General features: G+C 67.2%; 112 protein-coding genes and 2 pseudogenes (2 of these 114 only partly in view). 58 read left to right on the top strand and 56 right to left on the bottom strand.

Annotated features, from left to right (window positions below; genetic code table 11):
* From K254_RS0108260 to K254_RS0108245, 4 genes are all read left to right on the top strand, one after another.
* Positions 1 to 482: the 3' portion of a carbohydrate ABC transporter permease gene (locus tag K254_RS0108260; RefSeq protein WP_035749137.1), read on the top strand. It extends 451 nt beyond the left edge of the window; 482 of the gene's 933 nt are visible here — the last part of the coding sequence; its start codon lies beyond the left edge, outside the window; its stop codon occupies positions 480 to 482.
* Positions 482 to 1327, top strand: coding sequence for a carbohydrate ABC transporter permease (locus K254_RS0108255; protein WP_026554966.1), 846 nt, complete (start codon positions 482 to 484; stop codon positions 1325 to 1327). The genes K254_RS0108260 and K254_RS0108255 overlap by 1 nt, the downstream gene beginning before the upstream one ends.
* 9 nt (positions 1328 to 1336) lie before the next feature.
* Positions 1337 to 3076: a glycoside hydrolase family 36 protein gene (locus tag K254_RS22440; RefSeq protein ID WP_051388978.1), complete on the top strand. Its 1740-nt coding sequence runs from the start codon at positions 1337 to 1339 to the stop codon at positions 3074 to 3076.
* A gap of 122 nt (positions 3077 to 3198) precedes the next feature.
* Complete coding sequence (locus K254_RS0108245; protein ID WP_026554965.1) at positions 3199 to 3591, top strand: nuclear transport factor 2 family protein; 393 nt, start codon at positions 3199 to 3201, stop codon at positions 3589 to 3591.
* A gap of 48 nt (positions 3592 to 3639) precedes the next feature.
* Here K254_RS0108245 and K254_RS25655 read toward each other — a convergent pair whose 3' ends face one another.
* From K254_RS25655 to K254_RS22435, 5 genes are all read right to left on the bottom strand, one after another.
* Entirely contained in the window at positions 3640 to 3780 is a 141-nt protein-coding gene (locus tag K254_RS25655) for a hypothetical protein (protein ID WP_155848479.1), read from the bottom strand.
* A gap of 107 nt (positions 3781 to 3887) precedes the next feature.
* Positions 3888 to 5006, bottom strand: a complete 1119-nt coding sequence (locus K254_RS0108235; protein ID WP_026554964.1) for a glycosyltransferase family 4 protein — start codon at positions 5004 to 5006, stop codon at positions 3888 to 3890.
* On the bottom strand, positions 5003 to 5869 hold the full coding sequence (locus K254_RS0108230; RefSeq protein ID WP_081709965.1) for an alpha/beta fold hydrolase: 867 nt from the start codon (positions 5867 to 5869) through the stop codon (positions 5003 to 5005). The genes K254_RS0108235 and K254_RS0108230 overlap by 4 nt, the downstream gene beginning before the upstream one ends.
* A gap of 80 nt (positions 5870 to 5949) precedes the next feature.
* Positions 5950 to 6783, bottom strand: coding sequence for an aldo/keto reductase (locus K254_RS0108225; protein ID WP_026554962.1), 834 nt, complete (start codon positions 6781 to 6783; stop codon positions 5950 to 5952).
* A gap of 10 nt (positions 6784 to 6793) precedes the next feature.
* Positions 6794 to 7810 carry a sugar-binding transcriptional regulator gene (locus tag K254_RS22435; RefSeq protein ID WP_051388977.1) on the bottom strand — a complete coding sequence of 339 codons (1017 nt, stop codon included), beginning with the start codon at positions 7808 to 7810 and terminating at the stop codon, positions 6794 to 6796.
* A 68-nt stretch (positions 7811 to 7878) separates the two neighbouring features.
* Between K254_RS22435 and K254_RS0108215 the strand changes: the two genes are divergently transcribed.
* From K254_RS0108215 to K254_RS0108190, 6 genes are all read left to right on the top strand, one after another.
* Entirely contained in the window at positions 7879 to 9708 is a 1830-nt protein-coding gene (locus tag K254_RS0108215; RefSeq protein ID WP_081709964.1) for a glycerol-3-phosphate dehydrogenase/oxidase, read from the top strand.
* An 80-nt stretch (positions 9709 to 9788) separates the two neighbouring features.
* Positions 9789 to 10532, top strand: coding sequence for an MIP/aquaporin family protein (locus tag K254_RS0108210; protein ID WP_026554960.1), 744 nt, complete (start codon positions 9789 to 9791; stop codon positions 10530 to 10532).
* Positions 10533 to 10580: 48 nt separating this feature from the next.
* The gene (gene glpK, locus K254_RS0108205; protein ID WP_026554959.1) at positions 10581 to 12095 is read left to right on the top strand and encodes a glycerol kinase GlpK; all 1515 of its coding nucleotides are present in this window, start codon (positions 10581 to 10583) and stop codon (positions 12093 to 12095) included.
* Positions 12096 to 12451: 356 nt separating this feature from the next.
* A complete protein-coding gene (gene leuS, locus K254_RS0108200; RefSeq protein WP_026554958.1) occupies positions 12452 to 14959 on the top strand; it encodes a leucine--tRNA ligase in 2508 nt (835 codons plus the stop codon).
* Positions 14960 to 15124: 165 nt separating this feature from the next.
* Positions 15125 to 16651, top strand: a complete 1527-nt coding sequence (locus K254_RS22430) for a beta-N-acetylhexosaminidase (RefSeq protein WP_081709963.1) — start codon at positions 15125 to 15127, stop codon at positions 16649 to 16651.
* A gap of 59 nt (positions 16652 to 16710) precedes the next feature.
* Positions 16711 to 17721, top strand: coding sequence for a DegV family protein (locus K254_RS0108190; protein WP_035749135.1), 1011 nt, complete (start codon positions 16711 to 16713; stop codon positions 17719 to 17721).
* Here K254_RS0108190 and K254_RS0108185 read toward each other — a convergent pair.
* Together K254_RS0108185 and K254_RS0108180 are read right to left on the bottom strand one after the other, a co-directional pair.
* On the bottom strand, positions 17718 to 17960 hold the full coding sequence (locus K254_RS0108185) for a hypothetical protein (RefSeq protein ID WP_026554956.1): 243 nt from the start codon (positions 17958 to 17960) through the stop codon (positions 17718 to 17720). The genes K254_RS0108190 and K254_RS0108185 overlap by 4 nt on opposite strands.
* A 5-nt stretch (positions 17961 to 17965) precedes the next feature.
* Positions 17966 to 19369 carry a flotillin family protein gene (locus tag K254_RS0108180; protein WP_026554955.1) on the bottom strand — a complete coding sequence of 468 codons (1404 nt, stop codon included), beginning with the start codon at positions 19367 to 19369 and terminating at the stop codon, positions 17966 to 17968.
* Between the two features lie 289 nt (positions 19370 to 19658).
* On the opposite strand from K254_RS0108180, the gene K254_RS25285 reads away from it, so the two are divergent.
* Together K254_RS25285 and K254_RS22425 are read left to right on the top strand one after the other, a co-directional pair.
* Positions 19659 to 20471, top strand: a complete 813-nt coding sequence (locus tag K254_RS25285) for a helix-hairpin-helix domain-containing protein (RefSeq protein WP_231391787.1) — start codon at positions 19659 to 19661, stop codon at positions 20469 to 20471.
* The gene (locus tag K254_RS22425) at positions 20472 to 22292 is read left to right on the top strand and encodes a ComEC/Rec2 family competence protein (RefSeq protein ID WP_155848477.1); all 1821 of its coding nucleotides are present in this window, start codon (positions 20472 to 20474) and stop codon (positions 22290 to 22292) included. It abuts the gene before it with no gap.
* A 65-nt stretch (positions 22293 to 22357) separates the two neighbouring features.
* Here K254_RS22425 and K254_RS0108165 read toward each other — a convergent pair whose 3' ends face one another.
* On the bottom strand, positions 22358 to 22756 hold the full coding sequence (locus K254_RS0108165; RefSeq protein ID WP_026554953.1) for a VOC family protein: 399 nt from the start codon (positions 22754 to 22756) through the stop codon (positions 22358 to 22360).
* 207 nt (positions 22757 to 22963) lie between these two features.
* Here K254_RS0108165 and holA point away from each other — a divergent pair, with 207 nt between their 5' ends.
* On the top strand, positions 22964 to 23977 hold the full coding sequence (gene holA, locus K254_RS0108160) for a DNA polymerase III subunit delta (protein WP_026554952.1): 1014 nt from the start codon (positions 22964 to 22966) through the stop codon (positions 23975 to 23977).
* A 4-nt stretch (positions 23978 to 23981) separates the two neighbouring features.
* Here holA and K254_RS0108155 read toward each other — a convergent pair whose 3' ends face one another.
* On the bottom strand, positions 23982 to 24878 hold the full coding sequence (locus K254_RS0108155) for a LysR family transcriptional regulator (RefSeq protein ID WP_026554951.1): 897 nt from the start codon (positions 24876 to 24878) through the stop codon (positions 23982 to 23984).
* A 93-nt stretch (positions 24879 to 24971) separates the two neighbouring features.
* Between K254_RS0108155 and K254_RS0108150 the strand changes: the two genes are divergently transcribed.
* A complete protein-coding gene (locus K254_RS0108150) occupies positions 24972 to 25961 on the top strand; it encodes a nitrilase-related carbon-nitrogen hydrolase (RefSeq protein WP_026554950.1) in 990 nt (329 codons plus the stop codon).
* A 9-nt stretch (positions 25962 to 25970) separates the two neighbouring features.
* Here K254_RS0108150 and K254_RS0108145 read toward each other — a convergent pair whose 3' ends face one another.
* The 4 genes from K254_RS0108145 to K254_RS22420 form a co-directional block, all read right to left on the bottom strand.
* Positions 25971 to 26573, bottom strand: coding sequence for a TetR/AcrR family transcriptional regulator (locus K254_RS0108145; protein ID WP_026554949.1), 603 nt, complete (start codon positions 26571 to 26573; stop codon positions 25971 to 25973).
* Positions 26570 to 27619: a hypothetical protein gene (locus K254_RS0108140; protein ID WP_026554948.1), complete on the bottom strand. Its 1050-nt coding sequence runs from the start codon at positions 27617 to 27619 to the stop codon at positions 26570 to 26572. Before K254_RS0108140 ends, K254_RS0108145 begins: the two co-directional genes overlap by 4 nt.
* 183 nt (positions 27620 to 27802) lie before the next feature.
* Positions 27803 to 28063, bottom strand: a complete 261-nt coding sequence (rpsT, locus tag K254_RS0108135) for a 30S ribosomal protein S20 (RefSeq protein WP_026554947.1) — start codon at positions 28061 to 28063, stop codon at positions 27803 to 27805.
* 212 nt (positions 28064 to 28275) lie between these two features.
* Positions 28276 to 28896, bottom strand: coding sequence for a type II toxin-antitoxin system PemK/MazF family toxin (locus tag K254_RS22420; protein WP_026554946.1), 621 nt, complete (start codon positions 28894 to 28896; stop codon positions 28276 to 28278).
* 201 nt (positions 28897 to 29097) lie between these two features.
* Between K254_RS22420 and lepA the strand changes: the two genes are divergently transcribed.
* Both lepA and hemW read left to right on the top strand, forming a co-directional pair.
* Complete coding sequence (lepA, locus tag K254_RS0108125) at positions 29098 to 30954, top strand: translation elongation factor 4 (RefSeq protein WP_026554945.1); 1857 nt, start codon at positions 29098 to 29100, stop codon at positions 30952 to 30954.
* A 21-nt stretch (positions 30955 to 30975) separates the two neighbouring features.
* On the top strand, positions 30976 to 32205 hold the full coding sequence (hemW, locus tag K254_RS0108120) for a radical SAM family heme chaperone HemW (RefSeq protein ID WP_026554944.1): 1230 nt from the start codon (positions 30976 to 30978) through the stop codon (positions 32203 to 32205).
* A gap of 116 nt (positions 32206 to 32321) precedes the next feature.
* On the opposite strand, the gene K254_RS0108115 is transcribed toward hemW, so the two are convergent.
* Both K254_RS0108115 and K254_RS0108110 read right to left on the bottom strand, forming a co-directional pair.
* Positions 32322 to 32762 (bottom strand): DUF4870 domain-containing protein, encoded by a 441-nt coding sequence (locus K254_RS0108115; RefSeq protein WP_026554943.1) that lies wholly within the window; start codon positions 32760 to 32762, stop codon positions 32322 to 32324.
* A gap of 67 nt (positions 32763 to 32829) precedes the next feature.
* Positions 32830 to 33681: a DUF3097 domain-containing protein gene (locus K254_RS0108110; RefSeq protein WP_026554942.1), complete on the bottom strand. Its 852-nt coding sequence runs from the start codon at positions 33679 to 33681 to the stop codon at positions 32830 to 32832.
* 180 nt (positions 33682 to 33861) lie between these two features.
* Here K254_RS0108110 and hrcA point away from each other — a divergent pair, with 180 nt between their 5' ends.
* The 3 genes from hrcA (at position 33862) to K254_RS0108095 (ending at position 36853) form a co-directional block, all read left to right on the top strand.
* Positions 33862 to 34875, top strand: a complete 1014-nt coding sequence (gene hrcA / locus K254_RS0108105) for a heat-inducible transcriptional repressor HrcA (protein WP_026554941.1) — start codon at positions 33862 to 33864, stop codon at positions 34873 to 34875.
* Between the two features lie 62 nt (positions 34876 to 34937).
* Positions 34938 to 36059: a molecular chaperone DnaJ gene (gene dnaJ, locus K254_RS0108100; protein ID WP_026554940.1), complete on the top strand. Its 1122-nt coding sequence runs from the start codon at positions 34938 to 34940 to the stop codon at positions 36057 to 36059.
* Positions 36060 to 36073: 14 nt separating this feature from the next.
* Positions 36074 to 36853: a 16S rRNA (uracil(1498)-N(3))-methyltransferase gene (locus tag K254_RS0108095; protein WP_026554939.1), complete on the top strand. Its 780-nt coding sequence runs from the start codon at positions 36074 to 36076 to the stop codon at positions 36851 to 36853.
* A gap of 5 nt (positions 36854 to 36858) precedes the next feature.
* Here the strand turns inward: K254_RS0108095 and K254_RS22415 are convergent, their stop codons facing one another.
* Positions 36859 to 37827 carry a GerMN domain-containing protein gene (locus tag K254_RS22415; protein ID WP_051388973.1) on the bottom strand — a complete coding sequence of 323 codons (969 nt, stop codon included), beginning with the start codon at positions 37825 to 37827 and terminating at the stop codon, positions 36859 to 36861.
* Positions 37828 to 38121: 294 nt separating this feature from the next.
* Here K254_RS22415 and K254_RS22410 point away from each other — a divergent pair, with 294 nt between their 5' ends.
* From K254_RS22410 to K254_RS22400, 5 genes are all read left to right on the top strand, one after another.
* Positions 38122 to 39231, top strand: a complete 1110-nt coding sequence (locus tag K254_RS22410; protein WP_051388972.1) for a PhoH family protein — start codon at positions 38122 to 38124, stop codon at positions 39229 to 39231.
* Positions 39228 to 39701, top strand: coding sequence for an rRNA maturation RNase YbeY (ybeY, locus tag K254_RS0108080; RefSeq protein ID WP_026554938.1), 474 nt, complete (start codon positions 39228 to 39230; stop codon positions 39699 to 39701). The genes K254_RS22410 and ybeY overlap by 4 nt, the downstream gene beginning before the upstream one ends.
* Positions 39698 to 41056, top strand: coding sequence for a hemolysin family protein (locus tag K254_RS22405; protein WP_442853044.1), 1359 nt, complete (start codon positions 39698 to 39700; stop codon positions 41054 to 41056). The genes ybeY and K254_RS22405 overlap by 4 nt, the downstream gene beginning before the upstream one ends.
* A complete protein-coding gene (gene era / locus K254_RS0108070; RefSeq protein WP_035749129.1) occupies positions 41053 to 42048 on the top strand; it encodes a GTPase Era in 996 nt (331 codons plus the stop codon). The genes K254_RS22405 and era overlap by 4 nt, the downstream gene beginning before the upstream one ends.
* Positions 42049 to 42188: 140 nt before the next feature.
* Positions 42189 to 43778 carry an LCP family protein gene (locus tag K254_RS22400; RefSeq protein ID WP_081709960.1) on the top strand — a complete coding sequence of 530 codons (1590 nt, stop codon included), beginning with the start codon at positions 42189 to 42191 and terminating at the stop codon, positions 43776 to 43778.
* A 397-nt stretch (positions 43779 to 44175) separates the two neighbouring features.
* Here K254_RS22400 and K254_RS22395 read toward each other — a convergent pair whose 3' ends face one another.
* The 8 genes from K254_RS22395 to K254_RS0108025 form a co-directional block, all read right to left on the bottom strand.
* Entirely contained in the window at positions 44176 to 45723 is a 1548-nt protein-coding gene (locus K254_RS22395; RefSeq protein ID WP_051388971.1) for a carbohydrate-binding domain-containing protein, read from the bottom strand.
* Positions 45720 to 46526 carry a polyphosphate polymerase domain-containing protein gene (locus K254_RS0108055; protein WP_026554936.1) on the bottom strand — a complete coding sequence of 269 codons (807 nt, stop codon included), beginning with the start codon at positions 46524 to 46526 and terminating at the stop codon, positions 45720 to 45722. The genes K254_RS22395 and K254_RS0108055 overlap by 4 nt, the downstream gene beginning before the upstream one ends.
* A complete protein-coding gene (locus K254_RS22390; protein WP_081710087.1) occupies positions 46523 to 47167 on the bottom strand; it encodes a DUF4956 domain-containing protein in 645 nt (214 codons plus the stop codon). The genes K254_RS0108055 and K254_RS22390 overlap by 4 nt, the downstream gene beginning before the upstream one ends.
* Positions 47168 to 47203: 36 nt before the next feature.
* A complete protein-coding gene (locus K254_RS0108045) occupies positions 47204 to 48301 on the bottom strand; it encodes a bifunctional glycosyltransferase family 2/GtrA family protein (protein ID WP_026554935.1) in 1098 nt (365 codons plus the stop codon).
* A 7-nt stretch (positions 48302 to 48308) separates the two neighbouring features.
* Complete coding sequence (locus tag K254_RS0108040; protein ID WP_081709959.1) at positions 48309 to 49331, bottom strand: phosphodiester glycosidase family protein; 1023 nt, start codon at positions 49329 to 49331, stop codon at positions 48309 to 48311.
* Between the two features lie 81 nt (positions 49332 to 49412).
* Positions 49413 to 50888 (bottom strand): sensor histidine kinase, encoded by a 1476-nt coding sequence (locus K254_RS0108035; RefSeq protein ID WP_026554933.1) that lies wholly within the window; start codon positions 50886 to 50888, stop codon positions 49413 to 49415.
* Entirely contained in the window at positions 50885 to 51631 is a 747-nt protein-coding gene (locus K254_RS0108030) for a response regulator transcription factor (protein WP_026554932.1), read from the bottom strand. Before K254_RS0108030 ends, K254_RS0108035 begins: the two co-directional genes overlap by 4 nt.
* A gap of 120 nt (positions 51632 to 51751) precedes the next feature.
* Complete coding sequence (locus tag K254_RS0108025; RefSeq protein ID WP_026554931.1) at positions 51752 to 53710, bottom strand: M13 family metallopeptidase; 1959 nt, start codon at positions 53708 to 53710, stop codon at positions 51752 to 51754.
* 277 nt (positions 53711 to 53987) lie between these two features.
* Here K254_RS0108025 and leuA point away from each other — a divergent pair, with 277 nt between their 5' ends.
* The 3 genes from leuA (at position 53988) to K254_RS0108010 (ending at position 57445) form a co-directional block, all read left to right on the top strand.
* Positions 53988 to 55727 (top strand): 2-isopropylmalate synthase, encoded by a 1740-nt coding sequence (gene leuA, locus K254_RS0108020; RefSeq protein ID WP_026554930.1) that lies wholly within the window; start codon positions 53988 to 53990, stop codon positions 55725 to 55727.
* Between the two features lie 152 nt (positions 55728 to 55879).
* On the top strand, positions 55880 to 56632 hold the full coding sequence (recO, locus tag K254_RS0108015; protein WP_026554929.1) for a DNA repair protein RecO: 753 nt from the start codon (positions 55880 to 55882) through the stop codon (positions 56630 to 56632).
* 81 nt (positions 56633 to 56713) lie between these two features.
* On the top strand, positions 56714 to 57445 hold the full coding sequence (locus K254_RS0108010) for an isoprenyl transferase (RefSeq protein ID WP_081710085.1): 732 nt from the start codon (positions 56714 to 56716) through the stop codon (positions 57443 to 57445).
* Between the two features lie 73 nt (positions 57446 to 57518).
* On the opposite strand, the gene K254_RS0108005 is transcribed toward K254_RS0108010, so the two are convergent.
* The 4 genes from K254_RS0108005 to K254_RS0107990 all read right to left on the bottom strand — a co-directional run bounded on the left by K254_RS0108005 (position 57519) and on the right by K254_RS0107990 (position 62073).
* Positions 57519 to 57932, bottom strand: a complete 414-nt coding sequence (locus tag K254_RS0108005; protein ID WP_051389157.1) for an Hsp20/alpha crystallin family protein — start codon at positions 57930 to 57932, stop codon at positions 57519 to 57521.
* A gap of 284 nt (positions 57933 to 58216) precedes the next feature.
* Positions 58217 to 59341, bottom strand: coding sequence for an alpha/beta hydrolase (locus tag K254_RS0108000; protein ID WP_026554926.1), 1125 nt, complete (start codon positions 59339 to 59341; stop codon positions 58217 to 58219).
* Entirely contained in the window at positions 59325 to 60392 is a 1068-nt protein-coding gene (locus K254_RS0107995) for an alpha/beta hydrolase (RefSeq protein WP_026554925.1), read from the bottom strand. The genes K254_RS0108000 and K254_RS0107995 overlap by 17 nt, the downstream gene beginning before the upstream one ends.
* A 13-nt stretch (positions 60393 to 60405) precedes the next feature.
* Positions 60406 to 62073 carry an FAD-binding dehydrogenase gene (locus K254_RS0107990; RefSeq protein WP_026554924.1) on the bottom strand — a complete coding sequence of 556 codons (1668 nt, stop codon included), beginning with the start codon at positions 62071 to 62073 and terminating at the stop codon, positions 60406 to 60408.
* Between the two features lie 118 nt (positions 62074 to 62191).
* Between K254_RS0107990 and K254_RS0107985 the strand changes: the two genes are divergently transcribed.
* Complete coding sequence (locus tag K254_RS0107985) at positions 62192 to 63259, top strand: quinone-dependent dihydroorotate dehydrogenase (protein WP_026554923.1); 1068 nt, start codon at positions 62192 to 62194, stop codon at positions 63257 to 63259.
* Between the two features lie 87 nt (positions 63260 to 63346).
* On the opposite strand, the gene K254_RS0107980 is transcribed toward K254_RS0107985, so the two are convergent.
* The 3 genes from K254_RS0107980 to K254_RS0107970 form a co-directional block, all read right to left on the bottom strand.
* A complete protein-coding gene (locus K254_RS0107980; RefSeq protein WP_026554922.1) occupies positions 63347 to 64351 on the bottom strand; it encodes an aldo/keto reductase family protein in 1005 nt (334 codons plus the stop codon).
* 119 nt (positions 64352 to 64470) lie between these two features.
* Entirely contained in the window at positions 64471 to 64788 is a 318-nt protein-coding gene (locus tag K254_RS0107975; RefSeq protein ID WP_026554921.1) for a hypothetical protein, read from the bottom strand.
* 155 nt (positions 64789 to 64943) lie between these two features.
* A complete protein-coding gene (locus K254_RS0107970) occupies positions 64944 to 65540 on the bottom strand; it encodes a DUF3043 domain-containing protein (RefSeq protein ID WP_026554920.1) in 597 nt (198 codons plus the stop codon).
* A gap of 127 nt (positions 65541 to 65667) precedes the next feature.
* Here K254_RS0107970 and K254_RS0107965 point away from each other — a divergent pair, with 127 nt between their 5' ends.
* The 5 genes from K254_RS0107965 (at position 65668) to K254_RS0107945 (ending at position 70726) form a co-directional block, all read left to right on the top strand.
* Positions 65668 to 67080, top strand: a complete 1413-nt coding sequence (locus tag K254_RS0107965) for a dipeptidase (protein WP_026554919.1) — start codon at positions 65668 to 65670, stop codon at positions 67078 to 67080.
* A 104-nt stretch (positions 67081 to 67184) separates the two neighbouring features.
* A complete protein-coding gene (locus K254_RS0107960; RefSeq protein WP_026554918.1) occupies positions 67185 to 67559 on the top strand; it encodes a HesB/IscA family protein in 375 nt (124 codons plus the stop codon).
* Between the two features lie 183 nt (positions 67560 to 67742).
* Complete coding sequence (gene ctaC, locus K254_RS0107955) at positions 67743 to 68612, top strand: aa3-type cytochrome oxidase subunit II (protein ID WP_026554917.1); 870 nt, start codon at positions 67743 to 67745, stop codon at positions 68610 to 68612.
* A gap of 12 nt (positions 68613 to 68624) precedes the next feature.
* Positions 68625 to 70328 carry an aa3-type cytochrome oxidase subunit I gene (gene ctaD / locus K254_RS0107950; protein WP_026554916.1) on the top strand — a complete coding sequence of 568 codons (1704 nt, stop codon included), beginning with the start codon at positions 68625 to 68627 and terminating at the stop codon, positions 70326 to 70328.
* On the top strand, positions 70325 to 70726 hold the full coding sequence (locus K254_RS0107945) for a cytochrome c oxidase subunit 4 (protein ID WP_026554915.1): 402 nt from the start codon (positions 70325 to 70327) through the stop codon (positions 70724 to 70726). Before ctaD ends, K254_RS0107945 begins: the two co-directional genes overlap by 4 nt.
* 92 nt (positions 70727 to 70818) lie before the next feature.
* Here the strand turns inward: K254_RS0107945 and K254_RS0107940 are convergent, their stop codons facing one another.
* Positions 70819 to 71100 carry an HPr family phosphocarrier protein gene (locus tag K254_RS0107940; protein WP_026554914.1) on the bottom strand — a complete coding sequence of 94 codons (282 nt, stop codon included), beginning with the start codon at positions 71098 to 71100 and terminating at the stop codon, positions 70819 to 70821.
* A gap of 75 nt (positions 71101 to 71175) precedes the next feature.
* Here K254_RS0107940 and K254_RS0107935 point away from each other — a divergent pair, with 75 nt between their 5' ends.
* Positions 71176 to 71985, top strand: coding sequence for a GntR family transcriptional regulator (locus tag K254_RS0107935; RefSeq protein WP_035749126.1), 810 nt, complete (start codon positions 71176 to 71178; stop codon positions 71983 to 71985).
* Between the two features lie 94 nt (positions 71986 to 72079).
* Here the strand turns inward: K254_RS0107935 and qcrB are convergent, their stop codons facing one another.
* The 4 genes from qcrB to ctaE form a co-directional block, all read right to left on the bottom strand.
* Positions 72080 to 73759: a cytochrome bc1 complex cytochrome b subunit gene (qcrB, locus tag K254_RS0107930; RefSeq protein WP_026554912.1), complete on the bottom strand. Its 1680-nt coding sequence runs from the start codon at positions 73757 to 73759 to the stop codon at positions 72080 to 72082.
* A gap of 2 nt (positions 73760 to 73761) precedes the next feature.
* Positions 73762 to 74790: a cytochrome bc1 complex Rieske iron-sulfur subunit gene (gene qcrA, locus K254_RS0107925; RefSeq protein WP_026554911.1), complete on the bottom strand. Its 1029-nt coding sequence runs from the start codon at positions 74788 to 74790 to the stop codon at positions 73762 to 73764.
* A gap of 90 nt (positions 74791 to 74880) precedes the next feature.
* Positions 74881 to 75666 carry a cytochrome bc1 complex diheme cytochrome c subunit gene (qcrC, locus tag K254_RS0107920; protein WP_026554910.1) on the bottom strand — a complete coding sequence of 262 codons (786 nt, stop codon included), beginning with the start codon at positions 75664 to 75666 and terminating at the stop codon, positions 74881 to 74883.
* Positions 75667 to 75754: 88 nt separating this feature from the next.
* The gene (ctaE, locus tag K254_RS0107915; protein ID WP_196810895.1) at positions 75755 to 76393 is read right to left on the bottom strand and encodes an aa3-type cytochrome oxidase subunit III; all 639 of its coding nucleotides are present in this window, start codon (positions 76391 to 76393) and stop codon (positions 75755 to 75757) included.
* Positions 76394 to 76577: 184 nt separating this feature from the next.
* Between ctaE and trpD the strand changes: the two genes are divergently transcribed.
* Positions 76578 to 77651 carry an anthranilate phosphoribosyltransferase gene (gene trpD, locus K254_RS0107910; RefSeq protein WP_026554908.1) on the top strand — a complete coding sequence of 358 codons (1074 nt, stop codon included), beginning with the start codon at positions 76578 to 76580 and terminating at the stop codon, positions 77649 to 77651.
* 108 nt (positions 77652 to 77759) lie between these two features.
* Here the strand turns inward: trpD and K254_RS0107905 are convergent, their stop codons facing one another.
* Positions 77760 to 78119, bottom strand: coding sequence for a DoxX family protein (locus K254_RS0107905; RefSeq protein WP_026554907.1), 360 nt, complete (start codon positions 78117 to 78119; stop codon positions 77760 to 77762).
* Between the two features lie 181 nt (positions 78120 to 78300).
* On the opposite strand from K254_RS0107905, the gene K254_RS0107900 reads away from it, so the two are divergent.
* Positions 78301 to 78732 carry a winged helix-turn-helix transcriptional regulator gene (locus K254_RS0107900; RefSeq protein ID WP_231391785.1) on the top strand — a complete coding sequence of 144 codons (432 nt, stop codon included), beginning with the start codon at positions 78301 to 78303 and terminating at the stop codon, positions 78730 to 78732.
* 72 nt (positions 78733 to 78804) lie between these two features.
* On the opposite strand, the gene K254_RS22385 is transcribed toward K254_RS0107900, so the two are convergent.
* From K254_RS22385 to K254_RS22380, 3 genes are all read right to left on the bottom strand, one after another.
* The gene (locus K254_RS22385) at positions 78805 to 79536 is read right to left on the bottom strand and encodes a copper homeostasis protein CutC (RefSeq protein ID WP_035749124.1); all 732 of its coding nucleotides are present in this window, start codon (positions 79534 to 79536) and stop codon (positions 78805 to 78807) included.
* Positions 79537 to 79543: 7 nt separating this feature from the next.
* The gene (locus tag K254_RS0107890) at positions 79544 to 79825 is read right to left on the bottom strand and encodes an Lrp/AsnC family transcriptional regulator (RefSeq protein WP_026554905.1); all 282 of its coding nucleotides are present in this window, start codon (positions 79823 to 79825) and stop codon (positions 79544 to 79546) included.
* A gap of 70 nt (positions 79826 to 79895) precedes the next feature.
* Positions 79896 to 80318 (bottom strand): DUF3054 domain-containing protein, encoded by a 423-nt coding sequence (locus K254_RS22380; RefSeq protein WP_035749122.1) that lies wholly within the window; start codon positions 80316 to 80318, stop codon positions 79896 to 79898.
* Between the two features lie 184 nt (positions 80319 to 80502).
* On the opposite strand from K254_RS22380, the gene K254_RS0107880 reads away from it, so the two are divergent.
* From K254_RS0107880 to K254_RS0107865, 4 genes are all read left to right on the top strand, one after another.
* Positions 80503 to 80976 carry a VOC family protein gene (locus K254_RS0107880; protein WP_026554904.1) on the top strand — a complete coding sequence of 158 codons (474 nt, stop codon included), beginning with the start codon at positions 80503 to 80505 and terminating at the stop codon, positions 80974 to 80976.
* 142 nt (positions 80977 to 81118) lie between these two features.
* Positions 81119 to 81541: a VOC family protein gene (locus K254_RS0107875; RefSeq protein WP_026554903.1), complete on the top strand. Its 423-nt coding sequence runs from the start codon at positions 81119 to 81121 to the stop codon at positions 81539 to 81541.
* Positions 81542 to 81668: 127 nt separating this feature from the next.
* Positions 81669 to 81908 (top strand): PLD nuclease N-terminal domain-containing protein, encoded by a 240-nt coding sequence (locus K254_RS0107870; RefSeq protein ID WP_026554902.1) that lies wholly within the window; start codon positions 81669 to 81671, stop codon positions 81906 to 81908.
* 27 nt (positions 81909 to 81935) lie between these two features.
* Entirely contained in the window at positions 81936 to 82853 is a 918-nt protein-coding gene (locus tag K254_RS0107865) for an SDR family oxidoreductase (RefSeq protein WP_026554901.1), read from the top strand.
* A 32-nt stretch (positions 82854 to 82885) separates the two neighbouring features.
* On the opposite strand, the gene K254_RS0107860 is transcribed toward K254_RS0107865, so the two are convergent.
* Genes K254_RS0107860 through K254_RS0107850 form a run of 3 tightly spaced genes read right to left on the bottom strand, consistent with a single transcriptional unit; the run spans position 82886 to position 84512 of the window.
* A complete protein-coding gene (locus K254_RS0107860) occupies positions 82886 to 83860 on the bottom strand; it encodes an NAD(P)-dependent alcohol dehydrogenase (RefSeq protein WP_026554900.1) in 975 nt (324 codons plus the stop codon).
* 2 nt (positions 83861 to 83862) lie between these two features.
* Positions 83863 to 84090, bottom strand: a complete 228-nt coding sequence (locus tag K254_RS0107855; RefSeq protein WP_026554899.1) for a helix-turn-helix transcriptional regulator — start codon at positions 84088 to 84090, stop codon at positions 83863 to 83865.
* The gene (locus tag K254_RS0107850; protein WP_051389156.1) at positions 84084 to 84512 is read right to left on the bottom strand and encodes a hypothetical protein; all 429 of its coding nucleotides are present in this window, start codon (positions 84510 to 84512) and stop codon (positions 84084 to 84086) included. Before K254_RS0107850 ends, K254_RS0107855 begins: the two co-directional genes overlap by 7 nt.
* A gap of 317 nt (positions 84513 to 84829) precedes the next feature.
* On the opposite strand from K254_RS0107850, the gene K254_RS22375 reads away from it, so the two are divergent.
* Entirely contained in the window at positions 84830 to 85135 is a 306-nt protein-coding gene (locus tag K254_RS22375) for a hypothetical protein (RefSeq protein ID WP_155848475.1), read from the top strand.
* Positions 85136 to 85355: 220 nt separating this feature from the next.
* Here K254_RS22375 and K254_RS0107840 read toward each other — a convergent pair whose 3' ends face one another.
* Entirely contained in the window at positions 85356 to 85706 is a 351-nt protein-coding gene (locus tag K254_RS0107840; RefSeq protein ID WP_026554897.1) for an ArsR/SmtB family transcription factor, read from the bottom strand.
* A gap of 90 nt (positions 85707 to 85796) precedes the next feature.
* On the bottom strand, positions 85797 to 86537 hold the full coding sequence (locus K254_RS22370; protein ID WP_051388969.1) for an aquaporin: 741 nt from the start codon (positions 86535 to 86537) through the stop codon (positions 85797 to 85799).
* A gap of 46 nt (positions 86538 to 86583) precedes the next feature.
* Between K254_RS22370 and K254_RS22365 the strand changes: the two are divergent.
* The 5 genes and pseudogenes from K254_RS22365 to K254_RS0107810 all read left to right on the top strand — a co-directional run bounded on the left by K254_RS22365 (position 86584) and on the right by K254_RS0107810 (position 90741).
* Positions 86584 to 87245 (top strand): annotated as a pseudogene (locus K254_RS22365) (arsenate reductase/protein-tyrosine-phosphatase family protein).
* A gap of 159 nt (positions 87246 to 87404) precedes the next feature.
* Positions 87405 to 87830: an arsenate reductase ArsC gene (locus K254_RS0107825; protein WP_026554896.1), complete on the top strand. Its 426-nt coding sequence runs from the start codon at positions 87405 to 87407 to the stop codon at positions 87828 to 87830.
* 24 nt (positions 87831 to 87854) lie between these two features.
* The gene (gene trxB, locus K254_RS0107820) at positions 87855 to 88829 is read left to right on the top strand and encodes a thioredoxin-disulfide reductase (RefSeq protein WP_026554895.1); all 975 of its coding nucleotides are present in this window, start codon (positions 87855 to 87857) and stop codon (positions 88827 to 88829) included.
* A gap of 44 nt (positions 88830 to 88873) precedes the next feature.
* Positions 88874 to 90292 carry an FAD-dependent oxidoreductase gene (locus K254_RS0107815; protein ID WP_231391783.1) on the top strand — a complete coding sequence of 473 codons (1419 nt, stop codon included), beginning with the start codon at positions 88874 to 88876 and terminating at the stop codon, positions 90290 to 90292.
* Positions 90293 to 90321: 29 nt separating this feature from the next.
* The gene (locus tag K254_RS0107810; RefSeq protein ID WP_026554893.1) at positions 90322 to 90741 is read left to right on the top strand and encodes an arsenate-mycothiol transferase ArsC; all 420 of its coding nucleotides are present in this window, start codon (positions 90322 to 90324) and stop codon (positions 90739 to 90741) included.
* A 77-nt stretch (positions 90742 to 90818) separates the two neighbouring features.
* On the opposite strand, the gene K254_RS0107805 is transcribed toward K254_RS0107810, so the two are convergent.
* The 3 genes and pseudogenes from K254_RS0107805 to K254_RS26140 form a co-directional block, all read right to left on the bottom strand.
* Positions 90819 to 91577, bottom strand: a complete 759-nt coding sequence (locus K254_RS0107805; RefSeq protein ID WP_051389155.1) for a cation diffusion facilitator family transporter — start codon at positions 91575 to 91577, stop codon at positions 90819 to 90821.
* On the bottom strand, positions 91577 to 91906 hold the full coding sequence (locus K254_RS0107800; protein WP_026554891.1) for an ArsR/SmtB family transcription factor: 330 nt from the start codon (positions 91904 to 91906) through the stop codon (positions 91577 to 91579). Before K254_RS0107800 ends, K254_RS0107805 begins: the two co-directional genes overlap by 1 nt.
* Positions 91907 to 91967: 61 nt before the next feature.
* Positions 91968 to 92288, bottom strand: a pseudogene (locus tag K254_RS26140) (arsenic resistance protein); the annotation flags it as partial.
* Between the two features lie 207 nt (positions 92289 to 92495).
* Between K254_RS26140 and K254_RS0107790 the strand changes: the two are divergent.
* From K254_RS0107790 to K254_RS0107770, 5 genes are all read left to right on the top strand, one after another.
* On the top strand, positions 92496 to 92858 hold the full coding sequence (locus K254_RS0107790) for a hypothetical protein (RefSeq protein WP_231391782.1): 363 nt from the start codon (positions 92496 to 92498) through the stop codon (positions 92856 to 92858).
* Positions 92859 to 92876: 18 nt separating this feature from the next.
* Entirely contained in the window at positions 92877 to 93401 is a 525-nt protein-coding gene (locus K254_RS0107785; RefSeq protein WP_026554889.1) for a DinB family protein, read from the top strand.
* A 75-nt stretch (positions 93402 to 93476) separates the two neighbouring features.
* Positions 93477 to 94712: an MFS transporter gene (locus tag K254_RS0107780; protein ID WP_026554888.1), complete on the top strand. Its 1236-nt coding sequence runs from the start codon at positions 93477 to 93479 to the stop codon at positions 94710 to 94712.
* Between the two features lie 6 nt (positions 94713 to 94718).
* Positions 94719 to 95081, top strand: a complete 363-nt coding sequence (locus tag K254_RS0107775) for an ArsR/SmtB family transcription factor (protein ID WP_026554887.1) — start codon at positions 94719 to 94721, stop codon at positions 95079 to 95081.
* Between the two features lie 75 nt (positions 95082 to 95156).
* On the top strand, positions 95157 to 95840 hold the full coding sequence (locus K254_RS0107770) for a DsbA family protein (RefSeq protein ID WP_026554886.1): 684 nt from the start codon (positions 95157 to 95159) through the stop codon (positions 95838 to 95840).
* Between the two features lie 59 nt (positions 95841 to 95899).
* On the opposite strand, the gene K254_RS0107765 is transcribed toward K254_RS0107770, so the two are convergent.
* The 5 genes from K254_RS0107765 to K254_RS0107745 all read right to left on the bottom strand — a co-directional run bounded on the left by K254_RS0107765 (position 95900) and on the right by K254_RS0107745 (position 100721).
* Entirely contained in the window at positions 95900 to 96334 is a 435-nt protein-coding gene (locus K254_RS0107765) for a nucleoside deaminase (RefSeq protein ID WP_026554885.1), read from the bottom strand.
* 69 nt (positions 96335 to 96403) lie between these two features.
* Complete coding sequence (murQ, locus tag K254_RS0107760; RefSeq protein ID WP_026554884.1) at positions 96404 to 97300, bottom strand: N-acetylmuramic acid 6-phosphate etherase; 897 nt, start codon at positions 97298 to 97300, stop codon at positions 96404 to 96406.
* The gene (locus K254_RS0107755) at positions 97300 to 98196 is read right to left on the bottom strand and encodes a MurR/RpiR family transcriptional regulator (RefSeq protein ID WP_051388967.1); all 897 of its coding nucleotides are present in this window, start codon (positions 98194 to 98196) and stop codon (positions 97300 to 97302) included. Before K254_RS0107755 ends, murQ begins: the two co-directional genes overlap by 1 nt.
* Positions 98193 to 99404, bottom strand: a complete 1212-nt coding sequence (locus tag K254_RS0107750; protein ID WP_231391781.1) for an anhydro-N-acetylmuramic acid kinase — start codon at positions 99402 to 99404, stop codon at positions 98193 to 98195. The genes K254_RS0107755 and K254_RS0107750 overlap by 4 nt, the downstream gene beginning before the upstream one ends.
* Positions 99405 to 100721 (bottom strand): MFS transporter, encoded by a 1317-nt coding sequence (locus tag K254_RS0107745; RefSeq protein ID WP_026554881.1) that lies wholly within the window; start codon positions 100719 to 100721, stop codon positions 99405 to 99407.
* A gap of 173 nt (positions 100722 to 100894) precedes the next feature.
* On the opposite strand from K254_RS0107745, the gene K254_RS0107740 reads away from it, so the two are divergent.
* The 5 genes from K254_RS0107740 to K254_RS22345 are packed head-to-tail and all read left to right on the top strand — an operon-like array spanning position 100895 to position 107417.
* On the top strand, positions 100895 to 102031 hold the full coding sequence (locus K254_RS0107740; protein WP_026554880.1) for a glycosyltransferase family 4 protein: 1137 nt from the start codon (positions 100895 to 100897) through the stop codon (positions 102029 to 102031).
* Between the two features lie 51 nt (positions 102032 to 102082).
* On the top strand, positions 102083 to 103465 hold the full coding sequence (locus tag K254_RS22355; RefSeq protein WP_051388966.1) for a UDP-glucose dehydrogenase family protein: 1383 nt from the start codon (positions 102083 to 102085) through the stop codon (positions 103463 to 103465).
* A gap of 9 nt (positions 103466 to 103474) precedes the next feature.
* Positions 103475 to 104302: an SGNH/GDSL hydrolase family protein gene (locus tag K254_RS0107730; RefSeq protein ID WP_035749116.1), complete on the top strand. Its 828-nt coding sequence runs from the start codon at positions 103475 to 103477 to the stop codon at positions 104300 to 104302.
* A 57-nt stretch (positions 104303 to 104359) separates the two neighbouring features.
* On the top strand, positions 104360 to 105985 hold the full coding sequence (locus tag K254_RS24790) for a GGDEF domain-containing protein (RefSeq protein ID WP_051388965.1): 1626 nt from the start codon (positions 104360 to 104362) through the stop codon (positions 105983 to 105985).
* Positions 105978 to 107417 (top strand): putative bifunctional diguanylate cyclase/phosphodiesterase, encoded by a 1440-nt coding sequence (locus tag K254_RS22345; RefSeq protein ID WP_051388964.1) that lies wholly within the window; start codon positions 105978 to 105980, stop codon positions 107415 to 107417. The genes K254_RS24790 and K254_RS22345 overlap by 8 nt, the downstream gene beginning before the upstream one ends.
* Positions 107418 to 107440: 23 nt before the next feature.
* Here the strand turns inward: K254_RS22345 and K254_RS0107715 are convergent, their stop codons facing one another.
* A complete protein-coding gene (locus K254_RS0107715; protein WP_026554878.1) occupies positions 107441 to 108529 on the bottom strand; it encodes a class I SAM-dependent methyltransferase in 1089 nt (362 codons plus the stop codon).
* Between the two features lie 32 nt (positions 108530 to 108561).
* Positions 108562 to 109944 (bottom strand): FAD-binding oxidoreductase, encoded by a 1383-nt coding sequence (locus K254_RS0107710; protein WP_026554877.1) that lies wholly within the window; start codon positions 109942 to 109944, stop codon positions 108562 to 108564.
* A gap of 153 nt (positions 109945 to 110097) precedes the next feature.
* Between K254_RS0107710 and K254_RS24785 the strand changes: the two genes are divergently transcribed.
* A complete protein-coding gene (locus K254_RS24785) occupies positions 110098 to 110631 on the top strand; it encodes a LuxR C-terminal-related transcriptional regulator (RefSeq protein WP_231391780.1) in 534 nt (177 codons plus the stop codon).
* Positions 110632 to 110641: 10 nt separating this feature from the next.
* Here the strand turns inward: K254_RS24785 and K254_RS22335 are convergent, their stop codons facing one another.
* Positions 110642 to 111817, bottom strand: a complete 1176-nt coding sequence (locus tag K254_RS22335) for a glutamate--cysteine ligase (RefSeq protein WP_081709956.1) — start codon at positions 111815 to 111817, stop codon at positions 110642 to 110644.
* 51 nt (positions 111818 to 111868) lie between these two features.
* On the opposite strand from K254_RS22335, the gene K254_RS0107695 reads away from it, so the two are divergent.
* A protein-coding gene (locus tag K254_RS0107695) for a circularly permuted type 2 ATP-grasp protein (RefSeq protein WP_026554875.1) crosses the window boundary here: on the top strand, positions 111869 to 112106 show its beginning. The gene runs 1373 nt beyond the window's last position; 238 of the gene's 1611 nt are visible here — the first part of the coding sequence; it begins with the start codon at positions 111869 to 111871; its stop codon lies off the right edge, out of view.

The following is a 112106-nucleotide window of genomic DNA, read 5'->3' as shown; positions in this document are numbered from 1 at the left end:
ACGAGGGGTTCGTCAACTACCTCATCAGCTTCATCGGACTGTCCCCGATTCCGTGGCTTGGCGATCCGCTGTGGGCCAAGGTCTCGATCGTCATCGCCATGACCTGGCACTACACCGGCCAGAATGCCATCATCTACCTCGCCCAGATGCAGTCGATCGGTGGCGAGCTCTATGAGGCGGCCCACGTCGACGGCGCCAGCGCCTGGCAGCGGTTCTGGCACGTGACCCTGCCGGGCCTGCGTCCGGCCATCGTGCTCACAGTCATCCTCTCGACGATCGGCACCCTGCAGCTCTTCGACGAGCCCTATGTCCTCACCAACGGCGGCCCGGACAATGCAACCCTCACGGTTGGCATGTACCTCTACCAAAACGGGTTCAAGTTCTTCGACTTCGGCTACGCCTCGGCCATCGGCTACGCCCTGACCATCATCATCGGCGTGATTTCGCTGATCCAGCTCCGCTTGTTCAAGGAGAAGTCCTAATGTCCAACACCAACATTGTGGTGCGGAAGAGCCGGGGACGCTCGCTTGTCCTGACCACCGCCATAGCGGCCGGTGCAGTATTCATGGTGCTGCCGTTTTATTGGCTTCTGATCGCCACCACCTACGGCGCACACGACATCTTTGCCACGCCCCCGCACTTCCTGCCCGGCCCGGCCTTCGTCGAGAACTTTGTCGGACTCTTCCGGGACACCATGTTTGGGCGCTCCATGGTCAACTCGCTGTTCGTCTCGACCACCTACACGGCGCTGGGGCTCATTGTCTGCACGGCCGCCGGCTACGCCTTCGCGAAGTTCAAGTTCCGTGGCCAGAACCTCTTGTTCGGTGCACTGCTGGTGACGCTGGCTCTGCCGTCCCAGGTGACGCTGGTTCCGCTGTTCCAGATCATGGTCAACCTCGGCTGGCTCGACAGCTACCAGGCCCTCATCCTGCCGAACCTTGCACTGCCCTTTGGCATCTTCCTGATGAAGCAGACGATGTCCACCATCCCCGATGAGATGATCCAGGCCGCCCGCATCGACGGCGCCGGCGAGTTCCGCGTGTTCAGCCAGATCGTCCTTCCGACGGTCCGCCCGGCCCTGTCTGCCCTGGCGATCTTCCTCTTCCTGGCCCAGTGGAACGACTTCGTCTACCCGCTCGTCGTCCTGCGCTCACCGGAGTCCTACACGGTTCCCGTCGCCCTGGCCTCGCTGCAGGGCATCGGCACCACCGACTACGGCCAGCTCCTGATGGGCACCATGCTCTCGATGCTGCCCGTGCTCATTCTCTTCCTCTTTCTCCAACGTCAATTCGTCGCAGGCATTCTGGCCGGCGCTGTTAAGCAATAAGGATCCGCTGTGCTACTTGAAGACCACCAGCTCCTGTCCGTGCAGTGGACGGAGCTCCCGCGGGGCATCAAATTCGGTGTGGGCGGTGGATGCCTTGTCGAGGGCGTAGAACGCCGCGGCCTTGTCGACATCGTCACCGTGAGCATCGCCGCCGGCGGGCAGATTGTGCTCGAGGCTCCGCTGGGCAATGCCACCGCCTATTGGCACCCGGGCTTCGACCCGGGGGACTGCCTGCCCGCCGACTGGAAGGGCCGCATCGGGTTCAGTGCCGTGCGCTCGGCTCCGATCGGAGTGCTGTGCGATGCCAATGGCAACAGCGGTTTCGCCTTCGCCTTCGACTGCCTCACGCAGGAGGGCGAGCTGGAATACGGCGCCTCCGAGGAAGCCAAGACCTTCGTTGTCCGCTTGGGCATCGCCGAGGGCCTGGCCGAGGCCCGCTCCGTCGTGCGCCTGGCCGTCGTGGCAGAAGAATCCGGCTACGAGCAGGCCATCCGTGAGCTGTCGGTGATCCTGCATGACGGCATCGCCGGCAGGGCGGCAGCCGTCATCGCCCGAGAACCTGTGTACTCCACCTGGTACGCGTACTCACAGCAGATCTCCCACGAGATCGTCATGCGCAACGCCGAGGCGGCGCGGGGGATCGGCTGCAAGTCGGTCTTCATCGACGACGGCTGGCAGAAGTTCGGCGACGGCCGCTGGTACGCAGGATGTGGCGACTGGGTGCCGGATACGGCAAAGTTCCCCGACCTCCGCGGCACCGTGGCAGAGCTGGCCGACGGCGGCCTCGAAACGGTGATGTGGGTTGCTCCGTTCCTGATGGGCGAACTGAGCGAGGCGTACTCCACCCTTGCCCCGTTTGCGAGCCACTACGCCGAGGGCCTGCGGACCTGGGTTCTGGACCCCCGCCACCGCGAGGTGCGTGAGCACCTGGTGGCGATGTGCTCACGATTGATGGTCGACTACAATCTGGACGGGCTGAAGATCGACTTCCTCAACAACGTCATGTCCTACGCGGGGACACCCTCCACCGGTGACATTGCCGACGTCGGCGACGCCATGGCAGTGGTGCTGGGCGAGATTGAGGCGGCCATTGAAGCGGCGCGCCCCGGAGCGCTCATCGAGTTCCGCCAGCCGTACATCTCTCCGGCCGTGGCGCCCTTTGCCGACGTCATCCGGGCCAACGACTGCCCGGCCGACGCCGACCAGAACCGCCGCTCGACGATCAACCTGCGGTTGCTGGCCATCGACCAGATCGTGCATTCCGACCCGGTGATGTGGGATCCGACGGCCCCTGTTGAGACGGTGTCCCGGCAGCTGCTGAACACCTTCTTCTCGGTGCCGCAGATCTCGATGCCGCTGGATGTGCTCCCCGACGCGCACCGGGTGCGGGCCACCGAGCTGCTGACGCAGTGGCGTTCCCTCCGCGAGGTGCTGCTGACCGGTGAACTCAGTGTGGGGCTGCCGAATGAGAGCTACCCCGTCGTGTCGTCGCGCCTTGGCTCGACGCTCGTTGTCGGCGCCTACCAGCCTCGCCACCTGGAGCTGGACCTTGACGGGATCAGCGAGCTCGTCATCCTGAACTCGACGGCTGCGCAGGTCCTGCCGTACACGGTGGCCGGGGCGGCACCCCGGGTGGGCACGGTGCTCGCCGAGGGCAGTGCCGCGGCAACCGGCATTGAGCTCGGTGGGCGCGGATTCGTTGACGTGGCCCCGTGGGGAATCACCCGGATCACGCTCGGCAACCCCTAGGAAACTCCGGCTGATGCGGGCGCCAAACAGCGCCCGCTTCAGGCATCGACAGTCCTTGGACGTGGGAATAGCCTTGAATTATTGGGGATTATTCCGACAACGATGACGGAGAGGTGCCCACTATGGGAGCCGAAGAAAATGCAGATTTGGTCAGGCGCGGCTACGAGGCATTCGTAGCCGGCGACGTGGAGACCCTTGGCGGATTGTTTGCCGATGATGCCGTGTGGCATGTTGCCGGCAGCAACGCGCTGTCCGGGCCAAAGGAGGGCCGCGATGCCATCCTCGCCTACTTCGGAGAGTTGGCGGCGCAGACCCAGGGAAGTCTTGCCGTGAACCTCGATGAGATCATCGGCGGCGAGGACCACACGGTGGCGCTGCAGCACAACACCGCCGAGCGTGACGGCAAGACCCTGGATTCCAAGGGTGCGTTCGTGTTCGAGGTCCGGGACGGCAAGATTTCCGAAGCACGGGAATTCTTCACCGACACGGCACAGGGCGACGATTTCTGGTCCTAGCCAGAGTGGAAGTCCGGGCGGGGATCTGCACGAAGGGGAGGATCAGGATTAGTCCGGATCCGCCCCTTCGTCGTCTGCCGCCTCACTCGATGACGCCTCGCCGGAGCCGTCGCCGCTCTGCGGGATCTCATCCTCGGGCTCGGGCGCTCCGTAGCCGCCCTCCGGGGTGTGGTGCTGTTCGCTTGTCATGGCGCCTCCCACGTTTGGGTCTCGAACCGCCTCCGCCAGACCGGCGGGGCCGCTTGGTTCAAGTGTCCCGCGCCGGGCACCGAGAGGCCAGAGGCCGGGCTCCCTCCCTATGAGGAGGTGGCAGCCTTCGCCGCCACCAGCTCCTCGGCAATCGCCAGAAGCTCCCGTGCCGAGGCATCCCAACTGAACGTGGCCGCCTGGGCGACGGACGCCGTCGAGCGTTCCTCCCAGACGCCGGGCTCGGCCAAGTCACGCACAGCCGCGGCAAACTCGGATGAGGAGTCGGCCGGGACGTAGCCGGCAGCCGTTCCACCCACCTCGCGGAAGATGTCGGTGTCGGCCACCACTACCGGGGTGCCCAGGGCCATGGCCTCGACCAGCGGCAGGCCGTAGCCCTCGGCCTTGGACAGCGTGACCAGCGCCGTGGCGCGCAGCAGCAGGGCGTCGTATTCCTCATCGGTGACGCCGTTGTGGAACACCACCGAGGCGCCGGCGGGGATCTGGGCCTCCAGCTCGGCCCGCCGGGCGGGGTTGACCCGGCTGAGCAGGTGAAGCGTGAAGTCCTTCAGTTCCGCCATGCCCGCAATCAGGGTTTCGACGTTCTTGTAGGGCATGAAGGAACCCATGTAGACAAGCGTCTTCTCGGGCGCCACGGCGGGGTCGCGGGGGACCCGGGACCCCTGTGGCGCGTTGCCGACAATCCGGATGGGCTTGCGCGTCAGGGAGTGCTTTTCCATCAGCGCCTGGGTGGTCCGGCTGATGGTGGCGACGACGTCGGCCCGGTTCAGCAGGAGCCGCTGGGGCCAGTAGGCCTTGTGGTACAGGCGCCAGAGCACGCGGATGGGTGCCGGCAGGAAGCCCGGGGGAGCGGGGTGCTCGTAGTAGATCAGGTCATGCAGGGTCAGCACCAGCGGGTACTTCTTGCCCCAGCTGCCCATGGTCTGCATGGGGCAGAACACCAGATCGGGTTCCAGCACATTGATTTGCCCGGCGACAAAGAGCTCGCGCGGTGAAAGCGGGCTGGTGATCAACACAAACGGCAGGTCCGGCAGCAGGGCCAGCTGGCGCTCGTCGGAGATCAGCATGGTGACCCGGGCGTACGGCGCCACGGCCTCCATCAGGCTGGCGCCGTAGCGGCTGATGCCGTCGTGGTGGTCGGTGCGGGTGAACCGGGCGTCGATGACCAGGTGGAGAAGCCGGCCGGCGGCGGAGGAGTGGGCGTTCACGTGGGCGGGTGCCTTTCCAGAAAGCGGGTGATGGCTGCGGCGGCGGGCGCGGGCGTTTCGTAGTGGATCAGGTGCCCGACGCCGTCGATGACCACCAGCTCGGCATCCGGCAGCAGCCCCATCAGTTTGTGCTGGTTGGGCAGCGTGGCAATCTCGTCCTCGGCGCCGGCAATGAGCAGCACTGGCAGCGTAAGCCGGGATGCAACCTGGCGGACGGTGCCGCCGATGGAAGCGCGGAAGGATTCCAGCAGCATCTCGCGGTTGGCGAAGAGGCTGAAGTAGCGGTTGTGCTGGTCGTGGATGAACGCCAACAGGTCCGGATCCTTGGTCTTGGCCATGGTGACGCTCATGACCTTGACGATCAGCTTGCTGCGCAGCAGCGCATTGCCCATCCGCTCCGGCAGCCGGGCAGAGGCCAGGTAGTAGAACAGTGCCAGCTTGGACAGCACGCCCTTGGGGCCCTCGAGCGCCGGGGCGGCGATGGGGTTCACCAGGATCAGCGGGTGGATCCGCGTGGGATCGGCGGCGGCAAAGTGGCTGGCCACGATGGAGCCAAACGAGTGGCCCAGCAGCACGGTGTCCGGGCCGAGGTCCAGGGCCTCCATGAAGGCCGCCAGGAAGTATCCGTAATGCTCGACGTCGTGCGGGGCCGAGCGGAACGGCTCGGACACGCCAAAGCCGGGCAGATCGGGCATGATGATGCGCGCATCGGGCAGTTCCTCCACCACGCGCTCCAGGCCGTGGTGGTCCCCGCGGAAGCCGTGCACCACCAGGATGGTGCGGGTGGCCTCCGTCATGCTTGCCGGCGCGTACTCCCAGTAGTGGGCTGTTGCGCCGTCCAGCTCCAGGGTGTGCTCGCGCATCCGCGGGCCAAGGCTGAGGGAAATCTGGGTCACGTGTGAACCGATCTGCTGTGGAGATGGAGAGGGGGCGGCGGAGCGGTCTAGCCCACCAGCACCGGGTTGGAGCCGGAGCGGTGCCCGCGGTCCAAGCCGGCCACGGCGTCCATTTCTTCGGTGCTGAGGGTGAAGTCGAAGATGTCGATGTTCTCCGCGATGCGCCCGGCGGAGCTGGCCTTGGGCAGACTGAGGACGCCGCACTGGTGGTGCCAGCGCAGCACAATCTGGGCCACGCTGCGCGAGTGGGCCTGGGCCAGCGAGGTCAGCACCGGATCTTCCAGCAGCTGGCCGCGGGCCAGCGGGCTCCACGCCTGGGTGCGGATGCCGGCAGCCTCGTGCAGGGTGCGCAGCTCGCGTTGCTGCAGCCACGGGTGCAGCTCGATCTGGTTCAGGGCAGGGACGACGTCGGTCTCCTGCAGCAGGCGGTCCAGGTGCTCCGGTTCAAAGTTGGAGACGCCGATGGCCCGGACGCGGCCATCATGGTACAGCTTCTCCAGCGCCTTGTAGGTGGGGATGTAGAGGTCCTGGTCCGGGCACGGCCAGTGGACCAGGTAGAGGTCAAGGTAGTCCAGGCCCAGCTTGTCCATGGATTCATCGAAGGCCGCCAGCGTGGCGTTGTAGCCGTGGCGGTCGTTCCAGACCTTGGAGGTGACAAAGATGTCCTCGCGGTCCAGCCACTCCTCGGTGGCCGCGCGCACTCCCTGGCCCACGCCTTCTTCGTTGGCGTAGAGCGCAGCGGTGTCCAGCGTGCGGTAGCCGGCCTCCAGGGCCAGGCCCGTCAGGTGGGCGCTGTCGGCCAGCGGCACCTTGTAGAGGCCGAAGCCCACCGAGCCGATGTTTGCACCATTGTTCAGGGACACTGTGGGGACCGTTTGCATGGCCCTTACTCTACCGACCCGAAGCGGTGTCCAGCGGCAGGAATCCGCCCACCGCATCCTCGGCCGCGCCGTCGGACTCCACGAGCGATCTGGCGGTGGCCTCGTCGAGGATCAGATCGGTGGCCAGGCCGGCGGCCAGGGCGCCCCGGAGGCCGTTCAATTTGGACTCGCCGGAGACCACGCAGATGCGCCGGCGCACGCCGCGCAGCAGGGCCAGCTCCGGTCCGGAGGAGCGCTCGTTGAGCACAATCCCGGCGTCGGAGCCGTCCGCCCGGAAGAACACCGTGGCCACGTCGCCGACGACGGCGCTGGCCGCGAGCGAGTCGATGTCCACCTCGTCCAGATAGCCGCCGGAGTAGACATGGCTGGGCACATCGGCGTCGACCGATCCGACGCCGAAGATGGCCATGGTCATGCGCTCCTGCAGACCGAGGATGCGCAGCACGCTGCGTTCACGCCACATGAGCTTCTTGGTTTCGGCCTGGTCGAAGAACGCCGGCACCGGAAACTGCTCCACCCGGGCGCCATAGGCATTGCCAAAGCGGCGCATGATCTCGCTGGCGTAGGTGATGCCGGTGGTCTGGGTGTTGCCCGCGCCGTTCAATTGCACAATCACGCTGCCGTGGGTGATCTTGCGGGTCAGGTGCCGGCTGACGGCGCTGATGGTGGCGCCCCAAGCGACGCCGATGATGGCGTTGGAGTCCACCAGCGGGCCGATGGTGCGGGCGGCCTGCAGGCAGACGCGCTCCATCACCTCCACCTCGTTGACGGAGTCGGCCACAGGGACCACGTGCACATCCACCCGGTATTTGGCCCGGATGGCCCGTTCCAGCTCGGGGGCGCTGTCCATGGGGCTGCGGATCTGCACCTGCACCAGTCCGGTCTCCCGTGCCGTGGACAGCAGCCGGGAAACGGTGGACCGGGAGACCCGCAGTTCGCGGGCGATGGCATCCATCGTGAGGTCCTGCAGATAGTACATTTGTGCAGCTCTCAGAGTGTCTGAGCCCTTTGTGCGAGATCCGGCCATGTGACGCAGCCCATTTCTGCACGTTTGTGCATTGCGGTTGACTATATTTTCCAGCTAATCCAAGAATAATGGGAGAAGGCGCCCATGGGCGCGAAAAATCGGGACTCGAAGAGGTCACATTGAGAATCCTTGGCTCCACCGCAAAGAACACCACTGACAATACGACGGCACCCGCCGTCCGCCCGGAGATCGACGCCCTGCGCGAACGTCCCCACGCTTCGGTGCTGATCATTGGTGGTGGAATCAACGGCGTTGGAACCTTCCGCGATCTGGCGCTGCAGGGCGTTGATGTGGCGCTGGTGGAGCGCGGCGACTACTGCCAGGGTGCCTCTGGCGCCTCCTCGCACATGATCCACGGCGGCATCCGCTACCTCGAAAACGGCGAATTCCGCCTGGTCCAGGAGTCCGTGGTGGAGCGCAACCGTCTGTTGCGGATCGCCCCGCATTATGTGAAGCCCCTGAAGACCACCATCCCGATCTTCAGCACCGTGTCCGGCGTCCTCTCGGCCCCGCTGCGGTTCCTGACGCACAAGCAGCAGGGCAAGCCGAAGGAACGCGGTGCCTTCCTCATCAAGCTGGGCCTGAGCCTGTACGACTCCTTCTCCCGCGACGGCGGCATGGTTCCGCGCCACCAGTTCAAGGGCCGCACCAAGGCCCTGGCCGAGCTGCCGGCGCTGAACCCCGGCATCAAGTACGCGGCCACCTACTTTGACGCGTCCGTGCACAATCCGGAGCGCCTGACCCTCGATGTCCTGCAGGACGGCGAGAAGGCCGGTCTGGCCGCAGACGGAACCCGCCGGGCCCGCGCCACCAACTACCTGGCCGTCACCGCCATCACGGCCGACGGCGTCGAGCTCACCGACCAGCTGACGGGGGAGAGCTTCACCGTCACGGCCGACGTCATCGTCAACACCACAGGTGCCTGGGTGGACAAGACCAACCAGGCCATGGGCGCCGCCAGCACCTTCATGGGCGGCACCAAGGGCTCGCACATTGTGCTGGACCACCCGGAGCTGCTGGCCGCCTGCAACGGCCGCGAGATCTTCTTCGAGCACACCGACGGCCGCATCGTGCTGATCTACCCGATGGGCGACCGCGTCCTGGTGGGCACCACGGACGTTGACGCCGACATGGACAAGGACGCCGTGTGCACCCCGGAAGAGGTTGACTACTTCTTCGACCTGATCGGGCACGTCTTCCCGGCCATCACCGTCACCAAGGACGCCATCGTCTACTCGTTCTCCGGCGTCCGCCCGCTGCCGCGCCACGATGCCACGGCCCCCGGCTTCGTCTCCCGCGACTACCGCATCGAGCGCGCCGACCACGTGGTGGCCGGCCGCAAGGTTCCCGCCCTGAGCCTGGTGGGCGGCAAGTGGACCACATTCCGCGCGCTCTCCGAGCACATGACCAACGACGTCCTGGAACTTCTGGGTGTGGAGCGCCAGGTTTCCACAGCCAAGCTCGCCATCGGCGGCGGCGCGGACTTCCCGTCCACTCCGGCCGGCGAGGAGCAGTGGATCAAGAACCACGCCACCGGCACCATCGATGCCGCCCGCGTGGCAGTGCTGCTCACCCGCTACGGCACGCGCGCCGCCGCGGTGATCGACTACCTGCAGGCCGGCGAGGACGCCGTCTTCGATTCCACCCATGAGCTGAGCACCCGCGAGGTCGCCTTCATGGTGGAGCACGAGCAGATCGGCCACCTGATCGACGTGCTGATCCGCCGCACCTCCCTGGCCTTCCGCGGCCTGGTCACGGCCGAACTGCTGGAGGAGACCGCTGCCGCCCTGGCCGGGCCCCTCGGCTGGGACGCCGCCCACCGCGCGGCCGAGGTCACGCACGCACAGGAAACCCTGGCCCGCTTCCATGGGGTCCAGGTACAAAGCTTGATTGCCTAGGCCAACGAGGCCACTGGCGCAAGAACGGGCGGTGCTCACTCGAGCCGCCTGACAACAGAATAAACAACAAGGAGTCAAAGATGTCTCTTGGAATCATCTTCCTGTCAGAAGTGATGGGAACCATGATGCTCACCCTGCTTGGTTGCGGTGTTGTGGCCAACGTTGCCCTCAAGGGCACGAAGGGCAACGCCGGTGGCTTCCACCTCGTCAACTGGGGATGGGGCCTGGCCGTCATGGCCGGTGTGTTTGTTGCCGCCAAGTCCGGTGCCCACCTGAACCCGGCCGTGACCCTGGGCATTGTGTCCAGCGGCGCCAAGGAATTCGTCCCCGGCATCCCGGTGGACGGTGCCTCGATCTTCACCTACTTTGGCGGAGAGATGCTGGGTGCCTTCATCGGCGCCGTCGTCTGCTGGCTCGCCTACAAGCAGCACTTCGATGCTGAGCCCGACGCCGGCACCAAGCTGGCCGTCTTCTCGACCGGCCCGGCCATGCGCAACTACGGCTGGAACCTGGTCACGGAAATCATCGGCACGTTTGTCCTGGTCTTTGTCATCCTGATGCTGGGCAACCAGCCGAACCAGCTCGGCCCGCTGGCCGTGGCTCTTCTGGTGGTTGGCATCGGCGCGTCCCTCGGTGGACCCACCGGCTACGCCATCAACCCGGCCCGTGACCTTGGACCGCGCATCGCCCACGCCCTGCTCCCGATCAAGGGCAAGGGCTCCAGCGACTGGGCCTACTCCTGGGTCCCGATCGTTGGCCCGCTGGTTGGTGGCACGCTCGGCGGCCTCATGTCCCAGTGGATCCCCGTTCTGGTCACCAAGTAGTCCGCGGCAAGAGCCTTCCTGCAACCGTTCCTACAGAAAGAAACAACGATGTCTCAATATGTGATTGCAATTGACCAGGGAACCACCTCAAGCCGGGCCATCGTGTTCGACCACGACGGCAACATCGTCTCCAGCGGCCAGCTGGAGCACGAGCAGATTTTCCCCAAGGCCGGTTGGGTGGAGCACAACGCCGCCGAGATCTGGAACAACACCCGCGAGGTCATCGGCACGGCTCTGGCCCAGGCCAACCTGACGCGCCACGACATTGTGGGCGTCGGCATCACCAACCAGCGCGAGACCGCCGTCGTCTGGGACAAGAACACCGGTGTCCCCGTCTACAACGCGATCGTCTGGCAGGACACGCGTACGCAGCCCATCGTTGACGAGCTGGCGGCCGACGGCGGCGTCGAGCGTTTCAAGCAGAAGGTCGGTCTGCCGCTGGCCACCTACTTCTCCGGCACCAAGATCAAGTGGATCCTGGACAACGTGGAGGGTGCCCGCGAGCGGGCCGAGGCGGGGGATCTGCTGTTCGGCAACACCGACAGCTGGGTCACCTGGAACCTGACGGGCGGCCCGGACGGCGGCGTGCACATCACCGACGTCACCAACGCCTCCCGCACCATGTTCATGGACCTGGAGACGCTCGCCTGGGAGCAGGAGATCCTGGACATCTTCGGCGTGCCGCGTTCCATGATGCCCGAGATCAAGTCCTCCTCCGAGGTCTACGGCCACGTCCACACCTCGCAGCTGCTCCGCGAGGTGCCGGTGGCCGGCATCCTGGGCGATCAGCAGGCCGCCACCTTTGGCCAGGCTGCGTTCCAGGCCGGCGAGGCCAAGAACACCTACGGCACGGGCTGCTTCCTGATCTTCAACACGGGCGAGGAAATCGTCCACTCGAAGAACGGGCTGCTGACCACGCTGGGCTACAAGCTCGGCGACGCCGCTCCGCACTACGCGCTGGAGGGTTCCATCGCCGTCACCGGGTCCTTGATCCAGTGGCTGCGCGACAACCTGGGCATGATCAGCTCGGCCCCCGAGGTTGAGACGCTGGCTGCATCGGTGGAGGACAACGGCGGCGTGTACATCGTGCCCGCGTTCTCCGGTCTGTTTGCCCCGTACTGGCGCTCGGATGCCCGCGGCGCCATCGTCGGCCTGACGCGCTTCGTGAACAAGAACCACATTGCCCGCGCCGCTCTGGAGGCCACCGCCTTCCAGACGCGCGAGGTGCTGGACGCCGTGAACGCGGACTCCGGTGTGGATCTGACGGAGCTGAAGGTCGACGGCGGCATGGTGGCCAACGATGCGCTGATGCAGTTCCAGGCCGACATCCTCGGTGTTCCGGTGATCCGTCCGAAGGTCACGGAGACCACGGCGCTGGGTGCTGCCTACGCGGCCGGCCTGGCCGTTGGCTTCTGGAACGACCTGGGGGAGCTGTCCTCCAACTGGGCCGAGGACAAGCGCTGGGAGCCGAGCATGGACTCCGCCGAGCGCGACCGCCAGATGCGTCTGTGGAAGAAGGCTGTCACGAAGTCGATGGACTGGGTCGACGACGACGTGAAGTAGAACCTGTGCGGTCCTGACCGCCCAGCCTCCGGGTCCCCAACTGAGTGACAGTTATCGCACATTATTTGCTCGAAATCGTGCGATAACTGTCACTCAGATGGGCAGGGCGGGTGCCCGGGTGCCGGCGTATGGACCGGCGCCGCCGGGGATTTACGTAGTGCGCTAAAGTGGGTCTATGCAGCGTTTTCTTCTTCTTGGATAGCCGCATGGTTTCCCGGGGCCCCTTGTTGAGGCTCTGCACCATGCGGTTTGCCCCTTGCTGAGTCGAGGGGCTTTTGTGTGTTCAAGGAAAAACAGCAAAACAGCAACAGCCGGTTTCTTCAACTAGCCGACCAATGAGTGAAAAGGCAGGGTACGTGAGCGTGCAGTCCCAGACTGAGCAGGGCCAGAACAGCGAAGAGGGCGTGTACAACTTCGCCGCCATGGAGGCCAAGTGGCCGGCCATTTGGGACGAGCTGAAGGTGTTCACCCCGCTTGACGACGGTTCCAAGGAACGCCGCTACGTGCTCGACATGTTCCCGTACCCCTCCGGCGACCTGCACATGGGCCACGCGGAGGCGTTTGCGATGGGCGACGTCGTCTCGCGCTACTGGCGCCAGCTGGGCTATGACGTGATGCACCCGATCGGCTGGGACTCCTTCGGTCTGCCGGCGGAGAATGCCGCGATCAAGCGCAACGCGCACCCGAGCGAGTGGACCTACGCCAACATCGAGACCCAGGCGGCCTCGTTCCGCCGGTACGCGATCTCCGCCGACTGGTCCCGCCGTCTGCACACCTCGGACCCGGAGTACTACCGCTGGACCCAGTGGCTGTTCACCCGGTTCTACGACCGCGGCCTGGCCTACCGCAAGGATTCCCCGGTCAATTGGTGCCCCAAGGACCAGACCGTGCTGGCCAACGAGCAGGTTGTCAACGGCGCCTGCGAGCGTTGCGGCACCGTCGTCACCAAGAAGTCGCTGAACCAGTGGTACTTCAAGATCACCGACTACGCGGACCGACTGCTCGATGACATGGAGCCGCTGCAGGGCCACTGGCCCGACCGCGTCCTGGCCATGCAGCGCAACTGGATCGGCCGCTCCGAGGGTGCGCACGTCAACTTCGTCATCGAAGGCACCGACGCCAAGCCCGAGCACCAGCTCACCGTCTTCACCACCCGCCCGGACACCCTCTACGGCGCAACGTTCTTCGTTGTGGCTGCAGATGCTCCGCTGGCTCTGGACCTGGTGACGGCCGAGCACGCCGAGGCGCTGAGCGACTACCGCGAGCGGGTCAAGGCCCTCAGCGACATCGAACGCCAGTCCACCGAGCGCGAGAAGACAGGTGTGTTCACCGGCCGCTACGCGATCAACCCGCTGACCGGTGAGAAGCTGCCGGTCTGGGCAGCCGACTATGTGCTGGCCGACTACGGCACCGGTGCGATCATGGCCGTGCCGGCGCACGACCAGCGCGACCTGGACTTTGCCCGGGCCTTCGACCTGCCCGTGCGCGTGGTGCTGGACACCGGCGAAGAGGACCCTGCCGTCTCCGGCACCGCCACTGCCGGCGAGGGCACACTGGTCAACTCCGGCGCCCTGGACGGGCTGCCGAAGTCCGAGGCCATCCCGGCCGCCATCAAGATCCTTGAGGACCTGGGCACCGGCGAGAAGTTTGTGAACTACCGCCTGCGCGACTGGCTGCTCAGCCGCCAGCGCTTCTGGGGCACGCCCATCCCGATCATCCACTGCGCCGACTGCGGCGAGGTGCCGGTTCCGGACGACCAGCTGCCCGTCACGCTGCCCTCCGACCTGCGCGGCGAGGATCTGTCCCCCAAGGGCACCTCCCCGCTGGCCGCAGCCGAGGCCTGGGTCAATGTGGACTGCCCCAACTGTGGCGGCCCGGCCAAGCGCGACACGGACACCATGGACACCTTCGTGGACTCGTCCTGGTACTTCCTGCGCTTCGTGTCCCCGCAGTACACCGAGGGACCGTTCGATCCGGCCAAGATCAACGAGTGGATGCCGGTCGGCCAGTACGTGGGCGGCGTCGAGCACGCCATCCTGCACCTGCTCTACGCCCGCTTCTTCACCAAGGTTGTCCACGATCTGGGTCTGCTGGAAGCCTCCGAGCCGTTCAGCGCCCTGCTGAACCAGGGCCAGGTGCTCAACGGCGGCAAGGCCATGAGCAAGTCCCTGGGCAACGGTGTGGATCTGGGTCTGCAGCTGGACAAGTACGGCGTCGACGCCATCCGTCTGACCATGGTCTTCGCCGGTCCGCCGGAGGACGACGTCGACTGGGCGGACGTTTCGCCGTCGGGCTCCGCCAAGTTCCTCGCCCGTGCCTGGCGCCTGGGCCAGGACATCTCCAGTGCGGCCGGCACGGATCCTGCCACCGGCGACCGGGCCCTGCGTTCGCTCACGCACCGCACGGTCTCCGAGGCCAAGGCACTGTTGGAGAGCCACAAGTTCAATGTGGTGGTGGCCAAGCTGATGGAGCTGGTCAACGCCACCCGCAAGGCGATCGACTCCGGCGTCGGCGGTGCCGATCCGGCAGTGCGCGAGGCCACCGAGGCCGTCGCCATCCTGCTGAGCCTCTTCGCGCCATACACGGCCGAGGATCTGTGGGAGGAGCTGGGGCACCTGGCCTCCGTCGCCAATGCCGGCTTCCCGGCGGTGGACGAGTCCCTGCTGGTGCAGGACTCCGTCACGGCCATCGTGCAGGTGCAGGGCAAGGTCCGCGACCGCCTGGAGGTCTCCCCGGAGATCACCGAGGACGAGCTGCGTGAGCTGGCTCTGGCCTCCGACGCCGTTGCCAAGGCCCTGGACGGCCGCGGCATCCGCACGGTGATTGTCCGCGCACCCAAACTGGTGAACATCGTTCCCGCTTAATCACAACACTGGATATGAAGGCGACCCCGTGGCAGCAGCCGCGGGGTCGCCTTCATACGCAGACGTGGCGGCGGAGAGCGTCTACCATTTCAGATAGTGCGGCCCGCCGGTGCCCTGAAGCTCCGTTTGAAGCAACTTCTACAAACTCCCAGGAGACTGAGATCCATGCCCAACCGTGTGACGTCCCCTCCCGTTGTTCCTTCGCTTCAGCACTGGTCGGGTTCGCCGCGGCGGCTGGATGCCTCCGGGCCGTTGGCCATTGACGGCGACGGCGTGCTGGCACCGTTGGCCGCCCAGCTCGGGGCCGAGCTGCTCGAGCTGCGGGGCGGCAGCCGCCATGGCGCGGCACCCGAGGCAACCGTGCGGCTGGTGCTCGATGCCGGCTTTGCCGGGGACGGCGACGTCGTTGTTCCCGCCACTGCGCTGGACGAGGCCTACTTGTTGACGGTCGGGGACGAGGTGGTCATCACCGCCCGCACCGCCCGCGGAGTCTTCTACGGCACCAGGACGCTGCTGCAGCTCTTATCCGGATCGGCGGAGCTGAACCACGGCACGGCCGTGGACTGGCCCAACTATCCGGTGCGCGGATTCATGCTCGACGTCGGACGACGCTATGCGGCGCCGGGGTTCATCCGCGATTGCATCCGGTTTCTGGGCTGGTACAAGATGAACACCTTCATCATCCATCTCAACGACAACGAGATCGCCAAGGACACCAAGCGCAGCTGGGCCGAGGCGCAGCAGGCCTTCCGGCTGGCCAGCGACAACCCCGCCTTTGCCGGGCTGGCGGCCGAGGACGGAGTCTACACCCGGGCCGACTGGGATTCCTTCGAGGACCTTGCGGCACGGCACGGCATGACGCTCGTGCCGGAGATCGATGCCCCGGCCCACTCGCGGTCCTTCATCCGCTGGCGTCCGGAGCTGGGCCTCAAGGGTGGCGACTCGGACATGCTGGATCTGTCCAAGCCGGAGAGCACCGAGCTCATGAAGAGCATCTTCACCGAATTTGTGCCCTGGTTCCGCGGCCCCGAGGTGCACTTCGGTGCCGACGAGTACACCAAGGAGCACGAGGGTGCCTACCGCGGCTACTTCAACACCATCGCCGCGCACCTTCGCTCACTGGGCAAGGCCCCCATGGCCTGGGGCAGCCTGACACACATGAACGACGGCGCGGGCCTGGACCCCGCGGAGAACCCTGCAGCCGACGACGGCACCCCCGCGGGCTACGACCGCGATGTGGTGGTCTGCTCCTGGAACAACGGCTGGTACGGCCCGAACGAGGCCATCAACGACGGCTACACGATCATCAACACCAACGATGACCTGCTCTACCTGGTCCCGCTGGCCGACTACTACCACGGTGAGCATCTGGACGGCGAAGCGCTCTTTGCCGGCTGGGAGCCGCACATCTTTGCCGACGGCCAGTCCGTGGAGCCCGGCCACCCGCAGCTGCGCGGCGCAGCCTCGGCACTGTGGAACGATCTGGTGCTGGCGGACTACGACGAGCGCCTGATGTACCGCATGCTCGAACCCACGCTGGGGCTCCTGGCACAGAAGATGTGGTCCGGCGCCCCGGACGGCGTCGACTATTCCGGGTTCATGGAGCGCACCGAGGCCGTGGGCCACTGGGCCGGGGCGGAATTCCTCGGCACGGCGCACCGCAACACCCGCGATCCGCTGGCCAGCTCCTAGACTGTGTCTGGGCCCGCACCGGGCCCGGACACAGGTGGCCGCGCAGAGCAGGGGTGGGAATGACACAGCGGGAGGGTGACGTCCGCGGCTGGATCCGCGAACGGCTGGGCCGGCTGCGGCCCGCACCGGTGGCTCCGGGTGGAACCACCGCCCCCGCAGCGCCGGTGGTGCGGATCGCCGTTGTCACCGATTCCGCTGCGGCCCTGCCGCCGGAGTGGGTGGACGATGTCCTTCCAGCCGGTGTGCTGACGGTGGTGCCGATGCCGGTGCAGATCGGCCCGGACATCTACAGCGAGGGCGACGACGACCTGGAGGCGGCGCTGATGCTGGCCCTGGCGGCCGGGACCGCCGTGAAGACGTCGCGGCCCTCGCCCGGACAGTTTGAGCGTGCCTACCAGAACGCGGCGGCGGCCGGCTTTGACGCCGTCGTCTCCCTCCACATCTCCGCCCAGCTTTCGGGAACGGTGGAGGCCGCGCGCCTGGCCGCCGGAAAATCCTCCATCCCCGTGCACGTGGTGGACACGCAGACGGTGGGCATGGTCCAGGGCTACGCCGTGCAGGACGCCGTGGCGGCCGCGGCCGCCGGCGGTGAGTTGGACGGCGTCAGCGATGCAGCGGAGGCGGCTCTGGAGCACGCACGCATCCTGTTCTACGTGCCCAGCCTCGACCAGCTGAGGCGTGGCGGGCGCATCGGCGCTGCCGCGTCGTGGCTGGGGACCGTCTTCGCCATCAAGCCGATACTGGCCGTGCGCGACGGCGTCGTCGTGCCCCTGGAGAAGGTCCGGACGGCAGCCAAGGCCATCGCCCGGCTGGAGGAATTGGTGCTGGCCGAGGTCGGATCGGCCGCAGGCGCCCGGGTGCGCGTGTGCATCCACCACTTCGGCAACGAGGCCCAGGCCCGGGAACTGGCCGCGCGCCTGCAGGACGCCTCGGCAGCGGTCTCCTCCATCATGCTCAGCCGGCTGCCCGCGGTCCTGGCGGCCCACGCCGGCCTGGGCGTACTGGGCGTGGTCATCACCGCCACAACCCTCGACAGCGGCGCGGACCCCGCCCAGGTCCCCGCGCGCTAGCTGTCCATTTCCAGAATGTCCGGCAGCGCGTCCACGAAGACCGTCTGCGGGGGTTCAAAGTACATCACCAGCACCCGGGTGCCCACCTCAAAGGTGGCCACGCCGTCGTAGGGATGAGCGTGGAATGCGCTGGTGCCGCCGTGGAATGGAATCATCACCTCACCGATGGTGCCGGGAGCAATGCGTCCGCTCACCCGGCCGATCTTGCCGGTGAGGCTCCTGTCGACGTTCTTATGCATTGCCGTTATCCATTGGGCGGGCCGGCCGGGCGCTTCGGCGCCGGCGTGCCATTGCGCAGGGCCTCCGTGATGGCGGGCAGGAAGCTGCCCACCTGGGACAGGATGCCGCCCACCATAGAGTTCATGCCGTCGGCACCATTGAGGACTGTCAGCTGGCCCACGTGGGCAAAGGGCTCCGCGGCTGCGGCCACGATGGCCGGCATGTTCTCGGCCAACTGCTGGTTGATGACGGCCTCCTGGTTGGTGCCCAGTGCCTCGGCCCGGGCCTTGATGCCATCCGCCTCGGCCAGCGCCTTGGCCTTGATGGCGGACGCCGAGGCATCACCGCGCGCCTTGGTGGCCGCGGCCTCGGCCTCACCGGTGAGCCGTGTGGCTCCGGCGGTGGCCCCGGCGGCCGTGGCATTGGCCTGCGCTTCGAGTTCCGTCTTGCGGGCCCGCGCCTCGGCCGCGCTGATGTCGGCGGCCTTCTGGGCCTCGGCTTCGGTCCGCTGGGCGTAGGCCTTGGCATCGGCGGGCTTGCGGATGGTGGTCTGCAGCTTCTGCTCCTCCCGGTCCGCTTCAAGCTTGGCCACCTCGGTTTCCTGGACCACCACCTCCTGGCGTGCCGTGGCATCGGCCAACGGCCCGGCCTGGGCGGCATTGGCCCTGGCACGCTCGGCGTTTGCCTGGGCGGCGGACTGCTTGATGGCGGAGAGGCTCTGCGCATCGGCGATGAGGGCTGCGGCCTCGGCCTCCTTTTCCGCCGCCTCGCGGTTCCTGGTGGCCTCGGCGATGCGCGCCTCCATCTTGACCTGGGCGATGTGCGGCTTGGCCAGGTTCTGGATGTACCCCGTGGGGTCCTCAAGATCCTTGATCTGGAGCGAATCAACCACCAGGCCGAGCTTTTCCATCTCGATGCCGCTGGCGCTGCGGACCTGGGAGGCCAGCTTGTCGCGTTCGCGGATGATCTCCTCGACCGTCATGGAGCCGATGATGGAGCGCAGATGGCCCTCAAAGACGTTGTAGACCTGGCTTTCCATCTTTGGCTGCTGGCCGAGGAACCGCCGTGCCGCGTTGGCGATGAACGGCGGGGCATCCCCGATCTTGAAAATGACGACGCCCTGGACCACCACCTGGATGCCCTGTGAGGTCACGCAGTTGACCTGCAGCTCCGTTTCGTTCAGCGTCAGGGACAGCGGCCGGACCGTCTGGAGCCCCGGAATCACCAAGGCGCCCCGGCCCGTGACGATCTTGAAATCCATGCCGTCCGCTGTGTTCTGGTTGCCGCGGGTGAAGCCGGAAATGATCAGCGCCTCATTGGGCTCGGCCACATGCCACATCAACTTGATGGCCAGGCGTATGAGCCCCACCGCGGCCACGGCCCCGATGAGTATGACAAGCAGAGGAATCCATGCTGACAGATCTGGCATGACCAGGTCCTTTCACCGGTAGGTACACACAGTCGTGGCGCTCGATGCCCAGAGTATACGCCGCGGTAACCTGCGCGCGGCTGTGAAATGTGTGGCAGTTTGGTGCGCTGCATCTCCTGCACAGGCACCCCTGCCACGACCGTTGGCCACGTGCGTTCCGCCCACCGTTCTTCGCCGTCCGGGGCGCTTCTAAGCTGAAAGGATGGCGGGTCACGGCAGGCGATCGAAACGGCGGCAGGCCGATGCCGCCCGGCGCCGGCTGGGCGCCCTGCTGGGGTCCGGTCCACCTGTGGCCGAGACAGACGACGACGGCGGACCCCGCTGGACGGGGGGCACTGCCGATCGGTCCATGGAGCCTCCCGGCCCGGGGGAACCGTCCGCGCCGCCGGCCGCGGTGGTCCGCTGGCGGGTGACCCTTCGCGCCGTCACACTGCTGTTGGCGGTGCTGGCCAGCGTCTGCGGCGTCCTGTGGTTCCAGCAGGCCCAGGTCCAGTTCGCCTCCGCCGACGTGGACGCGGCACCAGACTCCGTCGTCGTCCCCTCGCCGGGCACGACGGGTCGCGTTGGTTCGACGGACGGTGCGGGTTCCACTGATGGCGCGGCCACACCCGCGCCATCCGGGACACCACCGCTGGGTGCCGGTGGGGACGTGCTGCTGGTCCATGTCTCGGGTGCGGTGGCCACGCCGGGCATAGTCCGGCTGCCGGAGGGCAGCCGTGTGTACCAGGCGATTGACGCGGCCGGCGGCATGCTCCCGAATGCTGCACCCGATGCACTGAACCTTGCGGCAGTTGTCCAGGACGGGACCCAGATTCTCGTACCGACGCAGGCGCAGATTGCTGCAGGGCTGGTGCCGGCCGCAGGGCAGGGGCCGGCGGGCAGCGTTGCATCTGGCGGCACGGGTGCGGGCGGCAAGGTCAATCTGAACACTGCGACGGTGGAGCAGTTGGCGGCGCTGCCGCGCGTGGGGCCCGTGCTGGCGCAGCGCATCGTGGATTGGCGGAAGGAACACGGCCGCTTCACCACCGTGGAGGAGCTCGACGCCGTCGCGGGCATCGGCGCCAAAATGCTCGAGGCGCTGCTGCCCCTGGTGGTGGTGTGAATGGCGCGGCGTCCCGCGTGGGAACGCTTCGCCAAGGCGGCGGTCCAAGGAACCGGGGACCATCCGGACGGCGCAGGCGGGTTGGATCGGACCGTCGGCCACGGCACGTGGGCCGTCCGACTGTGGCGGACGATGCGCGGGCTGCTGGCAGCCCAGCTGGCCGAACGGCAGGCCGAGGGGAGGCGGTTGGACCCCGGTGCAGGCCCGAGACGTCCACTCGATCTCCGCCTTATCCCTGCCGTTGCGGCCTGCTGGCTGGCCGCACTGGCCGGCTGCGCCATGCCGTGGCAGACGGATAGGGCGGTTTCCCTGGTCCTTGGCGCGGCGGCTGTGGCGGCCATGGCGCTGCTGTTCAGGACCTCAAGGCAGTGGCTGCGGCCTGCCATGCCCGTGGTGCTGGCCGTCCTGTGCGCGGCGGCAGTGGTGTCTTCCACGGCCACCGCGCTGGAGTCCCGCCAGCGGGGACCGCTGGCTGGGGCCATTGCGGCCGGTGCGGACATTGGCGCCGTGGTGGAGATTGACTCCGAGGCCCGGGTGGCGGGCGGGGCCGAAGGACGGTTTCTGGTGGACGCCCGGATACAGGAAGCCACCTGGTCCGGCCGCCGGATTTCCGCCGATACGCCGGTGCTGCTGATCGGCGGGAGCTCATGGGCGCAGCTGCAACGCGGCAGCCGGATCCGGCTGGCAGGTGGACTGCGCGCTGCAGAACAAGCGGATCGGCACGCCGCCTACTTCACCGCCAAGACCAACCCGCTGGCGTTGGAACCACCCACCGGGTGGCAGGGCACGACGGCGGCCGTTCGGCAGGGCTGGGCGGACGCCGCCCAGCGGGTGTGGGGAAACGCGTCCAGGGATGTGGTCGGCCTGCTGCGGGGGATGGTGGTGGGGGAACGGACAGCCCAGCCGCCGGAACTGTCCGCGGCGATGAAGACCGCCGGGCTGACCCACCTGACAGCTGTCAGCGGCGCCAACTGCACCATCGTGATGGCGGCGGTGGTCCTGCTGGCACGATCTCTGCGGATGCCGCGCGCGCCGGCTGCCGCACTCGCCTGTCTCGGGCTGGTGGGCTTTGCCGCCGTCGTCGGCCCGGACCCGAGCGTGCTGCGCGCGGCGGTGATGGGGGCGCTGGGGGCAGCGGCCATGTTGTCCGGACGGCCCCGGCGCATCGGGGCGTGGCTCGCAGCAGCGGTGCTGGTCCTTCTGGTGGCCGATCCGTGGCTGGCCACCGACTTCGCGTTCGTGCTTTCCGTGCTGGCCACCCTGGGGCTGCTGCTGGTGGGGCAGCGGATGGCCCGGTGGCTGGGCATCTGGCTTCCGCTGTGGCTGGCCCAGTCCATCGCCGTCCCGCTGGCGGCCCAGCTGCTGTGTGCCCCGGTCATCGTGCTGCTGTCCCCGCAGCTGGCGCTCTATGCGGTGCCGGCGAACATGGTGGCGGCGCCTGTCGTCGCGCTCGTGACGGTGGCTGGCACGGCGGGGCTGGGTCTGGCACCTGCCCTTCCGTGGCTGGCCGATGCCTGCGCGGCGGTTGCCGGGGTGGGTGCGTTCTGGGTGGGCGCCACGGCACGCACTGCGGCGGGGCTGCCCGGCGCGGCGCTGCCCTGGCCCGAGGGTGCCGTTGGTGCGGCGTTGATGGCGGGGCTGTCCGTGGTGTTGTTCGGCAGCCTGTGGGTGGCAGTCAACCGCCGGCGGCTGGCACCGGCGCTGGCCAGGGTGCGGCACGCCATCCCGTCATGGGCTTCCGGTCTGCTGGGCTTTCCCATGGTGGCGGGCTTGGCCGCGGCCACGGCGGGCGCCGTGGCCTGGATCCTGTCCAGCGCGTGATGGCGGAAGCCTCGGTCTGGACTGCGGCCGGCCCGGGATCCGGGCCGGCCGCACCTTCCAGACGTCTAGTCCGTTGACCCTTCGGCGGGCAGGTTTTCCCAGAGTCCCAGGATGTTGCCCTCGGTGTCCTTGAAGTACGCGTAGAAGCCCATGCCGGGGACCGAGTCCTTGGGCTTGACCACGGTGCCGCCCAGGGATTCGATCTGGGCCAGGGCTGCGTCAATGTCCTCCACGTCGACGGTGATGATGGGCGTCTTCAATTCGCCGGTACGCGGAAACAGGGCTCCGTTGATGGCCCCGGGTGCGCTTGGCATGCCCGTCTGCTCGTCCGATGGCGTGGTGATGGCGATCGTGTAGTCCATCTCCGGCATGGCATTCAGCCGCCAGCCGAAGGCCCCTTCGTAGAAGTTGTTGGCCCGGCCCTGGTCGTCCGCCGGGATTTCGAAATGCACTACTGCCGCCACTGCGCGCTCCTTGGATTGTGGAAAGTCAGGCACGGACATCCGGTGCCATACGGTGAAGTCTATTCCCGGCCACGGCGGCCCGTAAGGCGCCCCGGGCCCAATGCCGCGGCCCGTCCGGGCCGCGGCATTGGGCCCGGCTGGCTTGGGAATGTCGGCGCCCCGTGGCAATGTAGAACACGTGATTTCTACCAGTGCCGGAACAGCTCAATGACCCCGCCTGCAGCCACCCGGGGCGGCGCCGCTCGTTCGTCCGGAGCCAGCTGGCGGGACGTCCCCGAGGCCCCCGTGGTGCTCATCCAGGGGCCGGAGGAGTACATCGGCCTGCGCGCACTGGAAAACCTTCGACGCAAGCTGCGCGCCGCCAATCCGGACCTTGAAGTCACCAAAATGGATGCTGCCACCTACGCTGTCGGTGAGCTGACCATGGCCGCGAGCCCGTCGCTCTTCGGCGAGGCAAAATTCATCGAGGTGTCCAATCTGGCGTCGATGAACGATGCCTTCCTCACCGACGCCCTGGCCTACCTGAAGGACGTCCAGCCCGACGTCGTCGTCGCTCTCCACCACGCCGGCGGCACCCGCGGCAAGAAGCTGCTGGACGCCGTGAAGGCCAGCGGTGCACCGTTGGTGGAATGCGCCGCGATGAAGAAGGACGCCGAGAAAGCGGAGTTTGTCTCCACCGAGTTCAAATTGGCCAGCCGCCGGATTGAACCGGCGGCGGTCCGCGCGCTGGTGGCCGCCGTGGGCGCCACGCTCTCCGAGCTGGCCGCCGCATGCAGCCAGCTGGTGTCGGACACCTCCGGCCAGGTGACCACCGAGCTGGTCGACAAGTACTACGGCGGCCGCGTGGAGGCCACTGCCTTCCGTGTCGCCGATGCCGCGCTGGCCGGCAACGCCCCGCTGGCCCTGTCCACGCTGCGCCACGCCTTGTCCACGGGCGTCGACCCGGTTCCGCTGGTGGCCGCACTGGCCATGAAGGTCCGCACGCTGGCCAAGGTCTACTCTGCCCGGGGGAGTGCCGCCCAGATTGCCAGCACCCTCGGCATGGCGCCGTGGCAGGTGGAGCAGGCCCGCCGCGATGTTGGCGCCTGGGACCCGCAGGCCCTGGTGCGCTCCATCCAGGTGCTGGCCCAGGCCGACGCCGAGGTCAAGGGCGAGGGCCGGGACCCGGTCTACGCCGTCGAGCGCGCCGTCACGGTGATTGCGACCTCCGCCCGGCGGTGATTGCCTAGCCGGCCGAACGGCCTGCGGGGCCGGCGGTGTCGACCGATTCGAGAAACAAGGGAATCAAGGGGTTTCGGCTCTCGGCGAGCCAGCCGACGCCGACGCTCCACACCGACGACGCACGGTCGATCGGCAGCAGCTGGACGCCCTGCGGCACTACCGTGGCGGCGCTGGCCGGCACGACGGCGGGCCCCACCCCCGCGGCCACCAGCGCCAGCACCGTCAGCAGGTCCGATGTTTCGTGCAACACCTGGGGACTGCAGCCCAGGTCGCTGAACAACGCCCGGCATTGCGCCGCCAGCCCCGGTCCGCGGGCGGCGACCAGACGGATCACCGGGCGGCCTTCGAACCACTGGCGGAGGGACTCTCGATCGGTGGCGGGGGCCTCGTCGGCGCGGGGAAGGGCGAGAGCCAGCTGGTCGCGGCGGACCTGCCGGGTGGCGATTCCGGCCGGGGCGGGCAGCCGCAGGAAGCCAATGGTCAGCCGGTCCTCCCGAAGCGCGGCCACCTGCTGGGATGAGGACATGTCCTCCAAGGTGATGTCAATGGAAGGGTGCTTCGCCCGGAAGGCGGCGACCGCACGGGGAGCGACGTCGATGGCTGACATGCCGAACCCCACGCTGAGGAAGCCCTCGGCCCCAGCAGCGAGCCGCTTCATCCGCTGCGCCAGGCCGTCTGCCCTGCGCACCACGTCGATGGCATCGGGCAGCAGCGCCTCGCCGGCGGGCGTCAGCACCGCCCCATGCCGCCCCCTGGTGAACAACACACTGGCACTCTGGCGCTCGAGCTGTTGGATCTGTTTGGTCAGGGCGGGCTGGGTTGTCGACAGGACCCTGGCTGCCGCACCAAAATTCTGCGTCTCGGCAACGGTGGTGAATGACCGCAGAAGGCGTATTTCCATTCCCTGAGGTTATCGAAAGATGCCAATAATTCAATGGACGGCATGGAAGGTCCCGGCAACGATGGGAGATGCCACCCTACACAGGAGAATCCCATGCCCAACGATCCACTGCCCACCTTCCGTGCCTCGGTCGTCCAGTTTGAAGCGGTTCCGGACCGCCCCGACCTCAACCTCGAGACCATCCGCCGCCTTGCCGGCGAAGCCGCCAACGACGGCGCGCAGCTGGTCGCCTTCCCCGAGATGTGCCTGATCGGCTACTGGCACCTGCGCAACCACACCGCCGAGCAGTTGCACGCCCTGGCCGAGCCCGTGGATGGCGCCCACCTCGGCGTCGTACGGGGTCTGGCCGGCACCCTGGGGGTGGGCATCGGCGTCGGCTATCTGGAACTGGGCGGTGACGGCCTGCTCTACAACTCCTACTCGGTGTGCCTTCCGGACGGCACCGTGCATACCCACCGAAAGATCCACGCCTTTGAACACGACGCCATCTCCAGCGGCCCGGGTTTCACGGTCTTCGACACACCCTGGGGTGCCAGGATCGGCATCCTCATCTGCTGGGACAACAACCTGGTGGAGAATGTCCGCGCGACCGCGCTTCTGGGGGCCACCGTGCTGGTGGCGCCCCACCAAACGGGCGGCACCAACTCCCAGAGCCCCCGCGGCATGAAACCCATCCCGGCCCACCTTTGGGAGAACCGCTTTGCCGATCCTGCTGCCATCGAGGAGGCCTTTCGTGGGCCCCATGGCCGCGGCTGGCTTCTGCGGTGGCTGCCGGCCCGAGCGCACGACAACGGACTCTTTGTGCTCTTCAGCAATGGGGTGGGCCGTGACGACGACGAAATCCGGACGGGAAACTCGATGATCATCGATCCGTACGGAGCCATCATTGCCGAAACGTGGGCTGCCGGCGAGGCCATCGTGACGGCCGATCTGGACCTTGGCCTCATCCCGCTGTCCACGGGCCGGCGGTGGATCCGTGGGCGCAGGCCGGAGCTCTACGGAATCCTGTCCCAGCGGCACGGCGGCGAGCTAGGTGCCCGCGCCGCACGCTTCTCACCCGAGCCGGTTGACCTGCGCACGTGAGCGCCGGGGCTAGCCCCCGTGGATCAGATCCTGGGTGGCTTCCTGCAGCGCGTCCTCCGTGCCCGCCGCATCGAGGCCGGCAAAGGAGGCGCGGACGACGGCGGCTCCCTCGAGCAGGGCAATGACGGCGGTGGCCCTGGCGGCCCGGGCGCCGGGGTCCAGCAGGGGCTGTGTACGGTGGATGATGCGCTCGACGTATCCCGCGTAGTCGGCGTAGAAGCCGCGGAGCACCGTGGCGATCTCCTCATCCGCGGCTGCCATCGCCCAGATTTCGACGTACAGCCGGATGGTGGACGGGTCGCGCTGCTCCGCCAGCAGGGCTGAGGTGATGTGCCAGGTGTCTTCCCGGCTGATGGGCGCATCGCCGCCGTCGTCCAGGTCGATGCCGACCGTGTTGCGCAGCTGCGCCAGGGACCGTTGCAGCACCCGTTCCAGGACGGCCTGCATCAGATCAGAGCGCGTCGGGAAGTAGTGCTGCAGATGACCGAGCCGGACATTGGCGGCCTCGGCGACGTTGCGCATGGTGGCGTTCGCGTTGCCTGCGGTGACGAGCACGCCCTCGGCAGCTTCCAGGAGTTCGGCCCGGCGCAGCTCGCCCTTGCCCGGCGTCATACGTCCTCGATGGTGACGTTGTGGGAACGCAGCGTGGCCAGTGCCTCGGCAATGTCCGCCCGGGACTCCGGGAAGGCCACCCCCGGGACGGCTGCGCCATCCAGCACGTGCTGGAGGCCGAGGAATCCGCCCAGGGCCGTCAGATGGGCCTGCCCCGCGGGGTCCGTGATGAGAACGGAACGGGCCCCGTTGCGGCCTTGGACGTCGATCCGGATCATGGCGCTTCCGTCGGTGCCGGGGGAGTAGAGCAGCGACCTGCGGGCACTGGTCCACTTCTCGCCGCCGCCCCAGCGGAAGAAGCCCACGGCCTTGGCGGCGAGAAGGGCCGTGGTGGAGGCGGCGGAGCTGAAGCCGATCCGGGTGGCGGCAGTGGCCACGCCCCTGGTGAGGGGCAGGGTCAGCTGCTCCGGCGTATCCAACCGGGCCACCTTGGTGCGGTGCCCGCCGATGTCCACCCACCGGGCATCGGAGAGTGGGCGCACCGTGGCAGGCGAGCCGCCCGAGTGCACCTCGTAGTCCTGCCCGAGCCGGTCGATGAAGTCCACCGAATCGGCGCCGGCACTGTCGTTGACGTCGTACCGGATCGCCACGTCCACGCTGTCCGCACCGCCGAGCCCGTCGATCAGCGATGCCGACACCAGGCTCACCACACCGCCCATCCAGCCGGAGGACAGCAGCACGGGCGCCGCCGGCTTGAGCAGTGCGGCCACGGTGGCCGCCCGCAGCATCCGGTGCGTCCAGCGGGTCACATCCACATAGGGGATGCCGGCGCGCACGGCCGCAGCCAGCACGCGGTCCTTGGGGTCGTTGACAGTGTTGATGACGGCCCGCACGCCGGCGCCGAACGGTTCCGGATCGTCCAGATCCCAGCGCTCGACGGCGGCTCCGAGCTCGGCGGCCAGCGCGGCGCCCTTGGACGGAGTCCGTCCGGTGAGCAGGAGCGGCCATGCCGGGGAGGCCAGGCGGGCGAGGGCGCTGCCCACGGTGCCGTAGCCGCCAACAAGAAGGACCGGGCCGCTGGGGGAATGGTGCAGAGTGTCTGTCATGCCCCAAATCTAGGTCGCTTGACCAATTAAGTCGAATCGACGCCTGGGAATGCCCGGCGGACGCCGCCGCAACGGCAGCCGCAGGGTCCGGCCGGGGGAGCAAGAGACGGTTGTTAAACAGCTGAGGCCGGCACCCAGTGGGTGCCGGCCTCAGCCTTGCAGAGCGTGTTGCTAGCGGCTCTCTTAGAGGGCGTTAACCTTCTTGGAGATGGCCGACTTGCGGTTGGCAGCGTTGTTGGCGTGGATAACGCCCTTGCTGACAGCCTTGTCCAGCTTGCGGTTGGCGAGCTTGCCAGCCGTGGTAGCAGCATCCTTGTCGGCGGAAGCAACGGCCGTGTTTACTGCACGGATCGCGGTCTTCAGCTCGGACTTCACCGAGTTGTTGCGCTGGCGCGCCTTCTCGGAGGTGAGGATGCGCTTCTTCTGGGACTTGATATTAGCCACGTTTGAACTCTCTTTTAAAATATGGAACTACGGTCGTAGAGGGCGTAGGTTGACCGGGCACAGCGTGGGGATGCTCGAAAACGGAGAACGTCCGGCCAACCTGTTGCATCCGCCGACCTGCACGGACACACACAAGTATCAAGATTAGCAGATTGCCGTCCACGGACGGGGACGCCGGAAGCCATGCCGGCGGGGTGTCACGGCGCGCAGTGTCAGCGCCAGCCGTGCCGGCTGCGCAGCCCCGTGGCCACCGTGTCGAAACGGCGGGCATCCAGCACGGAGCCCTCACGGCGGATGTCGCGCGGATCGATCTGCAGGATGCGGTCCAGCTTGACCTCGCTTTCACGGCCCTGCTTGTCCCACGGTCCCGTGCCCAGGTCCACGTAGTCATTGTCACCGCGGTGGTCGTTGCTGTGGTCCTTGCTGGTCAGCATCAATCCCAGCAGCCGTCCCTTCGCAGCCCCCACCAGCAGTACGGGGCGGTCCTTGCCGCGCGTGTAATCCTCTTCATAGGGGACCCAGGTCCACACCACTTCGCCCGGGTCCGGGTTGCCGTCGGGGGCAGGGGCATAGCGGACGGTGCCGGTGCCCTGGAAATCGCCGGGGTAGGGGGAGGACAGCCCGGTGGCCGGGGCTCCCGGTGCCGGGCGCGGCGCGGAGGCGCCCGGCCTGGTGCCGGTCTTTGTGCTGGCGGGCGGCGCCGGCCGCCTGCCGGGCGCAGTGCTGGAACCGGAGCGCGGGCGCTGGCGGGTGGGCGTGCGTTTGCTGGTGCCCAGGAAAACCTCGGCAGCGGAGCGGAGCAGGCCAAGTACGCGGTCAAGTGTCGATGCCATTCGACCAGCCTATGCCAGCACACCCCCGCAGCAGCGGTGGGCCCATGCCGTGTGCCCGTGGGAGTGCCCCGGAAGCGGGGCAAACGTGGGACACTGGTAGGGCTGTGCTGTGCCGGGCCTGTTGTCCCGGTGCCGCCGCCGAAGGGCCTGCCACCACGGTGTGCTGCCCGGCTCCATCCAGTCGACAGTTAGGAACCGCGAGTGTCACCCATGGCCCGCACCGCACCGGTGCCCGCCGCAACCGATCCGGCGATCATCAGAAACTTCTGCATCATCGCTCACATCGACCACGGGAAATCCACCCTGGCGGACCGGATGTTGCAGCTTACCGGCGTTGTTCAGCAGCGGGACATGAAGGCCCAGTACCTGGACCGGATGGACATTGAGCGCGAACGCGGCATCACCATCAAGTCCCAGGCTGTGCGCATTCCCTGGGAAGTGGATGGCACCGCCTACTGCCTGAATATGATCGACACCCCCGGACACGTTGACTTCACCTATGAGGTCTCCCGGTCGCTGGCCGCCTGTGAAGGTGCCATCCTGCTCGTTGACGCGGCCCAGGGCATCGAGGCCCAGACGCTCGCCAACCTGTACCTGGCGATGGAGAACAACCTCACCATCATTCCGGTGCTGAACAAGATCGACCTGCCGGCCGCCCAGCCGGAGAAGTACGCCGCAGAGCTCGCCAATCTGATCGGTGGCAAGCCGGAGGACGTCCTGATGGTCTCCGGCAAGACCGGCGTCGGTGTCGAAGAACTGCTGGACCAGATTGTCCGCGAGCTTCCCGCTCCCAAGGGCGATCCCAACGCCCCGGCCCGTGCCATGATCTTCGACTCGGTCTACGACACCTACCGCGGTGTGGTGACCTATGTGCGAGTGGTGGACGGCAAGCTGTCCCCGCGCGAAAAGATCCAGATGATGTCCACCCGCGCCACCCACGAGCTGTTGGAAATCGGTGTGAGCTCCCCGGAGCCGACGCCGTCCAAGGGCCTGGGTGTGGGCGAGGTGGGCTATCTGATCACCGGTGTGAAGGATGTCCGCCAGTCCAAGGTGGGTGACACCGTCACCAGCCTGCACAAGCCGGCCACCGAGTCCCTCGGCGGCTACCAGGACCCGAAGCCGATGGTCTTCTCCGGTCTGTACCCGCTCGATGGCACCGACTACCCGGTGCTGCGCGACGCGCTGGAAAAGTTCACCCTCAACGATGCCGCCCTGGTCTACGAGCCGGAGACCTCCGCCGCTTTGGGCTTCGGCTTCCGCGTGGGCTTCCTGGGCCTGCTGCACCTGGAGATCACCCGTGAGCGCCTGGAGCGGGAGTACAACCTGGATCTGATCTCCACCGCTCCGAACGTGGAGTACGAGGTGACGCTGGAGGACAAGAAGGTTCTCCAGGTGACCAACCCCAGCGAGTACCCCTCGGGCAAGATCGCCGAGGTCCGCGAGCCGATGGTTTCCGCCACGATTCTGGCCCCGAACGAGTTTGTCGGCGCCATCATGGAGCTGTGCCAAAGCCGCCGAGGCATCCTGGGCGGCATGGACTACCTCTCCGAGGACCGTGTGGAGATCCGCTACCGGCTGCCGCTGGCGGAGATCGTCTTTGACTTCTTCGACATCCTCAAGTCCAAGACCCGTGGCTACGGCTCGCTGGACTGGAAGGCCGACGGCGACCAGGTTGCCGATCTGGTCAAGGTGGACATCCTCCTCCAGGGCGAGCAGGTTGACGCCTTCTCCGCCATCACGCACCGCGACAAGGCCTACGCCTACGGTGTGATGATGACCGGCAAGCTGCGCGAGCTGATCCCGCGCCAGCAGTTCGAGGTGCCCATCCAGGCTGCCATCGGTGCCCGCATCATTGCCCGTGAAAGCATCCGCGCCATCCGCAAGGACGTGCTCGCCAAGTGCTACGGCGGTGACATCACCCGCAAGCGCAAGCTGCTGGAAAAGCAGAAGGAAGGCAAGAAGCGCATGAAGATGGTGGGCCGCGTGGAGGTTCCCCAGGAAGCCTTCATCGCTGCACTGTCCTCCGATGAATCCTCGAAGGACAAGTCGAAGAAGTGATCCGCGTTTCCAAGGGCGCCCATGCCTAGCGCCCTGCCTCTAGGCGATCCGGCCCCGGCCGACGGCGTGCTCCCGGCCCAGGCGGCCGAGGGCGCGTCGTCGCGCAAGTTCTCCCTGTACGCGCACATCCCGTTCTGCGCCGTGCGCTGCGGGTACTGCGATTTCAACACCTACACCGCCACCGAACTGGGCGGCGGTGCGTCCCAGGCCGCCTATGCGGCCACGGCGGCGCACGAGGTGGCCTTCGCCGCCCGAGCCCTTGAGGCCTCCGGCGTGCCGGCCCGGCCGATGGACACGGTGTTCTTTGGCGGCGGCACGCCCACGCTGCTGCCCGCCGGCGACCTGACCAGCATCCTGGCCGCCGCCGTCGAGCAGTGGGGGCTGGCCGACGGCGCCGAGGTCACCACCGAGGCCAACCCGGACTCCGTCACCCGCGATTCGCTGCAGGAACTGGCCGACGGCGGGTTCACCCGCGTGTCCTTCGGCATGCAGTCCGCCGTGCCGCATGTGCTCAAGGTGCTGGACCGCACCCACGAGCCCGCCCGGGTGCCGCAGGCCATCGAGTGGGCCCGTGAAGCCGGGCTCAAGGTGAGCGTGGACTTGATCTACGGCACACCGGGGGAGTCCGAGGCGGATTGGGAAACCTCCGTCCGCACGGCCCTGGGCTACGAGCCGGACCACATCAGCGCCTATGCCCTCATCATCGAGGAGGGCACCAAGCTGGCGGGGCAGATCCGCCGCGGCCTGGTGCCGCCGATCGACGACGACGACCACGCGACCAAGTACATGCTGGCCGATGAGTTGATTACCGCCGCCGGACTGGGCTGGTACGAGGTCAGCAACTGGGCCCGGACGCCCGAGGACGCCTGCCAGCACAATCTGGCCTACTGGCGTGGGGACGATTGGTGGGGCATCGGCCCCGGCGCGCACTCCCATGTGGGCGGCGTGCGCTGGTGGAACGTGAAGCACCCCACTGCCTATGCCCAGCGGCTGGACCGCGGCGAATCCCCGGCGGCGGGACGTGAAACCCTTGATGCGCAAACGCGCGAGGTGGAGCGGATCATGCTGACGGCACGGCTGGCCGAGGGCATCGAGGTGGCCTCGCTGCCGCCGGCCGGCCGCAGCGCCGTGGCGGGACTGATTGCGCAGGAGCTGGTGGATGTGCGCCTGGCCTTTGCCGGCCGCTTGGTGCTCACGCTCAAGGGCCGCCTGCTGGCCGACGCCGTCGTGCGCCAGCTGCTCGCGGACTAACACACCTACAGTTCCACCGCAAAGAACCGGCCGGCCCCAGATGGGGGCCGGCCGGTTCTTTGCGTATGTTCGTGTGGGTGGGCCCGCGCCCGCAGGGGCGGCGAAGGGAGCTGGCGTCAGTGGATGAGGCGCAGGTTCACCGGGTAGCGGTACGGCTGGCCGCGGTTGACCTGCACTGCGGCAATCACGGAGAAGACCGTGAGGAACACCCAGATGGCCACGGCCAGGAAGGCGAATACGGAGCCGACGGCCGGGGCGAAGGTGGAGAACACCAGGGCCAGCAGATTGGCCAGCGCCGCGACGATCGTGGGCGGCACCGTGAAGTTCAGCGCCTCCTTGGATTCCTGGGCCGTAAACGGTCCGCGGTCGCGGAAGACCAGGTAGACGATCAGGGACGGAATGAAGCCCAGAATGCCACCGCAATGTGCGATGAAGGCCCACTGCTTGTCCTCCGAGGCCGTCAGGGGCAGTGCATTGGCCGGGACGGCCTGGTACTGCGACGGCTGGCGCGGATGCTCGGGGCGGTTGGACGTGCCGCTGCCGGCTGGATTGTCCACTGTGAGTTCCTCTGTGATGGTGCGGTCATCGTGGATGCGCGCCGATCAGGCGGCACCCAGCTTTCTTTTAGGATACGTCAGCGGTGAGGAAGTCGATGACCTCTTCCACCCGTCCCAGCAGTGTCGGTTCCAGATCCGCATAGCTGCGGACGCTGCCCAGCAAGCGCTTCCAGCCCATGGCAACGTCCAGAGGTGTTTCGTGCGGCCAGCCGAAGGCCGTGAGAATGCCCACCTTCCACTCCACGGTCCGCGGCACGGTGGGCCAGGCGGCGATGCCCAAGGTGGAGGGCTTGATGGCCTGCCAGACATCCACATAGGGGTGGCCCACAATGAGCACATTGTTCCGCGCCCCCGGCATGCGCATCACCTCATCGGCAATGCGGGATTCCTTGGAGTTGGGGACGAGGTGGTCCACCAGGACGCCGAGGCGCCGTCCCTGCCCGGGGGCAAAGGCGCGCACGGCGCCCGCCAGATCGTCAATGCCATGCAGCGGCTCGACGACGATCCCCTCCACCCGCAGATCATCGCCCCAGACCTTCTCGACCAGCTCGGCGTCGTGCTTGCCTTCCACCCAGATCCGGCTCGCCTTGGCCACCTGGGCGCGCTGGCCGGTGACCTTGACGGAGCCCGACGCCGTGCGGGCCGGGCCCTTGGCGGCGGCCCGGACCTCCGGCGCCACCACCTGGACGGGGGCGCCGTCGAGCAGGAAGCCGTAGCCGAGCTGGAAGGATTTGGTCTTGCCGCGCCGGTCCTCCAGCGCCATGATGTGCATGCCGCCGCTCTTTTCCACCCGGACCACGGCGCCCACCCAGCCGGTCTGCACATCCTCAAGCACCACGCCGTGGTTGGCAGGAACCGTCGGCAGGGCGCGGGCTGCGGGGGCGGAAAGATCCTGCGGACCCCAGGTGTTAAACGACACGATGCTCACTCTCATTGCGGGAATGCCCATGCTAACAAGCGGCCCGGGGAGCCGATGCGAGGCGTGCCGGGGAAGGTATTAGACTTAGCAGTTGGGCACGTAGAGTGCTAATGGAGAGTGGGTTTTCCGGCTGCGCCACGGTGCAGCCGGCGGCCACGGAAATGCTGAGGAGGTGGGCCAATGAGCGAGCCACGCAGACTTGAAGTCTTGCGCGCCATCGTGGAGGACTATGTGCACTCCCGCGAACCCGTCGGTTCCAAGGCCTTGGTGGACAGGCACCATCTGGGCGTATCCAGCGCCACCATCCGCAACGACATGGCCGCGCTGGAGGAGGAGGGGCTGATTGCCGCCCCGCACACCAGCAGCGGACGCATTCCCACGGACAAGGGCTACCGCCTGTTCGTGGACCAGATTTCGGCCGTCAAGCCGCTGTCTGCGGCCGAGCGCCGCGCCATCCAGACGCTGCTGGACGGATCGAGCGACCTTGACGACGTCATGGACCGGACCGTGCGCACGCTGGCCCAGCTCACCAACCAGGTGGCGGTCGTCCAGTACCCGCGCACGGCCACGGCCACGCTGCGCCACATCGAATTTGTCCTGCTGGCCCCGCACCAGGTGCTGATCGTGCTGATCCTCGCCTCCGGCAAGGTGGAGCAGTGCGTTCTCGACGTCGGCCAGCAGTTGGACGAGGAGACGCTGTCCCAGCTGCGCAATTGGTTCCTCGGGGCCACCAGCGGCGCCGTTGTCTCCACGCTGCCGGCCCTGCTGGCCGCCGTGCCGGGGACGCTCCCGCTGCCGCTTCGCGCGGCCGGACTGCGGCTGGCGACATCCCTGATCCAGCTGGCCGCCGCGGCCCGCGAGGACAGGATTGTCATGGCCGGCACGGCCAACCTGGCCCGGTCCAATGTCGACTTCCCACTGAGCATCGGCCCGGTGCTGGACGCGCTGGAGGAACAGGTGGTCATGCTCCGCCTGCTCTCCGAGATGGACAGCGACGCCCGCGGCGTGGCCGTGAGCATCGGCCGGGAGAACCCGCTCGATGCCCTGGCCGAGGCCTCGGTGGTGGCCACCGGCTATGGGCCCGGCGCCGCCGCCAAGATCGGCGTGCTGGGCCCCACCCGGATGGACTATCCCACCACCATGGCAGCGGTCCGCGCCGTCGCCCGCTACCTTTCCAAGATTCTGGCCGGCTAGAGCCGCCGTCGGACCACCTTTGCTGAACATCAGGCACAAAACAGTAAGAGAGAGCTAAGACTTTGAGCAACCACTACGACGTACTGGGTGTTGGCCGCGACGCCACAGGTGAAGAGATCAAGAAGGCGTACCGGAAGCTGGCGCGCAAGTTCCACCCGGACGTGAACGACGGCGAGGACGCCCAGGAGCGCTTCAAGTCGGTCACACACGCCTACGAGGTCCTGTCCGACCCGCAGAAGCGCCGCGTCTACGACACCACGGGCAACGAGAACGGCACCGACAACGGCGCCGGCAACTTCTCCGGCCAGGGCTTCGCCTTCCAGGACATCTTCGAGACCTTCTTTGGCGGCGGCGGCCAGCAGGGCCCGGCCCCGCGCACGCGCCGCGGCCAGGACGCGCTGATCACGGTCCGCATCGACCTGCGCGACGCCGTCTTCGGTGCCAACAAGAAGATCGAGGTGGAGACGGCCGTCACCTGCCCCACCTGCGAGGGCAGCTGCTGCCGTCCGGGCACCTCGCCCACCACCTGCGACATCTGCCACGGCAGCGGCCAGGTCCAGCGCCCCATGCGCTCCATCCTGGGCCAGGTCATGACGGTTGCCACCTGTGGCAGCTGCCAGGGCTACGGCACCATGATCACCGATCCCTGCAATGAGTGCATCGGCGAGGGCCGCATCCGCAGCCGCCGCTCGCTCACCATCAAGATCCCCGCCGGCGTCGGCACGGGCACCCGCATCCAGCTCACCAGCCAGGGCGAGGCCGGCCCCGCCGGCGGCCCCGCGGGCGACCTGTACGTGGAGATCAAGGTCAACAACGATCCCGCGTTCCTGCGCGAGGGCGACGACCTCCACGCCACGCTGAGCGTGCCGATGACCGCCGCGGCGCTGGGCACGGAGCTGACGCTGGACACCTTCGACGGCGAGCAGCCCATCAGCATCAAGCCCGGCACCCAGGCCGGAGAGATCATCAACCTGCGCGGACTGGGCGTGACGCATCTGCGCGGCTACGGCCGCGGCGATCTGAAGGTCCACGTCCACGTGGAGACGCCCAGCAAGATCGACGCCGCCCAGGAGGAACTGCTCAAGCAGCTTGCCGCCCTGCGCGGGGAGCAGTTCACTGCGGGCAAGCTGGTCACCAGCGGCGGCATGTTCGCCAGACTCCGCGACAAGCTCGGCAACCTCTAGTTAAGGACGCTGCGATGACCCACCCCATCTTCTACGCCGCCCACGCAGAGCTGGCCACCCTTGAGGCCGGCGCCGGCTATGTGCTGGGCGGGCCGGAGGGTCGGCACGCCACCACCGTGAAGCGCCTCTCGGCGGGCGAGGCCGTGGATCTGGCCGACGGTGCCGGCCTGCGGCTGGAATGCACAGTGGCCGCGGCGGCGCCGGGGGAGTTGACGGTGCGGGTGGATGCCGTGGTGCGTGAGGATGCCCCGGTGTCCCGGCTGGTGCTGGTCCAGGCCCTCGCCAAGGGCGACCGCGACGAGCTGGCCATCGAAACCTCCACAGAACTGGGCGTTGACGCCGTCATCCCCTGGCAGGCCGAGCGCTCCATCGTGCGGTGGAAGGCGGACAAGGCCGTCAAGGGCGTGCAGAAGTGGTCGAATGTGGTGTCCACGGCGGCCAAGCAGGCCCGCCGCGCCTGGATCCCGGGCGTGGATGCGATAGTCCAGACCTCCGAGCTGCCGGCGCGCATTGCCGCGGCCCGGCTGGCGCTGATCCTCCACGAGGACGCCGTTGATTCGCTGCGTGATGCCGTGGCGGCGTCCGGACTGGCGGCCGGTGGCTCGGAGCCGGCCGGGGACATTCTGATGATCGTGGGACCCGAGGGTGGCATCAGCCCGCGCGAGGTGGAATTGTTCACCGCAGCCGGTGCCCGGATGGCGCGTCTGGGGCCGCATGTCCTGCGCTCCTCCACGGCCGGTCCGGCCGCCGTCGCGCTGTTGAGCGAACTGCTGGGCCGCTGGGACGTGCGCTGACGGCGTCAGCCGACGAAGATGGCCTTGGTGTCCAGGCCAAGCTGCCGTGCGGGGTCCGCGGGATCCGGCGTAAAGACGCGCAGCTCGTAGTTGCCCGCGGGCGGGTTGAGCATGAACTCGTACTTGCCCAGCTGGGCCGGCCCGGCCGTGATGGCCACCTCGCCGGAGAGGTAGACCTCCGGAGGGCCCGACGGCGTGTTGGTGGACGTGCTGGTCACGGGCTTTTTCACCAGCTGCCAGGACAACCGCCCGGTGGCGGAGACGCCCTGGCCGGAGACGGTCAGCGGTGCGGATTCGTTGGTGCCATTCTGCGGATCCGTAATCCAGGTCGGCGCGATGAAGGCCGCCGTGCGCGTCAAGGGCGCCGACAGCGGCACCTTGCCAAAGGCGACGTAGTCGGTGTGGCCATCGACCAGGATCGACACCTGCACAGCGATGTTGCCGTCAATGAGCCCCGCCGAGGCCGCGGCCGCCGAGGCGGTGTAGACGAGCTGGGAGATGGCGCGCTCCGCAATGCCCTGGTCCACATCGGGGGCGAAGGCGTCCGAGGAGATGTCCACGGTGATGAGGTTGCGGCCGGAGATCGAGACGCCAAGCTTGGACGGCTGCTTCCACGGGCTGAAGTAGTCCGGATCCAGCGGCTTTTGGCCGGTCATCGCGGCCAGAGCTGCCTCGATGGGATCAGCGGTGCTGTTGGCGGTGAGGAATTCGCGGTACAGGTACACCTCGCTGCCGCTGTGGCCAAGCCAGTAGACGGGCACCTTGCTGGTGGCCTGGGCGGTCTCCAGCGGAGCGCTGCTCACGACGGCGGCGGATGAGTTGCCGGAGGCTGCCGGCATCGTCCTGTCGGCGGCGGTGGGCCCGGTGGGGGCGCAGGCCGCCAGCGCCACAGCCGTTGCACCGGCCAACACCATGGCCCGCAGACGCCGACCCGTGCCTGCCATGGCGGCGGCGCGGTGGGGGGAGCGGGGCATGGGGGAGGCTTTCTGTGGCGGAACGGAGGTGGGACCTCTAGGGTGACCAAACCAGCTTTGCACAACAGCCGGTTGCATAAGTGCAGAATTCGACGATCCGACCGAACTGAAACCGGATCGAAACCCTTTTGAGATGAAGCCGTCTTCCTGCAGCGAACGGGAGGCATGTTCCACGGGTGCGGGCAGGGCTGGTGCCGTAAGATGATGCAAATGCGGGACCCGCATTTGCATTGACCAAGATGATTCAGTGCACCATCGTCTCAAGGAGAGATTCCAGGCCACATGGCCGAACCTATGGCAGATTCAGCGACAGCCAGCAACGGCGGGCATCCCAGCGTCCCTGAGGGTGCGGGCAGCTTCCCGCATTCCATTGATGGAATCCGCACGGAAATCGTCTCCTTCGACTCCCCGGAACAAATGGTGCAGTCACTTGGCGCCCACGACGAGGCGCTGCGTTTCGTGGAGGCCAGCTACCCCCAGGTCAGCTTCCTGGCCCGTGGCAATGAGCTCTCCATCTCCGGCCCGGCCCGTGATGTGCCGAACATCATGCGCCTCTTCGAAGAGGTCCGCGGCCTGGTGGAGCGCAAGACGACTGTGACCCCGGCAGTGCTGCAGCAGCTGGTCACCATGCTGCGCGCCCAGCAATCGGCGTCGCTGGTTGATGTGCTGACCTACAACATCCTCTCCAGCCGCGGGCGCACCATCCGGCCCAAGACACGCAACCAGAAGAGCTATGTCGACGCCATCGACGCCAACACCATCGTGTTCGGCATCGGCCCCGCCGGCACCGGCAAGACCTACCTGGCCATGGCCAAGGCCGTCCAGGCGCTGCAGCAAAAGGACGTCAGCCGCATCATTCTGACCCGCCCCGCCGTCGAAGCGGGGGAGCGCCTAGGCTTCCTGCCGGGCACGCTCAGCGACAAGATCGACCCCTATCTGCGCCCGCTCTACGATGCCCTGCACGACATGATGGACCCGGATTCGATTCCGCGACTGATGGCCGCCGGCACCATTGAGGTTGCGCCGCTGGCCTATATGCGCGGCCGCACACTCAACGACGCTTTCATCATCCTGGACGAGGCACAGAACACCACCCCGGAACAGATGAAGATGTTCCTCACGCGTCTGGGCTTCGGCTCCAAGATGGTGGTCACAGGTGACGTGACGCAGGTTGACCTGCCCTCCGGGACCAACTCCGGCCTGCGGATCGTTCGCTCGATCCTGAAGGACGTCAATGATGTGAACTTCTCCATCCTTGAGGCCGACGACGTCGTGCGCCACCGTCTGGTGGGAGACATTGTCAGTGCCTACAGCCGCTGGGACGACGCCCGCGCACGGGAACGTGCCACACATGCAAACGGGGGCGCCCATGCGCCCACGACGAACGGAAATACACAGCCATGAGCATCGAAATCAACAACGAGTCCGGCGTCGACGTCGACGAGGCCGGACTGGTCCGTTTGGTCCGCTACATCCTCGACCAGCTCTACGTCCACCCGCAGACGGAGCTGTCCATCATCATGGCCGACGTGGACACCATGGAAAAGCTGCACATCGAATGGATGGATGAGCCGGGCCCCACCGACGTCCTCTCCTTCCCGATGGATGAACTGCGCCCCGGCTCTCCGGAACGCCCCACGCCCGCCGGGCTGCTGGGCGACATCGTGGTGTGCCCGGTGGTGGCCGAGGAACAGGCCAAAACGGCCGGCCACAGCACCGCCGATGAGATCATGCTGCTGACCACCCACGGCGTGTTGCACCTGCTGGGCTATGACCATGCAGAGCCGGAGGAGAAGGAAGAAATGTTCGGCCTCCAGCGCACGCTGCTCTCCGGATTCACGGGCAAGGATGCCCCACAGGAGACCATGCAGTGATCACCGCCGCACTTGCGGTCATGGGGCTTGCCTTCGTGGCCATTACGGCACTGCTCTCCGCCACGGAGGCTGCATTTCTCTACTTTCCCCGCCATGACGCCGAGGCCGTAGCGGCACACCGCCGCAGTGCCTCCCTCCAACGCATCCTCGATGCCCCCGTGTCCCACATGGACGCCCTGCGGTTTTGGCGCATCTGGTTTGAAATGGCTTCGGCAGTCGCCGTCGCGATCCTGGTGCTGGACCTGCTGGACAACCTGTGGGCCGCCGGACTGCTGGCCACCATTGTGATGGCCGGCATCGGCTTCGTCCTGGTGGGGGTGTCGCCACGCCAGTGGGGCCGCCTGCACTCGGCCGCCGTCGTCGGACGCACCGCCTCCGTGGTCCACTTCCTGTGCTGGGTGCTCGGCCCGATCCCGGGCTGGCTGGTTGCCATCGGCAGTGCCGTTGCACCGGGCGCACCCCGCGGCGAGCAGGCGTTTGTCAGCGAAGAGGAATTCCGCGAATTTGTGGACCGCGCCAGCGAGTCCGAGATGCTTGAAGACTCCGAGGCGGAGTTGATCCAGAGCGTCATCGACATGGGCGACACCCTGGTGCGCGCCGTCATGGTGCCGCGGACCGACATTGTGGGCGTGGCCCATGGCTCCTCCCTTGACGAGGCGATGGAGGTCTTCCTGCTCACCGGCTTCTCCCGGATTCCGGTGATTGGCGAGAGCACCGACCAGATTCTGGGCATCCTGTATTTGAAGGACGTCGTGGCCACCACGTACCGGCTGGGCCCGGACGAGAAGGCGCCGCCCGTCGAGGCAGTCTCCCGGCAGGTGCGCTACGTTCCCGAATCCAAGCCTGTCACAGAGCTTCTGGGGGAGCTGCAGGTCGAATCCACGCACCTGGCCATTGTCATCGACGAGTACGGTGGAACGGCCGGCCTGGTCACCCTGGAGGATCTTATCGAGGAGATCGTGGGGGAGATCGTGGACGAATACGACTCCGAAACCCCCGAGGTCCAGCCGCTGGGCGGTGGCAGCTTCCGGGTCAGCGCCAGGCTGGCGGTGGACGATCTGGGCGAACTCTTCGGTCTTGACCTGGAGGACGACGAGGTGGACACCGTTGGTGGACTCCTGGCCAAACATCTTGGCCGCGTCCCCGTCCCCGGCAGCCAGGTTTCCGTTGCCGGCATCCACCTGAGGGCCGAGGAGCTTGAGGGCAGGGGCAGGCGCGTCAGCCACATTATTGCCAGTGACATGAGGCAAGCGGAGACTGGCACTAACAGCACCGGTGCAGACGGCACCAACAGCACCATCCACAGCAGCAGAACCAAACACCAAGACGGCACCGCCGCAGGGAGCGAATCATGAAGGAATCCAAGGCCAAGGCCGGCCACAGCGCAAAGCGCGGGGCGAAGGCCGATGTATTCACGGCCGGCGATGAGAACTTCCGTGCGGGCTTTGCCGTTCTGGCCGGGCGTCCGAATGCCGGCAAGTCGACATTGACCAACGCATTGGTGGGGCAGAAGGTAGCGATCACCTCCGCCAAGCCGCAGACCACCCGGCACACCATCCGCGGCGTGGTCCACCGCGAGAAGTTCCAACTGGTGCTGGTGGACACCCCCGGGCTGCACCGCCCGCGCACCCTGCTGGGCAAGCGGCTGAACGATCTGGTGGCCGACACCCTCAGCGAAGTGGATGCCATCGGTTTCTGCCTGCCGGCCAATGAAAAGATCGGCCCCGGCGACCGTTTCATCGCCAACCAGCTGGCACAGCTGGGCAACAAGCCCATCATCGCCCTAGTCACCAAGACCGACACCGTGGACCGCCAGGCTGTCACGGACCAGCTGCTGGCCGTGGCCGAGCTGGGCCGCGAGGTGCTCGGCGGCGACGGCTGGGCCGACGTCGTTCCCGTCTCCGCCGTCGACGGCTTCCAGGTGGAGACCGTCGCGGAGGTGCTGGCCAGCCACATGCCGCTGTCCCCGGCACTGTACCCCGACGGCGAACTCACCGACGAGCCGGAGGCCGTGATGGTTGCCGAGCTGGTGCGCGAGGCCGCCCTGGAGGGCGTCCGCGACGAGCTGCCGCACTCCCTCGCCGTCGTCGTGGAGGAGATTGTGCCCCGCGAGGGCCGCGATGAGGACCACCAGCTGCTCGATGTGCGCGTCAACCTGTACGTGGAGCGTCCGTCCCAGAAGGCGATCATCATCGGCAAGGGTGGATCCCGGCTGCGCGAGGTGGGCACCAACGCCCGCCGCGGCATCGAAGCCCTGCTGGGCACCAAGGTCTACCTTGACCTGCACGTCAAGGTGGCCAAGGACTGGCAGCGCGATCCCAAGCAGCTCGTCAAACTGGGCTTCTAGCCGCAGCTGCAGGCGGTTTCCGCCGCCACAATCGGCCTGTTTGACTGCAACCGCCCCTGCGAAGTGCCCGCACTCGGGAACTTCACAGGGGCGGTGCGTAAACTTGCCTGAGTTCTTTGTTCCCTACGAAAGGTCCATCCATGGGGCGTCGCCGTGCCGAATCAGGTGCAGGAAGGGGTGCTTCGTCGTCGAAGGCGGCTGCTGCCACCCCTGCCGCTGCAGCTGTCTCCAATGGGCGCCACTTCCGGACCAAGCGGGGGGCTCCGCTGTGGTTGAAGATCACGGCGTCGGCCACGGCCGTGGCGCTGCTGGCCGGTGCCGGCGTGGTGGCCCTGCTCGTCTGGCGGCTGCAGAGCAATGTGACGGTCTCCGACTTGAACGCCGCCGTGGGGGAGGCCACCGGTGCGCCGCTGGTCAATGACAGCACCGATCCGCTGCAGATCCTGATCCTGGGCACCGACACCCGCGACGGCGCCAACAGCGAGTATGGGACGGAAGAGGACTCTGCGGGCGCCGGCCAATCCGACGTCATGCTGTTGATGAACCTTTCGGCGGACAACAAGCGCGTTACCGTCACCAGCTTCCCGCGCGACATGATGGCCCCCATTCCCTCCTGCCGCGACTCCAAGACCGGCGAGGTCAAGCCTGCTCTGGCGATGGCCCAGCTCAACTCAGCGCTCCAAATGGCCGGCCCTGGCTGCACAGTGGCGGCTATCAACGCCCTGACCGGACTGCACATCGACCACTTCATGCTGGCGGACTTCACGGCCGTCAAGGAGCTCTCCAACGCCCTCGGCGGCGTGGAGGTCTGCGTGGACCATTCGATGGACGACTTTGATGGTTCGCATCTGGTGCTGCCGGCCGGCAAGAGCCTGGTCCAGGGCGAACAGGCGCTGGCCTTCCTGCGCACGCGCCACTCCTTCGGCGACGCGTCCGACCTGGCCCGCATCCAGGCCCAGCAGTACTTCCTGGGCTCCATGGTCCGCAAGATCAAGAGCGATGACACCCTGAACAACATTCCGAAGGTCTATGGCATTGCCGAGACCATCACCAAGAACCTCACCATCGACTCGGGGCTGGCCAACATCCCCTCGATGGTTGCCCTGGCCGGCCGCCTGAACAAGGTGGACCTGGCCGGCGTCGCCTTCATCACGGCCCCCTATGAGCCGTATGTGGGGGACGAGAACCGTGTGCAGCTCAAGGAGCCCGAGGCCGCCCAGCTCTTCGCCGCCATGCGCGACGACGCCAACTTCACCGGCACCGGAACTGCACCCGCCACGGACGCGGGCACGTCCGCTCCCAGCACCGATGCCGCCACGGCACCTGCGGCGCCTCCCGCCGCACCCACCTACAACAAGGCCATCCAGCCCGTGGTGGCCGTCAATGCCACGGGTGTGGTGGGCCGCGCCGTGGAGATCGTGAACGCTCTGGCCGGTGCGGGCTTCACCAACTCCTACCAGACCTCCGTGGCCCAGACCGCCAGTGTCACCACCGTCGCCTATGGTGCGGACTTCGCGGATGTCGCCGGGGACGTGGCGGCACTCTTCGGCATTCCGGCCACGTCGCTGGTGTCCGATCCGACCATCTCCGGCGTCCAGCTGCGCCTGGGCGCGGACTTCGTCTCCGGCACCACGTACGGCACCGTCGTCATCCCGCCCGACATTGTCGCCAGCACCGCCGACGACGCCCAATCCTGCCTCACGGTCAACAAGGGCTACTACACCTACTAGCCTGGTCGCTGGTTGACCTCGGTGACGCGCACCTGCAGTCATGACGCAGTTCCCCTTCGAGGATGCGTCTCGTACTGCGTCCTGGAGGGGGTTCGACGTCGCCGGCTGGGGGACGCGTTCGCCTCACCTGGTTTCGGCTCCGCTCCGCTTCGCTCAACCACCGCGCTCGGTGGTCGAGCTTGTCGAGACCTACTCGGGGCCACCCAACTTCAGCCATGACGCAGTTCCCCTTCGAGGACGCGTTTCGTACTGCGTCCTGGAGGGGGTTCGACGTCGCCGGCTGGGGGATGCGTCCGTATCACCTGGTTTCGGCAGGCGGGACCGGCGCCGAAAGACTAACAAAAAGCCCCGCCCCACCTGTTTCGGCAGGTGGGGCGGAACTTTCTGGTGTGGGGTGCTACATCCGGCCGGGCATGCGGCCTTCGGTGTATTCGCCGGCCGTCACGGTCACGAGCTCGGCACCTGCCGCAGTGACGGTGTACTGCCCGGCGGCCGTGATGTCCGCACTGGAGAAGACCAGCGAGGCCGTCGTCTTTGAGGTGACGAATGTCGACACCACGTTTCCAGCGGAGTCAACGATCTGAAGGGCCGTCCCCGCCGGTACTGCGGAGGTGAACGTGAATTGCAGGCCGGACTGGCTGGAGGACGCACTGGGGGTTACGGCCATTCCAGCACTGCCTGCGGCGGCAACGGTTCCACCGGTGACCACCAGTTCGCCGTTGACGTCCAGAGCGCCGTTGCCGTCGTTGGTGGGCCCGTTGACCACCACTGTTCCGCCGCTGATGCTGGCGTTGCCGTTGGAATCGAGGCCGTCGCCCTCGGCATTGATGGTCACGCTGCCCCCGGAGATGTCCACTGAGTAGTCGCCCACGGCATCGCCGCCGCCCATGCCCCCGCCCATGCCGCCACCCGTGGTCCCGGTCGTGGAATTGGATCCGCCCGCGGCATTGATGCCGTCGTCGTTGGAATTCACCGTGACGGTTCCGCCGGAGACCACGATGTGCGGGGCCTCCAGGCCCTCCTCGGACTCGGACACCGTGGCCGTCCCGCCGCTCACCGTGAGCGTGGTGGCTGCCTTGATGCCGTCGTCGCCGGCGGCGACGTCCAGCGTGCCGCCGGCCACCAGCAGCCAGCCCCTATCGGCATCGGTGTCATTGGTGGACTTCACGCCGTCGCCGCCGGCCGCCACGGTGTAGATCCCGTCCAGCAGCGCCGTGTAGTCCTTGCCCTTGATGCCATCGTCCACGGCATCGACGCTCACGGTGGCGGAGGCCAGGACCAGACCGTCCTTGGAGACGATGCCGTCCTGGTAGTTTCCGTTGACGCTCAGGGTGCCCGGGCCGGCAATCGTGAGATCGGCCAGCGAGTAGATGGCGGCATTGGCTGCGTCCGTTGCCGTGTCCGCATAGCTGCTGGCGTCGCTGACGTCGTTGGTGCTGCCGTCCGCCAGGTAGATCAGGACTTCGTTGGCGCTCTGGATGTCCACCGCCGCGCCCGTCGGGCTGGAGATGCTTGCGTTGTCCAGAACAATCCTGACCACGTCCTCCTCGCCGGCGGCCACCACCACCGTCCCATTGTCGAGGTCTCCTGACAGCCGGTAGGTTCCGCCGGCGGTGATGGTCACCGTGTTGCCGCTGACGGTGACACTGCCGGCGTTGGTCCCTGACGCCGTGGTGGCATTGTCGGCCAGGGCGACGGCTGTCTCCTTTGCCGCATCCCAGCTGAGATCGTCCTGGTCGAAGTGGGTGGTGGCGGCGATGGACGCGGCCAGGTCGGCGTCGATGGCTTCCGTGGTCGGACCCGAGGTGGCGGCGGTGGACGCTGCGGCCATGCTGCTGCTGTCCGACGCCGGGCTGGAAGTCTGTGTTGAGCAGCCGGCCAGGGCTGTGGCCAGGGCCAGGGCCGCCACGGAGGTGATGAGCTGGGGGCGGGTGAATTTCTTCATGAGGTCGTCCTTGGGGTGGTAGAGGGTCGGGGCATGCTGCGCATAAGTGTTTGGTGCCAGCGGTTGGCGGGCAGTCCCGGCGTCAGGGCTGCCATGCCGGTGGCGAATTTGGAGATGCGGGAGGGCCTGACGCCGTGGCGCCACAGGTGCTTGTCGAGCTGGCCGGTCGTTGAACCGGATTTTGTTTCGAGAACGACGGCGTCGCCTAGGACCAGGCGTTCGCCGCGGGGCGTGGTCCAGGTGACGTTGAAGTCGACGGTTGCCCGGCTGTTCGAGCCGGGCAGGTACAGGGTGGTCCGTCCGTAGCTGGTTTCCAGCACCGGAGCCAGCGGACCCGGCGGCGGCAGCAAGGCCGTTGCCTGCAGCGTTTGGGCGATGTATTCGGCGCCTTCCGGCGTGATGGTGGATCTGTCGGACGGGTCGTAGGGAATGCGTTCCTTGACTGTCGCGCTCCGGGAGCCTTCCGTCTTGACCTCCAGGAAGGCCACACCGCTGTCCAGATAGCTGCGGGTGCGGATCTTGTAGCGCCGCCGCCGGCCAAAGGCGGCCAGAAAGTAGCTGTCGAGGGCGGGGGTGTCGAAGTACACCGAGTCGTAGGCAAACAGCCGGAGGCCGGCCTCCTGAAGGATGTGGACCTCCCCGGCAAAGCTGTCGAGGATTCCGCTGAGCTTCTCCAGCGGAACGAGGTACTTCCTGTCGACCCGGGTCTGCAGGGCCGCCGCAGCGTTGAGCGCCTCCAGCGAGAGGGGCGGCAGCTGCGACAGCCACGGACCGAGCGCCGTGTGCCGGCCGAGCGGGCTCATGAGATGCCCACGTGGTCGTAGCGGACCTCGCCCCCGGGAAGCCGGGCGGCCAGCTGCTCGTGCAGCGGTCCGCGGGCCTCGGGCGGAACGGGTGCCTTGGTCCTGGTTTCGAACCGGACATCCACAGTGGTCTTGTCGTTGACCAGGTCCAGTTCCTGGACGATGGCCGTGTGCACGGTGGCTCCGAGCACCTCCTCAAGGCGCGCCTTCAACAGCGCCGGGTCGGCAATCGCCTGGTCCAGGATGACGGTCTGGTGGCGGTAGGCCGGCAGCACGCGGGGGTGGTCGCCAACGAACATGACAGCCAGGATCAGGGCCATGAGCGACAGCGTCACCCACATCGGTTCAACGCCCAGGCCGGAGATGAGACCCAGGGCAAGGGCAGAGAAGTAGTACGCCACCTCGTGCTGGGCCAGCTCCGTGGAGCGGAGGCGGATGATCGACAGGACGCCGAACAGGCCCAAACCAAGTCCGACGCCGGCCGCAGAACCGGAGAGCGCCGTCGCCACGGCGAGCACGCCGACGTTCATGCCGAGGTAGGACACCACCAGATCGCGGCGCCGGTGCCGGCGCAGGTACAAACCGAAGGTGAGCAGCGAGATCGCCGCGAGGTCTGCGGCCAGGAAGATGAGCGTGTTCATGAAGGTCTCCAATAGGGTCTGGGAAAGCGTCTATGTCTAGATTTCCAAGCGAGTCTGTGCCGAATCTGTGCCAGCGGGCAGCCTGCCTTGTGAGTGCTGCTTTTCTGCCGCCGGCGGCCGGATCCGCCGGAACAGGAAGCGCTTCTGCAGGGCGAAACTGGCCAGGAACAGTCCAATTTCGGTGAGGAGTTTGGCGGGAAGTGCCGGCAGTCCGGCCTCCGTCAGGGCAAAGAGCAGGCAATAGTTGGCTCCCATCAGGAGCAGCACGAGGGCCAGGTACCGGACAGCGCTGCGTCCCAACGGCGTCGTCCTTCCCTCCGGAAACACGAGGGTGCGGTTGATCGCAAAGTTCACCCCGGCGCTTACGGCGCGGGCGCCGGCCACCGCCAGCAGCAGGGATCCGGTGGCGGCGTTGAGCACCAGGAACAGCGCCAGGTCCACGGCGAATCCACCTAGGGATGACAGGGAGAACTTCACCAGGGGTGCGTAGATGCGCAGGGAATCCTGCAGCGGCCGGAAATGCGATGACTCATTGTGCTGGAGGTAGATGGTGGCAATGGTGATGCTCTCCATCGGGATTCCCTGCTGCCGGGCCTCCAGCAGCAAGTTGAGCTCATACTCGTACCGGTCCCCGTGGATGGATTGCAGCCAGGGGAGCAGCCGGGCCGGGTAGCCGCGCAGGCCGGTCTGCGTGTCGTGGAGCCGGGCCCCGGTGGCCAGCCCGAAGAAGAGTCTGGTGGCGCCGTTGCCGATCCTGCTGCGCAGCGGAACCTCGCCGTCGAACCGGCGTTCACCCAGCACCATGGCCTGGGTCGACCGCACGGCCGCGGCCACACGAAGGATGTCGGGGACGCCATGTTGGCCATCGCTGTCCGCACAGACCACGTCCTGGCCGGGGAAATGCGCGGCTATGTAGCCGAAGCCTGTCTTGAGGGCCTGCCCCTTGCCGTGGTTGTTGGGATAGCCGATCACCCTGGCGCCCAGCAGCCGCGCCTGGGCGAAGAGCTGTTCGTAGCCGGGTCCGCTGCCGTCATTGACGACGACGACGTGGACGGCACCGCCGGCTTCATCCAGGGCGGCAACCAGGTCAAGGAGCTTTTCGTCGGGTTCGTATGCCGGGATCAGGATGATCATGGCGGCCCTACCCGGCCACGTAGAGGATGTCGGAGGTGCCGCGTTCCTGGTTCTTGCCGAGGGGGTTGTTGACCAAGGCGCCGTTGAAGTACATGGTGGAGGATCCGCCGCCGTCAACGTTGTAGGCGGTGGTGGCGCCCAGATCCAGCATGATCTGCGCCAGACCGCTCATGGTGGCGCCCGCGCTGTACCCCTCGGACCGGCCGTCCACCACCACGAACACCAGGTGGTTGGTCCCCAGAACGCCCACCGCAGTGCGCGGCTGGAGCCCCTGGATGGAGTGGTTGCCGATGTTGGTGTCGACCTCCACACTGTCGATGCCGGCCTTGACGGCGCCGCCCTCGATCAGCGATGGACCGAAGGAGAGGGTGTTCCAGACGCCGTCGGCAACGAGCTCGGCGGCCGACGTCGTGGTTTCGTCGTACATCGTGGCGGTGCCGTCCCGGTAGAAGGCCAGGCCCTCGCGGGCGCCCTTGTCACGGTAGGCAACCCCATTGCGGACCACGATGCCGGTGTCCCGGAAGCCGTAGTAGTCGCCGTTGATGGCGAAGACGGCGCCATTGTCCGCGGCGATGGCCGAGGTGTTTTCGGTGATGTTCTCCCCGAAGCTGTCCTGGGCAAAGGCGGATCTCAGTGCTGTGCCTGCCGCCAGCTGCACGTCGGCGACGAAGTAGGTGGCCAGATTCGAGCCGCTGCCGGTGGTTGCCGTGCTGATGGCGATGTTGGCGTCCCCGGAACTGAAGCCGGTGTCCGTCAGAACTGTGGGAACCGTGGCGGCGGTGGATTCCGTGGTTCCGGTGCTGGTTGTGGCCGCGGTGGCAGACTGGCTGGCCTCGTAGGCGCTGACGTCGGAGATTTCGACGTGCTCAACCACGAAGCGGTCCAGGGCCCAGGCGGCTGCTCCGCCGGCCGAGAGCACCATGGCCAGGGCTCCGCCGAGGACCACCCTGCGCGTGGGCTTCTTGGCGGCACTGTCACTGGGCGGGGGATTGGCGGGCTTTTCATTCAGGGGCGGGTGTGAAGTAGTCATACTTCTTTTGTAAAGACCCGCTCTGTGCCCCGTGCAGGTCGAGCTTGTGCTGAAGCTGTGAGGAGTCCCGCGGCCCCGGGGCTACCCCTGGAGTGTGGGCAGCCGCACCGTGAATCGTGTCATTCCGGGGGAACTGGCAACCGCAACGGTGCCATTATTCGCCTCCACCAGGGCCTTGACGATCGCCAGCCCCAGGCCCGAACTGTTGGTGCCTTTGCCCTGGACCGCCGACCGCGAGGCATCCTGCCGGCTGAACCGCAGGAACACCTGGTCCAGGAATTCCCCGGCGATGCCCTCCCCGCTGTCCTCGATGTCCAGCGTTGCCGTGCCCGCCGTCGTCGTCAGATTGACCCGGATGTGGGTTCCGGGTGCCGTGTGCTTGTGGGCATTGGAGAGCAGATTGATCAGCACCTGCCGGACTTCGGTTTCCACCGCGTTGACCAGCACAGGTTCCTGGGGGAGTTCCAGGGACCAGTGGTGGTCCTGGGCGGCGATCTTGCTGTCCTGCACCGTTTCCATGAGCAGATCGGACAGGTCCACATCGCTGGGTTCGTCGCGCTGGCCTTCATCGAGCCGGGCCAGCAGCATCAAATCCTCCACGAGGGCGGACATGCGCTTGGACTCGCTGTCCACCCGGCGCAGGGCAACTGTTCCGGCCGGGCTCAGACGTTCGCTGAGCAGGATGAGTTCGGTGTAGCCGCGGATGGAGGCCAGCGGCGTGCGCAATTCATGGCTGGCATCGGCGACAAATTGCCGCACCTGCATCTCGCTGGCATGGCGTGCGGCAAACGATCGGGTCAGATGGTCGAGCATGTTGTTGAAGGCCACGCCCACCTCGCCCACCTCGGTGCCCGGCTCGGCGGCAAGCGGCGGGATGCGCACATCGATGGCTGCCTCGCCGGATTCCAGCGGAAGGCTTGCGACAGTGGTGGCGACATCGGAGAGTTCATCCAGGGGACGCAGAGAGCGCCTGACGATGACAGTGCCAACAAGGCCGATGATGGCCAGCCCTGCCACGGACACGATGGTGGTGACCAGATTCAGCGAGTTCAGGGTGGAGTCCCGGTCCGCCGTGGACAGGCCGGTGACCAGCTTTTCCCCGGTGGGCGTCGATGCCGTGGAGGCGGAGAGCCGGTAGGTGCCGCTGGAGAGGGTGAGCTCGGTGGCCTGCCCCGTGGGGGCGGTCTGGGCGATCTTCGCCAGATCCTCGGCTGAAAGGGCGACGGCGCTGCCGTCCGTTTGGACGACGGCGGAGGACTTCGCGACGTCACCGGAAAAGAGTGCATTCAGGGTTCCGGGGCGTTGGCCGCGCGTGTCCAGGGGGTTGGGCTGGCTGCCCGGGTTGGAGGGCCCACTGCCGTTCGGCGGCCCCTGCGGCCCAAACGCGCGGGAGGCGGCCTGGTGCAGGCCGTCGTCGATCTGTTTGGTGAGGTAGTCGTTCATGGCCAGATGGCCAACGAACCCCACGCTGGCGCAGATGGCGGCCAGCAGCGCCAGCATGGCCACGATGAGTTTGGTGCGCAGCCGGTGGGCCCTGCGCCGTTTGGCTGCCGTCACGAATCGGCCGGCTTAAGCACGTACCCCACGCCCCGGACGGTGTGGATCATGGGCGTCCGTCCGACGTCGATCTTCTTGCGCAGGTACGAGATGTACAGCTCAACGATGTTGGCCTGGCCGTTGAAATCGTAGTGCCACACCTGGTCCAGGATCTGCGGCCGGCTTACCACCCGCCGGGCATTCTCCATCAGGTAGCGCAGCAGTTCCCACTGGGTCGCCGTCAGGTCGATGTCCGTCCCGCCGCGCGTCACTTCCCGGGTGTCGAGGTTCAGCACCAGATCGCCCACCACCAGCTCGGCACTGTCCATGGCGGCAACGCCGGAGCGCTGCACCAGGCGGTGCAGGCGCAGCAGCAGCTCTTCGACGCTGAATGGTTTCGTGACGTAGTCGTCGCCGCCCGAGGCCAGGCCGGCGATGCGGTCCTGGACGGCGTCGCGGGCGGTGAGGAACAGCGCCGGCACGCCGGGGGAGAACTCCCTGATCTTGCCCAGGGCTTCGATGCCGTCCATGCCGGGCATCATGACATCCAGGACCAGCACGTCCGGGCGGAAGGCACGGGCGGTGCGCACGCCCTCGGCGCCGTCGGCGGCCGTGGCCACGTCCCAGCCCGCCAGCCGCAGACCCATGCTGATGAGTTCGGTGAGGCTCGGCTCGTCGTCGACCACCAGCGCCCGGATGGGCGTTCCATCGGGGTGGGCCAGCGGGGGAAGGTCCGTGAATGAATTCCGGGGCGCGTCGGTCATGGCTTCACTATAGGTGCACCGGATTGGCGGAAGCTGTGGCCCCGCTGGTCGAGCGAAGCCGAGACCCGGGGACATGATTGCCGCACCGGGTTTCGGCTCCGCTCAACCACCGGGTGGGGCCTACCAGATGCTGACGCGCTCCTCGGGGTCGAGCCAGAGGCCGTCGCCGGGGGCGGTGGCGAAGGTGTCGTGGAAGGCGTCCAGGTTGCGCACGACGGCGTTGCAGCGCAGTTCCGCGGGGGAGTGCGGGTCGATCGCCAGACGGCGGATGGCCTCCTCCGTGCGGATCTTGGTGCGCCAGCACTCGGCCCAGGAGAAGAAGAACCGCTCGGCGCCGGTGGCCCCGTCGATCACCGCCGGCTCCGCGCCGTCGAGGCTGATCTGGTAGGCCTTGTAGCCAATCGCCAGTCCGCCCAGGTCGCCGATGTTCTCGCCCAGGGTCAGCTCGCCGTTGACGGTGTGCCCGGGTGCGGCATCCGGGGACAGCACGTTGTACTGGTCCACCAGGCGGGCTGTCAGCGCGTCGAAGGCCGTGCGGTCCGCATCGGTCCACCAATTGCGCAGGGTGCCTGTGCCGTCGAACTGCGAGCCCTTGTCATCGAAGCCGTGGCCAATCTCATGGCCGATCACGGCGCCGATCCCGCCATAGTTGGCGGCGTCGTCGGCCTCGGCATCGAAGAACGGCGGCTGCAGGATGGCGGCAGGGAACACCACTTCATTCATGGTGGGGTTGTAGTAGGCGTTGACAGTCTGCGGCGTCATGAACCACTCGTCACGGTCGATCGGTGCGCCGATCTTGGCCATCTGGCGGGCCAGCTCAAAGCCGTGGCTCCGCTCGATGTTGCCCAGCAGATCGCCGGGGATGACCGCCAGGGTGGTGTAGTCGCGCCACTTGGTTGGGTAGCCGATCTTTGGGGTGAAGGCCTGGAGCTTCTTCAGCGCCTCGGCGATCGTCTCCTCGCTCATCCATTCCAGCGACTCGATGCTGCGCCGGTAGGCCTCGATGAGGTTGGCGACCAGCGCCTCCATGCGGGCCTTGTGGCCCTCGGGGAAGTGCTCGGCCACGTAGAGCTGGCCCACGGCCTCGCCCAGGCAGCCCTCCACCAGCGAGACGCCGCGCTTCCAGCGTTCGCGGTTGGCCGGCGTGCCGGAGATGGTGGTGCCATAGAAGGCAAAGTTTGCGTCCACAAAGGCGCTGGAGAGGTACGGGGCTGCGGCGGAAATGCTCCGCCAGGCCAGCCAGTTCTGCCAATCCGCCAGCCGCGAATCATCCAGCAATGCACCCTGGCCGGTGAAGAAGTCCGGGGTGGCAACAACCAGCTCGGCGCTCTGCTCCGCCGTGACGCCCATGGCATCCAGCCACGGTCCCAGGGCCGGGAGCAGAGCCTCGGCCTCGGCACGGGTGCGCAGGTTGTAGGTCTTCTGCGGATCGCGCAGGGTGACGTTGTCCCAGTGCGTGGCGGCGATCTCGGTTTCCAGTGCCATGATCCGCACCGAGGCGGCAGCGGCATCCGGCACGCCGGCCAGCGTGAGCATGCGCTCGATGTGCGGGACATAGGCATTGCGGATCTCGGCGAACTTGTCCTCGCGGTAGTAGGACTCGTCCGGCAGGCCCAGGCCGCTCTGGTAGAGGTGGAGCAGCGCGCGCTCCGGGTTGCCGGCGTCGTTATTGACGTAGCCGCCAAACAGACCGTCGTTGCCGACTTTGTCCAGGTGGCCCATCAGGATGACGAGTTCGGCTACCGAGGCGGTGTCATAGATGGCGCCGATCCGATCCGCCAGCGGCGCGCCGCCGGCTGCCTCGATGGCCGTCTCGTCCATGAAGGCGGCAAAGAGATTGCCGATTTTCGCCGCAACGGAATCCGCTCCGTGGCCGGCGGACTGGGCCGCCGCCGTCTCGATGATGGTGCGCACCGCGGCCTCGGAGGCATCGCGCAAGGTGACGAAGGATCCCGTCAGGGCGCGGTCGTCGGGAATGGTTTCGGCCGCCAGCCAGCCGCCGTTCACATGCTTGTAAAGGTCATCCTGCGGCCGGACGGCCGGGTCAAAGTTGTCACGGTTGATCCCAGAGAGAGACATCTGTAGTGGTCCGCCTTAGGCTGCGTGGCACCTGCCGCTGCGGGCTCCGGTGCCGGGGTGAGCTGGTTCACCATCATCCTACGCGCCATGCTAGGCTGAATTTGTGCGCACTGGAATGCTTCTTCTTAGCTGCCGCGGCGAGGCCCACACACGTTGACCTGATCGGTCCGAAACTTCGGACCAGGTTTGCACAACGTACAGGCCGATCCCTCGCTGCGGTGTTTGTGTTGCCCGGCCGACCTTCCCTGTACTGAAACAAAAACCAAAGGTCACGCCCATGCGAAACGCACAAAAGCCCTCCGGAATGCCCGTCCACCGCTACGTCCCGTTCCAGGACCAGATCAACGTCTCCCTGCCGGACCGCACGTGGCCGGACAAGGTCATCACCAAGGCTCCGCGCTGGTGTGCCGTGGATCTGCGCGACGGCAACCAGGCCCTGATCGATCCGATGAGCCCGGCCCGCAAGCTGAAAATGTTCACGCTGCTGGTGGAAATGGGTTTCAAGGAAATTGAAGTCGGCTTCCCCTCCGCCTCGCAGACGGACTTCGACTTCGTCCGCCAGCTGATCGAGGGCGGCCACATCCCGGACGACGTCACCATCCAGGTGCTGACCCAGGCCCGCGAGCACCTGATCCAGCGCACCTACGAGTCCCTCGTCGGAGCCAAGCAGGCCATCGTCCACCTGTACAATTCCACTTCCGTGCTGCAGCGCCGCGTGGTGTTCAACCAGGACGAGGACGGCATCCTGGACATCGCCCTGCAGGGTGCACGCCTGTGCAAGAAGTACGAGGAGACCCTCGCCGACACGAAGATCACCTACGAATACTCCCCGGAGTCCTTCACGGGCACCGAGCCGGAGTACGCACTGCGCGTCTGCAACGCCATCGCCGACATCTTCGAGGCCTCAGCGGACAACCAGGTGATCCTGAACCTGCCGGCCACAGTTGAAATGGCCACCCCCAACGTCTACGCCGACTCCATCGAGTGGATGAGCCGAAATCTGCATCCGCGCGAGGGGATCATCCTCTCCCTGCACCCGCACAACGACCGCGGCACCGGCGTCGCCGCCGCGGAGCTGGGCTACCTGGCTGGTGCCGACCGCATCGAGGGGTGCCTCTTCGGCAATGGTGAGCGCACCGGAAACGTGGACCTGGTGACCTTGGGCCTGAACCTCTTCACCCAGGGCATCGACCCGATGATCGACTTCTCGGACATCGACCACATCCGCCGCACTGTTGAATACTGCAACCAGCTGCCAGTGCCCGAGCGCGCCCCGTACGGTGGCGATCTGGTCTTCACCGCCTTCTCCGGCTCGCACCAGGACGCCATCAAGAAGGGCTTTGAGGCTCTGGAGGCCGACGCCGCTGCCGCCGGCAAGGACGTTGCCGACTTCACCTGGGCCGTTCCGTACCTGCCTGTCGATCCGAAGGACCTGGGCCGCAGCTACGAGGCCGTGATCCGCGTGAACTCGCAGTCCGGCAAGGGCGGCGTGGCCTACCTGCTGAAGAACGAGCACAATCTGGACCTGCCCCGCCGGGCCCAGATGGAGTTCTCCGGCGTCATCCAGAAGCGCACCGACACTGTCGGCGGCGAGGTCTCCGGCGCCCAGCTGTGGACCATCTTCAATGACGAGTACCTGCCGGCCGTCGACGCCGAGCACGCCTGGGGCCGCTACGCGCTGGGTTCGCTGACGACATCCACTGACGACGACGGCGAGATGACTCTCGTTGCCAACATGACCATCGACGGCACCGTGCAGCGCCGTACGGGCACCGGCAACGGCCCGATCGCTGCCCTGCTGTCCATCCTGCACGAGGATGGCGTGGATGTCCGCGTGCTGGACTACTCCGAGCACGCTCTGTCCGAGGGCGGCAACGCCCGCGCCGCCGCCTACGTTGAGTGCGCGGTGGGCGAGCGCGTGCTGTGGGGCGTGGGGATCGATTCCAACACCTCCATGTCCTCGCTGAAGGCCGTCATCTCCGCCGTGAACCGCGCCGTGCGGGACCAGCAGGCCTAACATCCCCACGCCCTCCCACTGGCCGGCCAACGAAGCCCCGGTGCTGCTCTTTGAAGAGCGGCGCCGGGGCTTTTGGCATCCCCGGGGCCTTCAATCGGCGGGGAACGGCGCGGGGCGGCCCGTGTGTCGCACAGCAGTGGGAGAATGGAGCAGTGTCCAGAAATTCCTTCGCCGCGCGCACCTACCGTGATGACGCCGTCGTGCTCCGCACCCACAAATTGGGCGAGGCAGACCGCATCATCACGCTGTTGACGCGCAACCACGGCCAGATCCGTGCAGTGGCCAAGGGCGTGCGGCGCACCAGCAGCAAATTCGGTGCCCGGCTGGAACCCTTCATGGTGGCGGATCTGCAACTGGTCTCCGGGCGCAGCCTGGACATCGTCACCCAGGCTGTGGCCAAGGGCTCCTATGGCCGCGAGATTGTGGCCGACTACGGGCGGTACACCGTGGCGGCCGCCATGACTGAAACTGCCCAGCGGCTGACGGACATCGACGGCGAAACGTCCACGGCACAGTACCTGCTGCTCGTTGGAGCCCTGGCCTCGCTGGCCCGCGGCGACCACGCCCCGCAGCTGATCTTGGATTCCTATCTGCTGCGGTCGCTCTCGATCGCCGGTTGGGCGCCCAGTTTCACGGACTGCGCCCGCTGCGGGGAGCCCGGCCCCCACGGTGCCTTTTCCGCAGCGCTTGGCGGCGCCGTCTGCCATGACTGCCGCCCGCCCGGCTCGCCGGCCCCCGCGCCGGAAACCATGACCCTGCTGGCCGCGCTGCTCAGCGGCGGCTGGCCCGTGGCTGATGCCTCCGAAACCCGCCACCGCAATGAGGCGGCCGGCCTGGTGGCCAGCTACCTCCAGTGGCATCTTGAACGAACCGTCCAATCCCTCAAACTCGTGGAGCGTGCATAAACCGTGGCCTCGTCCCGTCCAACCCGGAATCCCTCCAAGCCTGCCGTGGTGGCACCCTGGCCGCATCCCTCGGGCGCCGTGATGCCCACGGTGCCGCCGGCACTGGTTCCGGAGCATGTGGCCATCGTGATGGACGGCAACGGCCGCTGGGCCAACCAGCGTGGACTGCCGCGGATCGAGGGCCACAAGGCCGGCGAGCCGGCGCTGCTGGATGTGATGGCCGGGGCCATCGAGATGGGCATCAAGCATGTGAGCGTCTACGCCTTCTCCACGGAGAACTGGAAGCGTTCCCCCGAGGAGGTGCGCTTCCTGATGGGCTTCAACAAGGATGTGCTCCGCCGCCAGCGCGACCAGCTGGATGCCTGGGGCGTGCGGATCCGCTGGGCCGGCCGCAAGCCCCGCCTGTGGGGCTCCGTCATCAAGGAACTCGAGGTGGCCGAGGAATACACCAAGGACAACAGCACCATCACGTTGACCATGTGCGTGAACTATGGGGGCCGGGCCGAAATCGCCGACGCCGTCACGGCCATCGCGCAGCAGGTGGCCGAGGGCCGGCTGAGCCCGCGCTCCATCTCCGAGAAGACCATCCAGCGGTTCATGTACACCCCTGACCTGCCGGACGTTGACCTGTTCCTGCGCTCCAGCGGCGAGCAGCGCCTCTCCAACTTCATGCTCTGGCAGTCCGCCTATGCCGAGTTCGTCTTCATGGACAAGCTCTGGCCCGACGTCGACCGCCGCACCCTCTGGGAAGCCGTGGACGAATACGCCCGCCGCGACCGCCGCTACGGCGGAGCCATCGACGCCGCCAAATAGCGACGGCGGAGCGTTCCGGGCGATCCTCCGTCCCGGCCGGTTTGAGGCGCACAGGTCCTAGACGCGGCCCAGATCAGCCACGGTCGATCCGAACTTTCGACGACGTGGTTTCCCCTGCCGGCGGGGCCGGAATCCGGATCTCCAAGATGCCGTCCTGGTAGGAGGCCTTGATGTCTTCCTCCCGAATGCCAGGGGGCAGGGAAATGTTCCGGGACACGGAGCCGTAACGGAACTCGGAGCGGTACCCGCCCGCCTCCTTGCGCTTCGCATCCTCCCGGCGTTCGACCTTGATGGTCAGGATGCCGTTGTTGATCGACACGTCGGCGTCCCGGTCCGGATCTATTCCTGGCAGCTCGGCTCGAACAACCATCGTCTCGCCGTCCCGGTACTCCTCCACCCGGAGCTTTGGCGATTCCCAGTCAGCCTCAAAGAGCCGGCGGAGCGATTCCGGCAGCTCAAAGCGGTCCATGTGTCCGAATCCACCCATGATCAATTCTCCATCCACCACGTTCGACTCGCTGGTGGCGCACGCTGGGAATCGCCCGCAACCACGGCCGGGCGGGCTCGAGTTCCCATATTCTTGAACACTACTCCGCGATGCCAGCGCCCGAAAGGCGTCCGCGCGCGGCCCCACATGCTCGAGCCCTTGGGCGTTGTCTGGGAGCCGACCGGCGATATAGGGGCCGGGAGTGGCTTCGGGCACCCGCGAAGCGGGCGGGCACCTATATCGCCGGTCGGCGGATACCGCGCAGCCGGGTCTTACGATGCTGGCTAGTGGTTGGAGTTGGGGCCGTAGGCGCGGAGCCAGTCGGCCAGGTCCGAGTAGATGCTCTTGCGCACCGGCTCGGCCGACAGCATCACATCGTGCAGCGCGCCCGTGTACCGGTTCACCATCACCCGGTGGCCGATCTTCAGCCCCAGCTTCGCCATCACGTTCACGTCGATGACGGCGTCGACGCCCATCATCTCCGGGCTCCAGTCCACGGCGATGATGGTCTTCTCGCTCAGCAGCATCAGGATGGGCGCATCGATGTTCAGCCCGCCGTTGACCACCGCATGGCCGTTGAGCACCGCCTTGATCCACCCCGACCGCAGCGGGAACGACGCCGGCGGGCGCCACTGCGGGTTCAGCTCCCAGGTGCCGTGGGCGTCGGCGCTGACGCTCTGCCAGTAGGCGGTCATTTCCGGGAAGTGGAAGACGCGCTTGGGGTCTCTGTTGGCGATGGGGTCCACCACATGCGTGGCGATCTGGCGCACAAAGCGGCTGCCCTGCAGCTCCAGCCACGGTCCGTTAAGGATCAAGGAAGCCAGCCGCCCGGGGTGCCTTTCGGCCCAGAGGGTGCTGATCAATCCGCCCAGCGAGTGGGCCATCAGGTGGATCCGCGGCGTTTCGCTGCTGCCGGTGCGCTCGGCCAGATCGGCAGTGATCGCGGCCAGAGCGGCGTCGAAATCCTCGTCGTAGATGTTCAGATCGGTCGTGAAGCCCTGTGACTGGTAGGGGCGCAGGCTGCGGCCGTACTTGCGCAGGTCCAGCGCGTAGAAGGCCACATTCTGGGCCGCCACCGTCTCGGCGAGTTCGGTCTGGAAGAAGTAGTCGGCCCAACCGTGGATGTAGAGGACGGCGTGGGGCGTCTCGGTGCTGTTCTCCACGTCGTCGGCAGCCGTCCTCACATCCTGCAGCTTCTTGAACAGCCGCCGGAAGGGATCGTGGGTGGCCCAGTGCGCCAGTGCATTGGCCGGTTCCTCTGGAGCCTCGGGTGCCGTCAGGTGCCGCACGAGGGTGGCCGAGACGGGGCCCTCATCATCGGTGCCCAGATCCAGATCCAGCGACTGGTAGTCCGGACCGAGGAAGTCGGGCGCCCAAGTGGTGTCGGAATGGTTAATCGTCACGGTCATGCGTGTTCCCCCTTGAAGTTGACGGTGGATCATTGAGGACGTATCCCCGCAGCCACATGCCTAGCCTCTCATAGGCCACGTCGCGCACGGGTTTGTCCGAAAGCAGGACATCGTGGAGGCCGCCGTCGATCCGTTCGAAGGTGATGCTGCTGCCCAGCCCCAGGGCGCGCACGGCCATGCTCTGCACATCCAGCACCACGTCCGCGGCGCGCATGTTCTCGCTCCACAACGGCCCGTTCATGCTGCGTGAGGACATCATCACCAGAATGGGCACGCGGATGTCCAGTCCCTTCGCCACCTGGGCCTGGCCGGCCAGGATGGCGCCCATCCAGCCCATCCGGATGGGAAAGGCCTTGGGTGGGCGGAGTGCCGGATCCAGATTCCAGTCCCCGCCGGTGGTGTCCGAGATGCTGCGCCAATAGAAGTTCCGCTCCGGCAGCCGCATCCGCTGAGTGGGCCACCACTTCGCCAACGGCTGCACCAGGGAAAAGGCCGTGTGCCGCACAAAGGCCCCGCCGTGCATTTCCAGCCACGGGCTGTTCAGGATCAGGTGGCTGACCAGGTGCTGGTTCCGGCTGGCCCACAGGGCCGCCACCAGGCCGCCGGTGGAGTGGCCCATCAGCGCCACCCTGGGTGTCCGGCCGACGACGGCGGCCGCCGCGCCGTCGTCGGCTCCGTTGCCGGGGAACCGGATCCGCAGATCCTCCACCACCGCCTCGCGCGCCTGGGCCAGCTCGGAATCGTAGTTCCTCAGGTCGCCCACAAATCCGCCGATGTCGCCGCTGCGCAGGCTCCGGCCGTGGTTGTGCATGTCCAGGGCGTAGAAGGCGATGCCGGCGGCGTCCATGAACCGGGCCAGATCGGTGTTGAAGAAGTAGTCGCTCCAGCCATGCAGGAACAGCAGCGCCTGTGCAGGCATGGGCCCGGTGTCCGGCCGGTCCGGATTCCGGTAGCGGACCAGCGTGGCCAGCCGCGGAGCCCCGGAATCATGGGTGGCGTGCAGTTCGGCTGATTCAAAGCCGGCGCCCAGCACGTCCTCCTGCCACGGCATCTGGTGCACCATTTCAGCCGGCCTCCGCCGCGGCGGCCCGGCCGGCACTGCGGCCGGAGAACAGGCAGCCACCCAGGAACGTGCCCTCCAGCGACCTGTGGCCATGCATGCCGCCGCCACCAAAGCCGGCCGCCTCCCCGGCGGCGAACAGCCCGGGAAGAGGAACGCCGTCGCTCTTAAGCACGCGGGATTCCAGATCGGTGGAGATGCCGCCCAGGCTCTTGCGCGTCAGCACCGAAAGGCGGACGGCGATCAGCGGCCCGTGCTCGGCCGCCAGCATCTGGTGCGGTGGCACCACGCGCATTAGCTTGTCAGTGGCGAAGCGGCGGGCCTGCCGGATGGCGCTGAGCTGGGCGTCCTTGCCCAGGCCGCAGGAGACCTGCAGATCCCTCGCCGCGATGATGTCCGAGAGGGCATGGCCGTCGATGAGCTCGGTGCCCACGAGCTGGTTCATCTTGCCGGCCAGCTCCAAGGGCGTTCGGGCCTGCAGGAAGTCGATGCCGTTTTCGAGGAAGTTCTGCACCGGGCCGATCGAGCCGGGCAGTGCGCGTTTGGCCAGCAGCCGCATGTCCCGGCCGGTCAGATCCGGGTTCTGCTCGGATCCGGAGAGGGCAAATTCCTTTTCCAGGATGGTCCGGTTCAACACAAACCAGGAGTAGCTGTGGCCGCCGGCGGTGATGTGGCGCAGCGCCCCGAGGGAGTCGAACCCGGGGAACAGCGGTGCGGGCAGCCGCCGGCCCTCCGCGTCCAGCCACAGGGGGGAGGGGCCGGAGAGGATGCGGATGCCGTGTCCCGGCCACACCGGGTCCGTGTTGTGGATGCCCTCCGGGTAGTGCCACATCCGCTCCAGATTGGCCAGGGCACCGCCGCCGGCGGCGACGGCGGAGAGGAACTCTCCATCCACGGAGGCGGGCACCCCGGACAGGAGCTGCTGCGGCGCCCCGCCGCCGGGCCAGTGCGCACGCACCAACGGGTGGTTGGCGCCGAAACCGCCGGTGGTGGCCACCACGACGCCGGAGGCCTCGAAGCTGCCGACCACGGTCCGCGTGCTCTCCGCACCACGGACAGCTGTGGAGGATTCCAGGAGCTCGCCCTGCACGCCCGTGGCGACGCCGCCGTCGAGCACCAGGGACGTGGCACGGTGGCGGAAGGCATAGCGAACCCGGCCTGCCGCGACGCCGTCGGCCAGTTTGGCCAGAAACGGTTCCAGCAGCGCCGGGCCGGTGCCCCAGACAACGTGGAAGCGGGGGACGGAGTTGCCGTGGCCCATGGCATCGGAGCCGCCGCGCTCGGCCCATTGCACGAGCGGGAAGAACTTCACCCCCAGGGCGTGCAGCCATGCCCGCTTCTCCCCGGCGGCGAAGTTGACATAGGCCTCGGCCCAGCGGCGGGGCCACTCATCGCCGGCCGCGTCAAAGCCTGCAGATCCCCGCCAGTCGCTCTGGGCCAGCTCCACACTGTCCTTGACGCCGAGGTGGCGCTGCTCGGGGGAATCCACCAGGAAAATGCCGCCAAAGGACCAGTGCGCCTGCCCGCCGAGGGACGCCTCGGGCTCCTGGTCGAGGATCAGCACACTGCGTCCGGCGTTGTAGGCCTCGGCGGCGCTGACCAGTCCGGAGAGTCCGCCGCCCACCACGATGACGTCGGCCTGGTACCGCTGTGGATCGACGGTGATTGCCATGGGCCAATGCTAACGCCCGCACCTGCCGGAATGGATTGCGGTTGTGGGCTGCGGCACATTTGTTCCCAAGGTTCCGCGCCGGTTTGGTGCTGGGCTCCGGAGGCGGAAAACTAGGGGTATGCGCCTTTACCCCACCTTCTTTCGTGTCGTCTTCTCCGGGATGGACGCCGAGCGCGCCCACAAGATCGGCTTCAAGCTGATCCGGGCCTCGCACACCCTGGGGGCGGGGGCCGTGCTGCGCCGGATGTTTGCCCCGGCTCCGTCGCTGCAGACCAAGGCCCTGGGCCTGGTCTTCCCGTCGCCGTTCGGCCTGGCCGCCGGCTTCGACAAGGAAGGCCACGGCATCAACGCCCTGGCCGATCTGGGCTTCGGCCACATTGAGGTCGGCACCATCACCGGGCAGGCACAGCCGGGCAACCCGCAGCCGCGCCTGTTCCGCCTTGTCGAGGACCGCGCCGTCATCAACCGGATGGGCTTCAACAACGACGGCGCCGCTGACGTTGCGCCGCGGCTGGTCAAGGCGCTCGATAGCCTGCGCCGGACCTACGGCTCCACCCGCCCACTGGTTGGCGTCAACATCGGCAAGACCAAGGTGGTGGAGCTGGACAACGCACTGGAGGACTACCTCGTCAGCGCCCGCACGCTGGCCCCCAGCGCGGACTACCTCGTGGTCAACGTCAGTTCCCCCAACACCCCGGGCTTGCGCCTGCTGCAGGATGTCCAGACGCTGCGCCCGCTGCTCAGCGGCGTCCGCGAGGCCGCCGATGAGTCCGCCGGCCGCCACGTGCCCCTGCTGGTCAAGATTGCGCCGGACCTCAGCGATGACGACGTCGACGACGTCGCCGCGCTGGCTCTGGACATGGGCCTGGACGGCATCATCTGCACCAACACCACCATCTCCCGCGACGGACTGGCCAGCGATGGTGAGAAGGTCCGCGAGATCGGGGCCGGCGGTCTGTCCGGCGCGCCGCTGAAGGCACGCTCCCTCGAGGTGCTCCGCCGCCTCAAGTCCGCCGTGGGGGAGAACCTGGCCCTCATTTCCGTGGGCGGCGTGGAAACCGGTGCCGATGTGCAGGAGCGCCTCGACGCCGGAGCCACGCTGGTCCAGGGCTACACGGCCTTCCTCTACGAGGGTCCGTTCTGGGCCGGCCGGATCAACAAGGAGCTGGCCGCCAACCGGCGCTGACGTCTTCCACGCACCGCATCACAGACACCGCGGAACGGCCCCACCGGTTGGTGGGGCCGTTCCGTCATTTCATTGCGGGGTATATGCCTAGGCCACGCGGGTGGCGGGGCTTTCGGTCTTGGCCGGATCGCGCTCCACGGTGGAGCCCAAGGCCTCGTCGATGGCCGTCATGAGCTCGGCCGGGATCTTTACGCCCGAAGCCTTGACGTTCTCCGCCACCTGCTCGGGGCGGCTCGCACCCACCAGGGCGGTGGCGACATTCTCGTTCTGCAGCACCCAGGCGATGGCCAGCTGGGACATCTCCAGACCCAGTTCGGCGGCGATGGGCCGCAGCTTCTGGACGTTGGCCAGGACGGCCTCGTCCATGAAACCGCTGATGGTCCGGGCGCCGCCGTGCTCATCGGTGGCCCGGGATCCGGCAGGCGCCGGCTGGCCGGGGAGGTACTTGCCCGACAGGACGCCCTGCGCCATGGGGGACCAGACCACCTGGGACATGCCCAGTTCGATGGAGGCTGGGACCACCTCGGCCTCGATGACACGCCACAGGGCCGAGTACTGCGGCTGGTTGGACACCAGGGAGAATCCGGCCTGCCGGGCCAGGGCCTGGCCCTCGCGCAGCTGGTCCGCAGTCCATTCGCTGACGCCGATGTAGAGCGCCTTGCCTGCCCGGACGATGTCGCCAAAGGCGGCGATGGTCTCCTCCAGCGGCGTCTCGTAGTCGAAGCGGTGGGCCTGGTAGAGGTCCACATAGTCCATCTGCAGGCGGCGGAGCGATCCGTTGATGCCCTCCATGATGTGCTTGCGCGACAGTCCGGTGTCGTTGGGTCCCTTGGGGCCGACGGGCCAGTAGACCTTGGTGAAGATTTCCAGGGATTCACGGCGCTGGCCCTTCAATGCCGCACCGAGCACCTCCTCGGCCGCGCCGTTGGCGTACGCATCCGCTGTGTCAAAGGTGGTGATGCCGGCATCCAGTGCGGCACGCACACACTCCGTGGCGACGTCGTTCTCCACTTGGGAGCCGTGTGTCAGCCAGTTGCCGTAGGTGATTTCAGTGATCTTCAGGCCCGAGCGGCCGAGGTAGCGGTATTCCATGCCCCCAGCCTAGCCATGGGCCGCACCCAACCCGTTCATTTCCCGAAGGTCACGCACGGAAGTCTGGAACGGCATTCACCGCGGAAGACAGCCAGCTTCGAATTCGCAGCGACTGAACGTCAACGACCGGAGGTGAACCTGTCCGTGGTGTCGTGGTGGCTCGCTTCCTGGACGCTCAGCGCCATGGTTGGCTGGCCAAGAAGGAGCGATTGATATGCGTCGGCAGCCCCGGCCATGGGTGAGAAGGCGTCGCGGACTCTTCGACCACGCCGGGCACCGACCAGCCTTGCAACCATGCCGACGGCGATTGCGATCCAGAAGACGTAGGCAAGGCACCCCATCAGAAATGCGGTGCCAGCTGCGTCAAGGTGCGAAAAGACGGCCACCGCCAGCAGCGGCAGAACACACCCCAATGCGATGAAAATCTTCAGTTTCACTGCCCCGCCCCCCTGTGATTGCCCCGAGTGTACGAGACGTGGTGCAGCGGGTCCAGAACCACCACCTGTGGATTGGACGCATTAAGCGAGAGAGAGGCGGTATGGGGACGGGCGGGGTCCCCATACCGCCTCTCTCGGGCGGTGGAAAACTGGGTCTACTCGGGCGTTTCGCCGCGCTTGACCAGAGGCTTGGGGAGGCGCAGCTTGCGGAACTGGAGCGAGCGCATCGTGCCGTACCAAACCACGCCCGGCTCCGGAGCGCCGAACTTGGCGGTCAGGCGGCGCTTGAGACGGCGGGAGAGGAAGACGGAATCGATGGCCACGGCCACCACCATCACCCAGAAGCCGCCGAAAACGTACAGCTGGGTGTCGGCCGTGGGCGGAACCACCAGGGAGAGCACCACGATGGCCAGCGCGGCAAACATGACGTATTCGCCCAGGCTGAAGCGGGAGTCCACGAAATCGCGGGCGAAGCGCTTCTGCGGGCCCTTGTCGCGCAGCGGCAGGAAGCGCTCTTCACCGGTGTCCAGGGCGCGGCGCATGCGGGCCTGCTCCTCACGGCGGGCTTCCTTGTCCGCTACCTTGGCGGCGGCGCGGTCGTTGGGGACCAGCGGCCGCTTGCGGGCGGCTTCCTGGGCCTTGCGCGACGGAGTGGGCGCGCCCTTGCCCGCCTGCGGGTCGGCGCCCCGGACGGAATCCGTCGGGTCGGCTGCGGGCAGGTCTGCGGGGGCATCTTTCTTACGTCCAAACACCACTACAGAATACCCGGTGATTCCCTTCCACCCGACCGACCCGCGCCACATGACGATGCCGCCGTCGTCGGCCGCGCAGCGGCGCGGCAGAGTTGGTGCCCCCTAGGCCCAAAGGTAGTCTGCAGGAATGAGTGAAGAGACCTCGAAGACCGCGACATCCACAGTCCCCGTAGATTCCCTGCGTGCCAGCGTGAGGAGCCGGTTCGACGCCACAGTGGCCGAGCTGGTTGACCTTGTAGCGATTTCCGGCATTGCCTGGGAGGCGTTCGACGCGGCCGAGCTGGAGCGCAGCGCCGAAGCCGTCGCAGAGCTGGTCCGCAGCACGGGCCTGGACGACGTCCAGATCCTGCGCGTGAACAAGGACGACGGCACCCCCGGCGGCCCCGCGATTGTTGCCCGCAAGCCCGCACAGCCCGGCAAGCCCACAGTGCTGCTCTATGCGCACCACGATGTGCAGCCGCCCGGAGACAGCGCGCTGTGGAACTCCGAGCCCTTCACCGCCGTCGAACGCGACGGCCGGCTCTACGGCCGCGGTGCCGCCGATGACAAGGCGGGCATCATGGCCCACGTCGGCGCCCTGCGTGCCATCACCGATGTGCTTGGCGATGATTTCGGCCTCGGCGTCACCATCTTCATCGAGGGGGAGGAGGAGGCCGGTTCGCCCACCTTCCGCACCTTCCTGCAGACCCACCGACAGTTGCTGCGCGCGGACGTCATCGTTGTGGCGGATTCGAGCAATTGGAAGGTCGGCGTCCCCGCACTGACCACCAGCCTGCGCGGCCTGGTCGATGGCACCATCGAGGTCCGGATGGGCACCCACGCCGTCCACTCGGGCATGTTCGGCGGCCCGCTGCTTGACGCGCCCACGCTGCTGGCCCGCGTGATTGCCACCCTGCACGACGACGACGGCGCCGTCGCCATTGCGGGCCTGGCCGGCGGCGGCCATGCCGCCATCGACTACCCGGAGGATGCCTTCCGTGCGGACGCCGGTGTACTCGACGGCGTGCAGCTGGCGGGAACCGGCAGCATTACGTCCCGGCTGTGGACCAAGCCGGCGCTGTCCATCATCGGCATGGACATCCCGTCGGTGGCCCTGAGCTCCAACACCCTGCTGCCCGTGGCGCGGGCAAAGTTCAGCCTGCGGCTGGCACCGGGCCAGGAGCCGCAGGCGGCCATGGACGCCGTCGCCGAGCACCTGCGCACCCACACTCCCTTCGGCGCCCAGGTGACCTTCACGCCGGGGGAGATGGGGCAGGCCTTCGCCACCGACACCTCGGCCCCCGCGGCCCAGAGCGCGCTGTGGGCACTGGGTGCGGCCTGGGGTGTGGAGCCGGTGGAGAGCGGGATGGGCGGATCCATTCCGTTCATTGCTGACCTGAACGAACTGTTCCCCGAAGCCCAGATCCTTGTCACAGGTGTCGAGGATCCGGATTCGCGCGCCCACAGCGCCAATGAGTCGCTGCACCTGGGCGACTTCGAAAACGCTGTCCTCGCCGAGGCCCTGCTGCTGGCGAAGCTGGACGCCGACTCCAACGGCTGACGGCGCCCGCGTGGAACAGATCTCCACGCTCTGCTGTTAAGCACAGTTACTAGTCGGCCTGTGTGCGTCGTAGCATGTAGGTGTACCCCACAGAAGGAAATGCCATGAGTACCACTACCCCCGAAGAGACCACCGCCGCCGTCGAGCCCACCGAACACGGTGTGCAGATCAGCGACGTCGCCGCCTCCAAGGTGCGCAGCCTGCTGGAGCAGGAAGGCCGCACCGATCTTCGCCTGCGCGTTGCCGTGCAGCCCGGCGGTTGCTCCGGCCTGATCTACCAGCTCTACTTCGACGAGCGTCTGCTCGACGGCGATGCCGTGCGCGACTTTGACGGCGTTGAGGTTGTTGTCGACAAGATGAGCGTGCCGTACCTCGATGGTGCCAGCATTGACTTCGAGGACACCATTTCCAAGCAGGGTTTCACCATTGACAACCCGAACGCCGGCGGCTCGTGCGCCTGCGGAGATTCATTCCACTAAGCCACCCTTTACCTTGATGTAGCGGCCGGAAGCCAGACCTTAGGGTTTGGCTTCCGACGCACGGTGGGTTTTGTACGCAATTTGTGTGCGCTAGCGGTAAGCTCTACATCGAGTAGTAAAACTAAATTTGCCTCTGCGGCCCTGTCGCTGCGGAGAGCACAGCAACAAGAGGAAGGGCCGTCTGTGAGTTCGCAGGACCGAACCGGCAGCCGACGTGCAAAGTTCATTCCGATAACGGGATTGTTCATTGCTGGCGCGTTAGCTTTGTCTGGATGTACGGCAGAGAGTAAGAACGGCTGGTTGCCAGCCGAACGCGATGCGACCAACCACACGGGTCGCATCATCGACCTTTGGGTCAACTCGTGGATCACCGTGTTGATTATCGGCCTCATCACCTGGGTCTTGATGATTTGGTGCATTGTCGCCTACCGCCGTCGCAAGGGTACCGTTGGCTACCCGCGCCAGACCAGCTACAACCTTCCGCTGGAAATCTTCTACGTGATGATTCCGCTGTTCATGGTTTTGGTCTTCTTCTACTTCACGGACCGCGACCAGCGCGAAATCGACGCCCGCGTGGACAATCCCGATGTCACCATCGACGTCCGCGGCAAGCAGTGGTCCTGGGACTTCAACTACGTCCAGGGCAACGACGTCAAGGAGGCCGTGTACGACAGCGGCGTCCAGGCCCAGCTGGACGGCAAGCCGTTCGACAAGAGCGTGCTGCCCACCCTGGTGCTGCCGATCAACCGCACCGTTGAGCTGGAGCTCAACTCCCGCGACGTGATCCACTCCTTCTGGGTGCCGGCCTTCCTCGCCAAGCGCGACATGGTTCCGGGCAAGACGAACTACATCAACTTGACCCCCACGGCCCTGGGCACGTTCGACGGCAAGTGCGCCGAACTCTGCGGCGAGTACCACTCCGAGATGCTCTTCCGCGTCAAGGTTGTCAGCGAAGCCGACTTCCAGGCCCACATGGCCGAGCTGAAGGCAAAGGGCCAGACGGGCAACCTCGGCTCCGAGTACGACCGCAATCCGAATCTGAACGAGAAGTAGGGGAGACGGAAAGTGTCGACTTACGAGTACACGGCCACGGATGCCACATCCGTAGCCCCGCGGGTGGTGCCCGTGTCCAAGGGACGCATCGTCGTCAACTGGATCACGTCCACTGACCACAAGACCATCGGGTACATGTACCTGATCGCGTCCTTCATCTTCTTCTGCTTCGGCGGCGTCATGGCCCTGCTGATCCGTGCGGAGCTCTTCGAGCCCGGCATGCAGATCCTGCAGACCAAGGAACAGTACAACCAGCTCTTCACCATGCATGGCACCGTCATGCTGCTGATGTTCGCAACTCCGCTGTTCGCCGGCTTCGCCAACGTGATCATGCCCCTGCAGATCGGTGCCCCCGACGTCGCCTTCCCGCGGCTGAACGCACTGGCCTTCTGGTTCTTCCTGTTCGGCTCCACCATCGCCGTCTCCGGTTTCATCACCCCCCAGGGTGCTGCCTCCTTCGGCTGGTTCGCCTACGCGCCGCTGTCCAACACCACCTTCAGCCCCGGCGTCGGTGGCGACCTGTGGGTGTTCGGTCTGGCGCTGTCAGGTTTCGGTACCATCCTCGGTGCCGTCAACTTCATCACCACCATCGTCTGCATGCGTGCCCCGGGCATGACCATGTGGCGCATGCCGATCTTCACCTGGAACACCCTGATCACCGCCATCCTGGTGCTCATGGCCTTCCCGCCGCTGGCCGCCGCGCTGTTCGCGCTCGGTGCCGACCGCCGCTTCGGTGCACACATCTTTGACCCCGAAAACGGTGGAGCCATCCTGTGGCAGCACCTGTTCTGGTTCTTCGGCCACCCCGAGGTGTACATCATTGCGCTGCCGTTCTTCGGCATCGTCTCGGAGATCTTCCCGGTCTTCAGCCGCAAGCCGATCTTCGGCTACAAGGGCCTGGTGTTCGCCACCATCTCCATCGCTGCACTGTCCGTGACCGTGTGGGCCCACCACATGTACGTCACCGGCTCGGTCATGCTGCCGTTCTTCTCCTTCATGACGATGCTGATCGCCGTTCCGACGGGTGTGAAGTTCTTCAACTGGATCGGCACCATGTGGCGCGGATCGCTGACGTTCGAAACCCCCATGCTGTGGAGCATCGGCTTCCTGGTCACCTTCCTCTTCGGTGGTCTGACCGGCATCATCCTGGCCTCCCCGCCGCTGGACTTCCACGTCTCCGACACCTACTTCGTGGTGGCGCACTTCCACTACGTGGTCTTCGGAACCGTTGTGTTCGCCATGTTCGCCGGCTTCTACTTCTGGTGGCCGAAGTGGACGGGCAAGATGCTCAACGAGCGTCTGGGCAAGATCCACTTCTGGCTGCTGTTCCTGGGCTTCCACGGTACGTTCCTGATCCAGCACTGGCTCGGCGTCATCGGCATGCCCCGCCGCTACGCGGACTACATGGTTGAGGACAACTTCACCTGGATGAACCAGTTCTCCACCATCTCCTCCTTCGTCCTCGGCGCCTCGATGATCCCGTTCTTCTGGAACGTGTACATCACCTGGCGCAGTGGCAAGAGGGTTGAAGTTGACGACCCGTGGGGCTTCGGTGCCTCGCTGGAGTGGGCCACCTCGTGCCCGCCGCCGCGCCACAACTTCACTTCCCTGCCCCGCATCCGCTCCGAGCGCCCCGCGTTGGACCTGCACCACCCGGAGCTGGCTCCGCACTACGTGCCGGCCGCGATCGACGCTGAGAAGGGATCCGCCAAGTGAAAATCGAAGCAAACCTCTTCATCCTCCTGGGCATCTTCCTCGCCCCGGTAGGTGTGGTCTACGGTCTGATGACCCACTGGAGCGAGCCCCTGGGCTGGCTGGGCATCTTCCTGCTGGTCGGTCTGAGTGAAATGATCGGCATCTACTTCTGGTACACCGGCCGCCGTGTCGGCGCCCGACCCGAGGACCGGCTCGACGCCGAGATCCACGAGGGTGCCGGCGAGCAGGGGCACTTCAGCCCCTGGAGCTGGTGGCCGCTGGTGCTGGGCATCTCCTGTGCCACGGGCTTCCTCGGCCTGGCCGTGGGCTGGTGGATCGTCTTCATCGCCGGTGGCCTCGCCATCGTCGCTCTGGTCGGCTGGGTCTACGAGTACAGCCGCGGAGACCACGCACACTAGATTGGCAGTTTGAAACGCAAAAGGCGGGCCGCACCATTTGGTGCGGCCCGCCTTTTCGCATTTAACGCAGTGCCACAAGTCTGACCTGACGCTCAGCCGTCGAGCTCGGAGGCCACCAGCTGTGCCAGCGCGTCCAGCGCCGCCCGGACCTCCTCCGCCGGCACCTCGGCGGCGTCGACGGCAAGCTCCACCTCGCAGCCAAAGGGGAAGTCGGCCGTCATGACGGCCAGGAGCGACCGTGCGTCGACGGCCTCGCAGCCGCCCTTGGCAAGGGTGACGGGCAGGCCCGTCTGGTTGACGGCGCGGACAAAGACCGCTGCCGGCCGGGCGTGAAGACCGACGGCGGCACCCACTGTTGCTTTCCGGGTGTACATTCTTCTAGCTCCTAGAGTTGGTTTGTCTGAAGAAAACAGTAGCCGCACTCTAGGCTGGTTGAGTCATTGGGACGAATGAGAGGGAATGTGGTGGGCCACGCGGCAGATTCAATACCGGGGGAGATCCTCCGGGGTGCAGGCACCGCACTGCACGTCCAGCTGCGGGAGCTGCTGCGCAGCTACATCAGCACAGCTCTTCAGCCCGGCGCTCCCTTCCCCTCCGAGCGGGACCTCTCCGCCAGATTCCAACTGGCCAGGATGACCGTCCGCCATGCCATCGATTCCCTGGTCGATGAACAGGTGCTCGACCGGGTAGTGGGGCTGGGGACGTTCGTCTCGCGCCCGAAGTTCGATCTGCAGGTCAAGCTGACGTCCTACAGCGAGGAGATGCAGCGCCGCGGCATGACGCCCGCGGCCCAGGTGCTGAGCTTCGAGAAGATCCCGGCGACCGCCAGGCTGGCACGGGAGCTGCATCTGGAGGAGGGCCAGGCAGTGATCCGCTTCCGCCGCCTGCTGCTGGCCGACGATGAGCCCATGAGCGTGGATGAGAACTTCATTCCGGCGCACCGGGTGCCGGGCATTCTGGACCAACCGCCGCCCACGTCCCTGTACAACGTGCTCAGTGAACGGTACGGCCTGGTCATGGAGTGGGGGGAGGACACGATCGAGGCCACGGCCGCCTCGCCCTCCATCGCCCGGCTGCTGAAGGTTGAGATGGGGGCGCCGGTGCTGCGCATCCAACGGCACGCCTATGTCTCCCGCGCCATGGTGGACTACTCGGTCTCCTTCTACCGCGCGGACCGCTACAAGCTCTGGGTGCCCCTGCAGCGGCCCGGCGCCCGCCCCCGGACCACTCACACGCCGTCGTCGGTCAACGGCGTCTAGCAGGCCGTTCCCGCCCTCCCAGGACACACAAAAGAGGAGCCCCTCCCGGATTCATCCGGAAGGGGCTCCTCTTTATGTCTTTCGACGGGGACTGCTAGTGCGAAACTGCCTTGGTGTCCTCGCCGGCCTCGACGGCTTCGTGGTGGCCGTGGCCGTGTCCAGCCTCGAGCTCGGCCGGGGTGGCCGGAGCAACGCGGTCCTCGAAGAAGAAGCGGCTGAGCATGGCGCGGCGCTTTTCCTTCTTGTCCACGATGCCCTTGGCGTTCGGGATGCCCGCCTCGGGGAGGGGGGACTCGTAGCCAACCAGCTTGTAGCGCTTGTACTCGTCCAGCTGGGCGTGGACTTCCTGGTACTCACCGTGCGGCAGGCGCACGATGCGGCCGGTCTCGCGGCCGTGCAGGGCGATCTCGCGGTCCTTGCGCTGCAGCGCAAGCGCCACTCGCTTGGCGACGATGAATGCCAGCACCGGGCCGATGAAGAACAGTGCCCGGAGCCAGTAGGTCACATCGTTCAGCGACACGTGGAAGTGCGTGGCGATGAGGTCCGAGGAGGCCGCGGCCCACATCACGCAGTAGAACACGAAGCCTGCAACACCAATAGCGGTGCGGGTCGGAACGTTGCGCGGGCGGTCCAGCACGTGGTGCTCACGGTTGTCGCGGGTGATCCAGCGCTCGATCCAGGGGTAGGTGAACAGCACGGTGAAGACGATGCCGGCCGGAACCAGGGCGGGGAGCAGCACGTTCAGCGAGAGCGTGTTGACGCCCCACGGCAGCGGGATGTGCCATTCCATGGGCAGACCCAGCAGCCAGCCCGGCATCAGGCGCAGGGCGCCGTCAACCCAGCCGATGTACCAGTCAGGCTGGGTGCCGGCAGACACGGGGGAGGGGTCGTACGGGCCGTAGTTCCAGATCGGGTTGATCGTGAACGCGGCGGCCATCAGGGCCACGACGCCGAAGACGATGAAGAAGAATCCACCGGCCTTGGCGGCGTAGACCGGACCGAGCGGGTAGCCGACGACGTTGCGGTCGTTGCGGCCCGGGCCGGGGTACTGCGTGTGCTTGTGGACAACCACCATGAAGAGGTGGACCACAACCATGAGCAGGATGATCGCGGGGATGAGCAGGATGTGCAGCACGTACAGGCGGCCGATGATCACGGTGCCCGGGAACTCGCCGCCGAAGAGGAAGAACGAGAGGTAGGTGCCGACGATCGGGATCGACTTCATCACGCCGTCGATGATGCGCAGGCCGTTGCCGGAGAGCAGGTCATCGGGGAGGGAGTAGCCGGTGAAGCCAGCAGCCATGGACAGGATGACCAGAACGCCACCGACAACCCAGTTCAGCTCGCGCGGCTTGCGGAACGCACCGGTGAAGAAGACGCGCAGCATGTGCACGGACACGGACGCCACGAACAGCAGGGCGGCCCAGTGGTGCACCTGGCGCATGAACAGGCCGCCGCGGATGTCGAAGGAGATGTTCAGGCTGGAGCTGTACGCCACGGACATTTCGATGCCCTTGAGCGGCACGTAGGGGCCGTCGTAGTGGGTCTCCGCCATGGACGGATCGAAGAAGAACGTCAGGAACGTTCCCGACAGCAGCAGGATGACGAAGGAGTAAAGGGCTACTTCACCGAACATGAAGGACCAGTGGTCGGGGAAGACCTTCCGGCCGAATTCACGCAGGATTCCGGAGCCGCCAACGCGCTCGTCAACGAAGTTGGTGATGTGTCCGACCTTGGTGGTCGGCGTGTAGGTGGTTTCTGATGCGGCACTCATGGTTAGCCACGCTCCCAGAAGCTAGGTCCAACGGGTTCGTGGAAGTCGCTTTGGGCCACCAGGTAGCCCTCGGCGTCAACCTTGATGGGCAGCTGCGGCAGCGGGCGCTTGGCCGGGCCGAAGATGACCTTGCACTCCTGCGTGAGGTCGAAGGTCGACTGGTGGCAGGGGCACAGCAGGTGGTGCGTCTGCTGCTCGTACAGGGCGACAGGGCAGCCGACGTGGGTGCAGATCTTGGAGTAGGCAACGATGCCGTTGTAGCCCCAGTCTTCGCGCCCGGCGGAGGGGTTGAGCTCTTCCGGGTTCAGGCGCATGAGCAGGACAACTGCCTTGGCCTTCTCCTCGAGCTTGCCCTCGTGGAGCTCGTTGAGCCCCTCGGGGATCACGTGGAAGGCGGAGCCGATGGTGACGTCGGAGGCCTTGATCGGCGTTCCCGTGGGGTCGCGGACCAGGCGTACGCCCTCGTCCCACATGGTGTGGCGCAGGGCGTCGCCGGGCAGCGGGCCTAGGTCGCGGAAGACCACGATGGCTGGCAGCGGTGCCAGAGCCAAGGCACCCAGAAGGGTGTTGCGGATCAGCGGACGGCGCTTGATGCCGGTTTCATCGACGATGTCGTCAACGATCTTGACGGCGGCCTGGCGGTCCTCTTCGCTGCGGATCTCGTGGCGTTCCTCGGAAACCTCGTGGTCCGGCATGAGGGCGCGGGCCCAGTGCACGATGCCGGTGCCGATGCCGAGCATGGCGAAAGCGGTGCCGAGGCCCAGGAACAGGTTCTGCAGGCGCAGTGTGCCGATGGTGTCGTCAAGGCGGATGCCAAAGTAGGCAAAGAAGAACAGCAGGGTGCCAATAGCGGACACCACGAAGAGGGCGGCCACCTGGCGCTCGGCCCTCTTTGCTGCTCTGGGATCCGTGTCAGCCAGCCGCAAACGGTGCGGAGGAAGTCCTGGGTCTTGGAACTTCTCCACCTCGTTCTGACCAGCCTTAGCTACGGCGTCCGAGCTTGTCGGCGTGCCGTCACTATGGTTGCCCATAATCCCCTCATCCTTCTCTTATCCCGGACACTGTCCGGGGTCGTAATGTATGTTTCGTGCAGCCGCCGGAGCGGCCAAAATCTGTGTGGACTAGGAGGTCCGCGAGGTCAGCCAGATGGTGAAGGCGACGATGACGCCCAGACCGGCAATCCAGAGGAACAGGCCTTCGGAGACCGGGCCCAGGGAGCCCAGCTGTGCTCCACCGGGGGAGCCCTGCGCTTCGATCGTGTTCAGGAAGGTGATGATGTCGCGCTTGCCCTCAGGGGTGATGTTGGCGTCGTTGAACACCGGCATGTTCTGCGGGCCGGTGATCATGGCCTCGTAGATGTGGGCGTTGGACACGCCGGCCAGGGCCGGAGCGAACTTGCCGCGGGTCAGTGCGCCACCGGCGGCAGCAGCGTTGTGGCACATCGCGCAGTTCACGCGGAAGAGCTCGCCACCGGCGGCGGCGTCGCCCTTGCCGTCAAGATACTCATCGGCCGGAATGGCCGGACCTGCACCCAAGGAGGCAACGTAGGCGGACAACTGCGCAGTCTGCTCCTCGTTGAACTGGGCCGGCTTCTTCTGGGCCTGCGGGCCCTGCATCTGCATGGGCATGCGGCCGGTGCCAACCTGGAAGTCGACAGCAGCGGCGCCGACGCCGACCAGGGAGGGGCCGGACGAGGTGCCGCTGGCGCCCATGCCGTGGCAGGTGGCGCAGTTGGCGATGAAGAGCTTCTCACCCTCCGCCGTCTCATGGGCCGAGAACGTGGTCTCCGCCTTGGCCTGGTTGACGGTGGTGGCAACGGCGTACAGCCCACCAGTGAGCATGAGCCCCATCAGCAGCAAGGCAATTGCTGCCAGTGGGTGACGTCGCTTCTGCGAAAGTGCCTTCACGGAGAGGATCCTTTTATCGTTTCTTGCGGCCGATGATCGGGCCGCGAATTCTATTTCTGCCTCGTGTAGAAGAAGTAGCCTTGACAGCTTACTTCAGGACGTAGATGACCAAGAACAGGCCGATCCACACAACATCGACAAAGTGCCAGTAGTAGGACGTGACGATCGCGCTGGTGGCCTCGAAGTGTCCAAACTTCTTGGCAGCGTAGCCGCGGCCGATGATCAGCAGGAAGGCAATCAGACCGCCGATCACGTGCAGACCATGGAAGCCCGTGGTCATGTAGAACGCCGAGCCATAGGCGTTGGAGTTCAGCGTGACGTGCTCGGACGTCAGCATGGCGTATTCCGTGGACTGGCCGGCAACGAAGATGGCGCCCAGGACGAAGGTCAGGAGGAACCACTCGTTCATTCCCCAGCGGGAGAATGTCAGGAGGCCGCCGGTGCGGCGGGGCTGGAGTCGTTCGGCGGCGAAGACACCCATCTGGCAGCTGAAGGAGCTGGAGACCAGAATGATGGTGTTCACCAGGGCGAACGGGAACGCCAGCTTGGCTGATTCCTCGCTCCACAAGCCGCTCGAGGTGGAGCGGAGGGTGAAGTACATGGCAAAAAGGCCGGCAAAGAACATCAGCTCGCTGGAAAGCCACACTACGGTTCCTACAGAAACCATGTTGGGGCGGTTCAGCGTGGGATGCGCCGGGGTACTGGGGGCATGAGTCGCAGTTGTCACATAGACATTATGTCTATAAAAGCGGCCAGCGCCCAATGCAAAATGCCGTTCGGGCGATCTTTTTCTACAAAGCCGCGAATTTCCGCGGAATCCCCAGCCTCATCCCAGCTTCCTGTGCTTCACATGGCTGGGGGCCGCCGATTCACATTCGGATGAACCGGCACCGGATCGATAGCATCATAGGGTGAATCTTTCGCCAGCATCTCCGGCCGCAACGCCCACCTGGCCCAACCTGTTGAGTTCGCTCATTGCAGGAACGGACCTCTCCTCTGCCGATACGGCGTGGGCGATGAACACGATCATGGCCGGCGAGGCCACGGATGTCCAGATCGCCGCCTTCCTGGTGGCGCTGCGCGCCAAGGGCGAGACGGTGGCGGAGGTCGGCGGATTGGCGCAGGCCATGCTGGAGAACGCTCGGCCGCTGGCCATCGAGGGCGACTCCCTGGACATCGTGGGCACCGGTGGCGACAGGCTCAACACCGTCAACATCTCCACCATGGCGGCATTGGTCTGCGCCGGGGCGGGGACCCGGGTGGTCAAGCATGGCAACCGTGCGTCGTCGTCCGCCGCCGGCTCCGCCGATGTGCTTGAGGCGCTCGGTGTGAGGCTGGACCTGCCGCTGGACGTCGTGGCCAGCGCCGCGACCGAGGTCGGGATCACGTTCTGCTTCGCCAACCTCTTCCACCCCTCGATGCGCTTTGCGGCGGTGGCGCGGCGTGAGATGGCCGTCCCGACGGCGTTCAACTTCCTGGGTCCGCTGACGAATCCCGCGCACGTGGCCGCCTCGGCCATTGGTGTGGCCAATGCGCGCATGGCACCGCTGATGGCCGGCGTTTTGGCGGCCCGCGGCGTGCGCGCCCTGGTGTTCCGCGGCAGCGACGGCCTCGATGAGCTGACCACCACCGGCCCCTCCACGATCTGGGAGGTCCGCGGCGGCTCCGTGGCCGAGTCCCAGTTCGATCCGAAGGACATCGGCATCCCGCGTGCCACCATCGCGGACCTGCGCGGCGAGAACGCAGCCTACAACGCCGAGGTGGTGCGCCGCGTGCTGGATGGCGAACAGGGCCACATCCGCGACGCCGTCGTACTCAATGCCGCGGCCGGGCTGGTTGCCGCCGCCCCGACGGCGGACGGCCCGCTCGTCGAGCGGCTGCGCGCGGCCGCCGTGACGGCCGGTGCCGCGATCGACAGCGGTGCGGCCAAGGCCGTGCTGGACGCCTGGGTGGCGCATTCCACCGCGAAGCAGCCTCAGCCGTAGGGCTGGGCACCCACAGCTTCCCAGGCAGGACATCCCAGACATGACAGAGCCCCCGGCCACATCGGCCGGGGGCTCTGTCATTCTCTTATGCTGCGTGGGTCGCTGCGCTCACGCAAACACCAGCCAGCCGACGGCGATGGCGAGGGCAACGATGCCGAGCGGAAGGCTGGGCATGACCGACTCCTTGCGGCGGACGTGGAGTCCGACGGCGGCGACCATGGTCACGAAGAGGCCGAGGGCTGCGAGCGGGGTGAGCCAGGGGGCGATGCCCGTTGCGGCCGGCAGCACCATGCCGATGGCGCCGAGCACCTCCACGGCGCCGATGGACTTCAGCTGCGGCGGTGTCACCGTCTCGACCCACGCCATCTTCTCGCGGATCTGGCCGTAGGGCGTGATGACTTTCATGGTGCCAGCCATGGCGAACATGGCGGCGAAGACTATGGTGGCAATCCAAAGGGCGATGATCATGGGGATTCCTGACGAGTGGGTTCCGAAAAGTGCGTATTGCTAGTTCCTATCAGTGCGTAACGCACGATTCTGCTAGCATATTCCGCAAGGGCACCCGCACTTCTCCCTCCGTTACGCACCTTTAGGTGCCTATAAAGGAGGTGCAGCGTAGACGTGGGGTGAACCGTTGAAAGGAACCCAGATGACATCCGATCCCACGCCGGCACACGACGCTGCGTTCATCCGCCCGCATGGTGAGCATGACGGCGCCCAGATGTGCAGCACCGACAACCCCGCAAGCCGGGTGATCCGCGAGGTTCTCGCGCGCGTTGGTGACAAGTGGAGTCTGCTGGTGATTGGGCTGCTCCACGACGGCCCCCGCCGGTTCACTGCCATACAGCGCAGCATCGACGGAATCTCGCACCGCATGCTCACCCAGACGCTGCGCAGCCTTGAACGCGACGGACTCGTCTCACGCAAGAGCTATGACGAGATCCCGCCCCGCGTCGAATACGCCGCGACGCCGCTTGGCCGCTCGCTGTCGGAACCGGTGATCACCCTGGTGGGCTGGGCGGCGGACAACCAACGCGCCATCCTTGACGCACGGGCCACGTACGATGGGCCGGACGTCTAGAGCCGGCCCCCGCCGGACAGGAAAAAGCCCGGATCCGCACGTGCGGATCCGGGCTCTGTGCTGTGTGGAGGGCTAGGGCAGAGCCGCTGCGCCGGCGACGGCGGAGCGCACCAGGGCCTCATCTGTGATGTGGTACGCCGGATCGTCCGAGGCGCCCACGGAGGTGCGGGCCTCGCCTTGATGGTGGCGGACTGCCTTGGCAGAGAGGTGGACGTCCTTCAGTCCAGCCGCGCTGAAGGCGGGGAAGTCGGCAATGTCGACGCCGCCGCCGGCCATGATGGACAGCCGGCCACTGGCGGCCTTGACCATGGCACCGAGCCGGTCCACGCCGTCGCCGGCCCGCAGCGCACCGCCGGAGGACAGGATCCGGCCGAAGCCGAGCCCGGCCAATGTCGAGACGGCGGCCAGGGCGTCGTCGTCGTCCAGATGGTCGATGGCGCGGTGGAAGGTGGTGTGCAGGCCGTTGGCCTCCGCTAGGAGCCGTTCGACGACGGCGGTGTCCAGGGCGCCGTCGGCCGTCAAGGCGCCGATGACGACGCCCGTGGCGCCGGAGCGGGCCACGGAACGGATTTCGCGGGCCATCAGCTCCACAGCATCTCTGTCATAGACGTAGTCGCCGGGCCGGGGGCGGATCAGCACATGCACCGGCAGACCGGGCGCAGCCTCCAGCACGCTGTCCAGCAGGCCGCCGGAGGGCGTCAGGCCACCCAGCTGGAGGGCACAGCACAGCTCGACGCGGTCGGCGCCCAGGCTCTGGGCAAGGCGTGCCCCCTGGGCATCCTGGACGGCAATCTCCAGCTGCATGCCAGGCCTAGTGGTCAAAGCCGAGGGAGAACGCAGCGTCGATGTCGTGTTTGGAATAGGCGCGGAAGGAGATCTGCGTGGTGGTGGACACGATGCCCGGAACCTTGGAGAGCTTGTCCGCGATGACGTCGGCAAGATCCTCGTGCTTTGCCACCCGGGCCACGGCAATCAGATCCCATTCGCCCGTCACCGAATACACCTCGCTGATGCCCACGAGCTCGGAGATTTCCTGCGCGGACTCCGGAATCCGTGAGGCGTCGGTCTTGATCAGGACAAATGCGGTGATCACGGTGGAATCCTTTGCGTGGGGCTCTGGTCCGGCGGTGCGGACGGTGGGAGGCAGATTTATTTCTTCGACCCTAGCCTACGGGTGGGTGGGCGGAGCTTTGTGTCGCACGCCGCCGCAGACGCAGCACCAGCAGGGCCAGCGCGCGGTGTCCGAGCAGGAAGGCACCCAGCACCGCAGTGGCCACGAGAATGAACGGCAGCGCCGCCGTCGTGCCGCTCGCCACGCGCAGAATCAGGCCGGCGACGACGGTGATGATCCAGATGAGGACGCCGTTGGGCCACAGGCGCAGCGGTGCCCGCCAGTTGCGGCTGGCCAGCCACGCCAGGGCAAGTCCGGCCAGGAACGGCCAGGCGGTTCCAGCGATGCCGGCCACCGTCAGATCCTCCGCGTGGCTGCTGCGGCCGGAGGCGGCGAAGGCCACCACCAGGACCACATCCGCAATCAGGGCGTAGGCGGCAAGGGCGGGGGTGCTGGGCTTTTGTACATGGCTCACAGGACCAGTTTAGTGCCGGACGCGCGCCCCACCGTCCGTCCCGCCCGCCGTCGAACGAGCAGTTCGGGACAGCAATGCGGCCCAACACTGTCCTGTGCTGTTTGTTCGGTTCCACGGGGGCTACCCTCGAGGTGGGTGCCGCGGCGCCCACCCCCATCACGCATCGACAAAGGAGTTGGCATCCATGAAGGCACCCACCGCATGTTTGTGGTTCGACACCCAGGCCGAGGAGGCCGCCGAGTTCTACGTCGCCCTCTTTGACGACTCACGCATCCACAATGTGTCCCGCTACCCCGAAGAGGTCCCCGGAACGCCGGGCAAGGCACTCGTGGTCGACTTTGAGATCGGCGGCCGCCCGTTCAACGCCCTCAACGGCGGACCGCAGTTCACCTTCACCGAGGCCGTGTCGTTCATCATCGAGTGCGCCGACCAGGCGGAGCTGGACAAGTACTGGGATGCCTTGACCGCGGATGGCGAGGAAAGCATGTGCGGCTGGCTGAAGGACAAGTACGGACTGTCGTGGCAGCTGGTGCCGTCTGTGATGGGCTCGCTCCTGGGCGGGCCGGACCCGGAAGCCTCCGGGCGGGCCATGCAGGCCATGCTGGGCATGAAGAGGCTGGACATCGCGGGCCTCCAGGCGGCGTACGACGGCGTGTAGCCGCCCGCCGTCGTCGTCCATTCCACAGCAGGCGAGGGCACACAGCCCTTTCCACCGCCACGCCTATTGCGCTGTCGGGGGCCGCTGTTAGCATGACCGTTGGTGGCACCCCCACCCATCCAACCAGCCAGGAGAATACGTCATGACCACACGCCTGAACCCTTACCTCGGCTTCCGCACCACCGCCCGCGACGCCATGGAATTCTACAAGTCCGTCTTCGGCGGCGAGCTCACCATCAGCACCTTCGGCGACTACCACGCCAGCGAGGATCCCGCTGAGCAGAACCTCGTGATGCACTCCCAGTTGGAGACGCCGGCCGGGCTGACCCTGATGGGCGCCGACACGCCCGCCGCCATGTCCTACAACCCAGGTGACAACATCACCGTCTCGCTCAGCGGTGAGGACGAGGCGGAACTTCGCGGCTATTGGGAGAAGATCTCCGACGGCGGCGAGGTCTCTGTACCGCTGGAGAAGGCGCCGTGGGGCGACACCTTCGGCATGTGCAAGGACAAGTTCGGCATCGGCTGGCTGGTCAACATCGCCGGCGAGCAGCCCGGGCAGTAGCAGTCTGAGCAACTGAAGGATGCGGCCCCGCCGGAACTCCGGCGGGGCCACATCCTTCAGGCACCCAGCGGAGCCCGCGGGTGCAGAATGGTCATGTCAGCAGTTCCGCCACCCTGGAAGGACCGCCATGAAACGCAAGATGCAGTGGAAAGACCTGAGCCCGCGCAAGCAGCGGATGGTTGCCGTGGCGGGGGTGGTGGAACTCGTGGCTCTGGCGGTGTCGATGGTTGACCTGGTGCGCCGGCCTGCCACGGAGGTCAACGGCAACAAGGGGCTGTGGGGCGCGGTCCTGTTCATCAATCCCATTGGGCCCATCTGCTATTGGTTGTTCGGACGGCGGCGTCCGGGCGGAGCCCAGCATGGCTAGGCGCCGCGGCCCGGCCGGGGGCCGGATGTGACGGCGCCGCTGGGGGGACGGGTTGCGTTGGTGGCTGGGGCCACGCGCGGAGCCGGGCGGGGCACGGCTGTCGCGCTGGGCGAGGCAGGCGCCACGGTCTACTGCACGGGCCGGAGCACCCGGGGCCGGAGATCGGAGTACGACAGGCCGGAGACCATTGAGGAGACGGCCGAGCTGGTCACGGCCGCAGGGGGAGCCGGCATCGCCGTCGCCGTCGACCATCTGGATCCGCACGCCGTCGAGGCGCTCATCCAACGGATCGACGCCGAACAGGGCCGGCTGGACCTGCTGGTCAACGACATCTGGGGCGGCGAGAACCTCATCGAGTGGGACGTACCGCTCTGGGAGCACGATCTGGCCGGCGGGCTGCGGATGCTTCGCCTGGGCATCGAGACCCACCTGACCACCAGCCACTTCGCCCTCAAGCTCCTGACGCGGACCCCGGGCGGCCTGGTGGTCGAGATGACCGACGGCACCCGCGAGTACAACGCCTCCCACTACCGGCTGTCGGTCTTCTACGATCTGGCCAAAACCGCCGCCCTGCGCCTGGCGTTCACCCAGGGGCATGAACTCGCCAAGGTTGGCGGCACGGCCGTGGCCCTCACGCCCGGCTGGATGAGGTCGGAGATGATGCTGGAACATTTTGGGGTCACCGAGGAGAACTGGCGCGACGCAGCGGCCGTCCAACCGCACTTCGCCGCCATCTCGGAATCGCCGCGCTTCGTGGGACGGGCCGTTGCCGCGCTGGCGGCGGACCCCGAGGTCCACCGCCGCAACGCCGGTTCCTTCTCCAGTGGCGGGCTGGCCAAGGACTACGGCTTCACGGACGTGGACGGATCCCAACCGGATTGCTGGCGCTACATGGCCGAGATCCAGGACCTTGGCCTGCCCCCGGATCCCGCCGGCTACCGCTGACGCCTGCTTGGCGCATTCAGCGGGGGCCAGCGTCAGATGGTGATGACAGCCTTGCCGAGCGTCCGTCCGGCGTGGACGTCGTCGATGGCCTCGGCCGCCGCGGCCAGCGGGTAGGTCTTGTCGACGGCAGGTGTGAGCTTGCCGGCGTCGATCAGCTCCCGCAGGTCCGCGAGGTCCTGGGTTGATTCGGAGGACATGAGCGCACGCAGCCTCTGCCCGGTGGCCAGGGAGGCCAGGCCGCTGCCGAGCTGGCGCTGGAAGCCGCCCAGCCAGCGCCCGCCGCCTTCGCCGCCAACAATGGCCAGCGTCCCCTGCGGTGCCAGAATCCTCCGCAGGCGCGAGAGTGGGTTGTTGCCGGCGGTGTCGAGGATGACGTCGTAGATCCGGCCATCGGCGGCGAAGTCGTCAGTAGTGCGGTCAATGACGTGGTCGGCGCCAAGGGTGCGCACCAACTCCACCTTGGCCGTGCTGGCGACGCCCGTCACCTCGGCGCCCATGGCCTTGGCGATCTGCACGGCAAAGGATCCGACGCCGCCCCCGGCGCCGAGGACCAGCACCTTGTGTCCGGACTTGAGGCCGCCGACGTCGCGCAGCCCGTGGAGTGCCGCGCAGCCGGAGACGGGCACCGCAGCCGCCTGCTCAAAGCTGAGGCCTGCGGGCTTCGGCGCGAGCTTCCCGGCGGTGGTGATCGCATACTCCGCGAACGTCCCGTTCAAGGAGGTTCCGAACACGTCGTCGCCCTCGCGGAACTGGGTCACGTTGGCACCGACGGCGGCCACGGTGCCAGCCAGATCCAGCCCGCGGACGCGGACCTTGGGGCGGCGGAGCCCGAATCCAAGCAGGCGCACCAGGTAGGGCTTCCCCGCCATCAGATGCCAGACGCCGGCATCGACTCCTGCCGCGCGTACCCGCACGAGGACGTCGTCGGCACCGACCGCCGGCTTCTCGACGTCGTCGAGACGGAGCACCATCGATTCTCCGTAGCTGTCCTGAATGATCGCCTTCATTGTCATGCCTCTTTGGTGGTGGGGTATTGGAATACTTCGTCGAGCGCCACACCAAACACGTGGGCGATCTGGAACGCCATTTCAAGCGAGGGGGAGTACTTGCCCTGTTCGATGGCGATGATGGTCTGGCGGGTGACGCCCGTGCGCTCGGCCAGCTCGGCCTGGGTCATCTCGCCGTGGTCAAAGCGCAGGCGGCGGATCTGGTTGGTGACGCGGGTGGCCTTCACCATGTCGGCAGGCCTCCCCGGTAGGCAGCCAGTTTGGCGATGGAGCTGAGGATGGCCGAGAGGACGAACGCCAGGTACACGGCGTTGGCAATCCAGAAATAGGGGAGTTCCAGCATGGCCATGGCCAGTGCCGCCACGGCGCCGATGACCACGAAGGACTGCCCCACGGTTTCACCGAAGCGGTAGATCTCCCTGTCGCGTTGGTCCTTGCGGGCGGCGCCCTTCGGGGAGCCGATGCCGGCAAAGGTGTTCAGCACGATTGCCGCTACGATGGCGCCGCCGATGCTCCAGAGCATGGCGGGAATGTAGTGGACCTCGGCCAGCGCCGTCCCCGAGGCCTGGCCCAGAACGACGGCGAGATAGACGGCATAGGCGCCGACCGTGACCACGAGCATGACCCACGCGCTCTTCTCTTCGGATGACATCTGGACTCCCACGTCGACGAACCATGTAAAAGAAACCTTACATTTTCAATGTAAAGCCGAGCAGACTTGGTGTCAATGATGTTTTACATCGAATGTTGCCGCCAGGTGTACAAGGGCGTGTCGCGCACGGGACACGCCGCCATTGGCGGGAAACATGGCGGCAGCTATTGCCTGCCGGGGTCCTGTCGCGGAGACTGGGGGCGGATCCACGGGAAGAGCGAATCTCCCGATCCAGCCCGCCGGACACCACGGCCGGCCAGAGCCCCATCAGAGAATGCCGGGCACCCCATGAACCACCATTTCCTCCCAGGCGCTGCATGCCCTTCCCGGCATCCACGGCCCATGACCCTGACGACGTCGGCATTCCCGGCAGACCACCAATGGAGACCATGATGATCAAGCACCATTCCGACCTTGTTCTTGAAGTCACCGCCCACGACGCCCACACCCTCGAGAGCGACCTCAACACCGCCGAAGAAATTGTCCGAACCGGTGCCATGCGCGAGCGCCGGCACGGCATCCTGGTCACCCAGCACAGCTACACCACCTACATGGTTGCCGTCAGCCGCGACGTCCCCTTTGGCGAGACCCATGAGCGGCGAGTCACTCAGGAGCGCGCCTAGACCGCCCCTTGGCCCAAGGCGCGCTAGAGGCGCCGTTCCACCGGGATGGTGTCCCTCCACTGCCTGGACCAGGGGCCGTGGGCGATCTGGGCAATGCGTTCCCTGCGGCCGATCCGCCGGAAGCCGGCCTTGTCGCGCAGGGCCGGGCTGGGAGTGTTTTCGGCGCAGGTCCGCTCGAGGGCACCCTAGCCGTCGGGTGCCATTTCCCGGATGCCGCCTGTCACAGGGCCAGGATGCTTGCGCAGACGCTCTCTAATGCGCCGGGGACCAGGGAGTAGTAGGCCCAGGTTCCGCGCTTCTCCCGTGACAGCAGCCCGGCGTCGACCAGAATCTTCAAATGGTGGGACACTGTGGGCTGGCCAAGGTCAAGCGGTTCGGTCAGATCGCAGACGCAGGCTGCGCCGGAGGGCTCGGCCTTGACGATGGAGAGCAGCCGCAGCCGGTTCGGATCGGCCAGGGCCTTGAAGACTATGGCCCTGCGCTTCGCCTCGCTGGCACCCAGCGCCGGCGGCACCGCCGGGGCGCAGCGGCTGTCATCCGGGACCGTCTCGACTGCAGGCAGTGCGTTCATACACCCATTATGCCCGAATATCGACCACCATCAATGTATGCGCCCTGTGGGTGTCCGGCCCCGGCCGGCCTCCATGGGCCGGCCCGGGGTCTATGAACCGGTCGATTCCAGGGTGCGCGGACGTGCGGCGCCGCCCGCGGCGCGCGACGCCGGCGGGAACAGGAGGGTGAGGAGGCCCAGTCCCACGGCGGCGCCGATCAGCTGGGCGAGTATGAAGGGAGGGGCGGAGGCAGGTGCGATGCCGGCGAACGTGTCGCTGAAGATGCGGCCGACCGTGACGGCGGGGTTCGCGAACGACGTCGAGGACGTGAACCAGTAGGCGGCGCCGATGTAGGCGCCCACTGCCGGGGCCGCGAGGGTGCCCCGGTTGGTGGCTGCGAGGGAGAAGATCAGCACTATCAGCCCTGCCGTGGCGACGACCTCGCCCAGCAGGTGCCCGCCGGTGGCGCGGTCGGTCCCCGAGATGGAGGTGCCCACGTCAAACATGGCGTTCGCGAGAACGCTGCCACCGATTGCACCCACAGTCTGCGCCGCCACGTAGGCGCCGAGGTCGCGAAGGGTCGGCCCGGAGCTGCTGCGCCGGCCCAGGATCCAGTCGACGGCCGAGACCACCGGGTTGAAGTGCGCGCCGCTCACGGGTCCGAAGATCAGGATCAGCACCGTCAATCCCAGCACCGTTGCCGTGCTGTTCTGCAGCAGTTGCAGGCCAACGTCGTGGGGGGAGAGCTGCTGTGCGGCGATTCCTGAGCCGACGACGATGGAAACAAGCAGGGCGGTGCCGATCAGTTCTGCGACGGCGCGGCGCCACAAGGGCGGCTGGAATGAAGTCATGGGCACCAGCTTGACGGATGAATTTACCTCAGTCAAGATTGAGGCAATGAATACTGAGCAAACCAACGCCCTTCAGGTGCGGGCCGCCAAGCATGCCGCCCTTGCGGATCCTGCACGGCTGCGCATCGTGGACCTGCTGACCCTCGGGGATCTGTCCCCGACGGAGCTGCAGTCCGAACTCGGCATGTCCTCCAATCTGCTCTCCCACCATCTGCGCACGCTGGAGGATGCCAGGCTGGCAACCCGCCACCGCTCGGAAGCCGACAAGCGCCGCAGCTACATCCACCTCGCCTCCGGCGCACTGGATGGGCTGGTGCCCGGTCAAGAGCAGGGAGTGCGCCGCGTCCTGTTCGTCTGCACGCGCAACAGCGCCCGCTCGCAACTGGCCGCAGCCCTCTGGCAGCGGGCCAGCGACATCCCCGTGTCGTCGGCCGGAACGCACCCCGCGCCGCGCATCGCCCAAGGTGCCATCGATGTCGCCCGCCTCCACGGCCTCGAGCTGGCCGATCTGGCGCCCCGCCGGTTGGACGACGTGGCCGGGGAGGCGGATCTTCTTGTCACCGTGTGCGACAACGCCCACGAGGAGCTCCCTGGCCTGCACGGCATCCACTGGTCCATCCCGGAAACACCGAGGAGGCCTTCGAGGAGGCCTATGCCGACATCGCCCTCCGGGTTGACGACCTCGCCACCCGCCTCCACGCCGCCTGAAACCGCACATGCCCCGGGCTAAATATTGACAGTCATCAATGTACTGGTCAATACTCCATATATTGATAGACATCAATATTCAGGCCGTGCGGCAAGGGTGCGGGCTCCACGTCCCAACCAGACCGAATCCCACCACCCCACCGATTCCAGGAGAACCCCATGAACACCACCGGAACCGCCAAGAAGCCCTCCGTCCTGTTTGTCTGCGTCCACAATGCCGGCCGCTCCCAGATGGCCGCCGCCTACCTCACCGCCCTCTCCAACGGGGCCATCGAGGTCCGCTCCGCCGGCTCCGCCCCGGCCGATTCGGTCAACCCCGCCGCCGTGGCAGCCATGGCCGAGGAGGGCATCGACATGTCCGCCGAGATCCCCAAGGTCCTCACCGTTGAGGCCGTCAAGGAGTCCGACGTCGTCATCACCATGGGCTGCGGCGACACCTGCCCGATCTTCCCCGGCAAGCGCTACGAGGATTGGGAGCTCGAAGACCCGGCCGGCCAGGGTGTGGAGTCGGTGCGCCCGATCCGCGACGAGATCAAGGCCCGCATCCAGGCGCTTATTGCCGATCTGGTCCCTGCCACCAACTAGCCCCACCGGCGAAGGAAAACCACCATGACTGAACAGCTCATCATCGTCGGCTCCGGCCCCGCCGGCTACACCGCCGCCATCTACGCCGCCCGCGCCGGCCTGGCCCCGACCGTCATCGCCGGCGCCGTGGACGCCGGGGGTGCCTTGATGAACACCACCGAGGTGGAAAACTTCCCGGGATTCCCCACCGGCATCCAGGGTCCGGACCTCATGGAAGGGCTGCAGCAGCAGGCCGAACGCTTCGGCGCCAAGGTCATCTTCGACGACGTCGTGCAGGCCCACCTCACCGGCCACCTCAAGTCCGTCACGACCGGCGCCGGGGACAGGTACGAAGCCCCGGCCGTCATCCTGGCCACCGGCTCCGCCTACAAGGAGCTGGGTCTGGCCGAGGAGAAGAAGTTCAGCGGCCACGGCATCTCCTGGTGCGCGACTTGCGACGGGTTCTTCTTCCGCGACCAGGACATCATCGTCGTCGGCGGGGGCGACTCGGCCATGGAGGAGGCAACGTTCCTGACCCGGTTCGCCAAATCCGTCACCGTGGTCGTGCGCCGCGGCGAGCTGCGCGCCTCCAAGATCATGGCCCAGCGCGCCAAGGACAACCCCAAGATCCGCTTTGCCTACAACACGGCGGTCACTGCCATCCACGGCGAGACCAAGGTGACAGGTGTAACCGTCACGGACACGGCCACCGGGGCGGCCCGGGAGCTGGAGGCCACCGGCATCTTCGTCGCCATTGGACATGTGCCCCGCACCGGCCTGGTTGCCGGCCAGATCGACCTGGACGGAGACGGCTACATCGTGGTCGACGCCCCGACCACGGTGACCAACCTTTCCGGCGTGTTTGCCTGCGGAGACGCGGTGGACCACCGCTACCGGCAGGCCATCACCGCCGCCGGCACCGGCTGCGCCGCGGCCCTGGACGCCGAGCGCTACCTGGCCGCTCTGGCGGATGCCGACAGCATCGCCACCGCCTTGGTGGAAGAACCCACGCACTCCTGAGAACCACGGCGGATGACAGTGGACAACCCAAGGACATGACGACCATGACGGAACAGCACATGACGGAACGACGCAACGACCTCCCGGTCGCGGTCATCGGCGCCGGCCCCGTTGGCCTGGCCACGGCCGCCCATCTCATCGAACGCGGCCTCACACCCCTCATCTTCGAAAAGGGCGACGACGTTGGCGCGGCCATCCGGCAGTGGGGACACATCCGGCTGTTCTCCCCATGGCGGCACAACATCGACCCCGCCTCCCGGCGCCTCCTCGAACCCACCGGTTGGGTTGAACCGCGCCTGACATCCCTTCCCTATGGGCACGAGCTCGTGGAGCAGTACCTTGAACCGCTGGCCGCCATCACGGCCATCAAGACGGTCCTGCACACCTCCTCCACCGTCACCGCCGTCAGCCGCATGGGCATGGACAAGACCCACTCCATCGGCCGCGACGAACGACCCTTCCTGGTCCGCGTCCGCACCGCCGACGGCGCCGCCACGGACCACCTGGTGCGTGCGGTCATCGACACCTCCGGCACCTGGTCCCAGCCGAACCCGCTCGGCCAGGCCGGCCTGCCCGCCCCCGGCGAGGCAGAAGCGGCGGCTGCAGGGTTCATCACCGGGCCGCTGCCCGACGTCACCGGGGCGGACCGCGCCCGATTTGCCGGCAGACACGTCCTGGTCATCGGTGCCGGCCACTCCGCGGCCAACACCCTGCTCGCGCTGGGCCAGCTGGCCAAGAACGAGCCCGGCACCCGGGTCAGCTGGGCCGTCCGCGGAGCCGACACCAGCCGCCTCTATGGCGGCGGGGACCTCGACGGTCTGCCCGCCCGGGGCCAGCTCGGCGCCCGGTTGCGCCAGCTCGTCGAGGACGGGCACATCGAGCTGTACACCTCCTTCACGACCACCGCCTTCACCACCGGTGATTCACTTCTCGTTACCGGCGACACTCCGAACGGGCCCGTGACCCTGAACGTGGACCTGCTGATCCCCGCCACCGGGTTCCGCCCGGACCTGGGCATCCTGCGCGAGCTCCGGCTGGACCTTGACCCGGCGGTTGAGGCTCCCCGGGAGCTCGGCCCCATGATCGATCCGGAGTTCCACTCTTGCGGCACCGTCCCTGCCCACGGAGCCAAGGTGCTCGCCCACCCGGAGAAGGGCTTCTACCTTGCCGGCATGAAGTCCTACGGCCGCGCCCCGACGTTCCTGCTGGCCACCGGCTACGAGCAGGTCCGCTCCATCGCCGCCGCCCTGGCCGGCGACGAGAAGGCGGCCGACGCCGTCCACTTGGAGCTGCCCGAAACCGGCGTCTGCACCACCGATCTAGGTGGCAGCTGCGACGCCCCGACCGCTACTGCCGTTGGTTCCGAAGATGCTGCCGATTCCTGTTGCGCCGCCCCCGGGCCGGTGCTGATCGGATTCCCCACAGGACTTGCCCACGGCCGCTCCGGCACCCTCACCGACTAACCACCGCGCCTAGGAAAGGCACCGCAACCATGACCACCACACCAGGCGTCCTCTTTGTCTGCTCCAAGAACGGCGGCAAGTCCCAAATGGCCGGCGGGCTCATGCGCCACACGGCAGGCGAGGCGATCACCGTCCGCACCGCTGGCACCAAGCCGGGCAAGAGCCTCAATGCGGAGTCCGTCGAAGCCCTGACCGAGCTGGGCATCGACACCACTGTCGAGCACACCAAGCCCATCACCGCCGACCTGCTGGCCGGCGTCTCCCTGATCATCACCCTCGGCCGGGAGGCCGTCGTCGACCCCGTGCCGGGGATTGAGATCCGCAACTGGGACACCGATGAACCCTCCGAACGAGGCATCGGCGGGATGGAGCGGATGCGGCTCGTCCGTGACGACATCCAGGCGCGGGTCCGGGAACTGGCCGCCGAGCTCAAGGCAGCCACCGCCTGAAAACCATGGATCGGACAGCACCAACCTGGCCGGCGGGCACGGAGGACCCTCTCGATGCGTACCCAGCCACCTCGGGGCTAGTCGGGCCTGCGGATCATGCCCAGGCTGACGGTTTGCTGTCCGGGGTCGGGGGTGCATCCGGCGCAGCAGCCATCCGCAGTCGGACCCGCCTGCGCGCCTGCATCCGCACCCGTGGGGGGAATGGTGCAGCACACATCGCCCTTCCAGGCGTTGATGCCCTCGCGTACTGCAATCACTGCGATGACAAGGGCCGCGATCGGGTCGGCCCACGACCAGCCCAGGGTGCTGTTGAGCACCAGCCCTGCCAGCAGCACTGCGGAGAGGTATGTGCACAGCAGGGTCTGCTTGGAATCGGCGACGGCCGTCCGGGAGCCGAGCTCGCGCCCGGCCCGGCGCTGGGCCCAAGAGAGCACCGGCATGATTGCCAGGCTCAGGGCCGCAATGACAATGCCGGGGACGGAGTGCTGCGCTTCGCTGCCGCCGGCCAGGGAGCGGACGGCGTCGACGGCGACGAAGGCCGCCAGGGCGAAGAAGGACACCGCGATGATCCGCAGCGTGAGGTGCTCGCGCTTCTCGGGGTCCTTGGCGGAGAACTGCCAGGACAGGGCGACGGCGGAGGCCACCTCAATCACGGAGTCCAGCCCGAAGCCGATCAGTGCTGATGAATCCGCGGCCCCACCGGCCCACAGTGCCGCGACGGCTTCGATGACGTTGTAGGTGATCGTGGCCGCGGCGAACAGGCGGATGCGGCGGTTCAGAATCTCCCGGCGGCCCATGGTTGGTTCCACCGGCCCAGGCAGGTTGGTGGCGGCCATCAGCAGCACCCCTCGTCGGCGGCGGAGGCGCAGTATTGCGGATCCACGGCCAGGACAACCTGCAGGAGGTCTGCCAGGGCGTGTCCGATCTTCGCATCGGCCAGCTCGTACCTGGTCCGCCGGCCCTCGGGGACGGCGATGACGAGGCCGCACCCGCGCAGGCAGGCGAGGTTGTTCGACAGGTTCTGGCGGCTGATGCCCAGGGCGTCGGCCAGCTCGGAGGGGTAGGCCGGAGCGTCGCGGAGCGTCAGCAGGATGCGTGCCCGCTTGGGATCCGAGAGGGCGTGGCCGAACCGGCCCAGTACAGCCGAGTGGGTAATGGTTTCCATAGGCCAAAATATACACGATTTTGTGTATTCAGAAGATGATGAATCCCCAAGGGTATCTGGTTCAGACGGCGGGGGCGCGTTCCCGGCGGGTGGCCAGGGGCAGGAACCGCACCAGGAGGACCATGCCGAGGAGTTCGACGAAGGTCTGGGTGACCACGACCAGGGCGGCCAGGGCCAACGGCGCCGGCAGCGCCAGGGCCAGCGGCAGCACCACGAGGGAATTGCGGGTCGCACCGCTGAAGACCACAGCGCGGGTGGCGGCACCATCTAGGTCTGCCGGTTTGGCCGCGAGCAGTCCCAGTGGGACCATCACCAGCAGAAACGTTGCAAAGAGCGGAACGACGGCCAGCAGTGTGCCGAGTTCCTCGCCGACTCCCACGACCGCACGGCCCTCGCGTAGAGCGGCAGCCCGAGGAATAGGTTGATGGCACGCTCCAACGGCCCGGCGGAGCCGGGTGCCAGGATTCCGACTGCCCCGCCGGCAAGGATGACTGCCAGGTAGAGGCCGATCTGCCGGTGTTCCATCCACGCCACGAGGTTCTGGGTCTTGACCGTCTCCATGCTAGGCGGGCTGGCCTTGCCTCAATGAATGGTGGGGATTCCCGACGCCGGGGAGAATGTAGACATGGACTTTGAACTGCGCACCATCTCCGGATGCCCCAACACCACCCCGGCCGCCGGGCTGTTTGCCCGAGCCCTGGGTCTGGAGGGTGCCGACCCCGCAGCGCTGGCAATCCGGGAAGTCGTGACTGATGAAGGCGCCGCTTCCCTGGGCTTCCACGGGTCGCCCACCTTCACCATTGACGGAGCGGATCTGTTTCCGGTGGCCACCGCCCCTGCAATGACCTGCCGCGTCTATCCGACGCCGCAGGGCCTGGGCGGGCTGCCCACCCTTGAGTCCCTGCGCGGCGCCGTCCGCGCCGCACTCGCCCGCAGCGCCCGCACTGTCTGAACCGGCCGGCGGCACCTGATGGATGTGCAGCGGCAGGAGATCATCGCCGGATACGAACGCGCCGCCCGCGAACTGGACTCACATCTGCAGGGTGCCACGCCGGCTGCACTGCGGCGCGGGAGCAAGGGCACCAAGTGGACCAACGAGGAACTGCTCTTCCACATGGTCTTCGGCTACATGGTGGTCAGGGCCCTGCTGCCCTTGGTGAAGATCGTCGGCCGGCTCCCGCGGCCCTGGGGCAGGGCATTTGCCCGCGCCCTGAACGCCGCCACCGGGCCCTTCGACGTCGTCAACTATTGGGGCTCGCGCTGGGCCTGCATGGTCTTCAACCGGAACCGGATGGCCAGGAAGCTGGAAAGGACCACTGGGACGCTGGCCAGGCGCCTGGCCCGGGAGGCGCCGTCGTCCCTGGCTCTTGAGATGGACTTCCCCACACGCTGGGATCCCTTCTTTGCAGAGACGATGTCCTTGGTTGACGTCTACGCGTACCCCACGCTCCATTTCGACTTCCACGCCCGGCAGCTCAGCCTCGAAAACGACTGACCCGAATACTTAACGTGCATACCTGCGCACATATGAACTACTCTGGCGGAAGAAGACCGTTGGAGGAGGATGCGCATGCTGGCTGTGCTTCGGGTTCCGGTCTACCGGAGGCTGTTCGCCGCCCAGGTGGTGGCGCTGCTGGGCACCGGGCTGCTGACTGTGGCCCTGGCGCTGCTGGCGTTCGATCTGGCCGGAGAGAAGTCCGGCGCCGTCCTGGGCACGGCGCTGGCGATCAAGATGGTCGCCTATGTGGTCGTGGCTCCCGTCATGGCGGCGCTGGTGGAGCATCTTCCGCGCAAATCGGTGATGGTGGGCGCGGATCTGGTGCGCGCCGCGATCGCCATATCGCTTCCGTTCATTGACCAGACTTGGCAGATCTATCTGCTGGTGTTCATTCTGCAATCAGCCTCCGCGACCTTCACCCCCACGTTCCAATCGCTGATCCCAGCCATTCTTCCGATGGAACGGGACTACACCCGTGCACTGTCGCTGTCGCGCCTGGCCTACGACCTTGAATCCCTCGCCAGCCCGGTCCTGGCCGCCGCCTTGTTGACGGTGGTTTCCTTCCATGGCTTGTTTCTGGGCACCGCCGCCGGGTTCCTCGCCTCCGCGGTCCTCGTCGCTGCCACCCGGCTGCCGCAGCTGCCCCCGCCGGCACGGGCGGGGTCGTTCCTGCACCGCACCACGGTGGGGGTGCGGCTCTTCGCGCGGGAAGAGCCGCTGCGCGGACTGCTGGCGCTGGACCTGGTGGCCGCCGCCGGAACCGCACTGGTCATGGTCAACACCGTGGTGTTGGTCCGGGACCGGTTCGCCGGGAGCACCACGGATGTGGCGGTGGTGCTGGCCTGCTACGGTGCCGGTTCTATGCTTGCGGCCCTGGCCATGCCGCGCATACTGGGCCGTTTCACGGACCGGGCGGCCATGCTGGGCGGCGGAGCCGTCCTAGCGGGGGCTGTTTTCGCGGCCGCGGCGGTGGCCGCCGGATCCGGCGGATGGCCAGCCCTGCTGTTGGTGTGGGGAGTGCTGGGCATGGGGACGTCGCTGGTCAACACGCCGTCGTCCCGGCTGCTGCGGCGCGCCTCCACCGATGCAAACCGCCAGCACCTTTTCACCGCGCAGTTTTCACTGTCGCACGCCTGCTACCTGCTGACCTACCCCATCGCCGGATGGGTGGGGGCGCAGGCCGGCCAGCCGGTGGCCGCCGTCGTGCTGGCCGTCGTGGCTACACTGGGAACCGCAGCCGCCCTGAGGTTGTGGCCCCGCCAGGCGCCGGTTCCTGAACCGGCGCCGTCTCTGCCCTCCGGAAAGTGAGCCCCTGTGAGCGAACCACTGCACAGCCCAGCCGGAGCAAGCCTCGTCCACCCCGGCGAGCCGGACGCTCCCCGGCGGGATGCGGCGGCGGCGGTGTTCCGGATGCTGGCTGATCCGACCCGCCTGCACATCCTCTGGCTGCTGACCCAGGGGCCGTCCGACGTCGGATCCCTGGCTGGGAGGACTGGTGCCAACCGGGCTGCCGTGAGCCAGCATCTGGCCAAGCTCCGGCTGAGCTCCCTCGTCTCCGCACGCAAGGACGGGCGCCGCGTGGTCTACAGCATCAGTGACGGGCATCTGTCGCGATTGGTTGCCGAGGGTTTCAACCACGCGGACCATCTGGTCACGGGCGAACCGCTCCACGGATAGGCAGCCCGGCTTCGGCGCGGTGGGCCTTGCCGATAGGCTGGTGGGCCTGCCGCGACTACGAAAGCATGTATTCAGATGACCTCCACACCACCCGTCAAGCGCGATCCGGCCAAGACCGCCCGCCTGCTCTTCTGGGCCCTGTTGGCCGTTCTCGCCGGGGCCATGGTGGTCTGGTACTTCGTCTTCGCCGCGGGCAAGGCGGCACCGGAGGCGGCTGTGCCCGCGGGAGGGGCCCAGCTGGTGCGGGAGGACAGCCACCGCCTCACCAGCCCCGCTGCCGAGAAGGCGCAGCTGGTCGAGTTCCTCGATTTCGAATGCGAATCCTGTGCCGAGGTGCAGCCGTTTGTTGACGAGCTCAAGGCGGAGTTCGGCGACAGGATCACGTTCGTGGCCCGCTACTTCCCGCTGCCGGGCCACGCCAACTCGACGACGGCGGCCGTGGCCGTGGAGGCGTCCGCCCAGCAGGGCATGTACCAGCAGATGTACCAGAAGATGTTTGACACGCAGGCCCAGTGGGGCGAACAGCAGGTGTCCCAGGCTGCGCTGTTCCGCAGCTACGCGCAGGAACTGGGGCTCGACATGGCCGCCTACGATGCCGCCGTGGCAGACGAGAAGACCAAGGAGCGGATCCGCACGGACATTGCCGACGGCACCGCACTCGGCGTGACAGGCACGCCGACGTTCTTCCTTCAGGGGCAGAAGCTGGCGTTGACCACCCGGGACGCGTTCCGGCAGGCGCTGGCGGAGGCCGCCAAGTAGCGCCCGGGGCATTCAACGAGGAAAGGGTGGCTGCGGGAATCCCGCGGCCACCCTTATTCCTATTCGGCGATGTCTTCGGCCCAGAGTTCGGCGTTCTCCCGCTGGAAGGTGTGCATCATCTCGACGCAGCGTTCGTCGTCGAGCACCACCACCTCCACGCCGCGGGAGCGCAGCAGTTCAAACTCACCGGCGAAGGTGCGGGCCTCGCCCACCACCACGCGGGGGATCTTGAACTGGATGATGGTCCCCGTGCACATCGCACACGGCGCCAGGGTGGTGTAGAGCGTGGTGTCCCGGTAGCTGCGCTGGCGTCCGGCGGCGCGCAGGGCGGACATCTCGCCGTGGGCAATGGGATCGCCCTGCTGGACGCGTTCGTTGTGGCCGACGGCGATGACCTCCCCGCCGCGGGCCAGAGCGGCGCCGATGGGGATGCCGCCCTGGGAGAGGCTCTCCTGGGCCGCGCGGTACGCCGCCTCGAATGCTGGATCGCTCATGGGGATCTTCCTTTCCTCGATGGGCACAGGCTACCCCTCCCGGCCGCCGCCAGGCCTCAAGCGCTGCACCTAGCGAAGGCCAGCCGCGGTGCGGACGTTGCCGCCGCTGGCCTCCAGAAGCGCGGCCGCCTCCTCGGCATCCACGCCGCGGGCCACCATGACGATCGCCGTCTTGGCCCCGCCGCCGGAGGCGCGCAGCGCCTCTTCGGCTGCCGCGGCGTCCGCGCCGGTCGCGGCCGAGACGATGCGCCTCGTGCGGTCGAAGAGTTTGATGTTGGTGGGCATCACATCCACCATCAGGTTGCCCAGCACCTTGCCGCCGCGGACCATGCTGGCGGTGGAGAGCATATTGCAGACCATCTTCTGCGCCGTGCCGGCCTTGAGCCGGGTGGAGCCGGTGAGCACCTCCGGGCCGGTGTTGACCTCGATGGCGACATCGGCGTGCCGTGCCATCTCGGAATTCTTGTTGCAGGCGACCGAGACGGCCGCGGCCCCCACAAAGCGGGCATAGTCCAGGCCGCCCACCACGTACGGCGTCCTGCCGCTGGCTGCCAGGCCCACGACGACGTCGTCGGGCCCCAGATTGATGGCCAGCAGATCCGCGGCACCGCCCGCGGCGCTGTCCTCCGCGCCCTCGACGGCCTTGATGAAGGCCTTCTCGCCGCCGGCCATGATGCCCTGGACCTCTTCCGGGGCGGTGCTGAAGGTGGGCGGGCACTCGACGGCGTCGAGCAGGCCGATGCGGCCGGATGTGCCGGCACCCAGGTAGACCAGCCGGCCGCCCTTGGCCCGGGCGGCAACGATGAGTTCGACGGCGCGGGCGATGTCCGCGATTTCGGCACCGACGGCGGCTGCCACCAGGGCGTCCTCATTGTTCATGGCCGTCAGGATTTCGGGGATCGACATGGCATCCAGATGTGCCGTGCGCGGGTTGGTCGATTCGGTGCCGAGGGCGTCGAGGTCCATCAATGGTCTTCCTTTTCTAGCGGTCGCCGGTTGTTCCCGGCGCTGATGACGTCGTAGGTGCGCTGCAGGGCGCTGCGGGCGGAGGACGTCTGCCCGGCGATGGACACGAAGAGGCTGTCCACCAGCAGCAGCTGGCCGGTGCGGCTGGCCATGGCGGCCGAGCGGAAGCCCAGCTCCTTGCCGGAGGTCAGCAGCGCCAGATCGCTGCCGAGGGCCAGCGGCGATCCGACGGCGCCGGTGATGGCAACGGTGGTGGCCCCGGACTCCTTGGCGCGCTGCAGCGGCAGCACTGTTCCCGGCGTGCGTCCGGAATGTGAAATGCCGATGGCGACGTCGCCGGCCCCCAGCAGCGAGGCGCTGACCAGGCCGGCGTCGTGCTCGGTGTGGGCGATGCAGTACAGACCGATGCGCTGGAGCTTCTGGGCCAGATCCAGGGCCACCAGCCCGGAGGCCCCGATGCCGTAGACGTCGATCCGCCGTGCACCGGCCATGGCAGCGACGACGGCGGCGATCACCTCGGGGTCCACCAACTCCGCCGTGGCGGTGATCGCCTCCCGCTCAAACGCGGCCAATTTGGCCAGCACCGTGGCCGGGCTGTCACCCTGTTCCACGTCCGCAGCCAGCGGGGGTTCGGCGCTGCCGCCGGCAGTGGGCTGGGCGGCCAGGGCCAGCCGGAGCTGCGGGTAGCCCGGGAAGCCCAGCCGCTTGGCGGTCCGGACCACCGTGGCGGTGCTGGTGGACGCCGCCGTGGCGAGGGCTTCGATGGTCAATTGGGCGCCGCCGAGGGGATCGGCCGCCAGCAGTGATGCCACGCGGCCCTCGGCGGGGGAGAGGTCCGCCATCAGGCTGTGCATCCGGGCCACCAGCCCGGCCCCGCTGCCGTTCATGCCGTTCATGATGGGATTCCCGCGATCCGCAGCGACAGAGGTGCCCGGCCATGGGCCGCGGCGGCGGGGATGCCGTTGCGGCCCGGCGTGACGGAGCCCAGGATGCTGGGGTGGCGTGCTCCGGTGGTGCCGTCCAGGGTTCCGGTGAGGTTGTTCAGTGTCAGGTAGCCCAGCACGGCAAACGCGTAGGCCTCCTTGGCCATCACATCCAGGCCGAGGTCCGCGGAGGTTTGCAGGGTGGTGCCGCCGCGCTGGTGCAGTTCGCTGCGGAGCAGCTCCATCAGGGCGGGGTTGCGCGTGCCGCCGCCGGAGGCGATGACGGTGCTCCCGCCCACCGCCGCGACGGCCTCGGCAACTGTCCGCGCCGTCAGCAGGGTCAACGTCGCCACGACATCCTCGGCGGCCACGTCCGCCAGTCCGTCCAGCGCCGACAGCAGGTACGGCAGGTGGAAAAGTTCCTTGCCGGTGGTCTTCGGGGCCGGCCGGCCGTAGTAGGGCTCCGCCAGCAACCGCTCCAACAGTGGCTGGTGGACGGTTCCCGCCGCGGCCAGGGCGCCGTCGACGTCGTAGTCCTGCACCCCGTTCGTGAAGTGGCGGACGGCTGCATCGATCAGCGCGTTCGCCGGGCCCGTGTCAAAGGCCGCCGGGCTGGCTCCGCCCACGGTGATGTTGGCGATGCCACCGAGATTCAGCGCCACCGGGTTCCCGGGCAGGCCGCGCAGCCAGAGCGCGTCAAAGTAGCCCACCAGCGGCGCTCCCTGGCCGCCGGCGGCGATGTCGCGGGGCCGGAAGTCCGAGACCACGGGGCAGCCCGTGGCCTCGGCAATCCAGGCCGGTTGGCCGATCTGCAGCGTGCCCATGGCCTGCCCGCCGTCGACCCAGTGGAACACCGTCTGGCCGTGGGAGGCCACGGCGTCGGCGGTGCCGCCACAGAGCTCGGCATTGGCGCGGACTGCCAGCCGGGCGAAAGCCTGCCCGATGCCCGTGTCCAGCTGGCACACCTCTTCCATGGTGGTGGCCGCCGGCGGCAGCGCCGCGGCCAGCCCGGCCAGCAGCGGAGCCGGGTACGGCTCGCTGGCCAGGCCCAGCGGCGTCAGCACCAATGTGCCATCCTCCAGCGTGATGTCGGCCGCGGCCGCGTCAATGGAGTCATAGGACGTCCCGGACATCATGCCAATGATGCGCAGGGAACGCGTGGGATCGGTCGGGTGGGGCATTTAGTCCTTCAGCTCCTGTTTGTGGGCGGATCCGCGCAGCGTGGCCAGGGCGAAGACGCTGACAAAGCACGCTGCCATCACATAGTAGGCGGGAATGTCCTTGTTGCCGGTGGAGGCGATGAGCGCGGTGATGATCAGGCCCGCGGAGCCGGAGAAGACGGCGTTGGAGAGCGAGTAGGCCAGCCCCAGTCCGGTGTAGCGGACGGTGGTCGGGAACATCTCCGAGAGCATGGCCGGGCCCGGGCCCGCGATCATGCCGACGACGGCGCCGGCGGCAAACACCGCCGCACTGGTGGCCAGCGTGGAGCTCGCCGGGTTCTGCAGGATCCACAGCAGCGGCAGGGCCAGCAGGATGATCAGCACCGTGCCGGTCAGCATCACCGGACGGCGGCCCCAGCGGTCGCTGAGGATCCCGGCGGGGATGATGGAGGCGGCGAAGCCGGCGTTGGCCATCACCGTGGCGATCAACGCGGCCTGGAAGGTGGCGTGCAGGCTGATCTGCAGGTAGGACGGCAGCACCACCAGGAAGGTGTAGCCGGCGGCCGACCAGCCCATCAGGCGGCCGATGCCCAGCAGGATGGCCTTGGTGGTCTCCATGGCCGAGGGGCGGACAACGGGTGCTGCGGCGGCTTCGGTGTGCTCGGCGGCCCGGACAAAGTTCGGCGTCTCTTCCAGCTTCAGGCGCAGGTACAGGGCCACCAGGCCCAGCGGGAGGGCCAGCAGGAACGGAACGCGCCAGCCCCAGGCGGCCAGATCCGCCGCGGACATGGAGGAAGAGAGCAGTGCGGCAACGCCGGCACCGGCCAGCAGGCCCAGCGCCACGGTGAAGGACTGCCAGGAGCCGAAGAAGCCACGCTTGCCCTTGGGGGCGAATTCGGTCATCAGCGAGACGGCGCCGCCAAACTCACCGCCGGCGGACAGGCCCTGCAGGATGCGCACCAGGGTCAACAGCACTGGAGCAATGACGCCGGCCGTTGCGTACGTCGGCAGAACACCGATCAGCGTGGTGGCACCGGTCATCAGCAGCAGCACGATGATCAGGGTGGGGCGGCGGCCGATGCGGTCGCCGATCCGGCCGAAGATGGCGGCACCGACGGGGCGGAAGAAGAACGCAATCGCAAAGGAGGCGTAGGTCTTGATCAGGGCCTCAAAGTCCGAGGCGCCGGTCGTGGTGAAGAAGTTGGCCGAGATGATGGTCGCGAAGGCACCGTAGATGCCGAACTCGTACCACTCGATGAAGTTTCCCACCGAGCCGGCAACCAGGGCCCTTCGGGATTGCTTGGCCAATGGCTGGCGCGTCGTTGCGATGGTGCTCATGCTGGTCCTTCGGTGGAGTGATGGAAGTCTTGGTGAATAATAGTTTCATCGAGAAGCCTCGTGATGTCAATTACTTTCAAACACTCCAGATGGGTGGGGGTGTTCACCGAGTCTTCACCGGGCGGGCATCGGCGCGTCCGGCGGGGGACACCCGCCGCGGCCATGGTTGAACGGTGAGGGTTGCCATTGTTGCTGAATCTTTCCTACCGTCGGTCAACGGGGTCACACATTCGCTGTTGAAGGTGATCCAACACCTCCGCTCGCGAGGTGACGAAGTGCTGGTCATTGCCCCCACGTCGCCCGACCCCGCGGCGCCGGACGTGGTGGAGGGCGCACGGGTGAAACGCCTGCCCTCGCTGCCCCTGGCCGGCTACACGGACCTGCGCGTCGCCGTTGGTCCGGTGGCCCCCGTGGCCGCCCTCCTGGCGGAATTCGCCCCGGACGTGGTGCACGTGGCCTCGCCCTTCATGCTGGGCTGGCGGGCGGTGCAGGCGGCCAAACAGCTGGGCCTCCCCACTGTGGCCATCTACCAGACCGACGTCCCCGGCTATGCCGCCCGGTACGGCGTACGCTTCCTGGAAAACTGGGCCTGGCAGCGCGTGGAGAACATCCATGTGGCCGCCACCCGGACGCTCGCGCCGTCCACCTCGGCGGTGTCGGCGCTGCGCGGACACGGGATTCCGCGGGTGCACCTGTGGCCGCGGGGTGTGGATGCCCAGCGCTTCCACCCGCGGTGGCGCGATGACGCCTTCCGCTGGGCTGCGGCGCCCGATGGGCGCAGGCTGATTGGCTACGTCGGCCGGCTCGCCCTGGAAAAACAGGTGGAGGATCTGGCCGCCCTGGACGGCATTCCCGGCACGCGGCTGGTGATTGTCGGCGATGGCCCCCAGCGCGCCGCGCTGCAGTCCGCCCTGCCGGATGCCCACTTCACCGGCTTCCTCGGCGGCACGGACCTGGCCGCCGCCGTCGCCAGTTTTGACCTCTTTGTCCACCCGGGCGAGCTGGAAACCTTCTGCCAGACCATCCAGGAGGCTATGGCCTCGGGCGTTCCGGTGGTGGCCACTGGCCGGGGAGGGCCGCTGGACCTGGTGGATTCCTCGCGCACCGGCTGGCTCTACACCCCTGGCAATCTGGCCGAACTGCGGGGCTATGTGGCGGACCTGATGGGCGACGACGCCAAACGCGCGGCCTTCTCCGCCGCGGCCTTTACCAGCGTCCAGGGCCGAAGCTGGAGCGCCGTCTGCGAGGCGCTGGTGCACCACTATGACGAGGCCATCGCCGAGCACTCCCTGCTCCCCGCACGATCCTGAACCACTCTTTTGCACGACCCTCCTGCACGACGCGAGCCCACGAAGGACACTATGAAAATTTCAGTCATTGGCTGCGGCTACCTGGGTGCGGTCCACGCCGCCACCCTGGCCTCGATGGGCCACCAGGTCACAGGCATCGACCTCGATCCGCGCAAGATCGACCACCTGAACCGCGGCTTCTCGCCGTTCTTTGAGGCCGGCCTGGAGGAGCTGCTGCATGCCGGCCGCCGGAACGGAACGCTCCGCTTCACCTCTTCCTATGAGGGGATCGACGACGCCGAGGTGCACTTCCTCTGCGTTGGCACGCCGCAGTCCAAGACCGGCCAGGGCGCCGATCTGTCCCACCTTGTCGCCGCCGCAGGGTCCCTGGCCCCGCAGCTGCGCGCCGGCGCCGTCGTCGTCGGCAAGTCCACGGTACCGGTGGGCACTGTGGATCTGCTGGGGCGGATGCTGGCCGGAACCGGTGCGCTGCTGGGCTGGAACCCAGAGTTCCTGCGCCAGGGCACCGCCGTGGCCGACTCGCTGCACCCCGACCGGCTGGTGTACGGCGTCGACGGCACCGACGGCGGGCGGGTGGCGGAGGTGCTGGATGCCGTGTACGCCCCGCTGCTGGCGGCCGGCACGCCGCGCCTGGTGGTGGGCACCCGGACGGCGGAGCTCATCAAGTCCGCCGCGAACGCCTTCCTGTCGCTGAAGCTGAGCTACGTCAACGCCCTGTCCGAGTTCTGCGATGCCTCCGGCGCCGACGTTCAGGATCTCAGCCTGGCCCTGGGTATGGATGCGCGGATCGGCGGCACGTTCCTGCGGGCCGGGGTCGGTTTCGGCGGCGGCTGCCTGCCCAAGGACCTGCGGTCCCTCAAGGCCCAGGCCCAGGAGCTCGGTGTAGATGCCGTGGAGCAGCTCATGGGCTGGGTGGACGGGGCCAACGGCTCCGCCCGCCGCCGGACGGTGGATGCTGCCCGGACCCTGTGCGGCGGCCGGCTCGGCGGGCGGCGCATCACCGTGCTCGGCGCCGCCTTCAAGCCCAACACCGACGACATCCGCGACTCGCCCGCCTTGGACATTGCCGTCCAGCTGGCGGCGCAGGGTGCCAATGTGGTGGTGACGGATCCACGGGCCATCAATAATGCGTGGCTGCAGTACCCCCAGCTCCGTTTCGAGCCGAACACGCGCTCCGCCCTCGACGGCGCCGAGCTGGTCCTGCTGCTGACCGAATGGGCCGACTACGTTGCCCTTGACCCGGTGGAGGCGGCCGCCGTCGTCGCACGCCCGGTCATGCTGGATGGGCGCAATGCGCTCGACGCCGCACTCTGGCGCACTGCCGGCTGGGAGTACCACGGCATCGGCCGGGGTGCCGACGGCGCCGCGGCGGCTGGGGCTGGTGCCCACACCACCTCCGGCACTGCCGCCGCAGTCCGCAGCGCCGCGGTCTAGAGGATCGCAATGGTGCGGCGGTACGTGGCCCTGGGGGATTCCTTCACCGAGGGCGTCGGGGACCCGCACAGGCATCTGCCCAACGGGTTGCGCGGCTGGGCCGACCGGGTGGCCGAGGGGCTGGCCCGGGCCGAGCCCGGCTGGGAGTATGCCAATCTCGCCGTGCGCAGCAAGCGGCTGCGGCACATCGTGGCCGAGCAACTGGACCAGGCCATCGCGCTGAAGCCGACGCTCATCACCCTGTATGCCGGCGGCAACGACATCATGGATCTGGGCACCAGGATGCCGGTGCTGATGGACGCCTACGAGCAGCTCGTGGCACGGTTGGCCGCCACCGGAGCGCAGCTGGTGCTGTTCACCGGCTACGACGTACAGGTCTCGGCGCTGCTGAAACCGCTGCGCCGGCGCAACCGCTTCTACAACGACGGCGTCCGCCGGATTGCGCGCCGCTACGGCGCCATCGTGGTGGACTACGCAAACCTGGGCGAATATGCGGACCGGCGGATGTGGAGCGCCGACAGGCTGCACATGTCCAAGGCAGGCCACAAGCACCTGGCCGCAGTGGTGCTCGCCCAGCTGGAGGTGGAGCATCGGTTCACCCCCAAGGACTGGGGGCCGCGGGATCCCCGCGGCCTGGCCGGCTGGTCGGCTGAACAGGCCGGCTGGCTGCGCGATTGGGTGGTGCCGCTTTTTGGCCGAAAAATCAGGGGGATCACGCTGGGGGATTCCCTCGCACCGCGCTGGCCGGAGCCGGTGCGGGTCCCGCCCAAGGGTGGCCTGCGCAAGCTGGCGCGTAAACAGCGGCGCCAAATTGGTACTTCCGGCGGCCGGCCCTAGCCTAGTCACAACACCACCGGTTGGTGGCAACAGGCATGGAGGCACACACTGGGCGTCTTGACAGGGCTCGAGGCTCTCGCGGGGTGGATTCCGCGCGCCGCCGACCCGGCGCCGGGATGGCTGCCGCCGCGCAGCCCCGGCCACCGGTGGTTCATCGCCGTCGTCGAAATCCTGGGCCTGGGACTCGCCGCGGCGGCCATCGTCCCCGCCGGTCCGGGGCTGGCTGCTGCCTGGGGCAGCGTGCTGGTGGTGATTGCCACGCTGGTGGTCGTTTCGCCCGCCCTGGTCCAGGTCACCGCGGGCCGGGGCACCGTCCATCTTGGTGTGGCCGGGTCGGTGCTCAGCTTCATCGCCTTCGCGCATCCGCCCGTGGTGGCACTGGCCGTCTGGTGCACAGCCGTGGCCGCCTACCAGCTGGCGTTGGGGCGCCCGGCCAAGGCGGCACTGCTGTGGACGGCCATGGGGACCATCACCGGCGCCGCCTTCATTGGCACCGTTGGATTGCTGCACGCGGTGGGCTTGAACGAGGTGGCCGCCTACCCGGCGGGGCTGGCCGTCTACATGGGCGTGCAGACCGTGGCCCTGCTCGGCAATGCGGCGCTGCAGAAACACCGCATGGACGACGTTGGCGGCACATGTGTCAGGTGGCTGCGGTTGGCCTGGATCTGGCTGGCCAACGTGGCCATCGCGTGGGTGGGGATCGCCGCCCAGACCTTTAGCGTCCACGGCATCCAGCTTCCCGGGACCACGTTGTCGGCCCTCGGCGTCGCCGTTCTGGTCATCATCGCCTTGGCGGTCCAATCCATGAGCCTGCGCAGCAGTCTGCGCCTGGTCAAACGAAAGCTGCATGTGGTGCTGGATGCCGCCCACGAACTGCCCTGGCCCGAGTCGCCGCATCCCATTGAACGTGTGGGCGTGTTTGCCTCCGTTGCGGTGCGCGGCGATGCCGTGGCCGTCCAGGACGAGCCGCCCGGTGTGAACCAGATCGGCGCCCGCATCGAGATCCCCAATGCCCCGGACCGGCATTTGGTGGCCACCCGGACGTCCACCCTGGGGTCGTTCTCCACGCTGGAACGCCGCGTCCTCTCCGGCCTGGCCCACATGGCCAGCGCCACCCTGCAGGTCAACCACGGCATCTCCGAGCTTGAGGTGCAGGCCACAACAGACGAGCTCACAGGACTGCTCAACTACCGGGCCTTCCTCGAAGCACTCCAGGACGCGGCCGGGTCCACCGGCGCGGGCGTCCTGGCCATCCTCTACATCGACGTCGATGGTCTCAAGGTGGTCAACGACTCCTTCGGCCACTGGGCGGGCAATGCACTGCTGGTGGAAGTCTCGCGCCGCATCCTGCGTGTGCTGCGCGAACAGGACGTGGTGGCCCGGGTCGGCGGGGACGAATTCGCCGTCATTCTGGGGCCTGGAATTGCGGTCAAGGATGCCGAGGTGGTCCGCCACCGGCTGGAGGCGGACATCGGCCGGGAACTGGTTCTGGCGGGCCAGGTCATCCAACCGAGCGCCAGCATCGGGATTGCCTATTCTTCCCGGCCGGGTGCAAAAATTGAGGAACTGGTAATCGCATCGGATCGGGACATGTACAAAAGAAAAATGGCCAAGCGCGAGCTTTACGCTGAGGACGTCGAACGGAGCCAGTTGGGCATCTTTGGCAACGCCGGCCATGACTGATGAATCCGCCGCGTCCGACGCCGCCGCGCTGGCCGGCATCTTGACCTCCCGGCTGGCGGCCGCCCAGGAGCGGATCCGCTCCCTGGAGGCTGCCCTGGCCCAGGCCCGCACCACCCTGGAACACCAGGCGCAGACAGACGCGCTGACGGGCGCCATCAGCCGCCCCGCCCTCGTCAAGCGCCTCACCGACGCCATGGCCGGCGGCACCGGAACCGGCACGCTTCCCACCGTGCTGGCCATTGGATTGGGTGGGCGGGCAAAGTCGAATGTCCAGCTGGGGCGCTCGGCCGGTGACGTCGTCCTGGTGGAGGTGGCCGAACGCCTGATGGCCCTGGCCGGCAGCGAGGCCAACGTGGTGCGGCTCGGCGAGGAGGACTTTGCCCTGCTGGTTCCCGGGCATGATCCCGAACAGGCGCTGCGGATGGGCGTCAAGGCCGTGGAAACGCTGGGCCGCAGGATCGTCGTGGGGGAGCACGTCATCTGGCTCGAACCGAGGGTGGGCGTGCGGTTTGGCCACGGGGATCTTGGCCCCGAGGAGCAGATCCGCGATGCCATGCTGGCGGCCAGCCACGCCGGTGGCAAGGCGGGGAACCGCATCCAGGTCTTCGCCCCGGCCATGTTGGAGCGGGCCTCCCAGCGCGTGCAGATGATTGCCGATCTGCACCGCGCCATGGCGGAGAATGAACTCGAACTGCACTACCAGCCGGTGGTGGAACTTCGCACCGGCAGGATGGTGGGCGCCGAGGCACTGGTCCGCTGGCGGCACCCCTACTGGGGCCGCATGCAGCCGGCCGACTTCCTGCCGGCCGCCGAGGAGGGCGGGCTGATGGTGGCGCTGGGCCAGTGGGTGCTGGGCCACGCCGTCGAGCAGCTGGCCCAATGGTCGCGCCACCTGCCGGCGAACCCCCGGTTCAAGGTCCACGTCAATCTGTCCCCGGGTGAACTGGGCCGCCTCCAGCTGGTGGGCGAGGTCAAGGACCTGCTGGCGCGGCACAACGTTGCACCCAAGCGGCTGGCCCTGGAAATCACGGAGAACGCGATCGTCTCCGATTCCGGTCCCACCGCGAAGATCCTGGCAGGCCTGCGCAAGCTGGGCGTGGGATTGGAGATCGACGACTTTGGCACCGGCTATTCCTCCATCAGCTACCTGCGCAACCTTCCCGTGGATACGGCAAAGATCGACAGGTCGCTGGTCACCGGCATGGAAGACGACCCGCGCCAGCAGGACTTTGTCGCAGCCATTCTGATGCTCATCAAGGCCGCCCAGCTCAGCGTGGTGGCGGAAGGCATCGAAACCGCGGCCCAGGCCGAGCGGCTCAATGCCATGGGCTGCGAGCTGGGCCAAGGGTACTTTTTCAGCAAGCCCGTCCCCGCCGACAAGCTTGCCAAGCTGCTGCGGCGCGGCGGATCGCTGGCCGGCACGGCACAGTAGCCTGGGCCGGGGCCAGGCCGGCGCTACTTGGTCGCGACAAAGTAGGCGTTGACCGGATCCTCCTCGAGCACTGTGACGTCCACGGTGCCGAACCCGGCCGCGCGCACCATGGATTCGGCCAATTGGACGCCCCACACCGTGCCCAGCCCGTCCCCACCCTGCCCCAGCGAGACGGACATGCAGTGGACTGTGGAGACGGCGTAGAGGAAAGGTCCAAGGGGTGAGTCGATGTTCTCCTCCACCTTGGATGAGGCGTTGACATCCACCATCAGGAAGGTGCCGCCGGGGCGCAGTGCTGCGTAGATGTTGGCCAGCACCGTGGCCGGGTGCGCCTGGTCGTGGACCATGTCGAAGGCCGTCACCAGATCCAGCGTCCCCGCCAGATCGAGGGTGGCCACATCGCGCTCCTCAAAATGCGCGTTGGCCAGACCCAGCGCCGCCGCCTCGGCCCGGCCTGCGGCCACCCCCTCGGCGGAGAAGTCGTAGCCGGTGAACCTGCTGGCCGGAAACGCCTGCGCCATCAGGTTGATGGCGTGGCCGGCTCCGCAGCCCACATCCGCCACATCGATCCCCGTCTTGAGCCTGTCCACACAGCCGGAGATTGGCATGATCACCTCGATCAGCGACGCATCGTGGACGGAGGCGCTGTCGCCGGCCTGGATCTCCATGAAATTCGGGTAGTCGGCATACGCCAGCCCGCCGCCGGTGCGGAACTTCTCGGCAATCTTGGCGGCAACTTCGCCCATCAGCGTGATGTACAGCAGCGTCCGGGCCAGATTGTCCACACCCGGACCGGTGAGCAGTGGGACGTAGTCCGGACGCAGCTGGTAGGTTCCGGCACCGGCGTCGTAGTCCACGCACAGGCCCGTCGTCATCCCTCCCAGCCATTCGCGGACGTAGCGCTCGTCCAGTCCGGCGGCCTCGGCAATCTGCGCGCTGGTGGCCGGCGGCAGCGGGGCCATGGCCTCCAGCAGGCCCGTCTGGTAGCCGATGCTCACCAGCACGGCGACGGCGCTCTCGTTCAGCATGCCCATCAGCCGCTCAACGGGCTCGACGGCGGCTCCGGCACCGTCCGGGCCCCCGGCCCCGGCGGACGTTTCAACAGTGGTCATGGCCATCTCGCTTTCCTGCGCCCGGCCTGGGGCTACGGCACCGGGTTCGGCGTGATGTTCTGGTTCAGATGGAAGAAGTTCTCCGGATCGTAGGTCCTCTTGACCTCCGCCAACCGCTGGTAGTTGCCCGGGTAGTTCTGGGCGATCCGGTGCTGGTCGTCGGCGTCCATGAAGTTGATGTAGCCGCCGGGTTCGGAGAACGGGTGCAGGGCCGTCCAGTAGTCCCTGACCCAGGCGATGTTGGCCTCGTTGTCCGCGGGGTCGTTCCACTGGCCGGCAATCACCGGGGCGAAGTTGACGTTGCGGTAGGCGAAGGCCGACTCGTCGGGGCCGACGCGCTGGACGGCTCCGTCGATGGAGTAGAAGTGGTTGGCCGATTCCAGGCTGGGGATCCGGCCGCCGTGCTCGATGGCAACGGACAGGGCGCCATCGCTCAATTCGCTCAGGAAGTCCGCCTTCCAGTAGGCCTGCATGCCCTTGGGCTGCAGCGCGTCGAACAAGGTGTTCAGGGCCGGATACGGCAGCGGTCCAAGGAACGAGCCGGCCACCGGAGCGGCATCCAGCAGAGGCTGCCACCGCTTTTCGCCCTCCTCCATGGGACCCGTCCAGGCACCCACCACCACGCACACCGGCTGGCCGTGCCATTCCTCGGGCAGAAACGGCACCGGCGGACCCTGGTGGAAACCGAGGAACGTGCCAAATTCCTCCGGGGCCGCGGCGATGAACCCGCGGTAGAACTCGCCCACCGTCTGGGCCTGGGCGGCCGGGTAGATGATGGCACCGCCGTAGACCATGTCCACCGGGTGGAGGTTGAATTCAAAGGAGGTGACCACGCCAAAGTTGCCGCCGCCGCCCCGCAGGGCCCAGAACAGGTCTGCATTCTCCTCGGCGCTGGCCGTGAGGAAGGTGCCATCGGCGGTGACGACGTCGGCCGAGCGCAGGTTGTCGCAGGAGAGCCCATACTTGCGGGCCAGGTAGCCGATCCCGCCGCCGAGCGTCAGACCGGCCACGCCTGTGGAGCCGATGATGCCGCCCGTGGTCGCCAGACCAAAGGCATGGGTCGCATGGTTGAAGTCGGCCCAGGTTGCCCCCGGATCCGTGCGGGCCGTCGCTGTGGCCGGGTCAACCCGGACACCCTTGCGGTCGGCGAAGTCAATGACGAGGCCGCCGTCGCAGGTGCCGAAGCCCGGTGCGCTGTGCCCGCCGCCGCGGATCGCAACATCCAGGGCATTGGTCCTGGCAAAATCGAGGCAGGACCGGACATCCGCCACGGAGCCGGCCCGCACCACCACTGCGGGGCGTTTGTCGATCATGCCGTTGAAGACGGCTCTGGCCGCCTCATAGTCCTCGTCGGCCGGGGCGATGACCCGCCCACGGACCGACCCACGCAAAGCATCCACATCCAGGGCATTCATGGCGTCCTCCTTGGTCTTGGCGTCGAGCACGCAAGGGCGTACTTCTCCGATTCTCCTGACGCTAGTCCGCTGCTCCGGCGTAGAATATACGCACATCGCGCATGGGGAACTGGGCCCGGCCGTGCGGTGGCAGATGCGACACAGGTGGCCGGTGTGGACATATCCGAAGCGACATTTGCCCGTGCCCTGGAGTTCGTTGAGGGGCTTGCCGAAGTCTCCGCACCGGCGGAGCTGGCACCCTATGTTCTTTCCACCTTGACCGCCGTGGTGGGCTGCGACGCGTCGGCGGTGACGGCTCTGCTGCTCGGGATGGAGCCCGCCGTCCTGCCGGCTGTTCCCGCGGCCGGCGCAGGCTCCGGCACCGGATTCACCGAGGAGCAAGGGGCCTTGGTGCCGCTTCTCGTGGCGCCCCTGCGGCGGACCATTGACAGGTTGTTTCCGTCCCCGCCGCCCGCGCCGGGTGCCGCGGGGTGGGAGCACCTGGTGCACCGGCCGACCGAAAGGGAATGCGTGGTGCTGGCCCTGGTGGCCGACGGCGGAACGAATGCGGCCATCGCCCACCGCCTGGGCTGCAGCCAGCGGACCGTCGCCAAACACCTTGAGCATGTGTACCGGAAGTTGGGCGTGTGCAGCCGGGCCGAGGCTGCTGTTTGGTTTGCGTCATCCGTGCCCGGCCGCCCCGGGTGATCCGGGCCGGCTAGACCCAAGTGGCAGCGACGGCGTCGCTGAGCCGTCCGAAGCGTTCCACCGCCCGGCGTTGGGCCCGCTCGCCGGAGCCGCGCACCAGCACCGCCGTCAGCCCGGACTCCGCATAGGCCCGCTCGGCGCTGCCGGCCAGATGGCCTTCCACGTGGTTGAACAGCGCCCCGGCAGCCTCGGCGGCCGGGCAGGGCGTGTGGTGGGCCGGGTGCAGCAGTTGGCTCTGGACACCCCACAGGCTGCCCATCCAGCTGCCCAGATGAACCAGCGGAGTCGGGACGGGGCGGCTGCGCCTGTGCTCCAGCCAGTCGTTGGCGGCACGGCGCACCAGGGCCCGCACCAGAATGGCTATGAGCACAGCGTCGGCTGCGTCCAGGCAGACATCTGCGATGCGGACCTCCACCGTGGGATTGTTCCGTGACAGGCGGGCGTCGAAGTAGACCATGCCCTCATCCAGCAGGACGCCGGTTCCCACCAGAGCGTTCATGACGTTGCGGTACTCGGTCAGGGAATGGAAGTGCGGCGCCGGCCCGGTGGCCGGCCAACGGCCCCACACCTGGGTGCGGTAGCTGGCATAGCCCGTATCGTGCCCGCCCCAGTAGGGGGAGTTGGCACTCAGGGCCAGCAGGATCGGAAGCCATGGCCGGATGCCGTTCATCACCGCCACGCCCTCGGCGGCAGAGTGGATGGCCACATGGACGTGGAAGCCGCAGGTGATCTGCTCGACGGCTGTGAGGCCGAACCTGTCCACCATGCTTCGATAGCGTTCCGAGGGGAAGGTGTGGGTTGCCGTGGGCACCGGCGGGGTGGCCGTGGCAGCGATGCGGGCACCCAGCCGCCTGGCACCGTCGTCCAGCAGCAGGCGCCCATTGCGGATGCCGGCCTCGAGCTCGGCAAAGGTGGTGCTGGGGGCGGTGGCCGCCTCAATCTGCTCCAGCTTGAACTCATGCTGCAGACTGCCGATGTAGGGCATTTGCCGTGCCGTGGTGGTGCTGCCCACCTCGGCCAGAATCGCATGGGCCAACGGCATCGGGACGCCGCTGGACGGGTCCACGATCAGCAGTTCCTCCTCGACACCAAAGGTGCGCACACCATCATTGTGGACGCCTTCGGCCGGTGCGGCCAGAGGGGCGGTGTGCTCGGCCGCCCTTGCTCCGTCACGAGATAAAAACATTCCGGAAACATGACTGCGGTCTACTGGATCATCTACAGGGAAGGTGGAGGAATGAGCGGACTTTTCGCAAGCTACACAACGGCCCTGGCACGCAGCGGAGCCTTCGACGAGATGTTTGCCCCCGGCCACCGGGCACGGGAGTCGTATGGGCACGTTGCCCAGGCACTGGCCGAACTATCGCTGGCAGACGTCAAAGCCCGCGGCGGTCTCATGGCCAGATCCTTCCTCAACCGCGGTGTCACCTTTGATTTCGCCGGTGAGGAACGGCCATTTCCGCTCGACATCGTCC

Source organism: Arthrobacter sp. 35W, assembly GCF_000482545.1.
GTDB lineage: Bacteria > Actinomycetota > Actinomycetes > Actinomycetales > Micrococcaceae > Specibacter.
Note: the sequence above shows the minus strand (reverse complement) of the source record. Positions and strands in the feature narration are given on the sequence as shown.

What these genes read in the sequence shown, in the direction of transcription:
- glpK (WP_026554959.1), top strand. Translation starts at nt 10,581, where the DNA reads ATGTCTCAATATGTGATTGCAATTGACCAGGGAACCACCTCAAGCCGG.
- K254_RS0107770 (WP_026554886.1), top strand. Translation starts at nt 95,157, where the DNA reads ATGACCTCCACACCACCCGTCAAGCGCGATCCGGCCAAGACCGCCCGC.
- trxB (WP_026554895.1), top strand. Translation starts at nt 87,855, where the DNA reads ATGACTGAACAGCTCATCATCGTCGGCTCCGGCCCCGCCGGCTACACC.
- K254_RS22345 (WP_051388964.1), top strand. Translation starts at nt 105,978, where the DNA reads ATGACTGATGAATCCGCCGCGTCCGACGCCGCCGCGCTGGCCGGCATC.
- K254_RS0108045 (WP_026554935.1), bottom strand. Translation starts at nt 48,301, where the DNA reads ATGATCATCCTGATCCCGGCATACGAACCCGACGAAAAGCTCCTTGAC.
- K254_RS0108140 (WP_026554948.1), bottom strand. Translation starts at nt 27,619, where the DNA reads ATGACAGACACTCTGCACCATTCCCCCAGCGGCCCGGTCCTTCTTGTT.
- K254_RS25655 (WP_155848479.1), bottom strand. Translation starts at nt 3,780, where the DNA reads ATGACAAGCGAACAGCACCACACCCCGGAGGGCGGCTACGGAGCGCCC.
- K254_RS0107785 (WP_026554889.1), top strand. Translation starts at nt 92,877, where the DNA reads ATGGATGTGCAGCGGCAGGAGATCATCGCCGGATACGAACGCGCCGCC.
- K254_RS0107825 (WP_026554896.1), top strand. Translation starts at nt 87,405, where the DNA reads ATGAACACCACCGGAACCGCCAAGAAGCCCTCCGTCCTGTTTGTCTGC.
- K254_RS0107870 (WP_026554902.1), top strand. Translation starts at nt 81,669, where the DNA reads ATGAAACGCAAGATGCAGTGGAAAGACCTGAGCCCGCGCAAGCAGCGG.
- K254_RS0107745 (WP_026554881.1), bottom strand. Translation starts at nt 100,721, where the DNA reads ATGAGCACCATCGCAACGACGCGCCAGCCATTGGCCAAGCAATCCCGA.
- K254_RS22415 (WP_051388973.1), bottom strand. Translation starts at nt 37,827, where the DNA reads ATGCCCCGCTCCCCCCACCGCGCCGCCGCCATGGCAGGCACGGGTCGG.
- K254_RS0108230 (WP_081709965.1), bottom strand. Translation starts at nt 5,869, where the DNA reads ATGCGCGAGCACACCCTGGAGCTGGACGGCGCAACAGCCCACTACTGG.
- K254_RS0107990 (WP_026554924.1), bottom strand. Translation starts at nt 62,073, where the DNA reads ATGGCAATCACCGTCGATCCACAGCGGTACCAGGCCGACGTCATCGTG.
- K254_RS0108055 (WP_026554936.1), bottom strand. Translation starts at nt 46,526, where the DNA reads ATGAGCCCGCTCGGCCGGCACACGGCGCTCGGTCCGTGGCTGTCGCAG.
- K254_RS0107750 (WP_231391781.1), bottom strand. Translation starts at nt 99,404, where the DNA reads ATGCCCCACCCGACCGATCCCACGCGTTCCCTGCGCATCATTGGCATG.
- K254_RS22355 (WP_051388966.1), top strand. Translation starts at nt 102,083, where the DNA reads ATGAAAATTTCAGTCATTGGCTGCGGCTACCTGGGTGCGGTCCACGCC.
- K254_RS0107850 (WP_051389156.1), bottom strand. Translation starts at nt 84,512, where the DNA reads ATGTCATCCGAAGAGAAGAGCGCGTGGGTCATGCTCGTGGTCACGGTC.
- K254_RS22435 (WP_051388977.1), bottom strand. Translation starts at nt 7,810, where the DNA reads ATGGCCGGATCTCGCACAAAGGGCTCAGACACTCTGAGAGCTGCACAA.
- K254_RS0107995 (WP_026554925.1), bottom strand. Translation starts at nt 60,392, where the DNA reads ATGCCGTGGCAGGAGGACGTGCTGGGCGCCGGCTTTGAATCAGCCGAA.
- K254_RS0108010 (WP_081710085.1), top strand. Translation starts at nt 56,714, where the DNA reads ATGCCCACGGTGCCGCCGGCACTGGTTCCGGAGCATGTGGCCATCGTG.
- K254_RS0108025 (WP_026554931.1), bottom strand. Translation starts at nt 53,710, where the DNA reads ATGTCTCTCTCTGGGATCAACCGTGACAACTTTGACCCGGCCGTCCGG.
- K254_RS0108180 (WP_026554955.1), bottom strand. Translation starts at nt 19,369, where the DNA reads ATGCCAGATCTGTCAGCATGGATTCCTCTGCTTGTCATACTCATCGGG.
- holA (WP_026554952.1), top strand. Translation starts at nt 22,964, where the DNA reads ATGACCCCGCCTGCAGCCACCCGGGGCGGCGCCGCTCGTTCGTCCGGA.
- K254_RS0107765 (WP_026554885.1), bottom strand. Translation starts at nt 96,334, where the DNA reads ATGAGCGATCCAGCATTCGAGGCGGCGTACCGCGCGGCCCAGGAGAGC.
- K254_RS0107960 (WP_026554918.1), top strand. Translation starts at nt 67,185, where the DNA reads ATGAGTACCACTACCCCCGAAGAGACCACCGCCGCCGTCGAGCCCACC.
- K254_RS0108155 (WP_026554951.1), bottom strand. Translation starts at nt 24,878, where the DNA reads ATGGAAATACGCCTTCTGCGGTCATTCACCACCGTTGCCGAGACGCAG.
- K254_RS0107965 (WP_026554919.1), top strand. Translation starts at nt 65,668, where the DNA reads ATGAGTGAAGAGACCTCGAAGACCGCGACATCCACAGTCCCCGTAGAT.
- K254_RS0108005 (WP_051389157.1), bottom strand. Translation starts at nt 57,932, where the DNA reads ATGGGTGGATTCGGACACATGGACCGCTTTGAGCTGCCGGAATCGCTC.
- K254_RS0107800 (WP_026554891.1), bottom strand. Translation starts at nt 91,906, where the DNA reads ATGGAAACCATTACCCACTCGGCTGTACTGGGCCGGTTCGGCCACGCC.
- K254_RS22430 (WP_081709963.1), top strand. Translation starts at nt 15,125, where the DNA reads ATGCCCAACCGTGTGACGTCCCCTCCCGTTGTTCCTTCGCTTCAGCAC.
- K254_RS22410 (WP_051388972.1), top strand. Translation starts at nt 38,122, where the DNA reads ATGGCAGATTCAGCGACAGCCAGCAACGGCGGGCATCCCAGCGTCCCT.
- K254_RS0107715 (WP_026554878.1), bottom strand. Translation starts at nt 108,529, where the DNA reads ATGACCACTGTTGAAACGTCCGCCGGGGCCGGGGGCCCGGACGGTGCC.
- K254_RS0108225 (WP_026554962.1), bottom strand. Translation starts at nt 6,783, where the DNA reads ATGCAAACGGTCCCCACAGTGTCCCTGAACAATGGTGCAAACATCGGC.
- K254_RS0107940 (WP_026554914.1), bottom strand. Translation starts at nt 71,100, where the DNA reads ATGTACACCCGGAAAGCAACAGTGGGTGCCGCCGTCGGTCTTCACGCC.
- hemW (WP_026554944.1), top strand. Translation starts at nt 30,976, where the DNA reads ATGCCTAGCGCCCTGCCTCTAGGCGATCCGGCCCCGGCCGACGGCGTG.
- K254_RS0107855 (WP_026554899.1), bottom strand. Translation starts at nt 84,090, where the DNA reads ATGGTGAAGGCCACCCGCGTCACCAACCAGATCCGCCGCCTGCGCTTT.
- K254_RS0107980 (WP_026554922.1), bottom strand. Translation starts at nt 64,351, where the DNA reads ATGGAATACCGCTACCTCGGCCGCTCGGGCCTGAAGATCACTGAAATC.
- K254_RS0108255 (WP_026554966.1), top strand. Translation starts at nt 482, where the DNA reads ATGTCCAACACCAACATTGTGGTGCGGAAGAGCCGGGGACGCTCGCTT.
- qcrA (WP_026554911.1), bottom strand. Translation starts at nt 74,790, where the DNA reads ATGGGCAACCATAGTGACGGCACGCCGACAAGCTCGGACGCCGTAGCT.
- K254_RS0107985 (WP_026554923.1), top strand. Translation starts at nt 62,192, where the DNA reads ATGCGCCTTTACCCCACCTTCTTTCGTGTCGTCTTCTCCGGGATGGAC.
- K254_RS0107860 (WP_026554900.1), bottom strand. Translation starts at nt 83,860, where the DNA reads ATGAAGGCGATCATTCAGGACAGCTACGGAGAATCGATGGTGCTCCGT.
- K254_RS22370 (WP_051388969.1), bottom strand. Translation starts at nt 86,537, where the DNA reads ATGACTTCATTCCAGCCGCCCTTGTGGCGCCGCGCCGTCGCAGAACTG.
- K254_RS0108145 (WP_026554949.1), bottom strand. Translation starts at nt 26,573, where the DNA reads ATGACGCCGGGCAAGGGCGAGCTGCGCCGGGCCGAACTCCTGGAAGCT.
- K254_RS0108095 (WP_026554939.1), top strand. Translation starts at nt 36,074, where the DNA reads ATGACCCACCCCATCTTCTACGCCGCCCACGCAGAGCTGGCCACCCTT.
- K254_RS0107905 (WP_026554907.1), bottom strand. Translation starts at nt 78,119, where the DNA reads ATGATCATCGCCCTTTGGATTGCCACCATAGTCTTCGCCGCCATGTTC.
- K254_RS0107710 (WP_026554877.1), bottom strand. Translation starts at nt 109,944, where the DNA reads ATGAATGCCCTGGATGTGGATGCTTTGCGTGGGTCGGTCCGTGGGCGG.
- K254_RS22335 (WP_081709956.1), bottom strand. Translation starts at nt 111,817, where the DNA reads ATGTTTTTATCTCGTGACGGAGCAAGGGCGGCCGAGCACACCGCCCCT.
- K254_RS22390 (WP_081710087.1), bottom strand. Translation starts at nt 47,167, where the DNA reads ATGAACACGCTCATCTTCCTGGCCGCAGACCTCGCGGCGATCTCGCTG.
- K254_RS0108000 (WP_026554926.1), bottom strand. Translation starts at nt 59,341, where the DNA reads ATGACCGTGACGATTAACCATTCCGACACCACTTGGGCGCCCGACTTC.
- hrcA (WP_026554941.1), top strand. Translation starts at nt 33,862, where the DNA reads ATGAGCGAGCCACGCAGACTTGAAGTCTTGCGCGCCATCGTGGAGGAC.
- K254_RS0108030 (WP_026554932.1), bottom strand. Translation starts at nt 51,631, where the DNA reads ATGACCGACGCGCCCCGGAATTCATTCACGGACCTTCCCCCGCTGGCC.
- K254_RS0107875 (WP_026554903.1), top strand. Translation starts at nt 81,119, where the DNA reads ATGACCACACGCCTGAACCCTTACCTCGGCTTCCGCACCACCGCCCGC.
- K254_RS0108040 (WP_081709959.1), bottom strand. Translation starts at nt 49,331, where the DNA reads ATGACTACTTCACACCCGCCCCTGAATGAAAAGCCCGCCAATCCCCCG.
- ybeY (WP_026554938.1), top strand. Translation starts at nt 39,228, where the DNA reads ATGAGCATCGAAATCAACAACGAGTCCGGCGTCGACGTCGACGAGGCC.
- K254_RS0108185 (WP_026554956.1), bottom strand. Translation starts at nt 17,960, where the DNA reads ATGCATAAGAACGTCGACAGGAGCCTCACCGGCAAGATCGGCCGGGTG.
- murQ (WP_026554884.1), bottom strand. Translation starts at nt 97,300, where the DNA reads ATGGACCTCGACGCCCTCGGCACCGAATCGACCAACCCGCGCACGGCA.
- K254_RS0107840 (WP_026554897.1), bottom strand. Translation starts at nt 85,706, where the DNA reads ATGAACGCACTGCCTGCAGTCGAGACGGTCCCGGATGACAGCCGCTGC.
- qcrB (WP_026554912.1), bottom strand. Translation starts at nt 73,759, where the DNA reads ATGAGTGCCGCATCAGAAACCACCTACACGCCGACCACCAAGGTCGGA.
- K254_RS0108190 (WP_035749135.1), top strand. Translation starts at nt 16,711, where the DNA reads ATGACACAGCGGGAGGGTGACGTCCGCGGCTGGATCCGCGAACGGCTG.
- K254_RS0108150 (WP_026554950.1), top strand. Translation starts at nt 24,972, where the DNA reads ATGCCCAACGATCCACTGCCCACCTTCCGTGCCTCGGTCGTCCAGTTT.
- K254_RS0107935 (WP_035749126.1), top strand. Translation starts at nt 71,176, where the DNA reads ATGAGAGGGAATGTGGTGGGCCACGCGGCAGATTCAATACCGGGGGAG.
- K254_RS0108215 (WP_081709964.1), top strand. Translation starts at nt 7,879, where the DNA reads ATGGGAGAAGGCGCCCATGGGCGCGAAAAATCGGGACTCGAAGAGGTC.
- K254_RS22385 (WP_035749124.1), bottom strand. Translation starts at nt 79,536, where the DNA reads ATGCAGCTGGAGATTGCCGTCCAGGATGCCCAGGGGGCACGCCTTGCC.
- K254_RS0108210 (WP_026554960.1), top strand. Translation starts at nt 9,789, where the DNA reads ATGTCTCTTGGAATCATCTTCCTGTCAGAAGTGATGGGAACCATGATG.
- K254_RS22425 (WP_155848477.1), top strand. Translation starts at nt 20,472, where the DNA reads ATGGCGCGGCGTCCCGCGTGGGAACGCTTCGCCAAGGCGGCGGTCCAA.
- leuA (WP_026554930.1), top strand. Translation starts at nt 53,988, where the DNA reads ATGCGAAACGCACAAAAGCCCTCCGGAATGCCCGTCCACCGCTACGTC.
- K254_RS0107730 (WP_035749116.1), top strand. Translation starts at nt 103,475, where the DNA reads ATGGTGCGGCGGTACGTGGCCCTGGGGGATTCCTTCACCGAGGGCGTC.
- K254_RS0107900 (WP_231391785.1), top strand. Translation starts at nt 78,301, where the DNA reads ATGACATCCGATCCCACGCCGGCACACGACGCTGCGTTCATCCGCCCG.
- K254_RS0107755 (WP_051388967.1), bottom strand. Translation starts at nt 98,196, where the DNA reads ATGAACGGCATGAACGGCAGCGGGGCCGGGCTGGTGGCCCGGATGCAC.
- K254_RS0107815 (WP_231391783.1), top strand. Translation starts at nt 88,874, where the DNA reads ATGACGGAACAGCACATGACGGAACGACGCAACGACCTCCCGGTCGCG.
- K254_RS0107880 (WP_026554904.1), top strand. Translation starts at nt 80,503, where the DNA reads ATGAAGGCACCCACCGCATGTTTGTGGTTCGACACCCAGGCCGAGGAG.
- K254_RS22400 (WP_081709960.1), top strand. Translation starts at nt 42,189, where the DNA reads ATGGGGCGTCGCCGTGCCGAATCAGGTGCAGGAAGGGGTGCTTCGTCG.
- K254_RS0107790 (WP_231391782.1), top strand. Translation starts at nt 92,496, where the DNA reads ATGGTGGGGATTCCCGACGCCGGGGAGAATGTAGACATGGACTTTGAA.
- K254_RS0107780 (WP_026554888.1), top strand. Translation starts at nt 93,477, where the DNA reads ATGCTGGCTGTGCTTCGGGTTCCGGTCTACCGGAGGCTGTTCGCCGCC.
- K254_RS22395 (WP_051388971.1), bottom strand. Translation starts at nt 45,723, where the DNA reads ATGAAGAAATTCACCCGCCCCCAGCTCATCACCTCCGTGGCGGCCCTG.
- K254_RS22420 (WP_026554946.1), bottom strand. Translation starts at nt 28,896, where the DNA reads ATGGCATCGACACTTGACCGCGTACTTGGCCTGCTCCGCTCCGCTGCC.
- K254_RS0108245 (WP_026554965.1), top strand. Translation starts at nt 3,199, where the DNA reads ATGGGAGCCGAAGAAAATGCAGATTTGGTCAGGCGCGGCTACGAGGCA.
- K254_RS22375 (WP_155848475.1), top strand. Translation starts at nt 84,830, where the DNA reads ATGCCCTTCCCGGCATCCACGGCCCATGACCCTGACGACGTCGGCATT.
- K254_RS0107805 (WP_051389155.1), bottom strand. Translation starts at nt 91,577, where the DNA reads ATGGCCGCCACCAACCTGCCTGGGCCGGTGGAACCAACCATGGGCCGC.
- era (WP_035749129.1), top strand. Translation starts at nt 41,053, where the DNA reads ATGAAGGAATCCAAGGCCAAGGCCGGCCACAGCGCAAAGCGCGGGGCG.
- K254_RS0107810 (WP_026554893.1), top strand. Translation starts at nt 90,322, where the DNA reads ATGACCACCACACCAGGCGTCCTCTTTGTCTGCTCCAAGAACGGCGGC.